Origin of the sequence: Agrococcus sp. TF02-05, from assembly GCF_017565345.1 — a bacterium.
Taxonomy (GTDB): domain Bacteria; phylum Actinomycetota; class Actinomycetes; order Actinomycetales; family Microbacteriaceae; genus Agrococcus; species Agrococcus pavilionensis.
This window is the reverse complement of sequence record NZ_JAGEKO010000004.1, coordinates 111,193-224,299: the sequence shown is the minus strand read 5'-3', so window position 1 is coordinate 224,299 and position 113,107 is coordinate 111,193. Positions and strand designations below refer to the sequence as shown.

The 113,107-nt window shown below is 71.7% G+C and carries 100 protein-coding genes and 1 tRNA gene (2 of these 101 running past the window's edge); 52 read left to right on the top strand and 49 right to left on the bottom strand.

All coding sequences use genetic code 11. The annotated features are described in order from the left end of the window. The 3 genes from JQT67_RS04925 to JQT67_RS04915 form a co-directional block, all read left to right on the top strand. On the top strand, nt 1-1,095 hold the 3' portion of the coding sequence (locus JQT67_RS04925) for an AAA family ATPase (protein WP_208063768.1). The gene continues 2,652 nt to the left of window position 1, outside the view; the window shows 1,095 of its 3,747 coding nt (coding positions 2,653-3,747); its start codon lies beyond the left edge, outside the window; its stop codon occupies nt 1,093-1,095. Next, nucleotides 1,092-1,316 (top strand): hypothetical protein, encoded by a 225-nt coding sequence (locus JQT67_RS04920; protein ID WP_208063767.1) that lies wholly within the window; start codon nt 1,092-1,094, stop codon nt 1,314-1,316. Before JQT67_RS04925 ends, JQT67_RS04920 begins: the two co-directional genes overlap by 4 nt. Before the next feature lie 103 nt (nt 1,317-1,419). Further along, the gene (locus JQT67_RS04915) at nt 1,420-2,868 is read left to right on the top strand and encodes an FAD-dependent monooxygenase (RefSeq protein ID WP_208063766.1); all 1,449 of its coding nucleotides are present in this window, start codon (nt 1,420-1,422) and stop codon (nt 2,866-2,868) included. Between the two features lie 19 nt (nt 2,869-2,887). On the opposite strand, the gene JQT67_RS04910 is transcribed toward JQT67_RS04915, so the two are convergent. From JQT67_RS04910 to JQT67_RS04895, 4 genes are read right to left on the bottom strand one after another with little or no spacing between them, the layout of a single operon-like run. Further along, nucleotides 2,888-3,388 (bottom strand): DUF1648 domain-containing protein, encoded by a 501-nt coding sequence (locus tag JQT67_RS04910; RefSeq protein WP_208063765.1) that lies wholly within the window; start codon nt 3,386-3,388, stop codon nt 2,888-2,890. Next, on the bottom strand, nt 3,385-3,780 hold the full coding sequence (gene mscL, locus JQT67_RS04905) for a large conductance mechanosensitive channel protein MscL (RefSeq protein ID WP_208063764.1): 396 nt from the start codon (nt 3,778-3,780) through the stop codon (nt 3,385-3,387). Before mscL ends, JQT67_RS04910 begins: the two co-directional genes overlap by 4 nt. A gap of 2 nt (nt 3,781-3,782) precedes the next feature. After that, entirely contained in the window at nt 3,783-4,094 is a 312-nt protein-coding gene (locus JQT67_RS04900; RefSeq protein WP_208063763.1) for an FmdB family zinc ribbon protein, read from the bottom strand. A gap of 3 nt (nt 4,095-4,097) precedes the next feature. After that, complete coding sequence (locus tag JQT67_RS04895; RefSeq protein ID WP_208063762.1) at nt 4,098-4,700, bottom strand: 5-formyltetrahydrofolate cyclo-ligase; 603 nt, start codon at nt 4,698-4,700, stop codon at nt 4,098-4,100. A gap of 53 nt (nt 4,701-4,753) precedes the next feature. On the opposite strand from JQT67_RS04895, the gene JQT67_RS04890 reads away from it, so the two are divergent. From JQT67_RS04890 to JQT67_RS04880, 3 genes are all read left to right on the top strand, one after another. Then, on the top strand, nt 4,754-7,042 hold the full coding sequence (locus tag JQT67_RS04890; protein ID WP_208063761.1) for an LLM class flavin-dependent oxidoreductase: 2,289 nt from the start codon (nt 4,754-4,756) through the stop codon (nt 7,040-7,042). 98 nt (nt 7,043-7,140) lie between these two features. Next, nucleotides 7,141-7,824, top strand: a complete 684-nt coding sequence (locus JQT67_RS04885; protein WP_208063760.1) for a GNAT family N-acetyltransferase — start codon at nt 7,141-7,143, stop codon at nt 7,822-7,824. A gap of 75 nt (nt 7,825-7,899) precedes the next feature. Then, nucleotides 7,900-9,063 carry a hypothetical protein gene (locus JQT67_RS04880; RefSeq protein WP_208063759.1) on the top strand — a complete coding sequence of 388 codons (1,164 nt, stop codon included), beginning with the start codon at nt 7,900-7,902 and terminating at the stop codon, nt 9,061-9,063. Nucleotides 9,064-9,080: 17 nt separating this feature from the next. Here the strand turns inward: JQT67_RS04880 and JQT67_RS04875 are convergent, their stop codons facing one another. Next, nucleotides 9,081-9,560, bottom strand: coding sequence for a hypothetical protein (locus JQT67_RS04875; RefSeq protein WP_208063758.1), 480 nt, complete (start codon nt 9,558-9,560; stop codon nt 9,081-9,083). 128 nt (nt 9,561-9,688) lie between these two features. Between JQT67_RS04875 and JQT67_RS04870 the strand changes: the two genes are divergently transcribed. From JQT67_RS04870 to JQT67_RS04860, 3 genes are all read left to right on the top strand, one after another. Further along, a tRNA-Ala gene (locus JQT67_RS04870) sits at nt 9,689-9,761 on the top strand. Between the two features lie 64 nt (nt 9,762-9,825). Next, nucleotides 9,826-10,050: a KTSC domain-containing protein gene (locus tag JQT67_RS04865; RefSeq protein WP_208063757.1), complete on the top strand. Its 225-nt coding sequence runs from the start codon at nt 9,826-9,828 to the stop codon at nt 10,048-10,050. Nucleotides 10,051-10,116: 66 nt separating this feature from the next. After that, nucleotides 10,117-10,329: a DUF2945 domain-containing protein gene (locus JQT67_RS04860; RefSeq protein WP_208063756.1), complete on the top strand. Its 213-nt coding sequence runs from the start codon at nt 10,117-10,119 to the stop codon at nt 10,327-10,329. 112 nt (nt 10,330-10,441) lie between these two features. On the opposite strand, the gene JQT67_RS04855 is transcribed toward JQT67_RS04860, so the two are convergent. From JQT67_RS04855 to JQT67_RS04845, 3 genes are all read right to left on the bottom strand, one after another. Further along, the gene (locus JQT67_RS04855) at nt 10,442-11,638 is read right to left on the bottom strand and encodes a hypothetical protein (RefSeq protein ID WP_208063755.1); all 1,197 of its coding nucleotides are present in this window, start codon (nt 11,636-11,638) and stop codon (nt 10,442-10,444) included. A gap of 259 nt (nt 11,639-11,897) precedes the next feature. After that, entirely contained in the window at nt 11,898-12,965 is a 1,068-nt protein-coding gene (gene cydB, locus JQT67_RS04850; protein WP_208063754.1) for a cytochrome d ubiquinol oxidase subunit II, read from the bottom strand. A gap of 45 nt (nt 12,966-13,010) precedes the next feature. After that, nucleotides 13,011-14,600, bottom strand: coding sequence for a cytochrome ubiquinol oxidase subunit I (locus tag JQT67_RS04845; protein ID WP_208063753.1), 1,590 nt, complete (start codon nt 14,598-14,600; stop codon nt 13,011-13,013). A gap of 138 nt (nt 14,601-14,738) precedes the next feature. On the opposite strand from JQT67_RS04845, the gene JQT67_RS04840 reads away from it, so the two are divergent. Further along, nucleotides 14,739-15,095, top strand: coding sequence for a BlaI/MecI/CopY family transcriptional regulator (locus tag JQT67_RS04840; protein WP_208063960.1), 357 nt, complete (start codon nt 14,739-14,741; stop codon nt 15,093-15,095). Nucleotides 15,096-15,108: 13 nt separating this feature from the next. Beyond that, nucleotides 15,109-15,924 carry a M56 family metallopeptidase gene (locus tag JQT67_RS13730; RefSeq protein ID WP_208063752.1) on the top strand — a complete coding sequence of 272 codons (816 nt, stop codon included), beginning with the start codon at nt 15,109-15,111 and terminating at the stop codon, nt 15,922-15,924. 198 nt (nt 15,925-16,122) lie between these two features. Here JQT67_RS13730 and JQT67_RS04830 read toward each other — a convergent pair whose 3' ends face one another. Beyond that, complete coding sequence (locus tag JQT67_RS04830) at nt 16,123-19,674, bottom strand: ATP-binding cassette domain-containing protein (protein WP_208063751.1); 3,552 nt, start codon at nt 19,672-19,674, stop codon at nt 16,123-16,125. Between the two features lie 93 nt (nt 19,675-19,767). Here JQT67_RS04830 and JQT67_RS04825 point away from each other — a divergent pair, with 93 nt between their 5' ends. After that, entirely contained in the window at nt 19,768-19,968 is a 201-nt protein-coding gene (locus JQT67_RS04825; protein WP_208063750.1) for a hypothetical protein, read from the top strand. A gap of 12 nt (nt 19,969-19,980) precedes the next feature. On the opposite strand, the gene JQT67_RS04820 is transcribed toward JQT67_RS04825, so the two are convergent. Next, nucleotides 19,981-21,423: an MFS transporter gene (locus JQT67_RS04820; protein ID WP_208063749.1), complete on the bottom strand. Its 1,443-nt coding sequence runs from the start codon at nt 21,421-21,423 to the stop codon at nt 19,981-19,983. A gap of 198 nt (nt 21,424-21,621) precedes the next feature. On the opposite strand from JQT67_RS04820, the gene JQT67_RS04815 reads away from it, so the two are divergent. Beyond that, nucleotides 21,622-22,407 (top strand): hypothetical protein, encoded by a 786-nt coding sequence (locus JQT67_RS04815; RefSeq protein WP_208063748.1) that lies wholly within the window; start codon nt 21,622-21,624, stop codon nt 22,405-22,407. Nucleotides 22,408-22,416: 9 nt separating this feature from the next. Here JQT67_RS04815 and JQT67_RS04810 read toward each other — a convergent pair whose 3' ends face one another. Continuing rightward, the gene (locus JQT67_RS04810) at nt 22,417-23,232 is read right to left on the bottom strand and encodes an endonuclease/exonuclease/phosphatase family protein (RefSeq protein WP_208063747.1); all 816 of its coding nucleotides are present in this window, start codon (nt 23,230-23,232) and stop codon (nt 22,417-22,419) included. Between the two features lie 5 nt (nt 23,233-23,237). Next, entirely contained in the window at nt 23,238-23,687 is a 450-nt protein-coding gene (locus JQT67_RS04805) for a pyridoxamine 5'-phosphate oxidase family protein (RefSeq protein ID WP_208063746.1), read from the bottom strand. Nucleotides 23,688-23,788: 101 nt separating this feature from the next. On the opposite strand from JQT67_RS04805, the gene JQT67_RS04800 reads away from it, so the two are divergent. Beyond that, complete coding sequence (locus JQT67_RS04800) at nt 23,789-25,051, top strand: glycosyltransferase (protein WP_208063745.1); 1,263 nt, start codon at nt 23,789-23,791, stop codon at nt 25,049-25,051. 4 nt (nt 25,052-25,055) lie between these two features. Here the strand turns inward: JQT67_RS04800 and JQT67_RS04795 are convergent, their stop codons facing one another. From JQT67_RS04795 to JQT67_RS04780, 4 genes are all read right to left on the bottom strand, one after another. Continuing rightward, nucleotides 25,056-25,664, bottom strand: coding sequence for an NADPH-dependent FMN reductase (locus tag JQT67_RS04795; RefSeq protein ID WP_208063744.1), 609 nt, complete (start codon nt 25,662-25,664; stop codon nt 25,056-25,058). 38 nt (nt 25,665-25,702) lie between these two features. Further along, a complete protein-coding gene (gene galE / locus JQT67_RS04790; RefSeq protein ID WP_208063743.1) occupies nt 25,703-26,713 on the bottom strand; it encodes a UDP-glucose 4-epimerase GalE in 1,011 nt (336 codons plus the stop codon). 69 nt (nt 26,714-26,782) lie between these two features. Beyond that, entirely contained in the window at nt 26,783-27,745 is a 963-nt protein-coding gene (locus JQT67_RS04785) for a hypothetical protein (protein ID WP_208063742.1), read from the bottom strand. A 189-nt stretch (nt 27,746-27,934) separates the two neighbouring features. After that, the gene (locus JQT67_RS04780; RefSeq protein WP_243755656.1) at nt 27,935-30,076 is read right to left on the bottom strand and encodes an acyltransferase family protein; all 2,142 of its coding nucleotides are present in this window, start codon (nt 30,074-30,076) and stop codon (nt 27,935-27,937) included. A gap of 67 nt (nt 30,077-30,143) precedes the next feature. Between JQT67_RS04780 and JQT67_RS04775 the strand changes: the two genes are divergently transcribed. The 3 genes from JQT67_RS04775 (at nt 30,144) to JQT67_RS04765 (ending at nt 33,181) form a co-directional block, all read left to right on the top strand. After that, nucleotides 30,144-30,812 carry a hypothetical protein gene (locus JQT67_RS04775; RefSeq protein WP_208063740.1) on the top strand — a complete coding sequence of 223 codons (669 nt, stop codon included), beginning with the start codon at nt 30,144-30,146 and terminating at the stop codon, nt 30,810-30,812. 78 nt (nt 30,813-30,890) lie between these two features. Next, the gene (locus JQT67_RS04770) at nt 30,891-32,306 is read left to right on the top strand and encodes a polysaccharide biosynthesis tyrosine autokinase (RefSeq protein WP_208063739.1); all 1,416 of its coding nucleotides are present in this window, start codon (nt 30,891-30,893) and stop codon (nt 32,304-32,306) included. Then, nucleotides 32,306-33,181 carry a hypothetical protein gene (locus JQT67_RS04765; RefSeq protein ID WP_208063738.1) on the top strand — a complete coding sequence of 292 codons (876 nt, stop codon included), beginning with the start codon at nt 32,306-32,308 and terminating at the stop codon, nt 33,179-33,181. Before JQT67_RS04770 ends, JQT67_RS04765 begins: the two co-directional genes overlap by 1 nt. Before the next feature lie 24 nt (nt 33,182-33,205). On the opposite strand, the gene JQT67_RS04760 is transcribed toward JQT67_RS04765, so the two are convergent. The 4 genes from JQT67_RS04760 to JQT67_RS04745 are packed head-to-tail and all read right to left on the bottom strand — an operon-like array spanning nt 33,206 to nt 37,223. Further along, complete coding sequence (locus JQT67_RS04760) at nt 33,206-34,510, bottom strand: nucleotide sugar dehydrogenase (protein WP_208063737.1); 1,305 nt, start codon at nt 34,508-34,510, stop codon at nt 33,206-33,208. Nucleotides 34,511-34,538: 28 nt separating this feature from the next. Beyond that, nucleotides 34,539-35,534 (bottom strand): Gfo/Idh/MocA family protein, encoded by a 996-nt coding sequence (locus tag JQT67_RS04755; protein ID WP_208063736.1) that lies wholly within the window; start codon nt 35,532-35,534, stop codon nt 34,539-34,541. Then, complete coding sequence (locus JQT67_RS04750; protein WP_208063735.1) at nt 35,534-36,631, bottom strand: DegT/DnrJ/EryC1/StrS aminotransferase family protein; 1,098 nt, start codon at nt 36,629-36,631, stop codon at nt 35,534-35,536. The genes JQT67_RS04755 and JQT67_RS04750 overlap by 1 nt, the downstream gene beginning before the upstream one ends. After that, a complete protein-coding gene (locus JQT67_RS04745; RefSeq protein WP_208063734.1) occupies nt 36,624-37,223 on the bottom strand; it encodes an acyltransferase in 600 nt (199 codons plus the stop codon). The genes JQT67_RS04750 and JQT67_RS04745 overlap by 8 nt, the downstream gene beginning before the upstream one ends. Before the next feature lie 150 nt (nt 37,224-37,373). Here JQT67_RS04745 and JQT67_RS04740 point away from each other — a divergent pair, with 150 nt between their 5' ends. Next, entirely contained in the window at nt 37,374-38,651 is a 1,278-nt protein-coding gene (locus tag JQT67_RS04740) for an oligosaccharide flippase family protein (RefSeq protein ID WP_208063733.1), read from the top strand. A gap of 8 nt (nt 38,652-38,659) precedes the next feature. On the opposite strand, the gene wecB is transcribed toward JQT67_RS04740, so the two are convergent. Continuing rightward, nucleotides 38,660-39,721 carry a non-hydrolyzing UDP-N-acetylglucosamine 2-epimerase gene (gene wecB, locus JQT67_RS04735; protein ID WP_208063732.1) on the bottom strand — a complete coding sequence of 354 codons (1,062 nt, stop codon included), beginning with the start codon at nt 39,719-39,721 and terminating at the stop codon, nt 38,660-38,662. A 159-nt stretch (nt 39,722-39,880) separates the two neighbouring features. On the opposite strand from wecB, the gene JQT67_RS04730 reads away from it, so the two are divergent. Continuing rightward, nucleotides 39,881-41,107, top strand: a complete 1,227-nt coding sequence (locus JQT67_RS04730; RefSeq protein ID WP_208063731.1) for a glycosyltransferase — start codon at nt 39,881-39,883, stop codon at nt 41,105-41,107. A 27-nt stretch (nt 41,108-41,134) separates the two neighbouring features. On the opposite strand, the gene JQT67_RS04725 is transcribed toward JQT67_RS04730, so the two are convergent. The 4 genes from JQT67_RS04725 to JQT67_RS04710 all read right to left on the bottom strand — a co-directional run bounded on the left by JQT67_RS04725 (nt 41,135) and on the right by JQT67_RS04710 (nt 47,837). Beyond that, nucleotides 41,135-42,427: an O-antigen ligase gene (locus tag JQT67_RS04725; RefSeq protein ID WP_208063730.1), complete on the bottom strand. Its 1,293-nt coding sequence runs from the start codon at nt 42,425-42,427 to the stop codon at nt 41,135-41,137. Further along, nucleotides 42,415-43,692, bottom strand: coding sequence for a glycosyltransferase (locus JQT67_RS04720; RefSeq protein ID WP_208063729.1), 1,278 nt, complete (start codon nt 43,690-43,692; stop codon nt 42,415-42,417). The genes JQT67_RS04725 and JQT67_RS04720 overlap by 13 nt, the downstream gene beginning before the upstream one ends. A gap of 309 nt (nt 43,693-44,001) precedes the next feature. After that, entirely contained in the window at nt 44,002-46,002 is a 2,001-nt protein-coding gene (locus tag JQT67_RS04715; protein WP_208063728.1) for an NAD-dependent epimerase/dehydratase family protein, read from the bottom strand. Then, nucleotides 45,999-47,837: a nucleoside-diphosphate sugar epimerase/dehydratase gene (locus tag JQT67_RS04710; protein WP_208063727.1), complete on the bottom strand. Its 1,839-nt coding sequence runs from the start codon at nt 47,835-47,837 to the stop codon at nt 45,999-46,001. The genes JQT67_RS04715 and JQT67_RS04710 overlap by 4 nt, the downstream gene beginning before the upstream one ends. A 254-nt stretch (nt 47,838-48,091) precedes the next feature. On the opposite strand from JQT67_RS04710, the gene galU (JQT67_RS04705) reads away from it, so the two are divergent. From galU (JQT67_RS04705) to galU (JQT67_RS04695), 3 genes are all read left to right on the top strand, one after another. Next, nucleotides 48,092-48,994: a UTP--glucose-1-phosphate uridylyltransferase GalU gene (galU, locus tag JQT67_RS04705; RefSeq protein WP_208063726.1), complete on the top strand. Its 903-nt coding sequence runs from the start codon at nt 48,092-48,094 to the stop codon at nt 48,992-48,994. 97 nt (nt 48,995-49,091) lie between these two features. Next, on the top strand, nt 49,092-49,436 hold the full coding sequence (locus JQT67_RS04700) for an Lsr2 family protein (protein ID WP_208063725.1): 345 nt from the start codon (nt 49,092-49,094) through the stop codon (nt 49,434-49,436). A 184-nt stretch (nt 49,437-49,620) separates the two neighbouring features. After that, complete coding sequence (gene galU / locus JQT67_RS04695) at nt 49,621-50,523, top strand: UTP--glucose-1-phosphate uridylyltransferase GalU (RefSeq protein WP_208063724.1); 903 nt, start codon at nt 49,621-49,623, stop codon at nt 50,521-50,523. 19 nt (nt 50,524-50,542) lie between these two features. Here the strand turns inward: galU (JQT67_RS04695) and JQT67_RS04690 are convergent, their stop codons facing one another. The 8 genes from JQT67_RS04690 to JQT67_RS04655 all read right to left on the bottom strand — a co-directional run bounded on the left by JQT67_RS04690 (nt 50,543) and on the right by JQT67_RS04655 (nt 61,124). Next, nucleotides 50,543-51,268, bottom strand: a complete 726-nt coding sequence (locus JQT67_RS04690) for an SGNH/GDSL hydrolase family protein (RefSeq protein ID WP_208063723.1) — start codon at nt 51,266-51,268, stop codon at nt 50,543-50,545. A gap of 25 nt (nt 51,269-51,293) precedes the next feature. After that, entirely contained in the window at nt 51,294-52,619 is a 1,326-nt protein-coding gene (locus JQT67_RS04685) for a phosphotransferase (protein ID WP_208063722.1), read from the bottom strand. Between the two features lie 50 nt (nt 52,620-52,669). Then, entirely contained in the window at nt 52,670-53,983 is a 1,314-nt protein-coding gene (locus tag JQT67_RS04680; RefSeq protein WP_208063721.1) for a trypsin-like serine protease, read from the bottom strand. Between the two features lie 151 nt (nt 53,984-54,134). After that, nucleotides 54,135-56,723 carry a cell wall-binding repeat-containing protein gene (locus tag JQT67_RS04675; protein WP_208063720.1) on the bottom strand — a complete coding sequence of 863 codons (2,589 nt, stop codon included), beginning with the start codon at nt 56,721-56,723 and terminating at the stop codon, nt 54,135-54,137. 216 nt (nt 56,724-56,939) lie between these two features. Continuing rightward, nucleotides 56,940-57,854, bottom strand: a complete 915-nt coding sequence (locus JQT67_RS04670) for a DUF4349 domain-containing protein (RefSeq protein WP_208063719.1) — start codon at nt 57,852-57,854, stop codon at nt 56,940-56,942. A 181-nt stretch (nt 57,855-58,035) separates the two neighbouring features. Continuing rightward, a complete protein-coding gene (locus JQT67_RS04665) occupies nt 58,036-59,007 on the bottom strand; it encodes a TetR/AcrR family transcriptional regulator (protein WP_208063718.1) in 972 nt (323 codons plus the stop codon). 20 nt (nt 59,008-59,027) lie between these two features. Then, nucleotides 59,028-59,852, bottom strand: coding sequence for an aldo/keto reductase (locus JQT67_RS04660; RefSeq protein ID WP_208063717.1), 825 nt, complete (start codon nt 59,850-59,852; stop codon nt 59,028-59,030). Between the two features lie 69 nt (nt 59,853-59,921). Next, nucleotides 59,922-61,124 (bottom strand): MFS transporter, encoded by a 1,203-nt coding sequence (locus JQT67_RS04655; protein ID WP_208063716.1) that lies wholly within the window; start codon nt 61,122-61,124, stop codon nt 59,922-59,924. Between the two features lie 153 nt (nt 61,125-61,277). Between JQT67_RS04655 and JQT67_RS04650 the strand changes: the two genes are divergently transcribed. Together JQT67_RS04650 and JQT67_RS04645 are read left to right on the top strand one after the other, a co-directional pair. After that, nucleotides 61,278-61,781 (top strand): hypothetical protein, encoded by a 504-nt coding sequence (locus JQT67_RS04650; RefSeq protein WP_208063715.1) that lies wholly within the window; start codon nt 61,278-61,280, stop codon nt 61,779-61,781. Further along, a complete protein-coding gene (locus tag JQT67_RS04645) occupies nt 61,774-61,980 on the top strand; it encodes a hypothetical protein (RefSeq protein ID WP_208063714.1) in 207 nt (68 codons plus the stop codon). The genes JQT67_RS04650 and JQT67_RS04645 overlap by 8 nt, the downstream gene beginning before the upstream one ends. A 30-nt stretch (nt 61,981-62,010) precedes the next feature. Here JQT67_RS04645 and JQT67_RS04640 read toward each other — a convergent pair whose 3' ends face one another. Together JQT67_RS04640 and hrpA are read right to left on the bottom strand one after the other, a co-directional pair. After that, nucleotides 62,011-62,355 (bottom strand): DUF6804 family protein, encoded by a 345-nt coding sequence (locus JQT67_RS04640; RefSeq protein ID WP_208063713.1) that lies wholly within the window; start codon nt 62,353-62,355, stop codon nt 62,011-62,013. Between the two features lie 110 nt (nt 62,356-62,465). Then, nucleotides 62,466-66,449 carry an ATP-dependent RNA helicase HrpA gene (hrpA, locus tag JQT67_RS04635; RefSeq protein ID WP_208063959.1) on the bottom strand — a complete coding sequence of 1,328 codons (3,984 nt, stop codon included), beginning with the start codon at nt 66,447-66,449 and terminating at the stop codon, nt 62,466-62,468. A 173-nt stretch (nt 66,450-66,622) separates the two neighbouring features. Between hrpA and JQT67_RS04630 the strand changes: the two genes are divergently transcribed. Together JQT67_RS04630 and JQT67_RS04625 are read left to right on the top strand one after the other, a co-directional pair. Next, nucleotides 66,623-67,582 carry a hypothetical protein gene (locus JQT67_RS04630; RefSeq protein ID WP_208063712.1) on the top strand — a complete coding sequence of 320 codons (960 nt, stop codon included), beginning with the start codon at nt 66,623-66,625 and terminating at the stop codon, nt 67,580-67,582. Between the two features lie 167 nt (nt 67,583-67,749). Next, complete coding sequence (locus JQT67_RS04625) at nt 67,750-68,220, top strand: cupin domain-containing protein (protein ID WP_208063711.1); 471 nt, start codon at nt 67,750-67,752, stop codon at nt 68,218-68,220. 73 nt (nt 68,221-68,293) lie between these two features. Here JQT67_RS04625 and JQT67_RS04620 read toward each other — a convergent pair whose 3' ends face one another. Then, a complete protein-coding gene (locus tag JQT67_RS04620) occupies nt 68,294-69,184 on the bottom strand; it encodes a hypothetical protein (RefSeq protein ID WP_208063710.1) in 891 nt (296 codons plus the stop codon). 113 nt (nt 69,185-69,297) lie between these two features. Here JQT67_RS04620 and JQT67_RS04615 point away from each other — a divergent pair, with 113 nt between their 5' ends. Together JQT67_RS04615 and JQT67_RS04610 are read left to right on the top strand one after the other, a co-directional pair. Next, nucleotides 69,298-69,918, top strand: coding sequence for a hypothetical protein (locus JQT67_RS04615; protein ID WP_208063709.1), 621 nt, complete (start codon nt 69,298-69,300; stop codon nt 69,916-69,918). Between the two features lie 43 nt (nt 69,919-69,961). After that, entirely contained in the window at nt 69,962-71,767 is a 1,806-nt protein-coding gene (locus tag JQT67_RS04610) for a DEAD/DEAH box helicase (RefSeq protein WP_208063708.1), read from the top strand. 144 nt (nt 71,768-71,911) lie between these two features. Here the strand turns inward: JQT67_RS04610 and JQT67_RS04605 are convergent, their stop codons facing one another. After that, entirely contained in the window at nt 71,912-72,712 is an 801-nt protein-coding gene (locus tag JQT67_RS04605; protein WP_208063707.1) for a hypothetical protein, read from the bottom strand. A 58-nt stretch (nt 72,713-72,770) separates the two neighbouring features. Beyond that, the gene (locus JQT67_RS04600) at nt 72,771-73,433 is read right to left on the bottom strand and encodes a GntR family transcriptional regulator (protein ID WP_208063706.1); all 663 of its coding nucleotides are present in this window, start codon (nt 73,431-73,433) and stop codon (nt 72,771-72,773) included. Nucleotides 73,434-73,547: 114 nt separating this feature from the next. Here JQT67_RS04600 and JQT67_RS04595 point away from each other — a divergent pair, with 114 nt between their 5' ends. From JQT67_RS04595 to JQT67_RS04580, 4 genes are all read left to right on the top strand, one after another. After that, a complete protein-coding gene (locus tag JQT67_RS04595; protein WP_021009671.1) occupies nt 73,548-75,053 on the top strand; it encodes an MmgE/PrpD family protein in 1,506 nt (501 codons plus the stop codon). Then, nucleotides 75,053-75,964 carry a methylisocitrate lyase gene (prpB, locus tag JQT67_RS04590; protein ID WP_208063705.1) on the top strand — a complete coding sequence of 304 codons (912 nt, stop codon included), beginning with the start codon at nt 75,053-75,055 and terminating at the stop codon, nt 75,962-75,964. The genes JQT67_RS04595 and prpB overlap by 1 nt, the downstream gene beginning before the upstream one ends. Continuing rightward, nucleotides 75,961-77,040 (top strand): oxidoreductase, encoded by a 1,080-nt coding sequence (locus tag JQT67_RS04585; protein ID WP_208063704.1) that lies wholly within the window; start codon nt 75,961-75,963, stop codon nt 77,038-77,040. Before prpB ends, JQT67_RS04585 begins: the two co-directional genes overlap by 4 nt. 102 nt (nt 77,041-77,142) lie before the next feature. Then, nucleotides 77,143-78,306: an acyl-CoA dehydrogenase family protein gene (locus tag JQT67_RS04580; protein WP_208063703.1), complete on the top strand. Its 1,164-nt coding sequence runs from the start codon at nt 77,143-77,145 to the stop codon at nt 78,304-78,306. A gap of 19 nt (nt 78,307-78,325) precedes the next feature. Here JQT67_RS04580 and JQT67_RS04575 read toward each other — a convergent pair whose 3' ends face one another. Further along, nucleotides 78,326-79,174, bottom strand: coding sequence for an SRPBCC family protein (locus tag JQT67_RS04575; RefSeq protein ID WP_208063702.1), 849 nt, complete (start codon nt 79,172-79,174; stop codon nt 78,326-78,328). Between the two features lie 175 nt (nt 79,175-79,349). Here JQT67_RS04575 and JQT67_RS04570 point away from each other — a divergent pair, with 175 nt between their 5' ends. Beyond that, on the top strand, nt 79,350-80,504 hold the full coding sequence (locus JQT67_RS04570; protein WP_208063701.1) for a bifunctional 2-methylcitrate synthase/citrate synthase: 1,155 nt from the start codon (nt 79,350-79,352) through the stop codon (nt 80,502-80,504). Between the two features lie 4 nt (nt 80,505-80,508). Continuing rightward, nucleotides 80,509-81,336, top strand: a complete 828-nt coding sequence (locus JQT67_RS04565; RefSeq protein WP_208063700.1) for an aldo/keto reductase — start codon at nt 80,509-80,511, stop codon at nt 81,334-81,336. Nucleotides 81,337-81,484: 148 nt separating this feature from the next. Here the strand turns inward: JQT67_RS04565 and JQT67_RS04560 are convergent, their stop codons facing one another. After that, nucleotides 81,485-82,156, bottom strand: a complete 672-nt coding sequence (locus JQT67_RS04560) for an alpha/beta family hydrolase (protein WP_208063699.1) — start codon at nt 82,154-82,156, stop codon at nt 81,485-81,487. Between the two features lie 84 nt (nt 82,157-82,240). Here JQT67_RS04560 and JQT67_RS04555 point away from each other — a divergent pair, with 84 nt between their 5' ends. Further along, on the top strand, nt 82,241-82,660 hold the full coding sequence (locus JQT67_RS04555) for a DUF2695 domain-containing protein (RefSeq protein WP_208063698.1): 420 nt from the start codon (nt 82,241-82,243) through the stop codon (nt 82,658-82,660). 82 nt (nt 82,661-82,742) lie between these two features. Next, nucleotides 82,743-84,509, top strand: a complete 1,767-nt coding sequence (locus JQT67_RS04550) for a thioredoxin domain-containing protein (protein WP_208063697.1) — start codon at nt 82,743-82,745, stop codon at nt 84,507-84,509. Between the two features lie 4 nt (nt 84,510-84,513). Here JQT67_RS04550 and JQT67_RS04545 read toward each other — a convergent pair whose 3' ends face one another. After that, entirely contained in the window at nt 84,514-86,214 is a 1,701-nt protein-coding gene (locus JQT67_RS04545; protein WP_208063696.1) for a dolichyl-phosphate-mannose--protein mannosyltransferase, read from the bottom strand. A 120-nt stretch (nt 86,215-86,334) separates the two neighbouring features. Between JQT67_RS04545 and rsmI the strand changes: the two genes are divergently transcribed. From rsmI to JQT67_RS04530, 3 genes are read left to right on the top strand one after another with little or no spacing between them, the layout of a single operon-like run. Then, complete coding sequence (gene rsmI / locus JQT67_RS04540) at nt 86,335-87,153, top strand: 16S rRNA (cytidine(1402)-2'-O)-methyltransferase (RefSeq protein WP_208063695.1); 819 nt, start codon at nt 86,335-86,337, stop codon at nt 87,151-87,153. A 51-nt stretch (nt 87,154-87,204) separates the two neighbouring features. Next, nucleotides 87,205-88,755, top strand: a complete 1,551-nt coding sequence (gene metG, locus JQT67_RS04535) for a methionine--tRNA ligase (protein ID WP_021009315.1) — start codon at nt 87,205-87,207, stop codon at nt 88,753-88,755. Nucleotides 88,756-88,771: 16 nt separating this feature from the next. Then, nucleotides 88,772-89,239 carry an SRPBCC domain-containing protein gene (locus tag JQT67_RS04530; RefSeq protein ID WP_208063694.1) on the top strand — a complete coding sequence of 156 codons (468 nt, stop codon included), beginning with the start codon at nt 88,772-88,774 and terminating at the stop codon, nt 89,237-89,239. A 4-nt stretch (nt 89,240-89,243) separates the two neighbouring features. On the opposite strand, the gene JQT67_RS04525 is transcribed toward JQT67_RS04530, so the two are convergent. Further along, the gene (locus tag JQT67_RS04525; protein WP_208063693.1) at nt 89,244-89,720 is read right to left on the bottom strand and encodes a hypothetical protein; all 477 of its coding nucleotides are present in this window, start codon (nt 89,718-89,720) and stop codon (nt 89,244-89,246) included. A gap of 290 nt (nt 89,721-90,010) precedes the next feature. Between JQT67_RS04525 and JQT67_RS04520 the strand changes: the two genes are divergently transcribed. Continuing rightward, nucleotides 90,011-90,835: a TatD family hydrolase gene (locus tag JQT67_RS04520; protein ID WP_243755689.1), complete on the top strand. Its 825-nt coding sequence runs from the start codon at nt 90,011-90,013 to the stop codon at nt 90,833-90,835. 9 nt (nt 90,836-90,844) lie between these two features. Here JQT67_RS04520 and JQT67_RS04515 read toward each other — a convergent pair whose 3' ends face one another. Beyond that, on the bottom strand, nt 90,845-91,816 hold the full coding sequence (locus JQT67_RS04515; protein WP_208063691.1) for a hypothetical protein: 972 nt from the start codon (nt 91,814-91,816) through the stop codon (nt 90,845-90,847). A gap of 177 nt (nt 91,817-91,993) precedes the next feature. On the opposite strand from JQT67_RS04515, the gene rsmA reads away from it, so the two are divergent. Beyond that, nucleotides 91,994-92,821 (top strand): 16S rRNA (adenine(1518)-N(6)/adenine(1519)-N(6))-dimethyltransferase RsmA, encoded by an 828-nt coding sequence (rsmA, locus tag JQT67_RS04510; protein ID WP_031223152.1) that lies wholly within the window; start codon nt 91,994-91,996, stop codon nt 92,819-92,821. 19 nt (nt 92,822-92,840) lie between these two features. On the opposite strand, the gene JQT67_RS04505 is transcribed toward rsmA, so the two are convergent. Further along, a complete protein-coding gene (locus tag JQT67_RS04505) occupies nt 92,841-93,230 on the bottom strand; it encodes an MmcQ/YjbR family DNA-binding protein (RefSeq protein ID WP_208063690.1) in 390 nt (129 codons plus the stop codon). Nucleotides 93,231-93,299: 69 nt separating this feature from the next. Here JQT67_RS04505 and JQT67_RS04500 point away from each other — a divergent pair, with 69 nt between their 5' ends. Continuing rightward, nucleotides 93,300-94,220, top strand: a complete 921-nt coding sequence (locus JQT67_RS04500) for a 4-(cytidine 5'-diphospho)-2-C-methyl-D-erythritol kinase (RefSeq protein WP_021009307.1) — start codon at nt 93,300-93,302, stop codon at nt 94,218-94,220. 133 nt (nt 94,221-94,353) lie between these two features. Then, nucleotides 94,354-96,153, top strand: coding sequence for an ABC-F family ATP-binding cassette domain-containing protein (locus JQT67_RS04495; protein ID WP_208063689.1), 1,800 nt, complete (start codon nt 94,354-94,356; stop codon nt 96,151-96,153). A 22-nt stretch (nt 96,154-96,175) separates the two neighbouring features. Here the strand turns inward: JQT67_RS04495 and JQT67_RS04490 are convergent, their stop codons facing one another. Genes JQT67_RS04490 through JQT67_RS04480 form a run of 3 tightly spaced genes read right to left on the bottom strand, consistent with a single transcriptional unit; the run spans nt 96,176 to nt 99,162 of the window. Beyond that, nucleotides 96,176-97,147, bottom strand: coding sequence for an ArsA family ATPase (locus tag JQT67_RS04490; RefSeq protein ID WP_208063688.1), 972 nt, complete (start codon nt 97,145-97,147; stop codon nt 96,176-96,178). Next, nucleotides 97,138-97,431, bottom strand: a complete 294-nt coding sequence (locus JQT67_RS04485) for a cory-CC-star protein (RefSeq protein WP_307864211.1) — start codon at nt 97,429-97,431, stop codon at nt 97,138-97,140. Before JQT67_RS04485 ends, JQT67_RS04490 begins: the two co-directional genes overlap by 10 nt. Before the next feature lie 3 nt (nt 97,432-97,434). Continuing rightward, entirely contained in the window at nt 97,435-99,162 is a 1,728-nt protein-coding gene (locus JQT67_RS04480) for a carbon starvation protein A (RefSeq protein ID WP_208063687.1), read from the bottom strand. A gap of 257 nt (nt 99,163-99,419) precedes the next feature. Between JQT67_RS04480 and mtrA the strand changes: the two genes are divergently transcribed. The 6 genes from mtrA (at nt 99,420) to secA (ending at nt 107,895) form a co-directional block, all read left to right on the top strand. Beyond that, complete coding sequence (gene mtrA, locus JQT67_RS04475; RefSeq protein WP_208063686.1) at nt 99,420-100,106, top strand: MtrAB system response regulator MtrA; 687 nt, start codon at nt 99,420-99,422, stop codon at nt 100,104-100,106. Nucleotides 100,107-100,109: 3 nt separating this feature from the next. After that, nucleotides 100,110-101,795: an MtrAB system histidine kinase MtrB gene (mtrB, locus tag JQT67_RS04470; RefSeq protein ID WP_208063685.1), complete on the top strand. Its 1,686-nt coding sequence runs from the start codon at nt 100,110-100,112 to the stop codon at nt 101,793-101,795. Next, nucleotides 101,792-103,438, top strand: a complete 1,647-nt coding sequence (locus JQT67_RS04465; protein ID WP_021011020.1) for an LpqB family beta-propeller domain-containing protein — start codon at nt 101,792-101,794, stop codon at nt 103,436-103,438. The genes mtrB and JQT67_RS04465 overlap by 4 nt, the downstream gene beginning before the upstream one ends. A 63-nt stretch (nt 103,439-103,501) precedes the next feature. Continuing rightward, nucleotides 103,502-104,236 (top strand): ComF family protein, encoded by a 735-nt coding sequence (locus JQT67_RS04460; RefSeq protein WP_021065060.1) that lies wholly within the window; start codon nt 103,502-103,504, stop codon nt 104,234-104,236. A 60-nt stretch (nt 104,237-104,296) separates the two neighbouring features. After that, nucleotides 104,297-104,980, top strand: coding sequence for a ribosome hibernation-promoting factor, HPF/YfiA family (hpf, locus tag JQT67_RS04455; protein ID WP_021011022.1), 684 nt, complete (start codon nt 104,297-104,299; stop codon nt 104,978-104,980). 113 nt (nt 104,981-105,093) lie between these two features. After that, a complete protein-coding gene (secA, locus tag JQT67_RS04450) occupies nt 105,094-107,895 on the top strand; it encodes a preprotein translocase subunit SecA (RefSeq protein ID WP_208063684.1) in 2,802 nt (933 codons plus the stop codon). Between the two features lie 6 nt (nt 107,896-107,901). Here the strand turns inward: secA and JQT67_RS04445 are convergent, their stop codons facing one another. Next, nucleotides 107,902-108,963 carry a serine protease gene (locus tag JQT67_RS04445; protein WP_208063683.1) on the bottom strand — a complete coding sequence of 354 codons (1,062 nt, stop codon included), beginning with the start codon at nt 108,961-108,963 and terminating at the stop codon, nt 107,902-107,904. Nucleotides 108,964-108,984: 21 nt separating this feature from the next. Beyond that, the gene (locus tag JQT67_RS04440; protein WP_021011025.1) at nt 108,985-109,746 is read right to left on the bottom strand and encodes a hemolysin III family protein; all 762 of its coding nucleotides are present in this window, start codon (nt 109,744-109,746) and stop codon (nt 108,985-108,987) included. 68 nt (nt 109,747-109,814) lie between these two features. On the opposite strand from JQT67_RS04440, the gene uppS reads away from it, so the two are divergent. From uppS to JQT67_RS04425, 3 genes are all read left to right on the top strand, one after another. Beyond that, a complete protein-coding gene (uppS, locus tag JQT67_RS04435; RefSeq protein ID WP_031223950.1) occupies nt 109,815-110,591 on the top strand; it encodes a polyprenyl diphosphate synthase in 777 nt (258 codons plus the stop codon). A gap of 192 nt (nt 110,592-110,783) precedes the next feature. Continuing rightward, entirely contained in the window at nt 110,784-112,118 is a 1,335-nt protein-coding gene (locus JQT67_RS04430; protein ID WP_021011027.1) for a PhoH family protein, read from the top strand. 174 nt (nt 112,119-112,292) lie between these two features. Then, on the top strand, nt 112,293-113,107 hold the 5' portion of the coding sequence (locus JQT67_RS04425; RefSeq protein WP_208063682.1) for a winged helix DNA-binding domain-containing protein. The gene runs 235 nt beyond the window's last position; only the first 815 of its 1,050 coding nucleotides appear in the window; its start codon is at nt 112,293-112,295; its stop codon lies beyond the right edge, outside the window.

Below are 113,107 nucleotides of genomic sequence, written 5' to 3'. Positions count from 1 at the left end.
CAGACGCCCGCGCCCTTCGACGTCGGCATCTCGACGCTCGGCGTGCGGCCGAGCGAGGAGCTCGCGTCGCCCGACGAGCTGCACGCCGAGTCGGCGCTCTCGCGGCTCGGCGCGGTGCTGCCGATGCTGCGCCTCACGCGCTCGTACCGCACCGGCGGCGCCGACCTCGTGACGGCGGTGAACGAGCGCTTCTACGAGGGCCGCATCGAGGCGCTGCCGTGGGCGGGCGCCTACCTCGGCCACCGCTCGCTCACGACCTCGATCGTGCACGGCGCGCACGGCCTGCCCGAGCAGGGCGCGGCGACGGTCGAGAGCCCCGACGGCGAGGTCGACCGCGTCGTGCAGCTCGTCACGCAGCACGCGCGCTCGCGGCCGCAGGAGTCGCTCATGGTCGTGACCGCCAACGAGCGGCACGCGGTGCGCGTGCAGCAGGCCGTCATGGCGGCGCTCGCGGGATCGAGCCAGCTGACCGACTTCGTCGTCGCCGACCGCGACGAGCCGTTCGTCATCGTCGACATCACGCACGCTGCCGCGCTCAGCCGCGACCGGGTGATCTTCTCGGTCGGCTACGGCCACACGAAGCACGGCCGCAACGTCGACTTCGGCACGCTCGGCCAGCCCGGCGGCGAGCGGCTGCTCGCCGTCGCGATGACGCGCGCGCGGAAGGCGCTGCAGATCGTCACCGCATTCGACGCCGCCGAGCTCGACCCCGAGCGGCTCGAGCACGGCGCGGCGATGCTGCGCGAGATCCTGCTCGACGCGGCCGCCGAGGCGCCGCGGAAGGCGTTCTTCGGCGGCGACCCGCTCATGATCGACCTCGCGACGCGGCTGCGCCGGCGGGGCCTCCGCGCCGACGTCTCCTACGACGGCCAGCTGCCGCTCGTGGTCGCGAACGGCGGCGTGTGCGCGGCGATCGAGGCCGACCACGACGACGGCGACCGCACGCTGCGCGAGGCGCTGCGCCTGCGCCCCGAGATCCTCCGCCGCTTCGGATGGCACACGATGCGCGTGCACGCATTCGAGCTCTTCACCGACCCCGAGGGCGTCGCCGACCGCATCGCCGAGCTCGTCGGGGCGGATGCGTCGCGGTCGTGACCGCCGACGCACCGGCCGCTGACGGGCGCGAGCCCGAGGCGGACGCGGGCGAGCCCGCCGAGCGCGCGGAGTCCGCGCGCCTCGTCATCCGCAAGCGCGGCCGCCGCGTCACGACCGACCCGGTGCCCGGCTACATGGGCGGGCCCGAGCCCGAGCCGCAGCAGCCCTCGAGCGAGAACGACGCGCGGCTGCGGGGCGACGTCCCGCCCCACTGGGGCTGACGCATCTGCCCCGTTGCCTCCAGGATATGGCGGCGACCGGGCCTTGCCGCAAGGCCCCTGCCGTGCGCGATGATGCCTCGTCGATGACGAGGGGAGCGGGCGGATGCGCGATGTGGTGATCGTCGGGAGCGGGCCGACGGGGATGATGCTCGCGGGCGAGCTGCGGCTCGCGGGCGTCGATGTGGAGGTGCTCGAGCGACGGGCGACGGCCGAGCTCGAGGGGTCGCGCGGCGGCGGCATCCACTCGCGCTCGATCGAGCTGCTCGACCAGCGCGGCATCGCCGAGCGCTTCCTCGAGGCCGGCACGACGCTGAGCGCGGCGACCTTCGGCGGCACGATGCTCGACCTCGGCGCGCTGCCGACGCGGCACCCGTACACGCTCGCGCTCTTCCAGCGCGACATCGAGCCGCTGCTGCGCGACTGGGCCGAGGGGCTCGGCGCGCGCATCCGCTGGGGCGCCGAGGTCGTCGGCGTCGCGCAGGACGAGGAGGGGGCGGATGCGCTGCTCGCCTCGGGCGAGCGGGTGCGTGCGAGGTTCGTGGTCGGCGCCGACGGCGGCCGGAGCGCCGTGCGGCGAGCGGCGGGCATCGCGATGGTCGGGCCCGACGCGACGCGCAGCAGCATCATCGCCGAGCTGCGCATCGAGGGCGAGCCGCGGCAGCTCGGCAAGGTCGACGAGCGCGGCGTGCACGGCGCGCACCCGATCGGCGACGGGCAGGTGCGGGTCGTGCTGACCGAGCCCGAGCTGCGGCGGGGCGACGAGCCGACGCTCGACGACGTGCGGCGCGGGCTCGTCGCAGCCTTCGGCAGCGACCTCGGCGCGCACAGCCCCACGTGGCTCTCGCGCTTCACCGACGCGACGCGGCAGGCGGAGCGCTACCGCGACGGCCGCGTGCTGCTCGCGGGCGACGCGGCGCACGTCCACTCGCCGACGGGCGGGCAGGGCATCGGGCTCGGGCTGCAGGACGCCGTCAACCTCGGCTGGAAGCTCGCGCTCGTCGCGCGCGACCTCGCGGGCGACGCGCTGCTCGAGAGCTACCACGCGGAGCGGCACCCGGCCGGAGCGCGGGCGCTCGGCTACACGATGGCGCAATCGCTCTTCCAGCGCGCCGATCCGCGGCAGGAGGCGCTCAAGGCGCTGCTCGACGAGGTGCTCGCGGTCGAGGGGGCCGGGGAGCCGATCGCGGCGCTCATCGCCGGACTCGACGTCGCCTACGAGCTTGGGGAGGGGCACCCGCTGCTCGGCCGCCGCGTGCCCGACGTCGACCTCGAGACCGCGGCGGGGCGCTCGCGCGTGCACGCGCTGCTGCGCGAGGCCCGGCCGGTGCTGCTCCGGCTCGGCGGTGCGCCGCTCGACGTCGCCGCATGGCGCGACCGCGTCGAGCTCGTCGATGCGACCGCCGACGGCGCCTGGCGGCTGCCGGTCATCGGCGAGGTGCCGCCCCCGACCGGGCTGCTCGTGCGGCCCGACGGGCACGTCGCGTGGGTCGGCGAGGGCTCGAGCGACGGGCTCGGGGATGCGCTCGAGCGGTGGTGCGGGCCGGCGGCCTGAGCCCCGCCCGCGCTGCGCCTCAGGCCCGCGGCGTCGATGCCATCGCCATCCGCACCGCGCCGACGAGCACGAGCACCGGCATCGCGGCGAGGCCGCCGACGACGAGCGCGGCGCCCGGGCAGCCGAGCATCGACAGCAGCAGGCCGAGGTAGATCGGCACGAGGGTCGCGAGCAGCCACACGAGCAGCCGCTCGCCCTCGCGGTAGACGCGCTGCGCGTTCTCATCGGTGAGGTGCGCGAGGTAGTTGAGGTGCCGCGGCTTCGTCGACAGCCACGCCAGCAGCGCGGCGAGCGCGACCATGACGCCCGCGAGCGCGAGCACGTTCGACCGGCTGCCGAACGCATCCGCCTCGCCCGTGGCATCGAAGTGCGTCGGGATCGTCTCTGGCAGCGCGTGGTAGCGCAGCAGCAGCCAAGCGGTGATCGCGGCGATGCAGAGGAAGGCGAGGATGCGCAGGGCTCGCGTGACCGCGCCGGTCCCGTAGGTGCGCGGCGGCCTCGGCGTCGCCGAGGGGGTCACGCGCCCGGTGCGGTGCCCGCCTGCTGCGCGCGCAGCAGCTCGCGGATGTCCTGCAGCACCTCGACGTCGGTCTCTGCCGGCTCGTCGGGCTGGATGCCGCGGCGGCGGTCCATCCGCTCCTTGAGCTTCGCCATCGGGAAGATGAGCACGAAGTAGACGACCGCGGCGATGATGAGGAAGTTGATCATCGCGGCGAGCAGCAGGCCGATCCGGAACGGTCCGACCGTCGCGTCCGAGAGCGCGTCGGCGTCGAACGCCATCGCGAGCAGCGGGTTGATGATCGCCTCGGTGAAGGCGGTGACGATGCCCGTGAACGCCGTGCCGATCACGACGGCGGTCGCGAGCTCGACGACGTTGCCGCGCAGCAGGAACTTCTTGAAGCCGTCGAGCATCGTCAGGCCGCCGTGCTCGAGCTGCCGGTCGCGGCCGGCGCCGCGCTCTTCGCGGGAGTGCTCGACTCCTTCGGGCCCGAGCCCTTCGACGCATCCGCGCCCTTGCTGCTCGACGCGGCGCTCGAGCTCGAGCTCGTCGAGCGCGAATCGGTGCGGTAGAAGCCGGGCCCGTTGAAGGTCACGCCGATCGAGCCGTACTGCTTGCGCAGGGCGCCGCCGCACCGCTCGCACACGGTGAGGGCGGGCTCGTCGAAGCTCTGGCGTGCGTCGAAGGCGTGGCCGCAAGCGGCACAGGCGTAGGCGTAGACGGGCAAGGCTCAGCTCCTCGAAGTCGTGTAGATCCCGGACTGCGTGACCACGCCGTCGACGGGCTGGTCGTACGCCGCGTGGGGAACGCTGTCGAAGAGCTCCTCGTCGTGCACGACCGCATAGACCGGTGGACATTCTGCCATGGCGGCGATGGTCTTGTCGAAGAATCCGCGCCCGCCGCCGAGCCGCGAGCCGTCGCGACCGACCGCGGTCGCGGGGATGAGCATGAGGTCGATCGACTCGACGGCCGTCGGCGGGAGCGACTCCGCGGTGGGCTCGGGGATGCCGAGGGTCGCCTCGACCGTCTCGGTGCCGTCGTGCTCGGCCCAGTCGAGCAGCCCGTCGGCGCGGATGACCGGCAGCAGCACGCGCACGCCCGCGCTCGCCGCCCACTGCAGGAAGGCCCGCGTGTCGGGCTCTTGCGGCAGCGACAGGTAGGCGGAGATCGTGCGGGCGCCGAGCTGCTCCGTGAGTCGCTGCAGGTTGGCAGTCAGGCCGCCGGAGCGCTCGGCGGCGAAGTCTTCGCCGCGCTCGGCCCGCTCGGTGCGCAGCCGGCGGCGCAGCGCGCGCTTCGCGTCCTCGACGGCGGTCTCGTCATCGTGCTCGCTCATGCCGGTGAATCTAGCGCGGGATGCTTCCGGGCCCGATCCGGGTTGCACCCGGCATGGACTACGGCCACGAGATCGAGTTCGGTGTCTTCATCACGCCGACGAACGCCCCCGCCCAGCAGCCCGTGCGGCTCGCGCAGCTCGCGGAGCGGCTCGGCTTCGACCTCGCGACCTTCCAGGACCACCCCTACCAGCCGGCGTTCCTCGACACGTGGACGCTGTTGTCGTACGTCGGAGCCGCGACCGAGCGCATCCGCCTCGCCCCGAACGTCGCGAACCTGCCGCTGCGGCAGCCGGCCGTGCTCGCCCGCAGCGCCGCGAGCCTCGACCTGCTCACGGGAGGGCGCTTCGAACTCGGCCTCGGCGCCGGCGGCTTCTGGGACGCGATCGCCGCGATGGGCGGCGAGCGGCTCACGCCCGGGCAGGGCGTCGACGCGCTCGCGGAGGCGATCGCGATCATCCGCGGCATCTGGGACACGAGCGAGCGCGGCGGCGTGCGCATCGACGGCGAGCACCACCGCGTCGCGGGGGCGAAGCGCGGCCCGCGGCCGGCGCACCGGCTGCCGATCCACATCGGCGCCTACAAACCGCGCATGCTGCGCCTCACGGGCCGGCTCGGCGATGGCTGGCTGCCGAGCCTCGGCTACCTGCAGCCGGGCGACCTCGCGCGCGGCAACGCGGCGATCGATGCGGCGGCCGAGAAGGCGGGCCGCGATCTGCGCGAGGTCAAGCGGCTGCTCAACATCGGGGGCGCGTTCCGCGAGCGCTCCGCCGGGCAGCTGCAGGGTCCGCCCTCGCAGTGGGTGCGCGAGCTCGCCGACCTCGCGCTCGAGGACGGCATGAGCACCTTCATCCTCGCCGCCGACGACCCCGCGACGATGCAGCGCTTCATCGAGGAGGTCGCGCCCGAGGTGCGCGAGCGCGTCGCGGCCGAGCGGGGCGAGCGGGGCACCGAGCCGGCCGGCTCGCTCCCGGCGGCGGCGCTGCGGCTGCGCGCCGCGGCGCTCGACTACGCCTCGATCCCCGCGAGCCTCAAGGCGACCGCGGTCGAGCCCGGCTCGTGGGAGTACCCCGAGGTGCAGCACACCTACCTCCGCGGCGGCGCGCCGGGCGTCGTGCTGCGGCCCACGAGCGCCGCGCAGGTCGCCGAGGCGCTCGCCTGGGCGCGCGAGCAAGGCGCGGGCGAGCGCGTGCCGCTCAGCATCCGCTCCGCCGGCCATGGCATCTCGGGCCGCTCGACGAACGACGGCGGCATCGTGATCGAGCTGAGCGCGCTCGACCGGATCGACGTCGTGGATGCGTCGCGTCGCCTCGTGCGCATCGGCGCGGGTGCGACGTGGGGCCGGGTCGCGACGGTGCTCGACGAGCACGGCTGGGCGATCTCGTCGGGCGACTACGGCGGCGTCGGGGTCGGCGGGCTCGCGACCGCGGGCGGCGTCGGCTTCCTCGGCCGCGAGCACGGGCTCACGATCGACCACGTCGAGGCGGTCGAGGTCGTGCTCGCCGACGGCAGCCTCGTGCGCGCGAGCCGCGACGAGCACCCCGAGCTCTACTGGGGCATGCGCGGGGCGGGCGCGAACCTCGGCGTCGCGGTCGCCTTCGAGATGATCGCGCAGCCGGTCGGCGAGATCGGCTTCGCGCAGCTCGCGTTCGACGCGAGCGACACGGCCGGCTTCCTCGAGCGCTTCGGCGCGGCGACGGAGGCGAGCGACCGCGTCGTGACGCCCTTCCTGCTGCTCGGCGGCGACCGGCCCCGGCAGCCGCGCGTCGCGCAGGCGATGATCGCGGTCGACGCATCCGACCCCGAGTCGATCGTCGACCACCTGCAGCCGTTCGCGGCCGTCGCGCCGCTCGTCGGCCAGCAGGTCGTGAAGACGCACTACGCCGGCGTCATCGACAACGCGCCGGGCGGTGCGCACCAGGGGCAGGGGGAGCCGATCACGCGCTCGGCGCTCATCGGCTCGATCACGCCCGAGGTCGCGGGAGCGCTCGCGCGCTTCCTCGACGCCGGAGCCCACTTCTTCTTCCAGATCCGCTCGATGGGCGGCGCGATCGCCGACGTGCCGGCCGACGCGACGGCGTTCGCGCACCGCGAGGCGAAGTTCTCGGTGATCGCGTTCGGGGCGGATCGCACGCGCCTCGACGCCGCGTGGGACACGCTCGTCGCGCCCCACGCATCCGGCCTCTACCTCTCGTTCGAGACGGATCCCCGGCCCGGTCGGCTCGAGGATGCGTTCCCGCCCGCGACGCTCGCGCGCTTGCGGGCGCTCAAGGCCGAGGTCGACCCCGATAACCTCTTCCGCGACAACTTCAACATCGCTCCCGCCCCTTCGCTCATCGACTAGGCCCGCCGCCCCGCTCATCGAGTAGGCCCGCTCCCTTCGCTCATCGAGCAGGCCCGCCCCCACCCGGTCATCGAGTAGGCCCGCAGGGCCGTATCGAGATGCGTGCGTCTAGGCTCGGTCTCGTGTTCGACAGCGCGCCCCGCCTCTCGCACGGGCCCGTGACCGTGCGGGGCATCCGGATGCGCGATGCGAAGGCGCTCGAGGCCGAGCTCATCGCGAACCGCCCGTGGCTCGAGCGCTGGGAGGCGACGCTGCCGGGCTCGCGGCCGAGCGGCCGCTTCGACACGAAGTCGTCGATCCGCTCGCTGCTCGAGTCCGACCGCGAGGGCACGGGGCTCGCCTTCGCGATCGAGGTCGATGGCGAGTTCGCGGGGCAGCTCAACGTCGCGAACATCTCGGGCGGTGCGCTCTCCTCCTCGACCCTGGGCTACTGGATCGCGCGCCGGTTCGCCGGCCGCGGCGCGACGACGATCGCCGTGGCCCTCGTCACCGACCACCTCATGCTCGGCCTCGGCCTGCACCGCGTCGAGGTGTGCATCCGGCCCGAGAACCTCGCGAGCCTGCGCGTGGTCGAGAAGCTCGGCTTCCGCTACGAGGGCTGCCGCCGCCGCTACATCCACATCGACGGCGACTGGCGCGACCACCTGTGCTTCGCGCTCGTGCGCGAGGAGTTGCCCGAGCTCGTGCTGCAGCGCTTCCTCGCCGGCCGCGTGCCGCCGTTCGACCGCTCGGTCTACCCGGTCGAGGTCGGCGGCGACCCGCGCGCCGACCGCTCGGCGTAGTTCCTCGCGCGACTCGTCGCGAACCGCCGCGCGGCCTCCCCGGCCTTGCCGTCGCGGAAAGATACCGTGCTGGCCATGCCAGGGTTCGCAGGTCTCGGGACGTCGCTCGTCCTCATCGTCGCCGTCGTGCTCTGGGTCGCATACCTCGTGCCCGTGTGGACGCGGAAGCGCGAGTACCTCGCGACCGAGCGCAACGCCATCCGGCTGCAGCAGACGCTCCGCATCATGGCGGAGTCGCAGGAGGCGCCCGAGGAGGTGCGGCTCGAGGTCGACGCCCGCACGGTCGCGGTGCAGCAGAAGGCGGTCGCCAAGGAGCAGCGCCTCAAGCAGGCGCTCGAGCACGCGAAGGCCGTCGCTCGCGCCCGCGAGCTCGACGAGCAGATCAAGGCGGTCGAGCGCGAGGTGCGCGCGGCCGTGAAGTCGTCGATGTCGCGCACGCAGCGCTTGCGCCGCACGCGCCTCGCGTGCTTCGCGCTCGTGCTCGTCGCGCTGCTGGGCGTCGTCGCCGGAGCGCTCGTGCCCGCGATGCAGGTGCTCGTCGCGGTCAGCGCCGCCGTCGCGGTGCTCGGCGTCGTGGGGCTCGTGGCGGTCAACGCGTCGGCGCAGCGGATGCGTCGGGTCGCGGCGTCGACGGCGCCCCAGGTGCGCACGCTCGTCGAGGCGCGGAAGGTCGCCGCCGAAGCGGTCGCGGCCGAGGAGCGGGTGGCCGAGCAGGTCGTGGCGCGCCAGTCAGGTCGCGTCGACCGGCTCGCGACGGCCGAGGTGCTCGAGTCGCGCTCGTGGTCGCCGCAGCCGGTGCCGGAGCAGCGCGCGCGCGTCGAGTACAAGGCGAGCGACGACCTGCTGCAGCGTGCCCGCGAGCAGCTCAACGCCGACCGCCGCGCCCTCTCGGGACCGGTCGCGCGCGTGACGCGGCTCGAGCCGAGCTTCGACGAGATCGTCACGGGCGAGATCGCGCAGGCGCCGACCGAGACGGAGCGCCGGCTCGCGCCGACGCAGCCCGCGCTGCCCATCCGCGAGCTGCCCGTGCGGGAGGCGGTCGCGCAGGCCGAGGCGCTCGAGGTCGTGCGCGCCGAGGAGCCGCTCGAGACGCAGCAGGACGAGCACCCCATCCGTCGAGAGCAGCCGGCCCGCCGAGCGCCCGCGACGAGCGGCTCGCGCTTCGCCTCGATGGGCCTCGTCGACGACGACCTCGCGGACGTCGACGTGCACGCGGCGTTCGCGCGCCGCGTGGGCTGAGCCCCGGGGCCGTCGGCTCAGGCCTGCACGAGCTGCACGCGCGCGGCGTCGGGCCGCCGCGTCGCGACGTGGCGCGGCACCGTCGACGAGATCAGCAGCCCCGCGAGCAGCAGCACGAGCGCGGTGAGCGAGCCCGTCCAGGGCGGCTCGCCCGCCGATGCCGCCCGGAGCCCCAGGAGCGTCGCCTCGACCGCGGGGTTCGCGGCGACGGCGAGCAGCACGAGCACGGGCACCGCGGCGATCGTCCCGGCGGTCCAGTGCGTCGCGACCGCCCGGAAGGCGGCGTAGAGCGCCACGACGAGGGCGAGCGGCCACAGCGACCCGATCCAGCCGGTGGGGCCGGCATCGCTGATCGCCGCGCACGCGGCGGCGGGCTCGCCCGTCGCGGGCAGCCCGAGACCGGCGCACGGCTGCCACGTCAGGAAGACGATCGCGGCGAGCGCGAGCCCGCTCACGATGGCAACGGTGCTGGTGACGAAGGGGATCGCTCGGTCCATGACCATATGCAACAGCGTTCGGTAACACTGATCGACAACCGCGCGCTCAGCGTTTCCCGAGGGCGCGCCGCGGCGGTCGCGGCTCGATTTCGCCGAGCGGCCCCGCGTCCTATACGCTGTTCCAGTCCGGGCCCGTGGCGCAGTTGGTAGCGCGTCTCGTTCGCAATGAGAAGGTCGGGGGTTCGATTCCCCCCGGGTCCACAGACTGGAGAGCCCCGCTTCGGCGGGGCTTTCTGCATGTCGCCGCGCGGGGGAGGATGGCGACGTGAAGCGAGCGCGGGTGACGAGCAGCGTGCTGCGCTCGATCGGCTACGACAAGGGCTCGAGCACGCTCGAGGTCGAGTTCGAGGACGGCGACGTCTACCGCTACTTCCTCGTGCCCGCGCGCGTCTACGCGGGGCTCATGGCTGCCGCCGACGCGGGGGAGAGCGTCGGTCGCTACTTCAACGAGCACGTGAAGGCGCCCGGCTACCCGTTCGAGCAGCGCTGAGCCGGCTCGGGCGAGTCGTGCGGTCCTTCAACGCGCCTTCCCAGCCGCGCGGAGCACGATGGCGGCATGAGCGACTTCAAGGTCGGCGACCACGTCAGCTGGAACTCCGAGGCGGGCCGCGTGCGCGGGACGATCACGAAGGTGCACAAGCGCGACTTCGAGTTCATGGGGCGCACGCGGCGCGCGTCGAGCGACGAGCCGCAGTACGAGGTCAAGAGCGACAAGACCGACCACCTCGCCGCGCACAAGGGGTCGGCGCTGCGCAAGCTGCAGAGCTGAGACCGGCGCGCTCGCCGCAGCACGACGAACGGGACCCCTCTCACCGAACGGGACCTGGTGCACAGGCTCCCGCTTGGTGGACGGGGTCCCGCACCGGGCTGAAGGAGGCGGGTCAGAGGCGCGGCGCGACCACGAGCGCGACGATCGCCGCGAGCGGCACGACGAACGCGAGCGTCAGGTGCGCGACGGCGAGCCCGAGGCCCCAGCTGGCCGGGATGCGGCTGGCACGCGCATCCGTCGCCTCGTGGTTGCCGGTGACGCCGAGCCACGTCGCGGCGATCGAGAGGCCGAAGCTCGCGATGCACAGCGCCGCCCACAGCGCGGTCTGCTCGTGCACCACGAGGTAGGCCGCGAGCGACGCGAGCCAGGCGACCCACGCCCACAGCGCGGATCGCAGCGACCATCGACCGAGGCGCTGCGCTCGGGTCACCGCTCGCGTGACGAGCGTCCCAAGTGCCGTCTCCAGCGCATCCGTCTCGCGTCGCAGCGGCAGGGGAGCGGTGACGGTCGGCAGCCGGGGGCTCGAGGCGGGCCGCGACGCAGGCGGAGGCGCGAAGCGCTGCGATGAGGGCCGCGTGGCGCTCGCGATCGGCCGCTGCCACGGTGCAGTGCCCGCCGATGCGCCGGGCCTCGGCCGACTGCTCGCGCCCTTGCCCGAGCGGGGCTTCCGCGGCACCGGCTTCGCGGCCGGGTCGAACGTGAGCCCGGCGAGCTCGCGGATCCACACCTCGTGCAGCGGCCGCTGGCCCGTCGGCGGCAGGCTGCGCAGCCACGACTGCAGCTCGAGCGCGTTGATGACGAGCACGTCGCCCTTCCACGCGGCGCCGGCGACTTGCGCGCCCGGGTCCATGAGCACGATGACCGCCTGCACGCGGTGCCCCGAGAGGTACTTCTTCCACTTCGCGAGCTGCTTGGGCGCCTTGACGTCGCCGCCCGAGAAGGGCTGGCCGTTGCGCACGAAGACCATCGTCTCGGAGTCGCGCATCGCGACGTCGTAGGTCATGCGCGACTGCCCGTCGAAGCCCTTCCAGAGCTTCGCGTCCATGAGGAAGAACTGGCCGCCGGCGTAGAGCAGCTGATCGACGTCGCCCGTCTCGCTCGGCAGCTTCACCGAGTGGAACAGGAACATCCCGGGCGTCGCATCGACGACCTGGCGCGTGAGGCCGGCGAGCCGCTCCTCGCCCAGCTTCCCCTGGTGGGCGCGCTTCGCCGGCAGCGCCCGGCCCGCGCCGATCAGCGCGGCGCCCGGCGTTCCGAAGACCCGCTGCTGCAGCGGGCTCGCGGCACCCGCTGAGGATCGGGCGCTCACCGCTCGACCGAGCGGAGGGGGCGGATGCGCGCGGGCGCGCTGGGCAGGACGGCATGGCGCGATGGCGCGAAGTGCATCGGTGGACTTCCTCGAGACGTGACTCCGGCTGGGGACCGGTGCGCTCATTGTCACCCATTCGCGACGCATCCGGGTAGCGCGCTCGCGGCAGAGTGCCGACACTCTGCTGTTCTGAGGGCGAAGAACAGCAGAGTTCCGGCACTCTGCGGGCGCCGTGCCGAGCGCGACGCGGGCTGAGCGGCTACGCGGTCGGGGCGGCGTCGCGGTCCGCGTCGCGATCGCGCAGGATCGCCGGCAGCACGATGTGCGCGTCGGGGATCATGCCGGGCGTCACGCGCTTGCGGAACACCCAGTAGCTCCACGCCTGGTAGCCGAGGATGATCGGCAGGCTCACCGCCGTGATGACCGTCATGACGCCGAGCGTGTAGGGGCTGCTCGACGCGTTCATGAGCGTCAGGTCGAAGGCCGGGTCGATCGTCGAGGGCAGCACCTTCGGGAAGACGCCCGCGAAGATCGCCGCGACCCCGAACACCCCGAACGCCGCGTAGCCGGTGAACGCGAGCCCCTCGCGGCGCCGCCGCGCCTGCGCCCAGCCGCAGTAGCCGCCGATCACCGCGAGCAGCACGAGCGCCCACGAGAGCAGGTTGCCGCCGTGCTCGAGCTGCACCCAGACGGCCCAGATCGCCGCGGGCACGAGGCACACGGGTGCCCACCGCGCCGCGAAGTCCGCCGCGCGCGACCGCACCGACCCATCCGCCTTGAGCGCGAGGAACGTCGCGCCGTGCGCGAGCGAGAAGCCCACGACCGCGAGCCCGCCGACGATCGCCGGCCAGCCGAACCACACGAACGGCCCGCCGACGCGGTCGCCGTTGCCGTCGATCGGCAGCCCGAGCGTCGTGAGCGCGAGCATCGCGCCGACGCAGAAGGCGGCGATGAGCGAGCCGATGCCGATGCCGGCCGTCCACGCCGAGCGCCACCGCTGCGTGTGCACCTTGCCGCGCCACTCGATCGAGACCGCCCGCAGGATGAGCCCGACGAGCGCGAGGGTGAGCGGCACGTAGAGGGTCGAGAAGAGGGATGCGTACCACTCGGGGAAGGCCGCGAACGTGCCGGCCCCCGCGGTGATGAGCCACACCTCGTTGCCGTCCCACACGGGCCCGATGGTGTTGAGCATGACGCGGCGCTCGCGCTCGTCGCGCGAGGCGAACAGCATGCGCATGCCGACGCCGAGGTCGAAGCCCTCGAGCAGCAGGTAGCCGATCCAGAGCACGGCGATGAGCACGAACCAGGTGATGGCGAGCGGTTCCATGGCGGATGCCTCCAGTGCGGTCGGGCGGATCAGTAGCGGACGCGGTCAGTAGGCGAAGGCGAGCACGTCATCCCGCGCGCCGCCCGGCCGGTCGTCGGGGTCGTCGCCCGCTTCGTGGCGCGAGGCGAGCTCGGGCATGGCGCTCGCGACCCCGCCGCGCACGTACTTCACGAGCAGGAAGATCTCGACGACCATGAGCACGGCGTAGACGGCGGTGAGCGTGATGACGGAGAAGAGCAGCTCGCCGATCGTGACGCCGGGGGAGACGGCCGCGGCGGTGAACATGAACACCCCGTCGATGCCCGAGGGGTCGGGGTTCGGCGCCACGACGAAGGGCTGGCGGCCGATCTCGGTGAAGATCCAGCCGGCGATGTTGCCGGCGAACGGCGCGAAGATCCCGAGGATCGCGAGCCGCATGATCCAGGGCGACGACGGCACGGTGCCGCGGCGCGTGAGCCACAGCGCCACGAGCGCACCGAAGGCGGTGATGCCGCCGAGGCCAATCATGAGCCGGAAGCCCCAGTAGGTGACCCACATCGGCGGCACGTAGTTCACCTCGGTGCCGGCGAACGAGCCGTAGAGCTCGTCGTCGGGGATCGTCTCGCCGTACTGGTTCACGTACTGCGGCTCGAGGTCGGTGATGCCGGGCATGTCGGCGCCCCACTCGCCGGTGCCGAGGAAGCCGAGCACGCCGGGGATCTCGATGAGCGTGACGACGTCGCGGCAATCGGTCGTGCCGGGGTCGCCGATCGAGAGCACCGAGAACGACGAGCCGGTGTGGCACGCGGCCTCGGCGGAGGCCATCTTCATCGGCTGCTGCTCGTACATGAGCTTGCCCTGCCAGTCGCCCGTGAGCGCGGTGCCGCCGAAGGCGACGATCGCGACGACCGCGCCGGCGCGCAGCGACCAGAGCCAGACCCCGTGGTCGGTGCGGTCGCGGCCCGGCACCGACGCGGCCTCGCCGACGATGACGCGACCCGACGCATCCACCCGGTCGATGCCGTCGTGGCGCCGCCGCCAGAGGTGGTACCAGGAGATGCCGATGAGGAACATGCCGGCGACGATGAGGGCGCCGAAGATCGTGTGGGTAAAGGCGGCGATCGCGGTGTTGTTGGTCAGCACCGCCCAGATGTCGGTCATGACGGGGCGGCCCTCGGCGGTCATCTCGACGCCGACGGGGTGCTGCATCCACGAGTTCGCGACGATGATGAAGTAGGCCGAGAGCCACGAGCCGATCACCGCGCACCACAGCGCCGCGAGGTGCAGGCCCTTGCGCAGGCGCCCCCAGCCGAAGATCCAGATGCCGAGGAAGGTCGACTCGGCGAAGAACGCGAGCAGCCCCTCGAGCGCGAGCGGGGCGCCGAAGACGTCGCCGACGAAGCGCGAGTACTCGCTCCACGCCATGCCGAACTGGAACTCCTGCACGAGGCCCGTGGCCACGCCGAGGATGAAGTTGATGAGGTAGAGCTTCCCCCAGAACTTCACCATGCGCAGGAACTTCTCGTCGCCGGTGCGCACCCAGATCGACTGCATGACGGCGATCGCCATGCCGAGCCCGAGCGTGAGGGGCACGAGCATGAAGTGGTAGACGGTCGTGATGCCGAACTGCCACCGGGCGATGTCGAGCGCTTCCACGCCGACCCTCCTTCGCTACGCTGAGTTCTACGCCGCGTAGAACCACTTCTACACAGCATAGAAGAAGTTCGACTCGTTGTAGAATTGATTTCTCGACGGATGCGTCACACTGGCCCGGGAGGCACGATGCGGAAGAACATGCCCGCGCTCGGCGAGCTCGAGCGCGTCGTGATGGACGCCGTCTGGGACTCGACGGAGGCCCTCTCGGCCTACGACGTGCAGCAGCAGCTCGAGGCCGCCGGCCGCCCGCTCGCGGCGACGACGCTGCTGACGGTGCTCTCGCGGCTCGAGAAGAAAGGCTTCGTCGCCTCCGACCGCACGGTGCGGCCGTACCGCTACTCGCCGGTCGCCTCGCGCGCCGACCACGTCGCCGAGCTCATGCACGAGGTGCTGGGCGAGTCGCGCGACCGCATGGCCGTGCTCGAGCGCTTCGTCGGCGCGGTCTCGGAAGAGGATGCCGCCGTGCTGCGCAAGCTCCTCCGCGGCGACGGCTGAGCGGATCGCGCTCGTGCCCGTGCCGCCGACCGCCGCTGCCGCGGTGCTCGACGGAGCCCTCGTGATCCCGCACGGCGCGATCGTGTGGGGCGCGGCGATGCTGTGGCTCGTGGCGCTCATGCTCGCGTGGCCCGTGCCGGTGTGGCTCTCGCGCGCGGCGTGGCCCATGCGGGCACCCGTGATCGCGCTGCTCGTGTGGCAGGCGGTGGGACTCGCGGGAGGCCTGTCGATGATCGGCGCGCTCGCGCTCACGGGCTTCGCGATCGCGCCGAGCCAGCCGTGGCTCGCGGTCGTTCCGGCGGCGGTCTTCACGATCTACCTGCTCTCGCACCTCGCGGTGACGATCGTGCAGGTCACCGCGCAGCGGCGCCGCCACCTGCAGCTGCTCGACATGCTCTCGTCGCCGCACCCGACGCGGGCGCGCACGCGCGTGCTCGACGACGCGGTGCCCGTCGCCTACTGCCTGCCGCGCGGCGCCGGCTCGGTGACCGTGCTGTCGCAGGGGCTGCTCGACCGGCTCGACGCCGACGAGCTCGTCGCGGTGATCGCGCACGAGCGCGCCCACGTCGAGCAGCGGCACGACCTGCTGCTGCTCGCGTTCCGCGCCTGGCGCTCGGCGCTGCCGTGGTTCCCGGTCGCGGCGCTCGCCGACGCCGAGGTCGCCGCGCTCGTAGAGATGCTCGCCGACGACCACGCACGCCGCGAGGTGCGCGACGAGGTGCTCGCGCGGGCGATCCTGCAGGTCGGTGCGAGCGGCGTGCCGGGGGCCGAGGTCGACGCGGCGGGGTCGTCGCGGGGGAGCGACCGCTTCAAGCGGCTCGTGGCGTAGCGCTCGGGCCGGGCGCCGGCTGTCGGGGCGCCTTCGCGCGCGCGTGTGTGCACGCTCTTGCGGCTTGGGCGCGCTGCAGACCGCAAGTCGGTGCACATCGCTGCGGCTGGAGACGCACCTCGGTCATCGGTGTGCACGCTCTTGTGGCTTCGGCGCGCCGCGGACCGCAGCAGCGTGCACATCGTCGCGTCGTGCGAGTCAGGGGAGGCGCACCACCGCGTCGGCCGGGAGCCGGTCGTCGTGGCGGTGCGAGACGAGCACGACGACGCGGTCGGCGGTCGCCTCGCGCACGTCGGCCATCATCGCCGCGGCCGTCGGGGCGTCGAGGTGCGCCGTCGGCTCGTCGAGCAGGATGACGTCGGCGCGGGTCAGCAGCGCCCGCGCGACCGCGAGCCGCTGGCGCTCGCCACCCGACAGCGCCGAGCCGCCCGCGCCGACGCGCGTGTCGAGGCCGTCGCCGAGGGAGTCGACGAGCCGCGCGAGCCCCGCCTGCTCGAGCGCCTCGCGCATCGCGGCGTCGTCGGGCGCATCGTCGCGCGTGCGCGCGAGCAGCAGGTTGCCGCGCAGCGTCGAGTCGAAGACGTAGGCGTCCTGCGGGCACCAGCTGACGCGCGAGCGCCAGGCGCGCTCGTCAAGGTCGGTGAGCGGCACGCCGTCCGCCGCGCTCTCCGACAGGTGCAGGGCGTGTCGCTCCGAAGCGTCCGCCATGTCAGCGACTCGCCCTATCTCTGCGGCGGGGGAGACGGTGGCGGGGGCGGCAGCGGCGCGCACGGCGCCGCGCTCCACCGGCAGCGCGCCCATGATCGCCGAGAGCAGCGTCGACTTGCCCGAGCCCGAAGGGCCGTCGAGCACGAGCCAGCGGCCCCGCTCCGCGCGGCCCGACACGTCGGCGACCGCGGGCCGCGGCATGCCGGGGTAGCGCACGCTGACGTCGTCGAGCGAGACGGCGGCGACCGGCGTGGGCGGCTCGGCGTCGCCCCACGCCGGCTGCGGCGCGGGCCGCAGCACGGGCGCGAGCCGCGCGAGCACCGCGCGCAGCGCCGGCACGCGGTGCGCGGCCGCGACGAGGTCGCCGAGCGGCTCGAGCAGCGCGAGCGTGAGGAGCGCGATGACGGATGCGGCTTCGGCCGTCAGCGTCGGGGCCAGCACGGGCACGAGGCATGCGAGCGCCGCCAAGGCGGCGGTGACGACGGCCGAGCCGAGTCCCGCGGCCCACGCGCCGCGCCGCTCGGCGGCCGAGAGCTGCGCGCTCGCCTCGTCGAGCTGCGCGAGCGCCGCGCCCGCGACGCCGTTGCCGCGGAGGTCTGGCGCGGCGGAGGCGAGCGCCGCGGTGCCTCGCACGATCCGCGACCGGGCGCCGACGCGGGCGGCGGACGCGCCGCGCTCCGACCAGATGGCGAGCGCCGACGCGACGATCGTCGCGATCGCGAGCGTCAGCACGACGATCCACGTGAGCTGCGGCGCGACGAAGGCGGTCGTCACGCCGGTGCCGGCGATCACGAGCACGCCGACCGCGATCGGCGGCAGCACGCGGGGCAGCTGGTCGCGCAGCTCGTCGGCGAGCGTCACGAGGTAGTCGAGCGGTGCACCGCCCTCGAGCAGTCGCCGCGAGCCGGCGCCGCGCGCCGCGATCGACCGCCACAGCCGCACGCGGAGCAGGTCGACGACCTTGAACGCGGCATCGTGGGTCAGCAGCCGCTCGGCGTAGCGGCCGACCGAGCGGAAGATGCCGAACGCGCGCACGCCCACGATCGCGAGCAGCAGCATCATGATGTGCTCCTCGATGCTCGCTCGCACGATGAGCCAGCCCGAGACGGCGGTGAGCGCGAGGCCCATCGAGACGGCGATGACCGCCATCGCGATCGAGCCGGCCCAGGATGCGAGGTGCGGGCGGATGAGGGAGCGGATGGTGAGGCGCGGCCCGCTTCCTGCGCCCGTCGCGCCGCCTGCTACCGCGACCGGGGCTTCGAGACGCGTGCGGCCTGCGGCCGCGCGCTCCTCAGCCAGCGATAGGGGAGCCGCGCGCTCCTCAGCCAGCGGTAGGGGAGCCGCGCGCTCCTCAGCCAGCGGTGCAGAGGCCAGCGGAGCGGCGCCGACCGGCACGGTCATGGTCGCGAGCGCCGTCGTCTCGGGCTCGTGGCTCGCGAGCACGACGACGGCGCGGTCGGCGCGGCGGAGGATCGCGGCGCGCACGCGCTCGGCGGAGGCGCGGTCGAGGTGCGCGGTCGGCTCGTCGAGCACGAGCAGGCGGGCGCCGGCGTCGACGCGCGCGAGGGCACGGGCGACGGCGAGGCGCCGCTGCTCGCCGGGGCTGAGCTCGGCGACGGCCGCGTCGGCGACGTGACCGAGCCCCAGCTCGTCGAGCGCGGCGAGCGGATCGGCGCCGTAGAGCGCGAGCTCGGCGCGGGGTGAGTCGGCGAACGCGCGCGGTGCCTGCGGGGCCCAGCCCACCGCATCCGCCCCCACGCCGTGCACGCTGCCGGTGACGACGGCGTCGGCGGGCAGCGCCCCAGCGAGTGCTCCCAGGAGGGTCGACTTTCCCGCACCGGACGGCCCGGCGATCGAGACGATGCCGGTCAGCTCAGCGGTGATGCCGGCGAGGGTCGGGGCGTCGCGGCCGGCGTACTGCACCGAGAGGCCCTCGAGGCGGATCGGCCCGGAGCCGGAGCGGCCCCGCACGTCGGCGGGCGCCGGCCGCTCGAGGATCGCCTGCGAGCGGTCGAGGGCCGAGAGGCCGTCCTGCGAGGCGTGGAAGGCGGTGCCGACCTGCCGCAGTGCCGCGTACGCCTCGGGCGCGAGGATGAGCGCGACGAGGGCGGGCTCGAGCTCCATCGTGCCGTTCAGCAGCCGCAGGCCGAGGAAGACCGCCACGATCGCGACCGAGATGGTCGCGACGAGCTCGAGCGCGAGCGCCGAGAGGAAGGCCCAGCGGAGCGTCTCCTGCGTGCGCTCGCGGTAGCGGCCCTGCAGCTGCTCGAGCGCCTTCGCCTGCTCGTCGACGCGACCGAGCCCGACGAGCACCGGGAGGCCGCGCGCGAGCTCGGCGAGGTGGTCGGCGAGCCGGGTGAGCGCCGTGAGCGCCTCGTCGGTGCGCTGCTGCGTGTGGCGGCCGATGAGGATCATGAAGAAGGGGATGAGCGGGACCGTCACGACGATGATGACCGCGCTCAGCCAATCGGCGCCGAGCACGCGCAGCCCGACGAGCAGCGGCACGACCGCGGCCGCGATCGTCGCCGGCAGCGACTGCACGTAGTAGTCGTCGAGGTCGTCGAGCCCGTCGGCGGCGAGCACGGCGGTGCCGCCGCCCGCGGCGTCGCCCGCCGCGATCTGCCGCCACAGCCGCCCGCGGATGCGCTGCTTCACCGACGCCGCGATGCGCCGCGCGACGACCGACGTCGCCCACTCGGCGCCCGCGCGCAGCAGCGCGCCGGCGATGCCGAGCACGACGATGAGCCGCGTGGTCTCGGCGGCGAGGTCGCTGGCCGCGAGCGCGCCGATGCCGCGCGCGATCGCCTCGGCAACGAGCACGAGCCCGGCGGCGCGGAGGGCCGTGAGCAGTCCCAGCAGGTAGACGGGCCCCTTCGGCACCGGCCCGAGCGCGGGCGGGCGGAACCGGGGTGCGGATGCGGTGCGCTCGGCCTCGAGGACCCACGGGTCGACGCTCGGGGCCCGGGTCTCCCGCTCGTCGGCACGCGACGCATCCGTCGTCTTCACGGTCGTCTCGGCGGTGTCAGACTTCGGGCGCGGCACGGTTCCATCGTCCCACTCCCGCCCATGCGGCGCCCATGATGGCGACGGCGCGATGACCCCGGCGCGCGACTACCGATGTCGAAGGCGTGATGCATGATGCCCGCATGCGCACAAGGGTCAGCATCGATTTCCGAGCTGCTCGCCGCGGCGCAGGTGCGCGCGCGGCTGATCCACAACGACGTGCCCGATGCCTACGACGCGGCCATCGCGCTCGAGCAGGGCGCGACCGTCGTCACGGCCGATCGCGGCTTCGGCCGCTTCGGGGCGAAGACGCTCGTTCCGACCGCCGACTGACCCCGGTCCGGGTCAGGCCGGCACCGTGAGCCGGCTGCGCCGGCTCACGAGCATCACCGCGACGGCCACGGCGGCGATCGCGGCGGTCGTGAACGTCGCGGCGGCGTGGTTCGCGACCTCGGTCGAGCCGCCGGGCGCGAGCGCGTAGAGCGCCGAGACGACGCCGACGCCGACGGCGGTGCCGGTGCGCTGCGCGGCGGTGATGAGCGCGGAGGCGATGCCCGCGTCGCGCGGCTCGGTCTGCACGAAGGCCGCATTGGTGTTGGGCCCGACGAAGAGCCCGACGCCGACGCCGATCGCGAGCAGCGGCGCGGCCACGACCGGCAGCGTGATGGCCGAGGGCGGCAGCGCGGCGAGCAGGGTGCCGACGAGCGCGAGGCTCCCGGCGATGAGCGCGAGCCCGACCGTGACGGTGCGCACGCCGAAGCGGCGGCTCACGCGCTGCGAGGCGAGCGCCCCGGCGACCGAGCCGAGCGCGAAGGGCGTGACGACGACGCCCGCCTCGAGCGGCGCGTTGCCGAGCGCGTCGATCCACAGCAGCGCGAGCATGAGGAACGAGGCGGTGAAGGCCGCGAAGCCGAGGAACGTCGTGATGATGCCGATCGGCAGCGCCCGCTGCCGGAAGAGCCGCAGCGGCACGATCGCGAACCGCTCCCGGCGCTCGCGCGCCCGCTCCCAGCTCGCGAAGCCCGCGAGCAGCGCGAGCCCGGCGGCGAGCACGCCGAGGTTCGCCGCGCTCACGCCGCTGCCGAGCGCGAAGGGCAGCACGAGCGCGGTGATGCCGATGCTGAAGAGCAGCAGCCCGAGCGGGTCGCGCCCGCGCACGCCGAGCGGCGTGCCGCGCGGGATGACGAGCGCCGCCGCGATCGCCGCGACGGCCCCGAAGGGCACGTTGACCCAGAAGACGAGGTGCCAGCCCGACTCGCCGCCCACCTCGAGCAGCAGCCCGCCGAGCATCGGCCCGACAGCGCTCGCGGCGCCGAAGACGGCGCCCATGATCGCGAACGGCCGCGCCCGCTCCCGCCCGGAGTAGAGCAGCTGGATGAGCGCGTTGAGCGGCGTGAGCACGAGCCCGCCCGCGATGCCCGAGAGCACGCGGCCGAGGATGAGGTGGGTCGGGTCGGGCGCGAGCGCGCACCACGCGCTCGCGAGCGTGAAGACGGCGACGCCGACGATGAAGACGCGCTTGTGCCCGTAGCGGTCGCCGAACCGCCCGGCCGGCAGCAGCACGAGCGCGAACGCGATCGTGTAGGAGGTGAGGATGAGCGTCTGCTCGACGGGATCTGCGCCGAGGCCCTCGCGGATCGACGGTAGCGCCACGTTGATGCTCGTGACGCTCATGAGCGTCAGCGCCGTCGGCAGCAGCAGCACGGTGAGCGCGAGCCAGCGGCGCTTCGGCTGCGCCTGCGCGCCCTCCGCGCGCGAGGTGGCGGGCGGGTCTGGCAGTCGCGTCATGGGGGCCTGGCCTCACTCTAGGGATGCCTCGCGCGATGCCGCAATGACGGGGGAGCGGGGATGCGTCCGGGCGGTGAATCCGAGGACCGACGGTCGGCGACACGGCGCTCGCGCGCCGCTGCGACAAATCCTCAGGACTGCCCCAGGAGTGCTTGGGTTTCCCCGATCGGGGTACATCCCTCCTTTATGTTTCGAAACATGTCGTTCGCCGTCCGGCGCCGTCCCGTCCCCGCGAGGGAGGATCGCGTCTTCCGCATCCTCACCGTCTGCACGGGCAACATCTGTCGCTCGCCGCAAGCGGAGCAGCTGCTGCGCGTGCGCGTGCCGCAGGCCTTCGGCCGCGAGGAGATCGCGGCGCTGCACGTCTCGAGCGCCGGCACCGCGCCGAGCGAGGGCGCCCCGATGGACCGCTGGGCCATCGACGAGGCCGTGCGCCTCGGCATCACCGACACCGACCACCACCGAGCCCTCCGACTCGACCGGTCGATGCTGCTCGAGGCCGACCTCGTGCTCGGCATGACGCGCGAGCACCGGCGGGTCGCATCGGGTCGGCGCGGGGCGCCGCCCGAGCGCGCGTTCACGCTCGTCGAGTTCCGCCTGGTCGTCGAGGCGCTCGCGAAGCGGGGCTCGGCCGCCGGCGTCCCGCCGCTCGGGGAGGACGGCTTCGCAGCGTTCATGCGCCGTCTCGTCGCGGCGGCCGCCGCCGCTCGTGACAGCGTGCGCATGCCGAAGCCCGAGCTGCTGCTCGACATCATCGACCCCTACCGCTTCGACGCCGACGTGTACCGCCGCTCCGCCGACGCCATCGATCGCAACGTCACGCAGCTCGCGACCGCGATCGCCACGCTCGCCCGCGGCGAGACGGCGCCGCCGCAGGACGACGACCTCGTCGACGTCGACACCCTCACCCCGTCGCAGTCGCGCGGCCTCATCCGAGCCCTCGCCGACCTCCGGGAGCAGCGCGAGTCGCGCCGCGAGCACTGATCGCGCGGCTCAGACCGCGAGATCGGCCACGACCGCGAAGTGGTCGGAGGGGTGCAGCCCTTCGACGGTCTCTGCGACGACGGATGCGCTCCGCACCTCGGGCGCGCGGCCGCCGGCCGAGGGGCGCACGAGCACGTAGTCGATGCGGCGATCGAGCTGCTTGACCGCACCGAGCGGTGCGTCGGGGTGCTCGCTCGAGAGGGTGACGCCCTCGTCGGGTGCGCGCTCGGCCGCCGTCCACGCATCCGTCATGACCTCGAGCAGCGGCGCGAGCTCCGGCCCGTCGGGCGGCGCGTTGAGGTCGCCGATGAGCACGACCGGCAGCGGCGACTCGAGCGCCGCGAGCTCGAGCACGAGCGCGGCGAGCTCGCGCGTCTGCGCGACGTGGTCGTCGGCGAGGTGCGCGTGATGCTCTGCGCACGTGCACACGACGCGCAGCGGCCCGAGCGGGTGGTCGATGACGGCCACGAGCGCGACGGGTGCGACGTCTCGGCTCGAGGGCAGCGTGCGCGTCCACGAGTCGAGGATGGGCCAGCGGCTGAGGATCGCGAGCCCGAGGTCGACGCCCTCGTGGTCGGGCGACTCGGGCTCGTCGGGCAGGTCGGGCAGCGAGGGCCCGGCCCACTGGCTCTGCAGCCCGAGCCGCTCGGCGAGCGCGGCGGCTTGCGACTCCTCGCGCGTCGCCCACGACTCCTGCAGGCCGATGATGTCGGCGTCGAGGCGCTCGAGCGTCGCGGCGATGCCCTCCTGCCGCTCCTCCCAGCGCTCGCCGAAGCGCCACCACACGTTCCAGGTCATGACCCGCAGGAGCCGCAGCGATCGCATCCGCGTCACTCCTCGAGCCAACGGCCGTCGCGCATGAGCGTGCGACCGGGCAGCTCGTCGACCTCGCGCCACGACTGCACGCGCTGCGGCGTCACGAGGTACCAGCGGAACCCGGCCGCCTGCCGCGGGTCGAACCCCGCGTGCTCGGCGAAGGCGTCCGCCCGCTCGGTCTGCATCGCGTCGAGCGGCAGCGAGGTCGCGACGCCGTCGATGACCGTCACGTCGCGCGTGAGCCCGACCGCGATGCGCACGCGCCCGTCGCGCTCGAGGCTCGCGCCGGTCGGGCTCTGCGCATTCGTGGCGAGCAGCAGCGTCTCGCCGTCCCAGTGGTGCGAGAGCGGCACGAGGTTCGGCTCGCCGTCGGCGCCGGCGGTCGCGACCCAGACGTCGACGTCGTCGACGAGCCGGCGCTCGGCGTCGCTCCGGCGTTCCGATCGAGAGCGAGGCGACGTCATGCCTGGAACGTACCTCGCGCACCCTCCCCGCTCGAGTGGCTGAGGCAATCCTGACGCTGTTCCGCGGCTGCGGCATGCCCCACGAGGCTTACCGTGGCGCCGTGGCACACCTGGTGGTGACGGCGATGCCGTTCGCGGGGCACGTGCGGCCGATGACGGCGGTCGCCGCCGCGCTCATCGCGCGCGGCCATCGGGTGTCGGCCTACACGGGGGCCAAGTACGCGGATGCATTCACGGACATCGGGTGCCAGGCCGTCACGTGGAGCGCGGCGCGCGACTTCGACGACCAGCGGGTCGCGGAGGCGTTCCCCGGCGCCGGGCAGCCCGGCTACCGCGGGATGCTCGCGAACCTACGCGACCTCTTCATCGGCACGGCGCCGGGCCAGGTCGCCGACCTCGAAGCACTGCACCGGCGCGATCGCTTCGACGCGATCGTCGGCGACGCCATGGCGGTCGGCTCCGGCCTCGCCGCCGAGGTGCTCAACAAGCCGTGGGTGGCGGTGTCGGTCGTGCCACTCGCCGTGCCGAGCCGTGACCTGCCGCCGCCGGGCATGGGGCTGCTGCCCGCGACGAGCTGGGCGGGGCGGCTGCGCGACACGGTGCTGCGCGCGGCCGTGCCGCGCATCATCGCGCCGCTCGACACCGCGCTGCGGGCGGTGCGCGACGAGCTCGACCTCGGGCCGGGGCTGCCGTTCGACGAGGCGCTGCTCTCGCCGCAGCTCACGCTCGCGACCGGCTGCGCGTCGCTCGAGTTCCCGCGCAGCGACATGCCCGAGTCGGTGCGCTTCGTCGGCGCGCTCGTGCCCGCCGGGCCGCCGATCGCACCGACGCCGCCGTGGGCCGAGACGCTCGCGCTCGAGCCACGGCCGGTCGTGCTCGTCACGCAGGGCACGCTCGACGTCGACCCGCACGAGCTGCTGCTGCCGAGCCTCGAGGCGCTCGGAGCGCTCGAGGTGCGCGTCGTCGGCACGACCGCTGGCGCCCGCGTCGATGCGACGGTGCCGCAGAACGCGCGGCTCGTCGACGTGCTGCCGTTCGAGGCGGTGCTGCCACACACGGCGGTCGTCGTCACGAACGGCGGCTGGGGCGGGGTGCTCGCGAGCCTCGCGCACGGCGTGCCGCTCGTCGTCGCCGGCGGCACGCTCGATAAGCCGGACGTTGCGGCGCGCGTCGGCTACTCGGGCGCGGGCATCGACCTGCGCACCGGCAGGCCGCGGCCTGCGCGCATCGCCGAGGCGGTGCGCGAGGTGCTGCGCCGGCCGCGCTACCGCGAACGGGCCGCGGCGATCGCCGACGAGCTCGCCGCGCTCGGGGGCGCCGACCGGGCGGCGGAGCTCGTCGACGAGCTGCTCGCCGCCCGGTAGGCGCTCACGCGGCGGTCGACCCGTCGGGCTTCGGGATCACCGTCAGCACCCGCCGCACGAAGTCGTCGAGCGCGCGCATGTAGGTCGAGAGGAACTCCCTCGTCGACTCCACCGTGATGTTGTCGTCGTCGTCGACCAACCCGTCCTTGTACTGCACGTACGCCTCGATCTCGTTCATGAGCGGCGCGTTGCAGAACGACATGATCGTCTTGAGGTGCTGCTGCCCGACGGCGGTGCCGATCGCGCCGGGAGAGGTGCCGATGATGCCGACGGGCTTCCGCGACAGCGCGTTCTCGCCGTAGGGCCGCGAGGCCCAGTCGATCGCGTTCTTGAGCGCGCCCGGCACCGAGCGGTTGTACTCGGGCGTGACGATCAGGATGCCGTCGGCCTGCGTGATCTGCCGCTTGAGCTCGAGCGCCTCGGGCGGGTAGTCGCCGTCGCGGTCGTGGTCGTAGAGGTCGAGCTTGTCGATCTCGATGAACGAGCACTGCAGGTCGTCGGGCGCGATCTTGATGAGCGCGCGGGCGAGCCGGCGGTTGATCGACGACGCGGAGATGCTGCCGCAGATGACGCCGATCGTGTACGGGGGTTCGTGGTGGTACGTCTCAGCCATGGCGCCAGCATGGCCCCGGATGCTGGGAGTGTCGAGGGTCAGTCTCGGTAGCCGCGCGGGTTGCGCTCCTGCCAGCGCCACGCATCCGTCACCGCGTCGTCGAGCGAGCGGGTCGCGCGCCAGCCGAGCCGCTCGTGCGCGAGCGTCGGGTCGGCGGTCGAGACGGCCGCGTCGCCCGTGCGCCGCGCGACGACCTCATACGGCAGCTCGCGCCCGACGGCGCGCTCGAACGCGCGCAGCACTTCGAGCACCGAGGCGCCGCGGCCGGTGCCGAGGTTGACCGTCAGCACGCCCGGCTCGAGCGCCTCGAGCGCGGCGACGTGCCCCTCGGCGAGGTCGAGCACGTGGATGTAGTCGCGCACGCCCGTGCCGTCGGCGGTGTCGTAGTCGTCGCCGAAGACGCGCAACCGCTCGCGCTCGCCGGCGGCGACCTGCGCGATGAACGGCATGAGGTTGTTGGGGATGCCCTTCGGGTCCTCGCCGATGTCGCCCGAGGGGTGCGCGCCTACAGGGTTGAAGTAGCGCAGCACCGCCGCCTCGAGCGCGGGGTCGGCGGCGGCCGCGTCAGCGATGATCGCCTCGATCATCGCCTTCGTGCGGCCGTAGGGGTTGGGCAGGTCGATGCCGACGGGCGCGTCCTCGCGCAGCAGCTCGCCCGGCTGCTCGTAGACGGTCGCCGACGACGAGAAGACGAAGCGGCGGATGCCGTGGGTCGCCATGGCCGCGAGGGTCGCGATCGCGGTGCCGAGGTTGACGCGGTAGTAGGTGAGCGGCTGCTCGACCGACTCGCCGACCGCCTTGAGCCCGGCGAAATGGATGACGGCGTCGATGCGGTGCTCGGCGAGCACGCGGCCGACGAGCGCGGCGTCGCCCGCGTCGCCGACGATGAGCGGCATGGCCGCGCCCGCGAGCCGCTCGGCGCGGCGCACCGCCTCCTCGCTCGCGTTCGAGAGGTCGTCGAGGATGACGACGTCGTGCCCGTGCTCGACGAGCGCGATCGCGGTGTGGGAGCCGATGAAGCCGGCTCCGCCGGTGAGCAGCACGCGCATGGCACTCCTGGGGTCGGTGGTCGCGTCCAGCCTAGGGCGGCGGCGCATCGTCCCCTTAAACCGAGAGGACTACGGCTCAGTCGGCTCGCCGGGCGCGCCGTCACCGTTGCCGGGCTCGACCGGCAGCGTCGGCTGCGGCTCGGGCTCAGCCGTCGGCTCGGGCTCCGGCGCGGGCGGGGCGGGGTTGACCGGCCGGGGCCTCGGCGCCGGGGCAGGCTCCGGATCCGGTTGAGGAGCAGGCTGCACCTGCCGCACAGGGACATCGACGGCCGCTTGGGCGTGCGCGGTCAGGGCTTCGAGCGCGTCGAGGGTCGTGCTGCTCGTCGTCGCGGTGAGGATGGCGAGAGCGGCGCTCGCGACGGCGGCGTCCGTCTCTTCGAGACCGGTGACGGCGACGCGAGCGTCGGCCACCTCGAGCAGCCGTCCGGCGAGCGCCGTCACGGTCTGATCGAGTGCATCCAGCCGCGCGGTGTCGAGCTCGGGCTCACCGACCGCTGCCTCCGCGCGCGCTTCGGCTTCGGCGACGGCTCCCTCGGTGAGGGGGCTGGGCGCAGGCGTCTCGGGCGTCGCGCGCTCCGCGAGGCACGCGGCAACGACGTCGGTGACATCGACGTAGCGCGCAGCGAGCTCGGCGTCCGCGTCAGTCGTGAAGCCAGGTGACAGCGACTCGATGGCTTCCACGCGGACCGACTCGAATTCGATGCGTGCAGCGCGCGGCAAGATCAGTGCTGCGTTCTCAACGACGGCGGCCGCCTCGAGCGCCGTCGCGGCGCGCACCTCGATCTGCACCGCGTCGACGATCCTCGCTTCGAGCTCGCACTCGGCCTGCGCGCGCGCAGAGTCGGCGGCGGCGATTGCCGCGAGCGCTGCGCGATAGCGGCCGTCCAGCACGCCGGACAAGCCGCCGGCGTCGCGAGCCTGTGCTGCCCGTTGGTCGTTCGCTATCGAGACCGCAGCGATCGAGCCGACCGCGAAGATTGCCGCAGCAGCTAGTCCGGCGATAGACCAACCCTGCTGCCTCTCGAGCGGCATGCGTTGACCCCCTTCGTGATCAGCAACGAACACCGCAACACTAGCCACTCCATCGCCGCTGCTACGAGGAGGGTGCCGCTTCACATGATGCATGCAGTCATGTCGAGCGCCCGGATCACGACGAGTTCACGAGAACCAGAACTCTCAGAGACTATTGATTCATAGTCCTTCCGAGCATGCTCGGCGACGTCAATCAGCAGAATCGAGCGCGTCGTGAAAGATCGGGGCGAAAAGACGGCTCGAAGTTGCGGTGAGATGGTGCTCATCGCGGTAGAAGATTGTATTGCCGATTATTGCAGGACAGGTGTCCGAGCAGAGATAGGGCACAATCGAAAGATATGACGCACCGGTCGCGGCCGCTACGCTGCGGTCTATTTCGGCCGCGCGCACGTCAACCGCGTCAGACAACGGCGAGCCACAGTCAAGAGCTTGTCGCGTCTCACGGGACAAGCAAGTGGCCGGATCGAAGTCATGCTCCGGGACGTCCCCGACAACCAGGACGCGTCGGCCGTCGCCCACCTCTTCGATCGTCCTAGTCAGCCCGGCTTCCCAGTCGGAAGATGACCCCAGGTAGAACGAGGTGAAATTCGCGAGGACAATGACATCCGGGTCAATATCCTGAAGTCTATTGAGGACGTCGGATCGCCAGGCGTCGCATGCGGGGTAGTCCGCCCCAGTGGGAAGCGTCACATCAACGCTTGCCGACGGGCAGCTGCTCTTCGTGTGGACAAGGAGCTGGATCTGGCCGCGCGTCGCGAGCTCGTTGAGTGCGGGGAACCAAGTAGCCGCGTGGGAGTCACCGAAGAGTGCTACGACAGGGGCGTCCGTGTTCGAGCCGTAAGAGCAATCTGCTGCGACCGCTCGAGTGACGTCCAGGTGACAGCCGTTCGCATAGATCTCGGCGACGTCGTCGTGGGTATCCGTCAGAGTCGGCGAAAGATTCAGCGGGACGTGCGGAGTCCCGACAGGATTGAGGTTTAGCACGGTCGTCGGCGCAGCAGGTCCAGCCTGCACGTCTGCTATGCGAGGCGACAGCGAGAGTGGCGCTGCGACGAGGGCGATGGCTGCGCCGACGCTCATCGCAGCTCCGAGCGCCCTGCGGTTCGAGCGGCCCCACCAGCCGCTCTCGCTTCGCCCCGGCTCTTCGACGAAGCGCCAGCAAAGCCATGCGAGTGGAACGCTGGCCAGCCCCAGTGTGAGAGTCGACCAGGTGGGCAAGGGGTTGTGCCACCCCACCGCGAGCTGGGGGATCAGCAGGATCGGCCAGTGCACAAGGTAAAGCGAGTACGAGATCTTGCCTAAGAACTGGAGCGGCCGAGTGGCTAGCAACATGCCCGGGCCGTTAGGTGAATCCGACGTTCCTGCCAGAATAAGCAGAGCCGTCGCAGCGGCGGGAAATGCTGCGTGCCACGACGGAAAGGGTGTCGTCGAAGTGAACACCAGGAAAACGAACACGAGTCCGAGGCACGCTAGCCACCCCGCGATTGTCCAGAGGCGGGAGCGCTTTGCCAGGGCTGGCCACTGCAGAACAGCAAGACCAACGATTGCGCCGAGGCCGAATTCCCAGGCTCTGGATGGCAACAAGAAGAACGCGAATGGTTGACGCCATTCCGTCATCCATACGCCGATCGCGAAAGAAGATAGAGTGACGAGAGCGACGGCGATCAGAAGCGTCCGAGGGGACCTGCCGGCGAACTTCGCCACAAGTAGTAGCAGGATGGGCCAAAGCAGGTAGAACTGTTCCTCTAGGCCGAGCGACCAATAGTGTTGGAATAGAGATGGGGCGTTTCCCGCCAGGTAGTCGGTTCCCTGTACCGCAAAAAGGATGTTCGGCATATATAGAGCAGTCGCGGCGGCATCCTGCAGCACCCCTTGACGGTCGAGTGGTGCGGTGACTAAGTAGCCGAGCACTACGGAAACGAGCAGGACGGTGATGGAGGCAGGCATAAGGCGTCGAACTCGACGCGCATAGAAATGGCGCAGTCGAAGAGACCGGTCCTTGATGCTTCCGGCGAGGTGCGTGGTGATCAGGAAGCCCGAAATGACGAAGAAGACGTCAACCCCCGCGTACCCGCCGCTCAACCCAGCCACGCCGGAGTGATAGGCGACAACAGCGACTACCGCGATCGCACGCAAACCTTGTATGTCGCTCCGGAACCGATTGGCGGAGCGGGCGCGGTGTCCTACGGCGTGTGGCACGGACGCGATGGGCGGGAACTGAGCAGCGCTAGAACGCGCGCGCGAGTTGGTCAAGGCTGTCGCTCCAGGGGGTGGAAGAAAGGGCGTGCTCACCGAAGTCAACGGTCTTGGAGATCCCCTGGCAAGAAGCATAGCGGTGAGGCAAAGATGCAGCGGTGCTGACCGGGCGCTCCGGTGTCTTCGCCGATACCGTTGGTGCATGCCGCTCCCAAGTCAGAGCTCGAGGACAACAGCGACGCGAAACGACGGGATCTTCCGCATCCTGACGGTTTGCTCCGGCAATCTGTGCCGCTCGCCCCAAGCCGAGCAACTCCTGCGCGCGCGGATCCCGAGGGCCTTTGAACGTACCGATATCCCGGCGCTGCGAGTCTCGAGCGCCGGGACGAAGGCGTTCGACGACGACCCGATGGACAAGTTCGCCCTCGCGGAAGCCATGCGCCTTGGTATCCCCGACAGTGCCGCTCACCGTGCGCGCCGCATGCGTGAGCCGCTCGTGGAGGAGGCGGATCTCGTCATCGGTATGGCGCGCGAGCACCGTGCAGCGGCGGCCAGCTTGGTGCCGCGCGCCAATCGACGCTCGTTCACGCTCATCGAGTTCGCCCGCATCGTAGAGGCGCTCGCGGCGGGCGGGGTCGAATCGTCGATCGCGCCTCTCAATGAGGACGGGTTCGCCGCCTTCATGCGCCGCGTCGTCGACGCAGCGGCTACCGTGCGCGGTTTGATGCCGACGCCCGAGTCGCCGGACGAGCTCGACGTTGAGGATCCTTACCGGCTCGAGCCTGAGGTGTACCGGCGCTCGGCCGACGCAGTAGACCGGCACGTGACTCGTATCGCATGGGGACTGCGCGCGCTCGCAGGCGGGCGCTGAGCGGGGCGCTACGTGTGACAGGATGTTTGCGGCGCACCGCATCTCTTTGGCGTGCCGCGATACGCACGGGGAGTCAAGTTGGAGCTGTCGGATTACATCCGGATCATCCGGAAATACTGGGTGCTCCTCGTCGCGGCGACCCTCGTTGGTGTCGGGGCCGGCGCTGTCGCCTCGCTGTTGCAGAAGCCGGTTTACTCCTCGTCGACGCAGGTGTTCGTGTCGCTGCAGGCCGGGGAGACGACTGCGGAGCTCGCGCAGGGAAACACCTTTACGCTGTCCCGCGTGGCGACCTATGCGAACCTCGTGGACTCGCAGCGTGTACTCGACGGCGTCATCGAGGCACTCGAACTCGAGGAGCCATATTCCTCGCTTGACCCGCGCGTCAGCGCGGCGACCGTTCCCGAGACCACCATCATCGAGATTTCGGCCACGGGCGACGATCCAGCTGAAGCGGCAGCGTTGGCCGATGCAACGGCAGCGAGTCTCTCCGAGACGGTCGCGGCAATCGAGGCCAGGCCAGACCAGACCAGCCCCGTGCAACTGGCGGTGGTGGAGCGTGCCTCAGTGCCGACATCGCCGATCAGTCCGCGCACGACCGTAAACATCGTGCTAGGCGGGCTCATCGGCCTCGCGCTCGCGGTGGGCTTCTCCCTCCTGCGTGAAGTTCTCGACACCCGGATCCGCAACGAGCGCGACGTGCGCGCGGTCACGGACGCTCCGATGCTTGGCGCAATCGCCTTCGACCCGAAGGCGAAGCAACGCCCGCTCATCGTGCACGTCGATCCGTTGAGCCCGCGCTCCGAATCGTTCCGCACGCTCCGCACGAACCTGCAGTTCATCGAGGTAGATGACGATTCCCGCTCGCTTGTCGTCACGTCTGCGACGCCAGGCGAAGGTAAGAGCACGACGACGGCCAACCTCGCCATCGCGATGGCCGACGCCGGTCAGACGGTCATATTGGTTGACGCCGATCTCCGCAAGCCCAAGGTCGCCGACTACATGAATATCGACGGCGGCGTAGGGCTCACCGACGTGCTCATCGGCCGGGCCGATCTCGTGGACGCGGTGCAGCAATGGGGCACGAAGTCGCTCTACGTGTTGCCGGCAGGACAGATCCCGCCAAACCCGTCTGAGCTCCTCGGATCCAAGGCCATGGCAACGTTGCTCAAGGAACTACAGGCGGAGTTCGACTGGGTCCTGTTCGACGCTCCGCCGCTGCTGCCCGTCACCGACGCCGCCGTGCTGTCCAAGCACGTCGAGAGCGTCGTACTCGTCGCGTCTGCCGGCAAGGCGACGAAGCACCAGCTCGAGACAGCCGTGCAGTTGCTCGACACCGTCGACTCGCAGGTCGGCGGAGTCGTGCTGACGATGGTCCCGACGCGCGGTGCCGATGCCTACGGCTATGGCCACTACGGATATGGCCACTACGGATACTCCGAGCGCAAGGAGCAGGAGCGGAAGGCGAAGCGCCTGGCGTTGCCCAAGGTGCGGTGATGTTCGCGCTGTTCGGGGATCGGGCGAACGGGCGCCGGCTGGCGCTCGGGGTGATCGCGATCGCCGTGCTCCTTGTCGTCGACGTGATCCTCATCGCTCTTGCGTTGCGAGCGCACGACGTGTTCGAGTCCACACCGCTGCCGACCGGATCGCAGCGACCACTGCCAGCATCCGAGTCGTCCTCGACCGAGCCGCAGCCGACGGAGTCTGGCGCGCCGACTGTCTCACGACTGCTCAGCGCTGTGTCTGGCACGGACGCATGGCGAGCGGAGTCGGGCGCTTGTGGTCAGCCGGGTGCCGTAGAGATGACGACTGACGCTGGGGAGACGTGGACGCCGAGCACCCTCGCGCTGGCTGGACCCGTACTGGCACTTGAACGAAACGCGGACGGCAGCCGCGGGTTCGTGGTTGTGGCGGATGCCGCGTGCGAGCCCACTGTGCAGCGAACGTTCTCGGGCGGGCTCGGGTGGGAGCTCGCGCCGGACCAAGCGCTGGGTAGCTATGTGACCGCGCAGGGCGTTGTGATGCTTGACGGTACGTCGATCGATGCTCCGTGCGAGGACCCGCAGGCGGTGACGGCCAGTGGGGGAGGCGTGGTGCTCTGCGCCGGCGTCGCTCAGGCTCGCACCTCCAGCGGTGGCTGGGTGCCTGTCGCGCAAGCGGTCACGGCAATCGGTCCCGCTGAGGGCGGCGTGGCCGTAGCGCTGCGTAGTGCGGAGGGATGCGAGGGCATGACCGTCGGCCTCATTCGCGCCGGCGCGCTGCAGTCCGCATGTACTGCGATCCCGATCGATTCCCCTGTCGCGGTGAGCGAGGGAGCGGCAGGCCAAGTGTGGGCCTGGGTCGGGGACGCGCTCGAAATTGTTGCGCTCTGAAGGCGCGCGACAGCGAATCTCGTGTCAGTCCGTCGCCTGCCCCTTGCCGAGGACGATCCGCGGGGTGCCCTTCCACCGCGCGGCGTCTGAGACGTTGCGCCCGTCGACAAGCAGCTTGATGCCCGGGAGGTCAGCCGGCGCTATCGTGCGGTAGTCGGCGTGATCGGTTTGGATGATAGCGAGATCCACGTCGTCGCCCACCGCGTAGGCCTCGAAACCGAGCCGAGACAGCTCTTCGTCGGAGTACATGGGATCGTGTACGCGCACCGAGGCTCCGGCATTCCGTAGCGCCTCCGCGGTGGCGAAGACGCCGGAGAACGCGGTCTCCTTGACGCCGCCGCGGTAGGCTGCGCCCAGAACCGCTGCTCGCATACCCTCGAGCCCGCCAAGCGTGGATGCCGCGCGGTCGACGAGGCGCTCAGGCATCGATGCGTTGAACTTGCGAGCGATGCGCACGATCTCGGCGTCCGCGTCGGTCGAAAGGTACAGTCGCGGGTACACCGGGATGCAGTGGCCGCCGACTGCGATCCCGGGCCGGTGGATGTGGCTGTACGGCTGTGAGTTGCACGCTTCGATCACCTGGTAGACGTCCACGCCGATCGAGTCGGCGTACACGGCGAACTGGTTCGCGAGGCCGATATTGACGTCACGATAGGTCGTCTCGGCGAGCTTCGCCATCTCGGCAGCTTCGGCACTGCCGAGATCCCACACGCCATTCGCTCGGGGAAGATCCGCGCGCTGATCGAACGAAAGGACCGCCTCGTAGAACTCGCGTGCGCGCTCCGCACCAGCGGCGGAGAGGCCGCCGATGAGCTTGGGGTAGCGGCGCAGATCTTGGAAGACGCGACCCGTGAGCACCCGTTCCGGAGAGAAGACGAGGTGGAAATCCTTGCCCTCGGTCAAGCCCGAGATCTCTTCGAGCATCGGCTTCCATCGCGTTCGCGTCGTGCCTACGGGCAGAGTTGTCTCGTAGGAAACGAGCGTGCCGGGTGTCAGGTGCTGCGCGAGCGACGTGGTCGCAGCGTCCATCCAGCCGAAGTCGGGTTCCCAGGAGGCGTCGTCAACGAACAGCGGCACCACGAGCACGATCGCGTCAGCATTCGGCACCCCGTCTGCGTAGTCCGTGGTCGCGCGAAGGCGGCCATCCGCAACCGCGGCTGCGAGCTTCTCCTGCAGTTGCGCCTCGCCGGGGAACGGCTCGACGCCGTCGTTGATCAGCGCAACGGCGCGCTGGTCAACGTCTATGCCGACGACCTCGTGGCCTGCATCGGCGAACTGTACGGCGAGGGGGAGGCCAATCTTCCCGAGGGCGATGACTGCGATGCGCATGCTACTTTAAGTTCTCTCGTGTCGTTTTTCAGTGCTGTTCGATGCAGACGGTCTCGCCGGTGCGGGCCGACTCCAGCGCCGCCTCGACGATCTCGAGGGTGTGGAGTCCTTGCTCCATGGTCACCACGTCGCTGTCCAACCCGAGGACCGCATCGCGGAATGCCTCGTGCTCGACGCGCAGCGGCTCTCGCTTCGCGAAGGCGAAGCGAGTGACGTCGCCTTCCGAGACTCCGCGGAATGACGAGATCGACTCCCATTCGACGTCGACCGTGCCGTTGGCGTAGAACGTGAGGTCGCCAGTCATGGTGTCTGCAACGAAGGTGCCTTTCTCGCCCGTGACGGTGGTCAGCCGTTCCTTCATGGGGCTCAGCCAGTTGACGACATGATTGACGTTGACTCCGTTCTTGAGCTTGCCGCTGACCAGCACCATGTCCTCATGCGGACGCCCTGATTTCATTGCGGTCTGGCCCGAGACCCGGGCGTATGAGCTACCCGCGATCCATGCCGTGAGGTCGATGTCGTGCGATGCCAGGTCTTTGCCGACTCCGACATCGGCGATGCGGGCGGGGAAGGGCCCTTGACGCCGTGTAGCTATCTGGTAGACGGACCCGAGTTCGCCGTTCTGGATCCGCTTGCGGAGCTGCTGAAGAGCAGGGTTGAAGCGCTCGATGTGCCCAACCGCACCGACCAGGCCCGCTGCTGCGAACGCATCGCGCATCCGCATCCCTGCTTCAACAGTGTGGGCGATGGGCTTCTCGACGAGCGCGTGCACGCCGGCGTCGGCTAGCCGTAGCGCGACCTCTTCGTGGAACTGTGTCGGAACCGCGACGACAGCCATATCAACGCCGAGCTCGATCAGCTCCTCGACTCCCGAGAGCACGGGAAGTCCGCTCCCGGCACCGTGTGGGTCACCCAGCGCGTCCGCTACGGCGACCAGCTGCACTCCCTCCAGCTCGCGCAACACGCGGGCATGATGCCTGCCCATCATGCCGAGTCCGATTAGGCCTGCCCGCAGCGCTGCCATCAGGCGCCAGCTCTAGCGACAACGTTAACCGCCTCCACGATGCGGTCTAGGTCGCCCTCAGTGAGCGACGGATGCACTGGAAGCGACAGCACCGTGGCCGCTGCCGTTTCGGTGTTAGGGAGATGCAGGCCTCTCGCGTACGGCGCGAGCGAGTCAAGGCGATGGTTCGGTATGGGATAGTAAACGCCGTTTCCGATCCCGTGCTCGTCGAGGAGCGCCCTTGAGAAACCGTCGCGATCGTCGTCGACGCGAACCGTGTACTGGTGATACACGTGCGTGGCACCCTCCGCCACCATCGGTGTTTGGACTCCGACAAGGTCACGGTCGAGGCGGGCCGCATTGGCCCGACGCTGCAGCGTCCACGCCGCCAGCTTCGTCAGCTGCACCCGTCCGATTGCAGCGTGGATGTCGGTCATGCGGGCGTTGAACCCGACTACCTCGTTCGCGTACTGGCGCTCCATGCCTTGGTTGCGGAGAAGTCGCACGGAGCGCGCCATCTCGTCGTTGTCGACGACGACCATGCCGCCCTCGCCGCTCGTCATGTTCTTCGTAGGGTAGAGGCTGAACATCGCGAAGGTACCGAACGTCCCGACCGGTTGGCCTCCTAGGCTTGCTCCGTGTGCTTGGGCGGCATCTTCGAACAGCATCAGCCCGTGGCGCTGCGCGATCGATTGAAGCTCTCGAACGCGTGCCGGGTGTCCATAGAGGTGCACCGGCATGATGGCCTTAGTGCGCGCCGTGATCGCGGCTTCGACGGCCTCTGGATCCAATGAGAACGTATCGAGCTCAATATCGGCGAAAACAGGTGTCGCACCGGTGAGCGCCACCGAGTTGCCAGTCGCGGCGAAGGTGAACGAGGGCACTATCACTTCGTCGCCCGGTCCAACCCCGGCTGCGAGGAGGCCGAGGTGTAGACCGGCGGTCCCGGAGTTGACCGCGACGGATGCGCGACCCCTCACGAGCGCGGCGCCGAACTCTGCCTCAAACGAAGCGACCTCAGGCCCCTGTGCGATCATGCCAGAGCGCATGACCCGGTCGACGGCTTCGCGTTCCTCGTCTCCGACGATCGGCCTTGCTGCTGGGATCAAGTCAGGCACGTGAGAGTACTCCTTCGGTCTCGATGAACTCGTCGCTAGTCACGGGGCACACGTAAAGGTCGCCGCGCCGTTCGAGCTTGCGGCCCGCCGGCCCTACCCAGCCAACTTGTCGCGCGGGCACACCAGCAACGAGAGCGAAGTCCGGCACATCGCGCGTGACGACCGCGCCGGCCGCCACGGTAGCCCAGGCGCCGACTGTCACCGGCGCGACGCACACGGCACGGGCACCGATCGCGGCGCCCCGCTTCACAAGCACGCCGACCGCCGTCCAATCGGTCGCGGCTTTTGCTGATCCGTCCGCATTTATTGCCCTCGGGTGCAAGTCGTTGGTGAGGACGGCGCCAGGGCCAATAAACACGCCGTCTTGCAGCTCGGCAGGCTCGTAGACGAGTGCGAGGTTTTGGATCTTGCAGCGGTCTCCGACGACCACGCCGCTCCCCACGTAAGCGGATCGGCCGACCACGCACTCGCGGCCGATCTGCGCATACTCCCGAACTTGCGCAAGGTGCCAGACCGTGGTGCCCTCACCGAGGACGGCTCGTTCATCAACGTCTGCGCTTGGAAGCACCCGCGCGGGAGGTAGTGGCTGCATCTGTTCTACTCTAGACGCTGGGCGCTGTCGCGCTGCCTCCGATCCCGCAGGAGCGGGCGGTGCTTCGCGAGTGCAGTTCGTCGCCCGAGTGAGGGCCCTGAATGCTTGAGCCACGCGACGAAATCGATGCAGCGAAGATGGAGGCTGAGCATGGCGCGACTACGACTCGGCAGTGCGGGTCGAGGTTTCGCCTTTGTGCTCTCAGGCGGGCTTGCGGCGCAGGTGGTCGCTCTCGCTGCGTTGCCGTTTCTGTCAAGACTGTACTCGCCGGACGACTTCGGCTTCCTGGCGGTCGTCCTCGCCTTGACCACGCTAGTAGCGCCGGCTGCCACGCTTCGATTCGAGACCGCTGCGATGCTCCCCGACGACGACGAGCGTGTTCGAGCACTCGTTTGGAACGCGCTCCTCGCGGTGACGATCATTGCGTCACTGTATGGATTCGTCCTCCTTGCCATTCCAGATGTTTTCGCGGCTGACTATGCAGGATCGCGCGCGATTCCAATGCTGACAGCGTTATCAGTGGTGCTGGCCGGAGCGTTCGCAGTCCTAAGCCAATTGGCGCTTCGCAAGCAGGAATACGGTCTTGTCGCCAAGCGGACATTGTGGCGGGCAATCGCCACAGCTGGTGTCCAGCTCGCGCTAGCGTTCACACCGGCGAGCACCTACGGACTGGTGGCGGGCACCGTAGCCGGTAGTGCTGCCGGGCTTGGGTCACTCATTCCGCGCACACGCGAGTATCTTCGCCTTCCGAGGCTCTCGAGTCTGGGTCGGGTCTGGCGAGAGTACTGGCGCTTCCCGGTGATGTTTGCGCCATCCGCGCTCCTAAATGCGCTGGGACTGCAGCTCCCTCTCTTGTTTCTCACCTTCTGGTTCGGGCTCGAGGCAGGGGGGCAACTCGGCATGGCTGAGCGCGTCGTCGTTTTGCCTCTTGCGCTCGTTGGGGCGGCCCTTAGTCAAGTGATCGACGCCGAGATTTCAAAGCGAATCCGAGACGGTAATGCGCCGCTTCTGCCTGGATATCTACGCCTGAGTGCTCTGCTCGGTGGACTGGGTGCGTTGGTGGCGGTGGGCTTCGGCCTGCTAGGCGGCGCAGTCATCCCATGGATCCTGGGGGAGCAATGGAGGACCGCGGGGGTCATCGTTCAGGTGCTTGCAGTCACGTCAGGGGTACGGCTGCTCGCGAGCCCATTGACCCGCTACTTGCTCCTGCTCCAGGAATCGGCTGCGAATGCGATCATTGACGCGCTGAGGGTCGGTCTCATGGCTCTTGCAGTCGTCGCGGTAGCGACGCTCGACCTGGAGCTAGTGCCCGCAGTGTGGGCGGTGTACTCGAGTCTCACGATTACCTACGCACTCACGTGGCTGCTGGGCTTTTCGCTAGTCCGCCGACGTGATGCGCGTCAGGCGACAGGCGACGACGACGCTTAATGGCGGTGCTAGCGACTCAGAATTGCACGGATCGCGTACTTCGCTGCGTGGCCGTCGCCGTACGGCGCGCGCGTCGTCTCCACTGGACGGGCGCGGCATGCGCCCGCGACGATCTCCTCCTCGGTGTTGGCAAGAACGTTCCAGCCAGTTTCCACAGTCTCTCGCCATTCGGTTTCAGTCCGAACCGTTGTGCAAGGAACTCTCAGTAGGAAGGCTTCCTTCTGCAGTCCTCCTGAATCGGTGATAACGCCGGCACTGTGCTGGACCGCAGAGACGAGATCTGGATAAGCTAGCGGTGCGTGTACAATCACTGCGCCTTCATCCAGCACGATGTTGTGCTCGGTAGCCTTGGATAGGAGGCGCGGATGCGCCAGTAGAACCACGGGCTTGTCGAGTGATGCGAGCGCACTTAGGATCAAGCGGAGCCGGGATGGATTGTCCGTGTTCTCCGCTCGGTGTATGGTCGCTACGTAGTGGTCGCCTGGCGTCGCGCCGATCGAAGCGTTCAACGAGGAGGGCTTGTTCAACTGTCCGTCTCGCACGTGCAATAGGACGTCGGTCATAACATCGCCAACGAGAACCGAACGGGCTGCCAGGCCCTCCCGCTCAAGGTTCTGCATCGCTAGCTGAGTCGGCGCCAGGAGTAAATCCGAGGCGTGGTCTGTCAGAACACGATTGTGTTCCTCCGGCATCCTGCGGTTGAAACTGCGAAGCCCAGCTTCCAAGTGGGCAACTGGGATGTGCATCTTCACCGCGCTTAACGCGGCCGCGAGCGTAGAGTTGGTGTCCCCGTACACCAGAACCCAATCCGGTTCTTGCGCGGTGAGTACGCCATCCATGCGCTCAAGCATGCGGCCGGTTTGGTAGCCGTGTGATCCGCTCCCTATGCCCAGGTGCACGTCCGGCGCTGGAATGTCCAGATCCTCGAAGAACACGTCCGACAGCAACGGGTCGTAGTGCTGTCCGGTATGAACGATCGCGTGCTCCACACCGGCGACTGCAGCGGCATGAGCGATCGGGGCGAGTTTCACGAACTGGGGGCGTGCGCCCACGACGCTAACGATCTTCATGTGCTCACTCTACCGCCGGGTCTTGTTGGTGCCCCCAGTCGAGCATGGGCTGCCGCGCCCGCGAGTGGCTTCCCGGGGGCGCCGCGCCGCCCCCGCTACGCTGGGCCTAGCGGTTGAGGCCAACGGCCCGAACCCTCTTGCTGCTTCTAGGGAGTACGTTTGCGCATTCTGCTCGTTTGTCCGTTTTTTCCGCCTGAGAATGCGATCGCTGCGTTGCGAATCGCCAAGTTCGCTGAGCACTGGGCTGACGCGGGGCACGAAGTTCAGGTTGTCGCTAGGGAACCGGTCACTGTGGGATCCACGTTCTCCCCCCGCCCTGACGTCGTGGTGCATCGAATTGCCGACCCCCTGGCCGCCGCGTCCCGAGCTTCACTCGACGCGTCTACACGTCCATCAGGAACAAGTGGACGTTGGGTTCGTCGAACTAAGTCAGTGGTGAAGCGGCTGGTGTGGCCAGATGTCTTCTTCCCCTGGGCAGTTCGCGCCTATCGAAAGCATCGGGCGCTGGCGGAGTTCGACATCGTGGTCGCAAGTGTCGGTCCGTTCAGTGCATTGCTCCTCGGCGCCGCGATCGCTCGAGCGCGCGACGCGGCGCTCGTCGTCGACTACCGGGATCTGCTAGCGACGGGACCCTACTATGAGCACGGTCCGGTGCGGCGTTTCATCGATACCTGGGTCGAGGAACGGCTCGTCACGCGGGCCGCGTTGCTCGCCGGGGTAAGTGCGCCTATGGTCGGCGACTTGGAGTCGAAGTTTGGCGTCCCGTCGGTCACCGTGATGAATGGCTTCGAACCGCGCGAGTTCGAGACCTTCTCCTATGAGCCGTCCGGCACCGCCCTGCGGATCGTCTACTGCGGCGCCATCTACCCAGGGCGGCGCGATCCTTCGGCGTTGTTCGAAGCGATCCGAATCCTCCAAGAGGAGGACGCAGGGGTTCATGTGCGAGTTGATTTCTACGGCCGAAACCTCGACGAGGTTTCGTTGGCCGCGGCCCGTTACGGGGTCGAGGAAAGCGTCTTCGTGCATGGTCAGGTCGAGCATGCCGAATCGCTAAGGCTCCAGGCGGAAGCTGATCTCCTGCTTCTTCTGCTCTGGAACGACCCCCGGGAGGCCGGCGTCCTCAGCGGGAAATTGTTCGAGTACATCGGAGCGAGACGACCGGTCCTAATGCTGGGTCTCGAGACCGGCGCGGCTGCCCACCTGGTACGAGCTCACCAGCTTGGACTGGTCAGCAACGAAGCGCGCCTGATCGCCGCCTATTTGCGAGAGCGCGCGTCCGAGAAAGCTACGACTGGCTGCGTGGTCGCCCCGCCCGCAACTGCGTCTGAGCAATTCACGCGACTGGCTCAAAGCGATCGTTTCCGAGAGGCGCTTGAAGCGCTTTAGCGGTGGATGCGCTCGTTCCATGAGCGCTCAGGTCGCGGCGATGCGCGGCGGTTGCCGACGAGACAGGGCTGATGCCACCAGCAGCATCCCAAGGAAAAACCAGAACATTCGAGCATTGTTGAGCGACAGGGAGATCGAACCGACTAAGAAAACGAAGGTCATGTCTCGCAGCACGAGCGTATCGCTCGAAGGAGATTCCTTCCAGCCGTCGGAAGAGGCGCGCGCGAGGACGAGGAACAGCCACGCGAAGAACACCACGGCGAGTAGTAAGCCCCATTCCGCTGCCATCTGTAGATATGTGTTGTGCGCGAGAGTGCCGCGGCCGAAGAGCTCTGTGCTCACCTTGGAGTACGACCCCGCCCCTACGCCAAGAATCGGCGACGCCTGTACGATTTCGATGCTTGATGCCCACGTATCGAACCGTCCGGAACCATCCTCCGCGATGGCCCCAATAGGGTCTTCGAGGAGGACAATGACCCGGCTCAGTTGCGGTATTGCTTCGACGAAGCTTCGCACCAGGTCCGTCACGGCCGCAAGTATGGGTTGCCAGAACATTGCCAAGGCTAGCGCTCCTGCAGTTAGCAGTACTGCCGCCGCCTTATTGCGTGCGCGAAAACTCAGTTCGATCGCGAAGAGCAGGAAGAAGACCACAAGTACGATAAGGCCAGTCTTTGAACCAGAAAGCAAGATTGCGAGCCCGAGGATCGCTATCGCCGCGATTCGGATCCTGGCAGGGAACGCTGCCGAGCGCGCAAAATAGGCAACTGCCGCTGCTGAGAGAACCGCCCAATAGTTCGGATCGACCATCAGTCCCTTGTAGCGAACGCCAGCGTAGTAGGTAGCGTCGCCCAAGATGCGGATACCGCTCGCCTCCATCGCTATCCCGAGAGCTGCTACTACGACCGCCCCAACGGCGAACCACTTAAGAGCCTCAGTGTGGATGCCCGCGAGGGCGAGGCTTACTCCGCACGCGAGATACGCGAAGCAGACGGCAAGCTTGACAAGGTCGGCAATGATCGCGGTCGCATCCGGTACCACGCCGAACGTTGAAGGTGTGATGAAGGTGGCGGCGAGCGTAGTGCTGCCTGCTAAGAAGCAGAAGAAGATGGCAACTGCGCGCGGGACGAACAGCGTCCCGGATAGCGCCAAGGCGGTTATGAGGAGGATGAGGAATGGATCGGCGGCAGATAGATTGATGCCGGCGACTACTGCGGAATGATTGAGCGCCAAGCCCGTGAGCATCGCCAACACAACCAGCCCGGCGGCCGGGGCGCGCTTAGTGTCAGCGTGCAGGAACGACGTCGAGGTCAGCCCGACCATACCCCGGGGCCTTCCCGAATATCATCCGTCGAGTCGCCTGTCCCTCCGGCGCTGGAGGGTGCCGGATCCTCGGCCAGATGCTCGAGGTGCTCGACGTACCGCTGGCGCACTGCGGATGATTCGAATTGCGACGCGACCAAGGAGTACGCAGCGCTTGTCAGTTTTTCGCGTAACTCCGGGCTATCGACCAGCCGAACTATGTTCTCAGCGAACGTGGTTGCGTCGTCGATGTTGCCGATGAGGCCGGTTCTTTCGTGCGATACCAGGTCCACGATGCCCGTGGCGCGAGTCGCCACGACGGGAATCCGAGAAGCGAAAGCCTCTAAGACGACCGTAGGTAGGCCTTCGCGGCGGCTAGGCAAGCAGAACACCGTGCCGACGCCCAGGTACGGCGCGACGTCCTGGACCTGGCCCACTAGGGTCACGCGATGCCCATCAACGGATCCTCCGCTGGCATGGCTCGCCGCGTGTTCATCGTCCACTGGCCCTACGAGCAGTACGTGCAGTGGCCCGACGCAAGCCGCTGAGGCCCGGGTGGCGCGAAGCAGGACGTCAACCCCCTTGTCGCGCGCGAGTCGGCCGACGTACACGATGACGGTCTCGTCGATTCTGATGTCGTGTCGCAGTCGTACTGCAGCAATCGCGTTCGCATCGGATGCGCGCTCGGCCAACTCGATTACCGGAACGCCGTTGGGACTGCCGGCGCCAAGGACCGCGATCTTCTCCGGGCGGACCACCCGCGCCCGGGTAGCCGCTGTGGCGAGCGATGGGCCGACCGCGATCACTCGAGTCGCGAAGAGAGTCGTCAGTCGCTCGAGCACCCCGAGTGCGACGCGAGCGATGCCGCTTGCGCCTTCCAGGCGCAGTCCGTGTAGTTCATACAGGCGGTGCGGGACGCCAGCGAACCTTGCGGCCATGTTGCCCACCAAACCCGCTTTCGGAGTACCGAGCAAGGTAACAGCTGGTCGAATCTTCTTCAGGACCGCCACCCATTCGAGAAGCGCCCGCAGATCTGCGACGAGCTTCGGGCTGCGCGCCATCGCGATCGGATGGGTGTGGATGTTTGGGGCGTCACCGTAGCGAGCGAGCCACGGTCCCGGAGAGCTGATTAGGTGCACCTCCCAGCCGCGCTCCGCAAGCAGCTCAGGTAACCCGTCGTGGTAGCGGAGTTGAAAGTCAACTGTGACCCCGAGCGCGATGCGCTTCGCGCGGAGAGAAGCGCGGCTGCCGGAACGGCGCCTGACGCTGGATCGGTCATGGATCATGCTTGGGGCTTTCGCAGCCGGCTCCCGAACACGCACCGGTTCGCCTCGGACAGTGCTGTCGCCTGCGGCCATTGATCAGTCACGGTGTCTCCTAATCGCTTCCGCGGTCGATGAGCGCCGCTTACGCAGCGGACGAGGAGTGGCGGTCTGTCGGTCTGAGCGCGCAGAGCTTCAAGAGCGCCCCCCTTATGAGGAACCGCGAGGCTCTTGAGCGCGCGAACGCCGTGCCTGCGCCGCTCGGGTCTCTCTGTGAGGCTGTGCCCTGAGCGGTAGCGCTGGCGCACGGTAGCGACACGCACACAAGAGTGTTCAGCCATCTCGTGCTTCCATAAGCCAACTTTTCTTAGGTTCGATGTCCGGCGTGCCGGCTGAGGGCGCGGCTTGTCGCTGACCAAACCAGAGCAGCTCGAGACGCCGCGCGAGGCCCGCGAAGCGGGGGAAGAACTGCCCACCGCAGAATGCGACGGTCACCAGCAACCGGCAGAGCCAGGATGGCAACACGGTCGGTGGTCGTCCCCCGAGCGCTTGAAGCGCGCTCGCGGTCGTATGGCCTTCCCATGGTTGCAATCGGATGCCCTGCATGTCGTGACCCGCGGTGCTGACAGCGACCACAAAACGCGCGAGCCCCTGCACCGAACTCACTACAGTCGGGCGGTCGGGAGGAGCCGCGACCGAACTGAGCCGGGAGCTCGCGAGGCGAATCAGGGAGTTTGTGGTGGCTCGGCCCCGGCCCTGCACGGACGTTGCCCGTATGACGGCGATGTCGAGATGCTCGCGTCCGTCACGAAAAGCGTGCATCGTTTCGGCGAGTGCTGCTTCGCCCAGTGCCTTGGAGCGGGAGTAGGCGGAGAACGGATTGAAGGTCCAGCTCTCATCGAGCTCGCGACTACGGCCTTGTACCGCTGCAGAGCTCAGATGGACCATGCGCCGCACGCCTGCACGCTCCGCAGCCGCCGCGACAGCAGCCGGTTGCAGAGCGTTTGCTCCATACATCGCATCACCTTCGACCCCGTCGGGAGTTGCGAGCCCGGCGGCGAGGATCACGCAGTCCGCGCCCTGGAGAGAGACGTGCTCGGGCGCGTCGGGTCGCAAGACGACAGAAGCCTCGGCCATGATGTCCGCGACGGTGCGGGCGGAGGTAGTCAAGCGCGGTGCCGCGACCGTTCGCACCCTGAGGCCCTGCGCGCGCAGTTCCGCAACCACGGCGGAACCCACGAAGCCGCTCGCGCCGAGCACGACCACGTCGCCGACGGGCGCCGAACGCACCCGGGTGCGATACGACTCCGGAGCCGAAACGGCGCCTAGATGCCAACGAGGCTCCTCGATGCCGAACAGCCCCGGCAGCATCAGGTAGACGAAAGCGACGAGAGCGAGAGCCCCCAACGCGATCCACCACGACCATGCATCGACTGCGACGAGAGCGCCTATCAGCGCGCAGGTCGATGACGCTGCGGCGACAGTCGCCGCCACGCCGGCGTGCGACTGCACTGCGATGAGCTGCTGGTAAACGTGCTCGCGATGACTCTCGTACCAGCGCGCGCCTCGCGCAGCTCTCCGCAGGAGCGTCATCGCCGTGTCCGCACCGTAGATCGCCAACGGCGCGAGCATCGCGAGGACGGGCACTCCTGAAGCGACACCCTCGATCGCCAACAGTGCTACGAACGCGCCGAGCAGGTAGCTGCCGACATCGCCGAGGAACCGCTTCTCACGCCCCAGGTTCCACGGGGCGAAGCCCGCCATAGCGGCCGCAAGGATCGCGCCGCCAAGTCCCAGCACCGCGTCCCCCGAGATGAGGCCGAGCGCGGCATATGCCAGTCCCGCAACCACGCCGTGCGAGGCCGATATCCCGTCCACGCCGTCCATGAAGTTCGCGATATTGACGTATGCCGCTACCGCGAGGCCCGCTGCGAGAGCACATAGCACCGCCAGTCCAGGCTCGATACCGGCGAAGAGAAGAAGTCCGAAGGAGGCGCCCGTGCCGAGTAGGACCTGAGCGGCGAACCGGACCACGATAGGCAATCCGCGAACGTCTTCTGCAAGACCGACAAGCGCGAGAGCCGCCGTGCCGACCACGCAGACGGCAAGCGGCGCCCAGACTGCGGTGGGCGCAGTAGCGGCCACAGCGATTGCTGCAAGAGCCACGCCGCTCAGGGGAGCGACGCCCAGAGCGCGAACAGCGACGCCCGTGTGGGAAGAACGGTCGTTCGCCACGTCAGTGACACCGAGCCGGCGAAGGAGCGGCAATGCCGCGATTGGGGCACAGAGCGTGACGACGAGCGCGACAAGTGCGCCAACGATGATGCCCGTCATGCGCGGCGAGTGCTCCCGAGCCCGTAGTCGGTCGGCACGATCGGCGCTGTCGCGCCGTTCAGGTGCAACTGCTCGCTCTGAGCACGCGCGGCCGACCGACCCCGCTCGGCGGCCCAATGCGCGTCCCACTTCGCCTTGTCCAGAGCGTCGAGCTCGAGCGGCTCGCCCTGTGCGTGAGTGATCTTGTCGTGGAACGGTCGTTCGTCGAACTCGCCCACGCCGATGAGCTCCTCGTGCAACTTCTCGTGCGGACGAAGGCCGGTGTAGACGATCTCGATCGGTTTGCCCGACATGCGGATCATGCGCTTCGCCACATCGAGGATCTTCACTGGCTCGCCCATGTCGAGGATCAAAACTTCTCCCGGGCGGCCGATGCCGCCGGCCTGAACAACCAGTTGACAGGCTTCCGGGATGGTCATGAAATAGCGCGTGATGTCTGGGTGAGTGACAGTCAGGGGACCGCCCGCTTCGATGAGCGCGGTGAAGGTCGGCAGCATCGAGCCGCGGCTGCCAAGCACGTTGCCGAACCGGACGGAGAGGTACCTTCCGACGCCGCGTCCTGCGTACGAGGCGGTCAGGCGCTCAGCGAGCCGCTTCGAGTGACCGAGCACGCTCGTCGGGTTTGCCGCCTTGTCAGTCGAGATGTTGACGAAGGTCTCGACTCCCGCGGCGAAGGCGCCCTCGAGGACGTTGCGCGTACCCAGCACATTGGTCTTCCAAGCCTCGTCGGGGTATTGCTCAAGCATCGGGAGATGCTTCAACGCGGCGGCGTGGAACACGACGTGAGGGCGCCTTTCGAGCATGAGGTCGCGGATCGCGTCTGCATCGCGGATGTCAGCGAGCACGACGTCCTTCGTGTGGAGGAGGCCATGGCCAGCGATCGAGATCTGCACGGCTTGCAGCGCAGACTCATCGCGGTCGAGCATCATTAGCTCCGAAGGGCCAAAGCGGGCGATCTGCCGGCAGAGCTCGGCGCCGATGGACCCGCCCGCGCCGGTGACGAGCACGCGCTTTCCGTTGAGGTAGCCAGCGACGGTCTCGACATCGGTGTCCACGGGGTGGCGGCCGACGATGTCCTCGATCGAGATGTCGCGCAGGTCTCCCATCGCGCTGCGGCCCTCGAGCATGTCGTCGAGCGGAGGGAGCACGAGCACCCGCAATTCTGCCGCCGCGGCTCGATCGAAGATGCGCTGCATCAGTGAGGCATCGGCCCTGGCGATCGCGATCACCAAGGTGGTCGCTCCCGTCGCCTGAGCAACGTCCGCGAGCTGCTCGCCGGTGCCGAGGACCCGCACCCCTGTGCGCACCGCCTTGGCAAGGTTGGGGGAGTCGTCGATGATGCCGACCGGGTTGAAGCGCGATTGCGGGTCGGTGCGCATGCGCTTGATGAGGCTCGAGCCGACGAAGCCTGCACCGTAGACCAGGATGGGCGTCGCGGCGTCCTTCGGGCGGCTCGCGCGCTCTTGCGCCAGTCGGCGGAAGTAGCGGGTCAAGGCCATTGCGAGGAACGCGAGCGGCGCGGCAATGAGTGGAGTGCTACGAGGGATGCCGATCTCGGGTCCCACGATGAGGATCGGGAGGCCGATGACGATCGTCGTCAGCGCCACGGATCCAGTGAGGCTGAGCACCTCGTCGAAGCTGCCGACGTGGTAGCGGCGGCGGTAGAGGGCCAGCGCCCCACCCGCCGCGAGCTGCGCGAGGACGGCAGCCACGACGAGTACCAACATCGCGAGCCGACTGGTGTCGCCGAACCCGAACTCGTAGCGGAGCCATACGGCCAGTACGAGCGCGACGATCCACGCGATCGCGTCGAAGACGAACTGGAAGACGCGCATGTTGGCTCGAAGCGACCGCAGCCTGTTGCCATGCCCGGGTCTGCTGTCGTCCTCAGCGCTCGGCGCCACCCGTACCTCCATGCGTCTCACTCGCGGGCGGCACATATCGAATCCACACGCGCAACTAACCCGGGCCTTGAGCGCCAAGTGTACCCCGGCCTGAGCGCACGCTGAGGCACATGGTGGCTGAACGGCAGGTGTACATGATGAGGGCGATCAGGCGGCGATCGTCGGTTCGGAGATAGCGTGACCCCATGCGGCATTCCGTCACGAAGGTTGTCATCCCGGCGGCGGGACTTGGCACGCGCTTCCTCCCCGCCACGAAGGCGCTGCCGAAGGAGATGCTGCCGGTCGTCGACAAGCCGGCGATCCAATACGTCGTCGAAGAAGCGGTGCGAGCGGGGCTTCCGGACGTGCTCTTCGTGACCGGCCGCAACAAGAACGCGCTCGAGAACCACTTCGACCGCGCGACCGAGCTCGAGGCGATCCTCATGCGGAAGGGCGACGAGGAGCGTCTCGAGCGAGTAGCTGAATCGTCGGTGCTCGCGAACGTGCACTACGTGCGCCAAGGGGACCCGCTGGGGCTCGGCCACGCGGTGCTGCGCTCGCGGGCGCACATCAACGGCGACTCGTTCGCCGTGCTGCTAGGCGATGACATCATCGACCACCGGGACCACCTGCTCGAGCGGATGCTGCAGGTGCACGACGAGCGCGACACCTGCGTCGTCGCGCTCATGGAGGTCGACCCGGCGCAAGCGCACCTCTATGGCATCGCGACGGTCGATGCGACCGAGGAGGACGACGTCGTGCGCGTGCGCGGGCTCGTCGAGAAGCCGGAGCCCGGCACCGCGCCGTCGAATCTCGCGATCGTCGGCCGCTATGTGCTGAAGCCCGAGATCTACCCGGTGCTCGAGCAGACGGCGCCGGGTCGCGGGGGCGAGATCCAATTGACGGATGCGCTGCTCACGATGGCCGAGGACGACGCCGAGGGCGGCGTGCACGGGGTGATCTTCCGCGGCCGCCGCTATGACACGGGCGACAAGCTCGACTACATCAAGGCGAATGTGATGCTCGCGTGCGAGCGAGAGGATCTCGGCCCGGGGCTCCGCGATTGGCTGCGCGAGTATGTGGAGCAGTTCTCGAAGCAGCCGGCTTAGCACCTGCCGGATTCATCGGGGTACATTCAAAGGGGTACATTTCCTCGCTTTGCATTGCTGTGTTGCGCCCACTGGACGATCGTCTATATTGCATTCCATGGCAAAGCAGACTTTCACCAAGCTCGTCGACGACTTCACCGGCGAGCCCATCGACGACGGTGCCGGTCGCACGGTGCGATTCGCATTCGACGGCGCTGAGTATGAGATCGACCTCAGCAACGACAACATCGAGGAATTCTCCGGTGCGCTCGAGCGCTATGTCCGGGCTTCGCGCCGCGTCTCGGGCCGCAGTCGCGGCCGCAGCTCGAGCGGCAGCCGACGCAGCGGCGGCGGCAGCAGCGAGACCGCCGCTATTCGCGAGTGGGCCGAGTCGCAGGGGCTGAAGGTCGCGTCGCGCGGCCGCATCCCCGCGGACATCGTGGAGCGATACAAGAACCGCTAGCGGCAACGCGCTGGCGGCCCGCCAGCGATAGGGAGGGGAACGGCGTGACGCCGCCCCTCCCTTGCGCATTCTCGAGTCGACGGCCGGTGGGATGCCTCGCGGTGCTCCTCAGCCCAGCCTCATCGCTCGCCGAACGTCTCGTCATTCCGTCGATACCGCCAGCGTTCGCGGCTACCGTGACCGCATGCGGCACACTGTTACAAAAGTCGTCGTCCCTGCGGCGGGGCTGGGCACTCGCTTCCTTCCCGCGACCAAGGCATTGCCGAAGGAGATGCTGCCGGTCGTGGACAAACCGGCGATCCAGTACGTCGTCGAAGAGGCGGTGCGCGCCGGATTGCCGGACGTGCTCTTCGTGACCGGCCGCAACAAGAATGCACTCGAGAACCACTTCGATCGCGCGACAGAGCTCGAGCAGATCCTGGTGGGCAAGGGCGACGCGGCCAGGTTGCAGCTCGTCTGCGAGTCGTCGGCGCTCGCCAATGTGCACTACGTGCGCCAGGGCGATCCGCTCGGGCTCGGGCACGCGGTGCTGCGCTCGCGTGACCATGTGGGCGACGACTCGTTCGCGGTGCTCCTCGGCGACGACCTCATCGACGGCCGCGACCGCCTGCTCGAGCGCATGCTGCAGGTGCACGACGAGCGCGACACGTGTGTCGTCGCGCTCATGGAGGTCGACCCGGCGCAAGCGCATCTCTACGGGATCGCCACGGTCGACGCGACCGACGAGGCGGACGTGGTGCGCGTGCGAGGGCTCGTCGAGAAGCCGCCCGCCGGTACCGCGCCCTCGAACCTCGCGATCGTCGGCCGCTACGTGCTGAAGCCCGAGATCTTCCCGGTGCTCGAGCAGACGGCGCCCGGCCGCGGCAGTGAGATCCAGCTGACGGACGCGCTGCTCACCATGGCCGCGGACGACGAGGTCGGCGGCGTGCACGGCGTCGTCTTCCGCGGCCGCCGCTACGACACGGGCGACAAGCTCGACTACATCAAGGCGAACGTGATGCTCGCGTGCGAGCGCGAGGACCTCGGCCCGGGTCTCCGAGCATGGCTGCGCGAGTACGTCGAGCAACTCGTGCTCGAGCCGGTCTGAGCACGACCGCCGGAGCGGTTCAGCCGTCCGCAGGCAGGAGCTCGTCGATGCGGGTCGCGATGAGCTCGAGGCCCTGCTCGTTCGGGTGCAGGTCGTCGCTCGCGATGAGCTCGGGGCGGTCGAGGAACAGGTCGCCGAGGTCGAGGTGCTCGGCGCCGATCGCGGCCGCCGCCTCCTCGACCGTCTGCCGCAGGTCGGCGATGAATGGCGGCGATGGCGAGTCGTCCCACAGCGGAGAGGTGACGATGATGCGGGCGTCGGGCAGCTGCGAGCGCAGCTCGGTGAAGAAGGCGTCGACCGCCTCGTCGACGTAGGCCCGCGTCAGGTCGTTGCGGCCGCCCGATACGACCACGATGTCTGGATCGTGGGCCACCGCATCCGGGATGATGCCGATGTAGGACGAGCAGCCGGCATTGGGGCAGCGGCCGTCGGGCTGGTTCGTCGAGTAGCCGGTGCCGGGGATCGCGAGGTTGACCATCTGCCAGCCGCGTCGCTCGCTGAGGATCGCGGGGAAGCCGGAGCCCTCGAGCGACGTGGCGGTGCCGACCGTGTACGAGTCGCCGATGAAGACGGCGACGGGGGCGGCGGCGTCGCCCTCGCTCTCGATCGGCGTCGGCGTTCCCGGCGCGGCCGGTGGGGTGGATGCCGTGGGCTGCGGTCCCGGTCGCGGCCAGAGGAGGACGGTGGCGGCGACGACCGCGGCCGCGACGATGACCGCGGCGACGACCTTCGCTCGACGGGTCATGGTCCCGGTGCGCCGGAGCTGCCGGCTACTCGACCGATTCGCCGGTCAGGAGGCGGCGGACCGCTTCGAGCGGCACGGGGAGCCAGTCGGGGCGGTTGCGCACCTCGTAGACGACCTCGTAGAGCGCCTTGTCGAGCAGTAGGGCGCGGAAGACGGGGTCGCGCTCGTCGGCCTGGCCCGACGCATCCGCGTACCCCGCGAGGAACTCCCGCTGCCGCTGCTCCACCCACGCGTCGGCGGCTGCCGGGTCGGCGTCGGGCAGCTCCAGCTGCGCGGAGCCGGCGGCGTAGTCGAACGATCGGAGCATGCCGACGACGTCGCGGAGGCGCGGCTCGCGGATGGAGCGCTCGTGCATGGGCCGCAGCGGCTCGCCCTCAAAGTCGAGCAGCCGCCACTCGCCGTCGCTCGAGCGGAGCACCTGGCCGAGGTGCAGATCGCCGTGGATGTGCTGGAGCTCGCCGATCGAGCCGATCTCGTGCAGCTGCCGCTTGGCGGCGTCGAGCTCGTCGTCGAGGTCGGCGAGCGCCTCGGCCGCCTGCTCGCGGGCCCAGCCGAGGCGCTGCTCGAGGCCGCGGACGAAGGCGTGGGTGTCGGCCTCGCTCGCCTCGGCGGTGCCGAGCGCGGCCGCGAGGTCGCGGTGCACCGTCGCGAGGGCCGCCCCGAGCGCTCGCGCGTCGGGCACCTCGCGCTGCTCGCCGCGGAGCGTCGCGAGCGCGTGCTGGCGGAACAGCTCCCAGGCATCCTCGGCGCCGCCGACGAACTCGGAGACCGCGAGCAGGTGCCCGGTGACGGTCGCATCGCCCGCGGGCCACGTCGCCTGCAGCGCCGCGAGCAGCTTCGGCACCGGCCGCGAGCCCGCGCGCGTGAGGGCACCGGTCACGACCACGTCGGGGTTGTCGCCGGGGTGGACGACGCGGAAGACCTTCGCGATCCAGCTGCCGTCGCCGCCGATGATCGACGTGTTCGACTGCTCGCCGCTCACCACGCGGCTCGCGCCCGCGGGGCCGGGCGGCGTGATGGCGTCGCCCTCGAGCCCGGGGACCGCCCTCGTGCCGGCCGCGACTTCGACGATCGTCTGCACCGCATCCGGGTCGTGGCACGCGTCGACGAGCCAGTGCCCGTCGATCTCGGCGATGGGCGAAGCGCCCGGTTCCGTGCGCCACGCGACGGGGACCTGCAGCAGAGAGTCGCCGGCGCGCACGAGCAGGATCGCCGCGTCGCCGAGCTCGAAGCGGTGCGCGAGGGCGACGTCGGCTCGCTGGCCCTTGAGGGGGTACCAGCGGGTGGAGGGCATCCAGGCGGCGATCGCGTCGGTGACCTCGGGAGCGTCGAAGGGGAGGGGAGCGCTCATGCCGCCAGTGTGCCGGTCGCGGCTGAGTGGCGGCTACGGGTCTCGCGCGGCTACGGGTTGGTGTGGAGCTGGAGACCGGGCACCGTAGCCATGAGCTGCGACATGGGCGCGATGAGCCCCTGCGTCGAGCACGTGCCGTTCAGCGGGCTGCGGAGTCCCGACACGACGCCGACCGCGATCGCGCCGTCGGAGGTGGGACGGCTTACGACGGGGCCACCCGAGTCGCCCTGGCAGAACGCGTTGCCGGCGCTCGAGTGCACGAGCTGCACGTTCATGCACTCCGCGCCGCGCACGTGCGCGTAGCACGTGACGTAGGCGGCACCGGCGGTGAGGTTGCACTTCCAGCCGGTGATCTGGCCGGCCGAGCAGAGCTGGTAGCCCGCGGGCGGGAACGCGAGCTGCGTGCCGGTGATGTCCACCGTCGCGGTCTCGCTCGTGTAGATGCGGGGCAGGGTGCGCACGTCGTAGTCGGCGGCGATGACGCCGAGGTCGTAGGGGCGGGCGCCGTCGTTGAGCTCGGCCACGAGGTCGCTCGTGCCGATGCGCGTGCCGGCGCTGTTGCGCACCGCGCGGCCGTCGAGGTAGTCGCTGCAGTGCGCGGCGGTGACGATGAGCGGGCGGTGGCCGTAGAAGCCGGAGAAGCCCGAGGTGCAGCCGACCCAGCTGCCGGAGGGGAACTGCGTCTGCACGCGCATGCCGCCGGAGAGCACGGAGGTGTCGTTCGAGCGGCCCGAGTAGAGAGCGGTCGCGGCCGCGTCGAGCGGCTGGCCCTCGGCGATCGGGCGGCTGGCGGTCGTGCTCGGCACCGAGTCGGTCTGCTCGACGGTGACCGTCGCGCCGAGCTCGGCCGCGGCCTGCTCGGTCTCGTCGAGCACCGTCAGCACCTCGCCCTCGAGCTCGATCGCCTCGGTGCCGGCGGCGTCGGCGGCCTCGGGGGTCGGCACCTCGACCGAGAGCGAGTCGGCGCCGATGCCGATCGCGAAGGCGCCTTCGACGGGCATGGATGCGGCGAGGTCGTGCGCGAGCTCGATGAGCTCGGCCTCGCTCGCCTCCTGCGGCACGAACGTGATGTCGATGCCCTGGTTCGCGGCGTTCGCCGCGATCGCGCGCACCTCCGTCGGCACGGGGCCCGCCCAGCCGATCTCGATCGTGCCGGCGACCGGGTCGCCCTCGATCGCGCCGATGCGCGACACGGGGGTGCGGGCATCCCACATCGCGATCTCGTCGATGACCGCGAAGTGCGACTCCTGCACGGCGGGGAGGTTGTCGGACGCGCTCGTCGAGACCGCGGGTGCGGCGACGACGGCGGTGGTGCCGACGGCGAACGAAGCCAGGACGGCGAGCAGCAGGGAGCGGCGGGACAACGGAGACCTCGTGACGGTCGGGACGGGCTGGGACCGAGATGAGCGTACCCCAGAGGTTCAACCGCGGCTAGAACGTTCGTGATAATCGCTCGGCTCGGTCGAGGCGGGCAGGTCTCGCCGACGCGCACTCTCCCCGCCGCTCCGGACGCGGCTACCGGACGAGGCTGCGGAGCTGTTCCTCGACCTCTGGTCCGATGGTCGTCTCGCCGCCGAGGACGGTGATGCGTTCCGGCGCGAGCCGCTCGATTGCCGCGAGCGTCGCACCGGGCACCTCGTTCGAGCGGACCAGCAGCACCGGCGCGCCCTGGGCGCCGGCGAGCGCGGCACCCGCGAGCGCATCGGGGAACACCTGTCCGGAGGCGACGTAGACATGGTCGACCTCGCCGAACTGCGCGGAAATCTGCGCTGCCACCTCATAGCGGTCACTACCGGAGATGCGTGTGGTCGTCGCGATACGGGCGAGTTCGCCGCGGACCTGCTCACTCACAGATGCCGGGCCGCCCAGGATGACGATGCGCTCGGGTTGCAGCCGTTGGATCGCGGCTCTGATGCTCTCGGGGAGCGATTGCTGCCGCGTGAGCAGCACTGGGGAACCAGTGGAGCCCGCGAGACCGGCACCAGCAAGCGCGTCGGGGAAGTTCGTGCCGGACGCGACGTAGACCGTTTCGATGCCCGGAGCGAATGCCGCCGAGACCGCCGCCGCATTGTCGTAGCGATCCGAACCGGCGATACGACTGACCTGCCCGTACGGCTGGAGCGCTGACTGCACATCGTTGCTGACCGTGGCGGGACCGCCGAGGATCACGATGCTCCTCGGCTTCAGCCGGACGAGCGCGTCGATCGTCGCCTGCGGAACTTCTCGCTCTCTCGTCAGCAGCACAGGCGAGACCTGCGAACCGGCGAGAGCAGCGCCTGTGAGCGCATCGGGGAAGTTCAGTCCCGACGCGATATAGACAGTGTCGACACCCGCGGGGAACCTGTCAGCGATCGCGGCCGCGGTGGAGTAGCGGCTATCACCGGCAAGCCGAGTTGGGGCGAGCGGCACGATGGCTGGCGAGGGCTGCGAGGCAGGAGAGCTCCCGGCCGCGTTGTGCGCGGTGACCGTGAATCGATAGGGCGTGCCGGTCGAGAGCCCGCCGACCGTTGCGGTGGTCTGGAGTGCAGGGACGGTGACCGTCGCGCCGCCCGGGATGGTGGTGATGGTGTAGGAGTCGATCGCCGCGCCGCCGTTGGAAGCGGGCGCTACCCACGTCACTGTCGCCTCGCCGAACCCGGGGCTGGCTGCGACACCAGTAGGGGTGCCCGGTACGGTTCGCGGAGTCACCGCGGGCGATGCGGCGGAGGCTCTGGAGCTGCCGGCCGAGTTGACCGCTACGACTGTGAAGCGGTAGGCGGTGCCGTTCGTCAGGTTTTTGAGAGTCGCAGTCGTCTGGGACGCGGGGACGGTCGCGGTCGCGTCACCAGGAGCGGCGGTGATGATGTAGGAGGTGATCGCGGCGCCGCCGTTCGAGGCAGGCGCCGTCCACGACACCGTCGCCTCACCATTTCCCGGGACCGCGATCACGTCGGTCGGTGCCTCCGGTATCCCTGCGACCGGCCCCTGGTCGGCCGTGAACGTCGTGTGCAGCGAGGGGCCATCAGCGGTCACGTTGCCAGCGAAATCTCGCAACCATGCCAAAGTCGCGACCTGGGTCTCCGGCAGAGGCGCGACGTGGGCTGTTGCCTCCCAGATCCCGTCGTGCTCATCGCCGGAGGCAAGGGTCAGGGGCACCTCCGACCAATTGATGCGCACGATGGGGGGGACGACTCCGGCTCCCGCGTCGATGATGTGTGCGCGCAGCGTCACAAGGGCGGACCCTAGGTAGGGGTCGTTCCCGACCGGGTCAGCTGCGAAAGACACGACCTGTGGTGCGGAGACGTCTTCGCTGGTGCCGTACGTGACGGACACAGAATGTGGGAATGCGTTGCGATCGAAACCGACGCCGTTCCCTCGGGCGTCCTCGAGCGAGTAGGGGACGAAGCGAAGGTCTCCGGCAAGCGTACCGCGCGGCACCGTGACTCTCGTCTCGTACCAGCCGTCGAGCACTGTGCCTGAGACGAGCGCCATCTCGCCTGCGAAGAAGCTCCCTGCGTCGTTGAACGCGTCGACCAGTGGCGGTAGGACGCCTGCCAGGTCGTCCACGATCCTTGCCCGAATCGTAACCTCCTGCCCGGCGACCAAGACGTCGACGGCGGGCGGCGACACCTCGTACGCCAGAAGTCGTGGCGGGGTGAGGTCGACGGGCCCGGAATTGACCACCGTCACGCTGGTGTGCCGGCCCAAGAAGGGATCGTCGAGGACGTTGCCGGCAGCATCCTGCACCATCCCGAACCCCACGCTCCAGGCGCCGGGCGCTGCCCCGTGCTGAATGCGCAGAGTCGCTTCGTAGCGCCCATCGAGGGCTGTGCCCGAGACGAGCGCGAGGGTGCCTTCCGTTCTCTGAGCGGAACCATCGTGAGAGAGCCAGAGGTTGGTCGCAATCGCACCCGCGAGGTCATCGGTGATCCTCACGCTGACGACCACCTCGGCGTCCGCGCTCGAAACGTCGACGGTCCCCGGCGACACAGCGATCTCGCTCACGACCGGAGCCGTGACATCAGCGGTCGTCGCCACTGCCAGATCGGTGGGAGCGAGTGCGGATCCACTGCCTGCAGTGACTGCGGCGATGAAAAAGGCGGCGACCCTGCGCTTCGATGCCATTGCGGATCCTTCGCTTTCGCGGCCGTCGCCCCTGACGTCGGCCATTCGAGACAACCATGCGGCGCTGCGTCGACCGAATCGACGCTGTCGCTCGCCACGAAATGCTGTAGCCCGCTCATGTTTGCACTGCGTCTGAGGCCGCCGACGGACTTGGGGAGATCCTTGGCTGCTGCTTGAGTCTCGTCGGCGCGCGCTTCCCCGAATGCCCGACTACAGCTATCGCAATGGCTTGCCCGCAGGTGCGCTTCCTGTCCCCGCTTTGCGGGACAGCCTCCGCTGCGTGACCCGGTGCACAATGAACCACGCGGCGAGCGCGAGCAGCAGCAGGACCGCGAGCGTCGGCACCGCCTGGCCGAGGCCGAACAGGAACGCGGCGCCCCAGGCGAGGAACGCGCCCCAGCCGGCGACGAGGCCGTCCCAGAAGCTCGGCGTGCCCGTCGGCCCCTCGACCGTCGTCGCGCGGATGCTGACGTCGATCGTCGACATCGCGACCTGGTCGGCGAGCGTGCGCTGCTGCGAGAGCAGCTGCTCGAGCTCGGACGTGCGCTGCGTCAGCTGCGCCTCGACGTCGAGCAGGATGTCGGTGTTCGCGGCCGTGCCGAGCAGCTCGGTCAGGCGCTCGACCGACGCCCGCGCCGCGTTGACCCGCACCTCGAGGTCGCGCACCTGCGCGCCGACGCGCTGCTCCTTCGTGTCGACGGCCGTGACGTCGCCGAGGCCGCGGATCGCCGTGAGGAGGTCCTCGACCTGCGGCGCCGGCACCCGCACGGTGAGCGTCGCCCACGCGGGCTCGAAGTCGGTCGAGGCGCCCTCCGAGCGCGCGTCGATCGAGCCGTCACGGGCCTCGACGGCGTCGGCCACCGCATCCGCCGTCGTGATCGGATCCTCGGCGCGCATCGACACGTCGCCGGTGATGATGACGTCGCGATCGTTGTCGGCGTCCTGCTCGGGGAGGCCGCCGCTGTCGCCGCCGGCCGACTCCTCGAAGTCGGGCGCGGATTCGGGGAAGCCGCCCTGGTCGGTGGTCGGCAGGAGCGGGGAGCCGGTCGAGGCGCCGCTCGCGCCGCAGCCGGTGAGGAGGACGGCGCCGGCGATGAGGATGCCGGCCATCGGGGCGAGTCTGCGGGTCATGCTTCCAGCGTGCTTCGCGAGGGGCGGAAGCACAGCCCAACCTTTCTCGGGTCTTGGGCGTCAGGCGGCTGGCGTCTCGATACGCCGGCCTGCGGCCGGCTACTCGACGAGCGGGTGGGTGGGCGGCCGGCTACTCGACGAACGGGTGAGTGGGCGGGCGGCTGCTCGACGAGCGGGCGGGTCAGTCGCGCTTCGCGCGCTTCGCCTCCGCCTTCGCCGCCTTCGCGTCGGCCTTCGCAGCCGCCTTCGCCTCGGCGGCCTCGGTCTTGGCCTCGGCGGCCCGGAGCCGCTCGGTCGCCTTCGCCACCGCATCCGCCGCCTTCGACTCCGCGCGCCGCAGCTGCTCGCGCGCCTCGGCGACGGCCTTCGCCGCTTCGCGCACCTGCTTGTCGGCGACGATCGCGGCGGGCATGCGCTCGTCGGCGTCGTCGGGCTCGTTGCGCTCGAGCCAGCGCTCGATGCCGTCGAGCAGCCGCGAGAGGCCGAAGCCGAAGCCGCGGCCGTCGTCGGGCTGCTGCGGCTCGAACATGCCCTCGCGCACGGCGGGCGCGAGCAGCGGGAAGCGCTCGTCGGTGACGAGCTGGGGCAGCGCGCGGCGCACCTCGTCGTCGACGTCCGCATCGCTCGACGCGCGCGCGTAGAGGGCGATGTAGCCGAGCAGCAGCAGCAGCGTCGGCACCTTCATGCGATCGGGCGCGTCGACCTCCTCGAGCGCGACGAGGCCCGCCTCGAGGATCGCGAGCCGGTTGGGCGTCGTGGGCGTCGCGCTCGGCGGCAGGTCGGCGAGCCACGGGTGCGCGTCGTAGGTCGCGCGCACGAACAGCGCCCACTGCTTCACGCGCTCGCGCCACGAGACGCCCGTGCTCGGCACCGTCACCTCGCTCGCGGCGTCGAACATGAGCAGCAGCAGGTCGTCCTTGCCGGTGACGTAGCGGTAGAGCGACATCGGCGCGACGCCGACCGCCGCCGCGACCTTGCCCATGCTGACCGACTCGAGCCCGTCGGCGTCGGCGATCTCGATCGCGGCCTCGACGATGCGCTCGGTGCTGAGCTCGCGCTTCGGGCCGCGGTGCGGCAGCGCGGCGACGCCCCACGTGAGGGCGTGCGCGTGCGGCAGGGGCGGGGAGTCGTCGTGGTGGTCGATGCTCGTCATGGGTGCGTCTCGTGTCGTCGCTAGTTGCGGTCGTCGGGGTGCGTACCGGTGCGCTCGCCGGTCTCGAGCGCCGCGATCGCGGCCATGTCGGCGTCGCTTAGGGTGAAGCCGTCGACGTCGAGGTTCTCGCGCAAGCGGTGCGGATGCGTCGACTTCGGCACGAGCGCGCCACCGGTCTGCAGGTGCCAGCGGATGATCGCCTGCGCGGGCGTCACGCCGTGCGCGGCCCCGATGCGGCGGATCGCCGGGTCGGCGAGCACCCGCGAGCGGCCGAGCGGGCTCCACGCCTGCGTGACGATGCCGAGCTCGTCGTGCGCGCGGCGCAGCTCGTGCTGCGGCAACCACGGGTGCGACTCGACCTGGTTGATCGCCGGGGTCACGCCCGTCTCGCCGATGATGCGGCGCAGGTGCTCCGCGGTGAAGTTGCTGACGCCGATCGTGCGCACGCGGCCCTCGGCCTGCAGCTCGACGAGCGTGCGCCAGACGTCGACGTAGCGGTCGCGCGCCGGTCGGGGCCAGTGGATCATGTAGACGTCGATGCGGCCGAGCGCCCGCTCGCTCGCGTCGAAGGCCGCCCGCACGGCGGCGGGTTCCTGCGAGGCCTCGCCCCAGAACTTGCTCGTGACCGTCAGCTCGTCGCGGTCGAGACCCGACGCATCCGCTCGCCGGAGGGCCGCACCGAGCTCGCGCTCGTTGCCGTAGAGCTCGGCGCCGTCGATGAGCCGGTAGCCGGCGGCGAGGCCTGCGGCGACGACGTCGGCGGTCTCGGCGGGCGGCACCTTGTAGAGCCCGAAGCCGAGCGCGGGCAGGCTGCTGCCGTCGTTCAGCTCGAGGGAGTGGGGCACGCGTCGATCATGGCAGGCGGGATGCGCGGCGTCGTCCGTCGCGCGGGGGAGTGATCGCCCGCGCGCGGCTCAGCGCGGCAGCTCGACCGGCGCGGTGTCGGGCGGCTCGCCGATGCCCTGCCGCAGGTCGGGCTGGTGGCGGCGGAAGATCGCCGCGATCGCCGCCGCGATCGCGACCATGACGACGGCGACCCAGACGCCGCCCACGCCGCCGTTCGCGTCGATCGCGACGCCCGCGATCGCCGAGCCGAGGGCGGCGCCGAGCAGCTGGCCGGTGCCGATCCAGGCGTAGGCCTCGGGGGTGTCGGCGAACTTCACGGTGCCGGCGACGATCGCCGAGAACGCGGCGAGCGCGGGCGCGGTGCCGATGCCGGCGATGAAGAGGGCGATCGAGAGGCCGACGACGTCGCTGAGCGGCAGCGCGATGGCCATGCCGAGCAGCACGATCGTCAGGCGGATCGCGACCGACCACGGCGTGATGCCGCGGCCGCCGAGCGCGAAGCCGCCCGCGAGCGAGCCGAGCGCCGAGACGCCGAGCACGATGCCCGCCTCGAGCGCGCCTTCGCCGAAGGTCGCGACGACGCCCGCCTCGACCGCCGCGAAGCCGCCGATGAACATCGACGAGACGATCACCGAGAGCAGCACCGGGGGCTTGCGCAGCACGCGGCCGAGCTTGCGGGTCGTCGGCGGGATGCGCAGGCGCCGCACCTCGGGGGAAAGGATGAAGAAGAGCGCGCCGACGGCCTGGATCGCGATCGTCACGAGCAGCGTCGGCCCGGTGCCCAGCAGCGAGACGAGCAGCGTCAGCAGCACGGGGCCGAAGACCCAGATGATCTCCTGCAGGGCGGCGTCGAAGGAGAACAGCGGCGCGAGCAGGCGCTGCTGCACCATGCGCGGGTAGAGGGTGCGCACGGTCGGCACGACGGGCGGCATCGCGGCGCCCGCGATCGCGCCGGCCAGCACATCGCCCCAGAGCGGGATCTCGAAGCTCGCGATCGACAGCAGCGCGAGCATCGAGATGATCGCGGTCGTGAGCAGCACCGTGACGGTGCCGAAGCGGCTCATGAGCCGCGAGACGAAGGGGCCGGCGATCGCCATGCCGACCGAGAAGGCGGCGAGCACGAGCCCGGCGGCGGTGTAGGAGCCGTGCTGCTGCTCCATGTGCATGAGGATGCCGAGCGAGTACATGCCGGCGGGGAAGCGCGCGATGAGCTGCGCGAGCATGATGCGCGCGAGCCCCGGAACCCTCAGCACCTCACCGTATGCACGCACCAGGAGAGCCTACGACGGGACGCATCCGGTCGACGTGCATGCCGGAGGAGGTGTCTGCGCGGTCGGTGACGGGGTGGATGCGGTGCACGCGTTCCTCCACAGGGGTGCGATCTCCCGTGGTGCGGCTGGGGGCTCGCCGCGTACGATCCGCGCATGGCCAGGAGCGTGGACGAGCTCGGCGACCGGCGGGCGATCGCCGTGCTGTCGGCGGCGCTCGGCGTCGTCGTCGGGCTGATCGCCGGCGCCCTCGCGGTGGCGCTGCTCGGCGACGCGCTCGCGTGGTCGACGTTCCTGACGTCGGCGGGCTTCGGCGGCGCCGCGGCGGTCGCCGCCGCGCTCATCGCGTTCGCCGCGGCCGCGTACGGCGCGCGCTCCACGCGGCGGCAGGCCGAGGAGGACCGCCGGCAGCTCGAGCGGCAGCGGCGGAAGGAGCAGTGGTGGGCGCGAGCGGAGTGGGCGCTCACGGAGGTCGCTCGGGGCGGGGGCTCTGCGGTCATCGGGCTCGGTGTGCTCGAGGCGCTCGGTCGCAGCGAGTGGGCCGACCAGCACGAGGCCGACATCATCGCCGCCGCGACGGAGTTCGCGCTCACGGCCGAGGCGCACTCGACGGCCGAGCCCGACCGAGGGAGAATGGGCGCAGGAGGCGACGATGGCTGACGAGCAGCGTGACGACGCGACCACGGGCGGGGGCGAGCCCGCGCGGCCGGCGCAGACGGTCTACCGCTCCCGCATCACCGGGCGGATCGTGTCGCAGGCCGAGCGCATCGCCGCGGCGCGAGCGCGCATCGTGGCCGATGAGATCCGCGGCATCGAGACCGAGCCGTGGATCGTCGAGCTCGCGAAGCAGCGCGCTTGAGTCGTCGAGCAGCGCTGGCCGGCGGGACGCCTAGCGCCGGTCGTCGACGCGCGGGCTCTTGATGAGCACTCCGGCGACGAGCGAGAGGAGCGCCGCGGCCATGTGCGCGAGCGCCCAGCCCTGGCCGGCGAAGTCGAAGGGCAGCACGGGGTTCCACGCGATGGCGATCGCGGCGAACACCGGGACCCACCACCAGTGCCGCGCCTGCAGCGCGAACCAGCCGATGATGATCGCGAGCACGGCGATCACGAAGCGGAGCGTGCCGTACCACTCGCTGCCGAGCAGCAGCGTCGCGACGACGAGCAGGATCGCGAGCAGGATGCCGGGCGCGAGGGCGTTGCGCTGGAACGTGGGGCCGTAGCGGTCGGAGGACATCGCCTCCCAACCTAACGCGGTCCAGGCGTCTCGATACGCCCGCCTGCGGCGGGCTACTCGACGAGCGCGTGGGGCGCGGGGAGCGCTCTGGTCGACGAGCGGGGAGGCGGTTACGCCGCGAGCGCCTTCTTGATGCGCTGCAGGCTCACCGGACCCGCGGTGCCGAGCGGCTGCGCGAAGAGGCTCACGCGCAGCTCCTCCAGCAGCCAGCGGGCGGTGACCAGCCGCTCGGCCTTGCCGGTCTCGTCGGCGCTCGCCACCGCATCCGTCACCGAGGGTGGCAGCGGCAGCGTGCCGCCCGCCGCCGTGTAGAGCTGCGTGGCCTGCTCGACCTCGGTCATCCACGCGCGGTCGCGGTTCGCGGTCTCAGGCAGCCGCTTCACGCGGTGCTCGATCGCGCGCACGTAGACCTCGAGCCGGCCGAGCCGCTCGAGCCCGGTGCGGCTCACGAACCCGTCGAAGACGAGCTGCTCGAGGTTGGCGCGCGCGTCGGCGAGCGCCGCCATGTGCGCGAGGCTCGCGCCGTCGCGGATCGCGCGGTCGGCGAGCCGCGCGCTCGTCAGGATGCGCGCGACCTGGCTCGCGAGCGCGAACATGCGGTCGACGAGCCCGTCGGCGACCCGCGCGCGAAGGGCCTCGAACTCGGCCACCGTCGCGGGCGGCCGCGGCCCGAGCTCGGCGTCGATGATCGCGAGCATGAGGTCGTCGAAGAGCCGGTCGGTCGAGGCGTAGGGCGAGGCGCCGAGCGCGAGCTTCTCGGCGCTCGTGAGGTTCGCCTGCACGTAGGGCGCCGGGCTCGGCACCTGCCGCAGCAGCAGCTGCCGCACCGCCTGCCGCTGGTCGCGCTGCTGCGCCTCGCGGGTCGACGCGAGCCGGATGCCGACCGTGCCCTTGCCTGTCACGGCATAGCCGGGGTAGGCGCGCACCGTGTTGCCGCCCTGCCGCACGTCGATGTGCTCGGGCAGGTCGGTGTCGAAGCCCGCGACCTCGTCGCGCTCGAGGTCGCTCGTCACCTTGACGGCGGCCTTCGCGACCTGCGTGCGCGCCTGCCCGGCGAAGCGCCGCTTGAGCGCCTCGAGGTCCTTGTCCTGCCCGAGCCGGCGGCCGCGGGAGTCCTCCACCGCGAACGTGGGCTTCAAGTGGTCGGGGATGCGTCCCCAGTCGACGTCGGTCGCGGCCGCCTGCACGTAGGCGGTGCGGGAGATCCGAGCGGCGAGTACCTCCGAGAGCGACCGCGCGCGCTCGCCGCCCGCCGGCTCGTCGGGGAGCTCGGCGAGCATGCCGCGCGCCCAGTCGCCGGCCGGCACGACGTGCTTGCGCACGTGCTTCGGCAGGCTCTTGATCATCGCGGTGAGCAGCTCCTCGCGCATGCCAGGCACGAGCCAGTCGAAGCCCTCAGGGCTCAGCCGCGGCAGCACCGCGAGCGGCACGTGCACGGTGAGGCCGTCGTCGGGCGCGCCCGGCTCGAAGCGGTAGCTGAGCCGCAGCCGCTGCTCGCCCTGCTGCCACTTCGTCGCGAACGCGCGCGAGTCGACCTGCGGCTCCTCGCCGGTGAGGTCGCGGCGCGTCATCGTCAGCAGGTCGGGCGACTCCTCGCGCGCCTTGCGCCACCAGCCCTCGAAGCTGCGGGTCGAGACGACGTCGGCGGGGATGCGCGCGTCGAAGAACTCGAAGACCGCCTCGTCGCCGACGAGCAGGTCGCGGCGCCGCTGCCGCTCCTCGAGGCGCTCGATCTCGCGCCGCAGCTCGCGGTTCTTGCGCTCGAACTCCTGCGGGCTGTCCCACTCGCCCTCGACGAGCGCGTGGCGGATGAAGAGCTCGCGCGCGTGCTCCGGGTCGATGCGCGCGTACTGCACGCGCCGCCGCTCGACGATCGTGACGCCGAAGAGCGTCACCTTCTCGTACGCGACGACCGCGCCCTGCTTGCGCTCCCAGTGCGGCTCGCTCACCTGCCGCTTCGCGAGGTCGCCCGCGAGCGGCTCGGCCCAGGCGAGGTCGACGGATGCGACGGTGCGGGCGAAGAGGCGGCTCGTCTCGACGAGCTCGGCGGCCATGACGGCGCGGGGCGGGCTCTTCGCGAGGCCCGAGCCGGGGAAGATCTGGAACCGCGCGCCGCGTGCGCCGACGTACTCGGGGCGGGGACGCATCCGCCGCTTCGAGCCCGGCTCGCCAGGCCGCGGCTGCTGCGACTTCTGCGTCTCGTCGAGGCGGCCGATGCGGCCGAGCAGGCCCGACAGGAGCGCCTTGTGGACGGCGTCGGCGTCGACCGCCACCGCCTCCGCTGGTTGAGTAGCCGGCGAAGCCGGCGCATCGAGACCCGAGGGCTGCGCGTCTCGATACGCGCCCTCGACGTTGCTCGACGAGCGGGAGGAGCGGGCGACCTTCTGCGGCTTGAGGCCCATCGCCCTCGTGAGCTGCCGCACGACGTCCTGCCACTCGCGCACGCGCAGGAAGCTGAGGTGCTCCGCCTTGCACAGCTTGCGGAACTGGTTGCCCGAGAGCGTCGCCTGCTGCTCCTGCAGGTAGCGCCACAGCGCGAGCAGCGTGATGAAGTCGCTCTTCGGGTCGACGAACCGCGCGTGCATGCGGTCCGCCTCCTCGCGGCGCTCGAGCGGGCGCTCGCGCGGGTCCTGGATCGTGAGCCCCGCGACGATCGCGATGACCTCGTGGGCGACGTCCGCATCCCGGCCCGCCAACGCCATCCGCCCGAACCTCGGGTCGACCGGGAGCCGCGCGAGCTCGCGGCCGATGCGCGTGATGTCGCCCTTCGGGCTGATGGCGCCGAGCTCGCGCAGCAGGTCGCGGCCGTCCTTGATGCCGCGCGGGTCGGGCGGCTGGAGGAAGGGGAACTCCTCGAGCGGGCCGAGCCCGAGCGACGCGGCCTGCAGGATGACGGCCGCAAGGTTGGTGCGGAGGATCTCGGGGTCGGTGAACTCGGGGCGGCGGTCGAAGTCCTCCTCGGAGTAGAGGCGGATCGCGATGCCGGGGGCGACGCGGCCCGCGCGGCCGGAGCGCTGGTTGGCGCTCGCCTGGCTGATCGCCTCGATCGGCAGCCGCTGCACCTTGCTGCGCGCCGAGTAGCGCGAGATGCGGGCGGTGCCGGTGTCGATGACGTGCCGGATGCCGGGCACCGTGAGGCTCGTCTCGGCCACGTTGGTGGCGAGCACGACCCGGCGACGGATGCCCGCGCGGGTCGAGCGCTCGAAGACGCGGTGCTGCTCCGCGGCGCTCAGGCGGCCGTAGAGCGGCAGGATCTCGGTGGCGGGGCCGAGCTTGCCCTGCAGCTGGTCCTGCGCGTCGCGGATGTCGGCCTCGCTCGGGAAGAAGACGAGCACGTCGCCGGAGTCGTCGCGCGCGATCTCCTTGAGGGCCGCATCGATGCCCTCGATCGGGTCGAGATCGACGGTCGGCTCGTCGGGCTCGCCGTCGTCGTCGGCGTCCTGCGCGCCGACGCGCTGCGCCTCGGCGACGAGCGGGCGGTAGCGGATGTCGACCGGGAACGTGCGGCCGGAGACCTCGATGATCGGCGCGCCGCCGAAGTGGCGGCTGAACGACTCGGGGTCGATCGTCGCGCTCGTGACGATGACCTTGAGGTCGGGGCGGCGGGGCAGCAGCCGCTGGAGGTAGCCGATCAGGAAGTCGATCGTGAGGCTGCGCTCGTGCGCCTCGTCGATGATGATCGTGTCGTAGGCCCGGAGGTCCTTGTCGCGGTGCATCTCGGCGAGCAGGATGCCGTCGGTCATGACCTTGACGCGGGTGTCGGCGCTCACCTGGTCGGTGAAGCGCACCTTGTAGCCGACTTCCTGCCCGAGCTCTGTGCCGAGCTCCTCGGCGATGCGCTCGGCGATCGTGCGGGCGGCGAGCCGGCGCGGCTGCGTGTGGCCGATGCTCGAGCGGCCGAGCTCGAGGCACATCTTCGGCAGCTGCGTCGTCTTGCCGGAGCCGGTCGCGCCGGCGACGACGACGACCTGGTGGTCGCGGATCGCCGCCATGATCTCGTCGCGCGCGTCGCTGACGGGCAGCTCAGCCGGGTACTCGATGCGCACCCGACCATTCTCCCGCAGTGCGGCTCCGCGCCCGCGCGGCTGCCGCATCCGCCCCGCGCCCGCGCCGCCATCGGAGACGGACCCCGCCTCGGCAGCGGGACCCGAGATCCCGGGTCCCGCGACCGACATCGGGTCCATGCCCGATCGTCGGGTCGCGCACTCTCCACCGTCGGTAGGTCGGTGCGGACACGCGCCCCCGAGTCCGTGGCATGGTGCGCCCCATGGAACGCAGCACAGCTCCGGCGGCCGTGCCGCTGCAGCGAGCGTGTGAGATCGGCCAGGTGGTGCCGGGGGCGCAGCCCGAGCGCGACGCGAGCCTCGCGCGGGTGCGCCATGGCGTCTACGCGGAGGCCGCCGCGTTCGACGGATCGACCGACGACGCGCGCTACCTCACGCGCATCCATGCCGTGAACGCGGTGCGCGATCGGCCGATCTTCGCCCGGGAATCGGCGCTCGCGGCCCACGGCGTTCCCTTCGGGCGGCCGGATGCGGTGTACACCACCGGCGATCGGCGCACGGCGCACAAGAAGGCGGGTGTGGTGCACTCGTCGGTCGAGCTCGACCCGGACGACATCGTCGACGTGGGCGGCTTGCGCGTCTGCTCGCTCGCGTACGCGCTCGCGGAGGTCGCTCGACGAGGTGAACCGCTGGATTCGGTGTCGGCACTCGACTTCGCCCTGCGGGAGCGGCGCACGACGAAGCAGCAGGTGCTCGATGCGCTGCAGCGCCAGAGCCGCCGCGGCCACGATGCCGCGCACTGGGCGATCGCGTTCGCCGATGAGCGCGGCGAGTCGGTCGGGGAGTCGTGGAGTCGGGTGCGTGTCTTCCAGCTCGGTTTCGCCGCGCCGGAGCTGCAGCGATGGGTGACCGGTCCGACCGGCAGGCGCTGGCGGGTCGACATGACGTTCGAGCGACCCGGGCGCCGACCCCTGTACGGCGAATTCGACGGTGCGGTGAAGTACGGCGCGCTCGCGAACGAGGTGGGCACGACGGGCGCGAAGGCGCTCGCGCGGGAGAAGCTGCGGGACGACGACCTCTTGTACACGGGCGATCCCGCGCACTGGGTGTGGCTCGACGTGCTGCAGCCGTCGAGGCTCGACGCGCTGCTCACCGCGTACGGCGTGCCGCGAGTGCGCCCGGCGCAGCTCGGCCTCGCGAGCCGATCGCAGTCGCCGACATGAGGGGGGATGCGTCGCGGACCCGAGTTCGGCGACGGGACCCGAGTTCTCGGGTCCCGCTGCCGAATCAGGGTCCCGGTATCGAAGCGCGACGCGGCGGGGCGGCGCGCGGTGCGACGCCACCCGGTCTCTCCTGCCTCTTCTCAGCCTCCGGAGGCAGGATGCGGAGCATGGACATCAAGGACAACGGACCCAAGCCGAACGCCTTCGACATCGAGACCGCCACGGTCGAGAACAGCGCGTACCGCCGCGTCGCCTGGACGGGCAAGCACCTCCAGGTCACGCTCATGTCGATCGAGCCGGGCGACTCGATCGGGCTCGAGGTGCACAAGGGCACCGACCAGTTCCTGCGCATCGACCAGGGCAAGGGCGTCGCCAAGATGGGCCCGTCGAAGGACGACCTGACCGAGACCGAGGTCAGCGACGGCTGGAGCATCCAGGTGCCCGAGGGCACGTGGCACGACGTCGAGAACACCGGCGACGAGCCGCTGCGGCTCTACGCGATCTACGCGCCCACGCACCACGCGCAGGGCATCGTGCAGGAGACCGCCGAGAAGGCCGAGGAGGACGAGGAGGCGGGCCGCGACGAGCCGCCCTCGTGGGTCGAGGAGGTCGACGAGAAGGGCGAGGAGACGGCCTAGCCTCCCTCGACGCGACGACGCCCGCCGGTCGACCGGCGGGCGTCGTGCTGTCTCGGGGAGACGAGCGGATGCGTCAGTCCCGGCCGGGCGCGTCCGTCCGGTCGCCGTCGTCGGCACGGCCCTCGGGCGCGGCGTCGACATCGGTCTCGTCGGCGGGCGTGTGGATGTCGGGGTCGGCGCCGATGACCGCCGTGCCGTCCTGCGCGCCCTCGCTCGGGCCGGGGCGGTAGCCGGCGCCCTCGACGTCGGCGTCCTCGTCGCGGCCCTGGTGGCCCTGCTCGGGAGCGGGGGAGTAGCCGCGCGGCGTCTCGGTCTCGCCCGGGTGCACCTCGGGCATGGTGCCGCCGCGCGTGCCGGCCTCGGGCTGCGCCGCCCCGGCACCGCTCGTGTCGCCCGCGACCGCGTCGCTCGCAAGCGTGCCGCCGCGTTTCGCGGCCGGGTCGGAGCCGAGCTCGTCGGCGGTCGGCACGACGCCGTCGCCGAACGCCGCGGCCGTCGCCGCCGCCGCGCCCGCACCGCCCGCGAGCCCGGCCGAGAGGCCCGCGGAGCCGCGCGCCTCGGCGCGGCTGCGAGCCCCCGCCTGGTCGCGCGCGCGCTCAGCAGCGGCGTCGGCGAAGTCGGGGTGCGGCTGCCCGGGCGGCAGGTCGTCGCTGTCGTCGGTGTCGCCGTCGAGCGGGTTGTCGCCGATGAGCGGCGGCAGCTCCTCGCCGAACTCGCCGCGCCGCTCGAGCACGAACACCGCCGAGAGCATCGTGATGATCGAGAGCCCGACGAACGTCCAGCCGAGCACGTTGTTGGCGACGAGGCCGAGCGAGTCGGTGACGCGCGCGTAGCTCAGCACGGCGAGCAGTGCGCCGACGCCGATGAGCACGGCGGTGAGCACGACGAACCACGTGGGCCGCGTGCGGCGGGTCGCGATCACGACGCCGATCAGGAGGGCAGCCAGGCCGAGCAGGTAGTGCATGCGGTCAGCCTAGGCGCGCTCGCCTGAGATGGCACGGGGTGCGCATGCGCCCGAGACGCAGCGGCGGGGCGGATGCACGGCTACGGTCGTGGGGGACGAAAGGAGCGCCGACGATGCTGACGAGCCGTGGCCGCATGACGATCGCGACGACGCTGGGGGCGGCGCTGCTGCTGACGGGCTGCGTGCAGTCGCCGCCGGAGCCGTCGACGAGCGCCGGGCCCAGCACCGGCGCGACGCCCGCCGCGACCGCCGACGCCGCGGAGCCGAGCGCCTCTGCCGCCCCCGCCGAGCCGATCGAGCGCGGTGTGCTGGGCCGCGCATCCGTCGCCGTGCCGCAGGAGTGGGCGCAGACCGGCGGCGACCAGACCTTCACGCTCCGCTACGCGGCGACCGACAGCCCGAGCTACGAGGCGATCGCGATCGCCGACGGGTTCGGCAGCTTCCACGGCGCGCGTGCCGGTGTCTCGGTCTTCATCGCGCAAGCGCAGATGGAGATCGAGAACTTCCGCATCCTCTCGCAGGACGACATCGAGGTGCCGGGCGCCTCGAGCGCCGTGCGCGTCGACTTCACCTTCGGCAGCGCCGACAGTCCCTCCGACGGCATGTGGGTCGTGGCGGTCGACGACCGCGACGGGCACGCGATCGCGATCGCCTACTCGGGCGGCGAGGCGGAGGTCGACGACGCAGAGCTCGACGCGGTCGCCGAGTCGGTCGAGCTGCTCCCGACATCCTGACGCGACACGCGCGACCGCGGCCGAGTGGGCGGTCGCGCCTACGATGGAGCGAGTGACCAGCCAGCCGATCGCGCGCCCCGAGGGCCCCGCGGGCGGCGGCCACTTCGGCTCCTGGGCGGCCGACAACCTGCCGCCGCTCTACCCCGAGCGCGCCCCGTGGGGCACGGCGCAGCCGCTGCGCGCATGGCAGCAGGAGGCGCTCACCCAGTACTTCGAGACCGAGCCGCGCGACTTCCTCGCGGCTGCGACGCCCGGTGCCGGCAAGACGACCTTCGCGCTCCGCCTCGCCTCCGAGCTGCTGCGGCGCGGCACGGTGCGCCGCATCACGGTCGTCGCCCCGACCGAGCACCTCAAGCAGCAGTGGGCCGACGCTGCGCACAAGGCCGGCATCCGCCTCGACCCCGACTTCGCGAACGCCGACGGCGACTACCCGCGGCAGTACCACGGCGTCGTCGTGACGTACGCGCAGGTCGCGGCCCGCGCATCCGTGCACGAGCGCATCACCCGCTCGGCGCCGAGCCTCATCATCCTCGACGAGGTGCACCACGCGGGCGACGCGCTCAGCTGGGGTGACGCGGTGCTCGAGGCGTTCGGGCCGGCGACCCGCCGCCTCTCGCTCACGGGCACGCCGTTCCGCAGCGACACCTCGCCCATCCCGTTCGTCGAGTACGTGCGCGACGAGCGCGGCGTGCGCCTCAGCCGGACCGACTACGCCTACGGCTACGAGCACGCGCTGCGCGACGGCGTCGTGCGCCCCGTGCTCTTCATGGCCTACGCCGGCACGATGCAGTGGCGCACGTCGATGGGCGACGAGATGAAGGCGACGCTCGGCCACGGCGACACGAAGGACATCACGAACGGCGCGTGGCGCACCGCGCTCGACCCGGGCGGCGAGTGGATCCAGCAGGTGCTGCGCTCGGCCGACGTGCGGCTCACGCACGTGCGGCAGGCGGTGCCGGATGCGGGCGGTCTCGTGATCGCGACCGACCAGGCCCAGGCGAGGCAGTACGCGCAGCTGCTGCGCGGGATCTCGGGCGAGGAGCCGACCGTCGTGCTCTCGGACGACCCGGGCGGCTCGGATCGGATCGAGGCGTTCTCGAAGGGCACGCAGCGGTGGATGGTCGCCGTGCGGATGGTCTCGGAGGGCGTCGACGTGCCGCGGCTCGCGGTGGGCGTCTACGCGACGAGCTCGGCGACGCCGCTGTTCTTCGCGCAGGTGATCGGCCGCTTCGTGCGCTCGCGCCACCGCGGCGAGGTCGCGACGGTCTTCCTGCCGTCGGTGCCGCCGCTGCTCACGCTCGCGGCGGAGCTCGAGCGGCAGCGCGACCACGCGCTCGACCGCGAGCAGCCCGACGACCAGCTGCTCGAGGACGACCTCATGGCCGCGGCCGAGAAGGGCGACAAGGACGACCGGGAGCCGGCGCCTTTCACGTGGGAGCCGCTCGAGTCGAGCGCGACCTTCGACCGCGTGCTCTTCGGCGACGCCGAGTTCGGGCAGCTCGTCGAGCCGGCGACCGAGGAGGAGATGGACTTCATCGGCATCCCCGGCATCCTCGACGCCGAGGAGATCTCCGACCTGCTCAAGCGCCGGCACGCGCGGCAGGCGGCGCGCATCCGCGACCGGCCGCCGAGCCAGGAGGCGCCCGAGCCGCTCTACCGCAACATGCGCGAGGAGCGGCAGCTGCTCAACTCGCTCGTCGCGATCGTCGCGAAGCGGCGCGGCGAGGCGCACGCGCTCGTGCACGCCGAGGCCCGGCGGGTGTGCGGCGGACCGCCTGTGGCGCAGGCCTCGATGCAGCAGCTGCGCGACCGCATCCACTACTTGCGGCGGCTCGTCGACCGGCGCTGACCGCCCCGGTCAGCCCTGCGGCACGATCGTGCGGCGTGGCACCTAGTGGTCCTCCGAGTCTGCGGGAGGCGGGCGCTCGGCGAGGGAGCCGCCCGTAACGATCGCGCAACGGCGCGCGCGAGCCGCCCGGACGCATCCGCCCCGTCAGTCGGGCATCGTCACGCTGTGGGTCACGTAGATGTCGTCGGCGTCGGCCCCGGTGTAGCGCATGATCGTCTCGGCGTTGCCGAGCGAGGGCTGCGTGCTGTCGAGCGGCGCCCAGAAGAGGCTCCGCTGCGAGCCGTCGGCGTCGGCGGGCGGCGCGTACTGGAGGTAGCCGGGGCCCTCCGAGACGGCGGCGTAGCCGTTGGCCGCGGCCCACGCCTCGAGCCGATCGAAGGCCGCGTCGTCGCGCTCGACGAGCGCCTCCGCGATGCGCACGACACCGCCGGCCGGGTCGTCGAGCGGGTTCGAGAAGGTCGAGACGCAGATGACGTCGAGGCCCTCGAGCACCGCCGGCGGCTCGAAGACCGGCTGCGCGTCGGCGGCCGCGAGCTGCTCGGCCTCGGTGCCCTCCCACCACACGAGGTGCGGGCGGTCGAGGATGAACTCGTCGCCGCAGGACGCAGCCGCCGGCTCGGGCTCGGGCTCGGGCTCGGCGCTCGGCGTGACGCTCGGGCGAGCGCTCGCGCTAGGCGTCGGCGGCGCGGTGGTCTCGGTCGGCGTCGGGGTGGCGGATGGGCTCGGTGACGCAGAAGGGGACGGCGGCGCGGAGGCGCCGGGCGACGGGCCGCTGCACGCGGCGAGCGCGAGCGCGACGAGGGCGAGCGCCGCGCTGTCGCGCAGGCGGCCGGCGGGGAGGGTCGTCCGAGGCATCATGCGCTCCTTCGGCATGCGCACCGGCTGCCGCTCGGCCGTGACGCGGTGGCATCCAGTGTGCTCTCGAGCGGGCATCGTGGCGGTCACGATCCGGCGTCGATTCGCGCAGTCGCGGCTCAAGCGCACCGCAGCGGATGCGCTCGGCTCACTCGGCGGCGTCGCGCTCCAGCATGACGGCGATCGCGACCGCCTTCGCGGCGTCGATGTGCTCGCGCATGACGGCCTCGGCGCGATCGGCGTCGCGAGCGGCGACCGCCTCGAAGATCGCGCGGTGCTCGTCGGCCGCGTCGGAGGAGCGGCCGGGCCGCCGCGAGGTGAGCGAGCGGTAGCGGTCGGCGTGGGCGCGCACGATGCGCAGCAGGTTCTCGGCGAGCTGGTTGCCGCTGATGCGCTGGAGCTCGTCGTGGAACTCCGCGCCGAAGCGCACGACCTCGACGTGGTCGTCGCGCAGCCGCTCCATGAGCACGATGAGCCGCTCGAGCGCCTCGGCGTCGGTGGCGGTCAGCCGGCGCGCGGCATCCGCGGCGATGAGGCCCTCGAGCCGACCGCGCACGTCGAAGACGTGCTCGAGCTCGGCGACCGAGACGGGCGCGACCATCGTGCGGTTCGAGCCGCGCCGCACGGCGAGGCCCTCGAGCACGAGCGAGCCGATCGCCTCGCGGACGGGCGTGCGCGAGACGCCGAGCTGCTCGGCGAGCTCGGGCGCCGAGAGCGGCGCGCCCGGCTCGAGCGCTCCCTCGACGATGAGCGCGCGCAGCTGCTCGTACGTCGAGGAGCCCGCGCTGCGGCGGCGCCAGCGATCGTCCATGGCGCCATGATGCCACGGAATGCACAACTGCGTACTTGTGCATCTGCATGCAGTTGTGCAGACTCGCAGGAGGGCGGTCGCGCATCCGCCCGTGAGCCAGAGCGAGGAGACGCCATGATCACGCACGAGGTGCGAGCCCGGAAGTCCGCCGAGAACCTGCCCCGCGAGGAGCAGCTCGCGTGGAAGATCGCCCAGGTCGCCGTCGACCCCGTCGCGGTCGAGGCCGACGTCGTCGAGATGATCGCGAACCGCATCATCGACAACGCCGCCGTCGCCGTCGCGAGCCTCAACCGCGCGCCCGTCGTCTCCGCGCGCGAGCAGGCGCAGCGCCACCCCTACGCGCCCGGCGCCGCGATCTTCGGCGTCGACGACCGCGTGAGCCCCGAGTGGGCGGCGTGGGCGAACGGCGTCGCCGTGCGCGAGCTCGACTTCCACGACACCTTCCTCGCCGCCGACTACTCGCACCCGGGCGACAACATCCCGCCGATCCTCGCGGTCGCGCAGCACCTCGGCTGCGACGGCGCCGCGCTCGTGCGCGGCCTCGCGACGGGCTACGAGATCCAGGTCGACCTCGTGCGCGCCATCTCGCTGCACAAGCACAAGATCGACCACGTCGCGCACCTCGGCCCGTCGGCCGCCGCGGGCATCGGCACGATGCTCGGCCTCGACGCCGAGACGATCTTCCAGGCCATCGGCCAGGCGCTCCACACGACGACCGCGACGCGCCAGTCGCGGAAGGGCGAGATCTCCACCTGGAAGGCGCACGCGCCCGCGTTCGCCGGCAAGATGGCCGTCGAGTCGGTCGACCGCGCGATGCGCGGCCAGACGAGCCCGGTGCCGATCTACGAGGGCGAGGACGGCTTCATCGCCTGGCTGCTCGACGGCTGGGAGGGCCGCTACCACGTGCCGCTGCCCGCGCCGGGCGAGCCGAAGCGCGCGATCCTCGACACCTACACGAAGGAGCACTCGGCCGAGTACCAGGCGCAGGCGTGGATCGACCTCGCCCGCCGCCTCGGCACCGAGCGCCCCGAGCTGCGCGACCCGGCGAACATCGCCTCGATCGTGCTGCACACGAGCCACCACACGCACTACGTGATCGGCTCGGGCGCGAACGACCCGCAGAAGTACGACCCGACCGCGAGCCGCGAGACGCTCGACCACTCGATCCCGTACATCGTCGCGGTCGCGCTGCAGGACGGCGGCTGGCACCACGTCGACTCCTACGCGCCCGAGCGCGCGTCGCGCCCCGACACGGTCGAGCTGTGGAACAAGATCTCGACGCTCGAGGACCCGGTGTGGACGGAGCGCTACCACGACCCCGACCCCGACAAGAAGGCGTTCGGCGGCCGCATCGTCATCACCCTCGCCTCGGGCGAGACGATCGAGGACGAGATCTCGGTCGCGGATGCGCACCCGGCCGGGGCGCGCCCGTTCGGCCGGGCGGAGTACGTGCAGAAGCTCCGCACGCTCGCGCAGGGCATCGTCGACGACGCGGAGCTCGACCGCTTCCTCGGGCTCGTCGAGCGGCTGCCGGAGCTCACGGCCGAGGAGGTGCGCGAGCTCAACCTCCGCGCTCCCGCCGGCACCGTCGACGCGGGCACGACGCAGGGCATCTTCTAGTGCTCTCGAGCTCCGTCACGCCGAACGAGAAGCGCAAGGCCTTCCGCGCCGGGCTCGCCTCCGGGCGCATCCAGCGCTTCCCGGGCACGTTCACCCCGCTGACCGCGCCGCTCATCCAGCAGCTCGGCTTCGAGGGCGCCTACATCTCGGGCGCCGTCATGTCGGCCGAGCTCGGGCTGCCCGACATCGGCCTCACGACGCTCACGGAGGTCGCCGAGCGCGGTCGGCAGATCTCGCGCATGACCGACCTGCCGACCCTGATCGACGCCGACACCGGCTTCGGCGAGGCGATGAACGTCGCACGCGCTGTGCACGAGCTCGAGGACGCGGGCGTCGCGGGCCTCCACCTCGAGGATCAGGTCAACCCCAAGCGGTGCGGCCACCTCGACGGCAAGGAGGTCGTCTCGCTCGACCAGGCGGTGCAGCGCATCGCGGCGGCCGTGAGCGCCCGCCGCGACAGCGACCTCGTCATCATGGCGCGCACCGACATCCGCGGCGTCGAAGGGCTCGGGGCCGCGAAGGACCGCGCGAAGGCGCTCGAGGCCGCCGGCGCCGACGCGATCTTCCCCGAGGCGATGGCGACGCTCGAAGAGTTCGCCGCCATCCGCGAGGCCGTCGACGTGCCGATCCTCGCGAACATGACGGAGTTCGGGAAGAGCGCGCTCTTCACGCACCGGCAGCTCGAGGACGTCGGCGTCAACATCGCCATCCACCCCGTGTCGCTGCTGCGCATCGCGATGGGCGCGATCGAGCGCGAGCTCGGCCTCCTCAAGGAGACCGGCACGCTCGACGGCGCGGTCGAGCGCATGCAGACGCGAGCGCGGCTCTACGAGCTCAACGACTACGCCGCCTACAACGCGTTCGACGAGGGCGTGTTCAACTTCGACGTGCCGACCGGCGCGAGCGAGTGAGCCTCCTCTTCTCGCCCGTCGCGGTCGGGCCCCTCGAGGCGCGCAACCGCGCGTGGGTCTCGCCGATGTGCCAGTACTCCTGCGAGGAGCAGGACGGCATGCCGAACGAGTGGCACCGCGAGCACCTCGCGTCCTTCGCGCGCGGCGGCGCGGGCCTCGTCATGACCGAAGCCGCGGCCGTCGTGCCCGAGGGGCGCATCTCGCCGCAGGACGCGGGCATCTGGAACGACGCCCAGGCCGAGGCGTGGGCGCCGATCGCCGCGCGCATCCGCGCCCACGGCGCCGTGCCCGCGATGCAGCTCGCGCACGCGGGCCGCAAGGCGTCGACCTACCGCGCGTGGAGCGGCAGCGGCTCCGTGCCCGAGGCCGAGGGCGGCTGGCAGACCGTCGGTGCGGGGTCGGATGCGTTCGGCCGCTTCGCGCCGCCGCGCGCGCTCGCGACCGATGAGGTCGCGCACCTGCCGCAGGACTTCGCCGACGCGGCCCGCCGCGCCGTCGCCGCGGGCTTCGAGGCGCTCGAGGTGCACGCGGCCCACGGCTACCTCCTCCACCAGTTCCTCTCGCCGCTCACGAACGCTCGCTCCGACGAGTGGGGGCCGGATGCGTCGGGACTGTCGACGAGGCTCCTCCGGCTCGTCGTCGAGGCCGTCCGCGAGGCCGCGCCCGATGCGGCCCTCATGGTGCGGCTGAGCGCCACCGACTGGGTCGAGGGCGGCATCGACACCGAGCGGACGATCGAGCACGTGCGGGTCGCCGCCGCGGCCGGAGCCGACTGGTTCGACCTCTCCTCCGGTGGGCTCGACCCGCGGCAGGAGATCCCGCTCGGGCCCGGCTACCAGGTGCACTTCGCGCGCGACGTGCGCGCCGCGACCGGCGCGAGGGTCAACGCCGTCGGGCTCATCGACGAGCCGGCGCACGCCGAGCAGCTGCTCGCCGACGGCGACGCCGACGCGGTCATGCTCGCGCGCGCGTGGCTCCGCAACCCGCACTGGGCGCTTGCGGCCGAGGCCGCCCTCGACGGCGAGCCCGACGCATCCGTCTGGCCTCCCCAGTACACGCGGGCGCGCGTCGCGTAGAGTGCTGGCGACTGCTCAGCGCGGAGCGCAGCCGAGCGGGTCGCGATCCGACCCACGGCTCCCGTGCACGGAGGGCGGTCCCTTCCAGAACGAGGAGCCGGCATGACGATCGACCTGACCACCTACGCCCTGAGCGACGAGGAGCTCGACCTCGCGCGCGCGGTGCGCGACTTCGCCGACAAGGTCGTCGCGCCTGCCTCCTACGAGGCCGACCGCACGAAGACGCTGCCGATGGACGTCGTCGCGCAGATGGGCGAGCTCGGGCTGTTCGGCATCCCCTTCCCGGAGGAGCACGGCGGCCAGGGCGGCGACTACTTCACGCTCGGCCTCGCGATCGAGGCGCTCGCTCGCGTCGACCAGTCGATCGCGATCACGCTCGAGGCGGGCGTGAGCCTCGGCGCGATGCCCATCCACCTCTTCGGCACCGAGGAGCAGAAGGCCGAGCTGCTGCCCGACCTGCTCGAGGGCCGCGCGCTCGCGGGCTTCGGCCTCACCGAGCCCGAAGCGGGCTCCGACGCCGGCGCGACGCGCACGACCGCGCGGCTCGAGGGCGACGAGTGGGTGATCAACGGCGCGAAGCAGTTCATCACCAACTCGGGCACGCCCATCACGCGCTTCGTGACCGTGACCGCGGTGACGGGCGAGCGGGACGGCCGCAAGGAGATCTCGACGATCATCGTGCCGAACGGCACGCCGGGGTTCACGGTCGAAGCGCCGTACGACAAGGTCGGCTGGCACGCATCCGACACGCATCCGCTCACCTTCCGCGACGCGCGCGTGCCGGCGGGCAACCTGCTCGGGCAGCGTGGGCGCGGGTTCGCGGGCTTCCTGCACATCCTCGACGAGGGGCGCATCGCGATCGCGGCGCTCGCGACCGGCGCGGCCGAGGGCTGCCTCGAGGCGGCGATCGACTACGCGAAGCAGCGCACCGTCTTCGGCGAGCCGCTCGCGACGCGCCAGAACGTGCAGTTCGTGATCGCGCGCATGCAGTCGCGCGTGCACGGCGCGCGGCTCGCGTGGCACCACGCGGCCAGGCTGCGGGATGCGGGCAAGCCGTTCAAGACGGAGGCCGCGATCGCGAAGCTCGTCTCGAGCGAGGCCGCGATGGACAACGCTCGCGACGCGACGCAGATCTTCGGCGGCAACGGCTTCATGAACGAGTACCCCGTCGCGCGCCACTACCGCGACTCGAAGATCCTCGAGATCGGCGAGGGCACGAGCGAGGTGCAGCTGCTCGTCGTCGCGAGGGCGCTCGGGCTGGCCTGAGCGACCTCGCCACCGAGCGCTACGCCGACGCCGCGAACTCGAACTCGGGCTCGGCGTTCGATCCGGTCGTGCCGTGCTCGGCGCCGTCCTCGACGAACGCCTTGAGCCGCGCGTTGAGGTCGGCCCAGCCGTAGTCGTAGCCCGCGGCCGCCTCCTCGATGCCGCCCTCGCCCCACAGCCGCATCGCGTCGTGGACGACGGTCACGCGCGTGCCGGCATCCGTCGCCTCGAGCTCGTAGCGCGCCTCGCCCGTCCAGGCGGGGCCCATGCCCATCTGGCCCGTCCACGCGTAGGCGCGGCCGGGCTCGCACGCGGTGACGATGCCCCAGAGGGCCGTCGCGTCGCGGCGGCGCTCGACGACGGCCTCGCCCGCGCGCTGCGGGAAGTCGAGGCGCTGCCCGTCGCCCTCGAGCATCAGGTAGGGCGAGCCCCACCAGCGGTGCGGCTCGTCGACGAGCGCGTGCCAGACGCGCTCGACGGGGGCGGCGATGTCGATCGCCTGGCGGACGTGGAACTCGTTCATGTCGATCTCCTCCTGCGGGGGCGCCTCCGCGAGGCGCCGCAAGCTGTCGAGCGAGTGCGCGGTGCGCGCGCTCGCCGGGTCGAGCCACCCGATGGTGGCCTGGTAGAGGGCGGATGCGTTGAGGGCGTTCTCGCGCTCGCGGCCGCGGTCGGTCACGAGCACGAGATCGGCGTCGCGCAGCACCTGCAGGTGCCGCTGCGTCGCGAAGCGGCTGGGGGAGAGGCCCGCGGCCGCGATCGCCTCGTGCAGGCGACCGGTCGACGCGGGCCGCTCGCGCAGCGCATCGAGGATGCGCCGGCGCGCGGGATGCGAGAGGGCCGACCACACGGCGTCGTGCTGGCTCATCTCGCTCCTCGAACGTCGTGTGCGGAAAACCGCACACGACGATGGTGCACCCGCGGCGGCGGCTGGTCAAGAGGGGCGCGGCAGCGGCAGGCACCTCGTTCGTCGAGCGAACGAGTTCCGAGGAGCGGTGCCCTAGAGTCGGAGGCGGTTCCCCGCCCCTCGACCTAGGAGCACCATGGCCGACATCAAGAAGGGCCTCGCGGGCGTCATCGCCGACACCACCGAGATCTCGAAGGTCAATCCCGACACGAACTCGCTGCTCTACCGCGGCTACCCCGTGCAGGAGCTCGCGCTCACCCAGCCCTTCGAAGCCGTCGCGCACCTGCTGTGGCACGGCGACCTGCCGACCGATGAGCAGCTCGCCGCGCTGCGCGCGAAGGAGCGCGAGCACCGGGCCCTCCCCGAGAACGTCAAGACGGTCATGGATGCGCTCCCCACGACCGCGCACCCCATGGACGTCGTGCGCACGGCCGTGAGCATCGTCGGGGCCAACGACCCCTCGACCGAGGACGCATCCGCCGACCTCGAGAAGGCCTTCCGGCTCTTCGCCGTGCTGCCCGCGATCGTCAGCTACGAGCAGCGCCGCCGGAACGGCCTGGAGCTCGTCGAGCCGCGCGACGACCTCGACTACGCCGCGAACTTCCTCTGGATGTCGTTCGGCGAGGAGGCCGACCCGGTCGTCGTCGAGGCGTTCAACCAGTCGATGGTGCTCTACGCCGAGCACTCGTTCAACGCATCCACCTTCACCGCCCGCGTCATCACCTCGACGCTCGCCGACCTCTACTCCGCCGTGACCGGCGCGATCGGCGCGCTCAAGGGGCACCTGCACGGCGGCGCGAACGAGGCCGTCATGCAGGTCTTCGAGGAGGTCGGCTCGGCCGATCGCGCGGATGCGTGGCTGCAGTCGGCGCTCGACGAGAAGCGCAAGATCATGGGCTTCGGGCACCGCGTCTACAAGAACGGCGACTCGCGCGTGCCGACGATGCGCGCCGCGCTCGAGCGGCTCGTCGAGCACTACGACCGGCCCGACATGCTCGAGATCTACCGCGCGCTCGAGCAGGCGATGGCCGACCGCAAGCCCATCAAGCCGAACCTCGACTTCCCGTCGGGGCCGGCGTACGCGCTCATCGGGTTCGACGTGCCGATCTTCACACCGCTGTTCGTCGCGGCGCGCGTGACGGGCTGGACCGCACACATCATCGAGCAGCGCGCGAACAACGCGCTCATCCGCCCCCTCTCGGAGTACGTCGGCGTCGACGAACGGCATGTGCCGGGCATCGACGCGGAGGCGCTGCCGGAGGACACGTCCACGATCGAGGAGACCGAGTAACCGCATGACCATCCCCACCCTGCAGCTCAACGACGGCCACACGATCCCGCAGCTCGGCTTCGGCGTCTTCAAGGTCGACCCGGCCGAGACGGAGCGCATCGTCACCGAGGCGTTCGAGGCCGGCTACCGCCACATCGACGCCGCGGCGATCTACCGCAACGAGGAGGGCGTCGGCCGCGCGATCGCACGCTCCGGCATCCCGCGCGACGAGCTCTTCATCACGACGAAGCTCTGGAACGACCGCCGCGGCGCCGCCGAGACGCGCGCCGCGATGGGCGAGAGCCTCGAGAAGCTCGGGCTCGACCACGTCGACCTCTACCTGATCCACTGGCCCACGCCCGCCAACGGCAGCGTCGTCGAGACGTGGGAGACCTTCGCCGAGCTGCGCTCGGAGGGCCTCACCACCTCGATCGGCGTCTCGAACTTCGACGAGCGCTTCCTGCCCGGCGTGCTCGAGACGGGGATCGTGCCGGCCGTCGACCAGATCGAGCTGCACCCGCAGTTCCAGCAGCGCGCCGCGACGGCCCTCGCCGCCGAGCACGACATCAAGATCGAGGCGTGGGGACCGCTCGGCCAGGGCAAGGTCGACTACTCGGCGACGGTCATCGGCGAGATCGCCGAGCGCCTCGGCGTCTCGTGGGCGCAGGTCACGCTCGCGTGGCACCTCGCCGCCGGCCGCATCGTCTTCCCGAAGTCGAACCGCCCCGAGCGCATGGCCGAGAACCTGGCTGCCGCCGAGGTGACGCTCTCGGCCGACGACATCGCCGCGATCGACGCGCTCGACCAGGGTGCGGCCGGCCGCGTCTCGGCCGACCCCGCCGAGACGAACTAGCGCTCAGCGCTTCTCCGCGACTCGACCCCTTCTCGCCGACTCGACCCCTTGCAACGGGTCGAGTCGGCGGGGAGGGGTCGACTCGTGCGCGCAGAACGGTCGGGTCGGCGCGAAGCGGTCGGGTCGCCGCGAGCGGGTCGTGTCGCGCTCAGCGCAGCAGCGCCGCGATGCGCGGGCCGAGGGCCTCGGCGACGCGCTGCTGGTCGCGATCGCCCTTCGCGACGAGGAACGAATGGTCGCCGCCGGCGACCCAGTCGACGCGCGCGTCCGGCAGCCGCTCGACGAGCCGGTCGAGCAGATCGCCCGACTGGAACGGGTCGTTCGTGCCCTGCAGGAACCGCTGCGGCAGCGCGATCGCGTCGAGGTGCGCGTCCTTGAGCCGCTCGGGCTTGCCGGGCGAGTGCAGCGGGTAGCCGAGGTAGAGGAGCCCCGCCGCGGGCATGCCGCTCGCGACCGCGGCGGCCGCCATGCGGCCGCCGAACGACTTGCCGCCCGCCCACGGGTCGTGCGGCAGGAGCGGTGCCACCGCATCCATCACCGTGAGCCACGTCGCGATCGCGCTCGGCTCGCGCTCGGGCTGGCGCTTGCCGGCCTGCGCGTTGGGGAAGCTCGCGCGGGCGACCGCGACGCCGGCGGCGACGAGCCCGCGTGCGGCGCCGACCATCCACGGGCTCGTCGCCGAGCCGCCCGCGCCGTGCATGAGCACGAGGCTCGCCCACGGGTCGCGCGGCACCTCGACGATCGCGTCGACGTGCGGCACGGTCGGGTGCTCGATCGCGACGGGCACGATGCTGGTCTCGTCGAGGGCGTGGGGCTGCATGCCTCGAGCCTCGCATGCCTCGCTCTCCACAGGGCGGCGGATGCGTCGCTCGCGCCGGGCGCGGATCCTGCGACCCTGCGCCGCATGGAGCGATCGATCGCCGACGAGGCGGAGTCCTACCTGCGCGGCCTGCTCGAGGAGTGGGCCGTGCCGCAGCCGGGCGAGTGCATCGCCTGCTACCTCGACCGCGCGATCGAGGGGAGCGGCTGCGACGGCGACCTGCGCTTCGCCGAGCGCTACCGCGACCTCGTCGCACCGCGCGCGACGGCGCTGCTCGCCCGGCTCGAGTCGGCGGGCGGCTACTGCGACTGCGAGGTGCTCGTCAACGCGATGCAGCCTGCCTGGCACCTCTGGTCGACGAGCCGCGAGATCGAGGTCGACGGGCGCACGATCGTGCTCGAGGCCGAGCCGCCCGAGTCGATGCCGCCGTGCCTCGGCGTGCGGCGCGGCTCGACGCAGCCGTGCCGCAACTGGCACCGCATGATCCGGCGCGGCCGATGGTGAGCCGCGGCGCGCGGTCGTCGCGCGGGCCGCCGGCACTCGCTCGAGCACGCGGCGCCCAGCCTCGCGGAGTAGCGTCCCGCGCATGGAGCGCCCCGTCGACAACCGGCTCGCGCACGCGGCGAGCGACTACTTGCGGCTGCACGCCGACAACCCCGTCGACTGGCGCGAATGGGGCGAGGAGGCGTTCGCCGAGGCGCGCGAGCGCGGCGTGCCGGTGTTCGCCTCGGTCGGCTACGCGACGTGCCACTGGTGCCACGTCATGGCGCGGGAGTCGTTCGCCGACCCCGAGATCGGGCAGCGGCTGCGCGAGGGCTTCGTCGCCATCAAGGTCGACCGCGAGGAGCGGCCCGACGTCGACGACGCGCTCATGAGCGCCGCGAGCGCCTTCACGCGCAACCTCGGCTGGCCGTTGAGCGTCTTCCTCACCCCGGACGGGCTGCCGTTCTTCGCCGGCACCTACTTTCCGCCCACGAGCAGGCAGGGCGTGCCCGGCTTCGGCGAGCTGCTGACCGCGATCGGGCAGGCCTACCGCGAGCAGTCGGATGCGGTGCTCGCGACCGCGGCGCGCGTGCAGGAGGCGCTCCGCGACGCGGCGCGCGGGGGCGGCGGCGACGCGCCGAGCGGCGAGGAGGCGCGCGCGGCCCTGGCTTCGGTCGAGTCCGTCGAGGACTCGTGGCACGGCGGTCTCGGCGAGGGGCAGAAGTTCCCGCAGCCCGGGCTCATCGTGGCGCTCGCCGAGCCGCGCACGGCCGCGCTCGCGCCGGGGCTCGCGGAGCGGCTGCTCGACGCGGCCGCGGGCGACGACGAGGTGGTCGCGGCGGGCGGCTACTCGAGCCTGCGCGGCCGCGACGGCGGCTTCTTCCGCTACGCGACGCAGCGCGACTGGACGGTGCCGCACTTCGAGCGGATGCTCGTCGACAACGCGCAGCTGCTGCACGCCGCGACGCTGCTGGGCCGCGAGACCGTCGCGGCGGGCATCGTCGGCTTCCTCGGCGACGTGCTGCGGCTGCCCGGCGGCGCGTTCGCGATCGCGGAGGACGCGGAGTCGACCGTCGACGGCGAGCGCGTCGAGGGCGGCTGGCACCTCGCGGCCGATCCGGATGCGCCGGGCGTCGAGCGGCCACCGCTCGACCGGCTCGTCGTCACCGCCGCGAACGGCCTCGCGATCGAGGCGCTCGCGATCCGGGCGCTCCGCGACCGAGACGAGCGCGCGCTCGAGCTCGCCCGCGGCGCGGCCGACTTCCTGCTCGAGCACCACGCGGCCGATCCCGCCGCGCTCGTGCACGCGAGCCTCGGCGGCCGGGCCTCGAGCGCCGCGGCGACGGCCGCCGACGCCGGCTGCCTCGCCTCGGGTCTGCTCGCGCTCGCCGCCGCGACCGGTGAGGCTCGCTGGGCGATCGCCGCGCGCGAGATCCTCGCCGCAGCGCCCGATCCCACGGCGCCGACCGGGCAGGGACCGGCGCTCGAGCGCGGGCCCGACTCGGACGGCGACGCCCCCTCCGGCCGCTCGGCGCTCGCGGGCGCGCTGCAGCAGCTCTACGCGCTCACGGGCGACGCGGCGCACCTCGAGCACGCGAAGCGCGTGCTCGACGCGAGCCTCGCGATGCGCAACCCGCTCGCCGGAGCCGCCACCTTGCGCGTCGCGGCGCTGCTGGCCGAGCCGCCGCGCACGACGGTGCTCATCGGCGATCCGCCGATCGAGCATCGGCGGGAGCCGGGCGCGGTGCTCGCCTCGCCCGAGCAGGCTGCCGAGCTCGCGGCCGCCGGCTTCTCGCTCTTCGAGGGCAAGACCGAGCCCGGCGCCTACCGCTGCGAGGCGTTCGTCTGCGAGCTCCCGGAGCGCTACTGAGCGCTCAGCGGCCCGGCCACATCGGTGGCCAGTAGCGCAGCCGGATGAGGTCCGACTCCAGCTGGATGCCGTACCAGACGGGCATGAACCACAGCGAGACGGCGATCGCCACGACCACGATCACGGCGACGACCGACCAGCCCGCCGCGCGCCGCTCGGCGCCATCGTCGACGCGAGCGGGCGGCGGGACGGCGGCGGCGACGTCCGACTCGAGCCGCGTCGACGCATCCGCCGCCAGCCTCCTCGGCCCGACGAGCAGCTGCAGCGCAGCGGCGAGGCCGATGACCATGAACGGCAGCATGACGATCGCGTAGAAGAAGAAGATCGTGCGCTCGGGCACGAGCAGCCACGGCACGTAGCCGGCGGCGACGGCGACGAGCAGGAAGCCCGCGCGGCGGTCGAGCGAGCGGCCGAAGTGGAACAGCAGCACGCCGAGCGCGACGACCGAGCCGTACCAGATGAGCAGGTTGGGCAGCGCGGTGACCCACCACGTGCCCTCGGAGCCCGAGACCATCTCGAAGCCCGTCGGCCGGCCGAGGTAGAACCACTCGAAGGCCGGCGACTGGTAGCTGTGGTCGTTCGTGAGCCCGACGTGGAAGCCGAACTGCTGCACGTGGTACTGCCACAGCGACTGCAGGCCGAGCGGCACCCACGCGAGCAGCCCGCCCCAGCGCAGGTCGGCGCGCTCGAGCATGAGCTGCGAGCCCCAGCCGCCGTCGAACCAGCCCGCGTAGCTCGCGACGTAGACGACGAGCGCCGGCCCGCACAGCAGCACGAAGCTCGCGGGCGCTTGCGAGAGCAGGGTGCCGAGCCACGGCGAGCGGTAGCCCGCGCGGCGCCGGTCGAGCGCATCCATGAGCACCGTCCACAGCCCGAACGCGGCCAGGAACGCGGCGCCCGACCACTTCGTCGCGCACGCGGCGCCGAGCAGCACGCCCGCGACGATGATCCACGGCCGGTTCCAGAAGGCGGCCAGGATGCGCTGGGGCCGGTCGGCGAGGGCGCGCACGGTGCGCGCGGGAGAGCCGCGCCGGTCGAGCAGCAGCGCTCCCGCGCCCGCGAGCACGAACATCGCGAGCACGCCGTCGAGGAGCGCCGTGCGGCTCATGACGATCGCGAGCCCGTCGATCGCGACGAGGAAGCCCGCGAGGCTCGCGAACGCGACCGAGCGCAGCAGCCCGCGCGCGACCGCGTAGGTCAGGCCGACGACCGCGATGCCCGCGAGCGCGCTCGGCAGCCGCCACCAGAACGGGTCGGCCATGCCGAAGACGGCCATCGCCATGCCGATGATCCACTTGCCGAGCGGCGGGTGCACGACGTAGTCGGGCTCGTCGGTGAGACCGCCCGGGTCGCCCGCCTCGAAGCGCTCGTCGCTGCCCTCGACCCACTCGCCCTCGTAGCCGAGCTGCCAGGTCGACCAGCCCTCCTTGACGTAGTAGGTCTCGTCGAAGACGAGCACGCCCGGGTGCCCGAGGTTCGTGAGCCGCACGATCGCGGCGAGCGCGAGGATCGCGACCGGCGCGCCGATCTCGAGACGGCGACGGATGCGCGGCTCGAGCAGGCGCCGCTCGACGGCCGTGTACGCGGAGGTGAGCCGCCCGCGCGCTCGGCCGGACCGGCGCGCGAGCGCGGGCTCGGCCACCGCCTCGGCGTCGTCGCGGTCGTCGACGCCGTCGGCGTCGTCGGCGGTGCGGGGCAGGGTCACACGCCCGATTGTCGCATCGCCGCCGGTGGCCGCCGCCGTGCGCGCTGCGACACGCTCTGCCGCTTGCGGCGGCGGAGCGGCCCCGCGGGCGGCAGAGCGCCCGCGGGCTAGCCTGGCCGGGTGATCATCCTCGGGGCGACGCCCATCGGCAACCTCGGCGATGCGAGCGGGCGGCTGCGCGAGGCGCTCGCCATCGTGCCGATCATCGCCGCGGAGGACACCCGCACGACCCGTCAGCTGCTCCGCGCCCTCGGCATCGAGGCGCAGCCGCAGCTCGTCGCGCTCCACGAGCACAACGAGGAGGCGGCCTCGCCCGCGCTCGTCGACCGCGCTCGCGAGGGCGACGTGCTCGTGCTGACCGACGCCGGCATGCCGACCGTGAGCGACCCCGGCTTCCGGCTCGTGCAAGCGGCGGTCGAGGCGGGCGTCGAGGTGACGTGCCTGCCCGGCCCGTCCGCGGTGCTCACGGCGCTCGCGCTCTCGGGGCTGCCGACCGACCGCTTCGCGTTCGACGGCTTCCTGCCGCGGAAGGCGGGGGAGCGCGACCGCATGCTCGCCGCGATCGCCCGCGAGGAGCGCACCGTCGTGCTGTTCGAGGCGCCGCACCGGCTCGCCGAGTCGGTCGAGGCGATCGACCGCGCGATGCCGGGCCGGCGCATCGCCGTCGCGCGCGAGCTCACGAAGCGCTTCGAGGAGGTGCGCCGCGGCACCGCGGCTGAGCTGCTCGACTGGGCGCGCGCGGGCGTGAAGGGCGAGATCGTCATCGTCGTCGAGGGCGCGGCGCCCGTGCTCGCCGACCTCGACGCCGCGGTCGAGCAGGTGCTGCGCCTCAAGCAGGGCGGGATGCGGCTCAAGGATGCCGCTGCCGAGGTCGCGGAGGCGACCGGGCACCCGCGGAACGCCCTCTACCAGGCCGCCCTGACGAATCCGCCCGCCTGAGCGCCCGCGACCGGCGGCCGGGGGGAGCCGGCGGCTCCTAGACTTGACCCCATGTCTGAGCGCTTTACGGTGACGACGCCGATCTACTACGTCAACGACGTACCCCACATCGGCCACGCCTACAACGAGGTCGCCACCGACGTCCTCGCCCGCTGGCACCGCATGCGCGGCGACGACACGTGGATGCTCACCGGCACCGACGAGCACGGGCAGAAGATCATGCGCACCGCGGCCGCGAACGGCGTGAGCCCGCAGGAGTGGACGGATCGGCTCGTCGAGACCGCGTGGAAGCCGCAGCTCGAGCTGCTCAACATCGCGAACGACGACTTCATCCGCACGACCGAGGAGCGCCACAAGGCGGGCGTGCGCATCTTCCTCGAGCGCCTCAAGGAGGCCGGCTACATCTACCACGGCGAGTTCGAGGGGCAGTACTGCGTCGGCTGCGAGGAGTACAAGACCGCGAACGACCTCGTGCCGGGCACGGGCGAGTTCGAGGGCCAGCTCGTGTGCGCCATCCACTCCCGCCCGATCGAGGTCGTGCGCGAGGCGAACTACTTCTTCAAGCTCTCGGAGTTCGGCGACCGGCTGCTCGCGCTCTACGACGAGCGGCCCGACTACGTGCAGCCCGAGCACGTGCGCAACGAGGTGCGGCAGTTCGTCAAGCAAGGGCTCACCGACCTCTCGATCAGCCGCAACACGTTCGACTGGGGCATCAAGGTGCCGTGGGACGAGAGCCACGTCGTCTACGTCTGGTTCGAGGCGCTGCTCAACTACATCACCGCCAACGGCTACGGCGTCGACGACGAGCAGTTCGCGCGCCGCTGGCCCGCCGTGCACATCGTGGGCAAGGACATCGCGCGCTTCCACGCCGTCATCTGGCCCGCGATGCAGATGGCCGCAGGGCTCGAGATCTCGGAGCACGTCTTCGGCCACGGCTGGCTGCTCGTCGGCGGCGAGAAGATGTCGAAGTCGAAGGCGACCGGCATCGAGCCGCGGCAGATCACCGACGTCTTCGGCGTCGACGCCTTCCGCTACTACTTCTCGTCGGCGATCGCGTTCGGCTCCGACGGCTCCTTCTCGTGGGAGGACCTCGACGCGCGCTACCACTCGGAGCTCGCGAACGGCCTCGGCAACCTCGCCTCGCGCGTCATCGCGATGGTGCACAAGTACTGCGACGGCGTCGTGCCCGACGTCGCGCCGGACGACGAGATCCAGTCGCTCGTGACGGATGCGGTGGGTCGCGCCGACAGCGCGATCGACCGCTTCGCGATCGACCAGGCGGTCGACGCCGCGATGTCGATCGTCGAGCGCCTCAACGGCTACATCACCGAGCAGGCGCCGTGGGTGCTCGCGAAGGACGAGGCGCAGCGCGACCGGCTCGCGCAGGTGCTCGCCTCGAACGTGCACGGCATCGGCGCGGCCGCGATCCTGCTCGCCCCGATCATGCCCGCGAGCGCGCAGGCGCTGTGGGCGGCGGTCGGCGGCGAGGGCGAGGTGCTCGAGCAGCCGATCCGGCAGGCGCACGAGTGGCGCGGCACGGGCCGCGTGACGACGGTGCCGCCGCTGTTCCCGCGGATCGAGCAGGCGACGCCGGCGGCGTAGGCGTAGGGTCTCGGCCATGGCGGAGACGACCCACGAGCGCGTCGGCGAGCAGGCGATCGTGCACCGGCGCGAGTTCGACGCGAGCCCCGAGCAGGTGCAGCGCGCGCACACGACGGCGGAGCTCTTCGCGCAGTGGATGGGCCCGCGCGGCTCGCGGCTGCGCATCGACCGCTTCGAGGCGCACACCGGCGGCCGCTTCGACTACACGGTGGAGGCCGGCGGCGAGTGGCGCTTCTGGGGCTCCTACCACGAGGTCGTCGAGGGCCGGATCGTGCACACGTGGGAGCTCCAGCAGGAGCCCGGGCACCCGACGCTCGAGGTGCTCGAGCTGCGCGAGCTGCCCGGCGGCCGCTGCGCGCTCGAGATCACCTCGACGTTCGCCTCGCGGGCGGCGTGCGACGCCATGGTCGAGTCGGGGCTCGACGGCGGGATGGACGAGGGCTTCGAGCGGCTCGACGAGCTGCTCGTGCACCTCGCGCACTGAGGCGCTACGAGGCGGGCAGGCGCAGCGCGAACTCCTCGCCGAGGCCGACGACGGCGAGGTCGAGCCCGGCGTCGGCGTCGACCTCCTCGGGCACCTCGAGCCGGTACGTGCGCGCCGCGGTCGGCGTCGCGCACGCGTCGCCCTGCAGGAACGCGACGACGAGGGCGGATCCGTCGATCGCGACCGGCTCCCCGGCGCTCGGCCAGCAGTCCTGCGCCGCCGGCACCGACACGGCGAAGAGGGTCGGCTCCTCGATCCAGACGGCGACCGCCCCGAGCCGCAGCACGTCGTCGAGCGACGCGCCGCTCTCCAGCGGCACGCCCGGTTCGCCCGCGTTGAGCTCGCCGGGCGCCGCAGCCTGCACCGCCTGGATCGCCTCGGCCGCGGTCGCCGCCGCGCCCTGCGCGCTCGACGACGTCGACGCATCCGCCCGCTCGGCGTAGCCGACCGCGCTCTCGCTCGCGGCTCCCTGGCCGCTCATGGCGCACCCCGCGGTGGCGAGGCTCGCTGCGATCGTGACGGGCAGTGCGAGTCGAAGGCGCATGCCGTGGGTCCTCCAAACCTGGTCGAGCGTCCACCACGGTGGCAAGGGCGCCCTGGAGCCGCCTGGACGTCCCCCAAGCATTCGCTCTGCTCCGCCCCTCGTAGGCTGGGAGCATGCCTGCCGACCACGACGGAACCGCGCCCCTCGACGTGCCCGAGACGCCCGGCGAGACGGTGCTGCCCGGCGGCGAGTACATCCGCGCACGGCACGACGACGGCAAGCGCGACATGACGCGCCCCGAGCTGCCCGAGCCGCTCGGCGTGCCGATCTACGACAACCACACGCACCTCGAGATCAAGGACGGCGACGACTTCCCGTACTGGAAGGCGCTGGATGCCGCGGGTCGGGCCGGGGTCGCGGGCGTCATCCAGGTGGGCGGCGACGTCGAGTCGTCGGAGTGGTCGGCCGCGCTCGCGCGGCAGGACGCCCGCGTGCTCGCGGCCGTCGCGATCCACCCGAACGAGGCGCCCGGCTACGCCGAGGCGGGCACGCTCGACGAGGCGCTCGCGGTCATCGATCGGCTCGCGGCCGAGCCGCGCGTGCGGGCGGTCGGCGAGACGGGCCTCGACTTCTTCCGCACCGGCGAGGACGGCCGGCGCGCGCAGCACGAGTCGTTCGAGGCGCACATCGAGATCGCGAAGCGGCACGGCATCGCGCTGCAGATCCACGATCGCGACGCGCACGACGCGGTCGTCGAGACGCTCCTGCGGGTCGGGGCGCCCGAGACGACGGTCTTCCACTGCTTCTCGGGCGACGCGGAGCTCGCGCGCACCGCGGCGGAGCACGGCTGGTACCTCTCGTTCGCCGGCACCGTCACGTTCTCGAACGCGAAGAACCTGCACGCGGCGCTCGAGGTCGCCGACCGCAGCCGGATCCTCGTCGAGACGGATGCGCCGTTCCTGACGCCCGCGCCGTTCCGCGGGCGCCCGAACAGCCCCTACCTCACGCCGCTCACGGTGCGGTCCATGGCCGAGCGGCTCGGCGTCGACGCCGACGAGCTCGCGGCCGAGACGGCGGAGAACACGCTCCGCGCCTACGGCAGCTGGGCCTGAGCGGCCGGGTCAGGGCTGCCCGAGCACGTCCTCCGGCGCGAGGGCGATGACGGCCTCGCTGCCGTCGTGCATCGTGCCGGTGACCGTCACCTCGACGCCGAGCGCGGCGGGGATGCGCTCGGGGAGCGGGAACTCCCAGCCGTAGAGCCCGCCGTCGGCGGGGCAGTCCATGTCACCCTGCGGCAGCTCGAACGCGACCTCGATCGCGCCGGGGCCGGTGACCGTCGCCCCCACCGGCGTCGCGTTGCAGGCCGGGGCGACCACGGAGCCGATCGTCATGACGGCGAGCGAGGCGCCGGGCTCGAGCCACTTGACCGCGACCTGCGGGAGGGTGCCCGGGGGGATGACCGCGTCGGCGTCCGGCAGCTGATCCTCAGGGATCGGCGTCGGCGCCGTCGCGCCAGGTGCGTCGTCGATGAGCGACGGCTGGGGGTCGGCTGGGGCGGTCAGCACGTCGTCGGACTCGACGCGCACCTCCCGCGTCTCGCCCTCGCCCTGCAGATCGGTCAGCTGCACGTCGAGCGGCGCCGCGGCGTCGACCGGCTCCGGGAGTCCGAGCGTCCAGCCGTGCAGCGCGAAGTCGGCCGTGCACATCATCGCCGGGTCGGGCGGGTCGAAGGCGATCGTGACGGCGCCGTCGTCGAGCTCGGCGGCGTTCGGCTGCGGGATGCAGCCGCCCCCGCCGCCCGAGCCGCCGATCACGACCGCGAGCGATTCGCCGGGCTCCGACCACAGCACCGCGACGCCGTCGGCGGAGACGCGCTCGAAGAGGCCGTCGCTCGCGAGCAGCTCGGGCTCGATCGCGACGGGAGCGGCGCCGGCGCCGCTGTCGCTCGTCGAGGGCGCGCTCGGGGCGGTCGACTGCCCGGGCGCCGTGCTGCTGCACGCGGCGAGCAGCGCCGCGACCCCGGTGAGCGCGACGGCGGCGAGCGTGCGCGCTCGCGCGCTCCGACGCATCCGGAACCCTGCTCTGCTTGCCATGGCGGTCTCCCTCGGCCGCGACGCGCGTCGTGTCGCGCGTCCCTGCCTGGCATCCTGCCGCATGCCGCTCGGCGACGGCAGTCGCGCTCCTCGGCATAGGCTCGACGCGTGAGCACGGAGGAGACGCCCGAGCGGTCGAGCGATGCGGCGGCGCAGGGCCGGGGGAGCGCCGACGCGCTGCTCGGGGCGGCGGAGATCCGCTCGCTCGCCGCGCGGCTCGACCTGACGCCGACGAAGCGGTGGGGGCAGAACTTCGTCGTCGACGCGAACACCGTGCGCCGGATCGTGCGGACGGCGGATGTCGCGGGTCGCGACGTCGTGGAGGTCGGGCCGGGGCTCGGCTCGCTCACGCTCGGCCTCACGGAGGCGGGCGCCCGGGTCGCCGCGGTCGAGATCGACCCGCGGCTCGCCGAGCTGCTGCCCGAGACCGTCGGGCGCAAGCAGCCGGATGCGCGCCTCGAGGTCGTGCACCACGACGCGCTCACGATCGAGTCGCTGCCGTTCGCGCCCGAGGCGATCGTCGCGAACCTGCCCTACAACGTGTCGGTGCCCGTGCTCATCCACCTGCTCGAGCGGTTCCCGACGATCGATCGCGCGCTCGTGATGGTGCAGGCCGAGGTCGGCCACCGGCTCGCCGCGAAGCCGGGCTCGAAGACCTACGGCTCGCCCTCGGCCAAGGTCGCGTGGTGGGGACCGTGGGCGCTCGAGGGCGACGTGTCGCGGCAGATCTTCTGGCCGGTGCCGAACGTCGACAGCGTGCTCGTCGGGTTCCGGCGCGGGCCCGCGCGCGGCTCGGAGGAGCTGCGGCGCGCGACGTTCGCCGTGATCGACGGCGCGTTCGGGCAGCGGCGGAAGATGCTGCGGCAAGCGCTCTCGGGCGTCTTCGGCTCGCCAGCCGCCGCGACCGAGGTGCTCGAGCGCGCCGGGGTGGAGCCGACGCTGCGCGGCGAGGCGCTCGCGCTCGACGACTTCATCCGCATCGCCGAGGCCGGGCCGGCGCGCTGACGGTCGTCGCGGCTCCGCGTCAGCCGCGCGCGTCGAGCTCCGCGACGAGGCGCTGCGGCGCCGTGACGCGGAACGAGGCCTCGACGAGCTCGGCCACGCGCGTCCAGTCGGCGCCGTCGAGGTCGACCGCGACCCATCCGTAGGGACCGAGGTACGCGGGCTCGACCGCGCCCTCCGCGAGCATCGCGAGCCGCTCGTCGGGCTCGAGCAGCACCGACACGCGCGGTGGGCGGAGGCCCGCGGCGTACTCCTCGCGCGTCGAGCCGCCGAAGTAGGCGAAGACCTTCTGCGTGGAGAAGGCCGGCCGGCCGTGCGAGAGCTTCTCCTGCGCGCCCGGCAGCGCGAGCGCGATCGACCGCAGCCGTGCGAGGAGCGGGTCGTCGTCGTCGAACGTGCGCGGGTGCGCCATGCGGCGAGCGTAGGGCTCCCGCGGGCGCGCAGGAAGCGCCCCCTCGAGCGCACTAGGTTGGAACGCGTGATGGGCAGGAGCACGGTGCGGGCGAAGGCGCCCGGCAAGATCAACGTGCACCTGGGCGTGGGCGCGATCCAGGACGACGGCTACCACGACGTCGCGACCGCCTACCAGGCGGTGAGCCTCTACGAGATCGTCGAGGCGAGCGAAGCGAGCGACTTCTCGGTGCGCTTCTCGGGCCCCATCCCGCACGACCAGCTCTCGACCGGCGCCGACAACCTCGCGATCCGCGCGGCCATGGCGCTCGCGCGCCGCGGGCGCGTCTCGGGCGGCGTCGCGCTCTCGATCGAGAAGCACGTGCCGATCGCGGGCGGCATGGGCGGCGGCAGCGCCGACGCGGCCGCGACGCTCGTCGCGTGCGACGAGCTGTGGGGGCTGCACCTCGGCCGCGACGCGCTCGTCGAGATCGCGCGCGAGCTCGGCGCCGACGTGCCGTTCGCGCTCGCCGGCGGCACCGCGGTCGGCACCGGCCGCGGCGATCAGCTCACGCCCGCGCTCGCGCGCGGGCAGTTCCACTGGGTGCTCGCGATCGCCGACGCGGGGCTCTCGACGCCGGACGTCTACCGCGCCCTCGACGAGCACCGGGCGCTGCACGCCGCCGACATCGCGCCCGCGCACGACGTGCCGACGGTGGATGCGCGCGTGCTGCAGGCGCTGCGGGCGGGCGACGCGTCGATGCTCGCCGAGGTGCTGCAGAACGACCTCCAGGCGCCCGCGCTGCGCCTCATGCCTCGCCTCGCGGGCACGCTCGAGCTCGGCGAGCGCTCCGGCGCGCTCGCGGGCATCGTCTCGGGCTCGGGGCCCACGGTCGCGTTCCTGTGCGACAGCCTCGAGTCGGCGATCGAGCTGCAGGTGACGCTCTCGGCCTCGCAGGTGCTCGCGCTCAAGGTGACCGGCCCCGTGCCGGGTGCGCGCCTCATCGACTGACCCGACGCATCCGCCCGCTTCTTGCCCACAGGGGCGGCTGCGCCCGAGCGGGCACGGCGCGCCGGCCCCGCTCGGGCACGACCGCCCCGGTCGGCGGGCGCCGAAGCGCGGCGTGCGGGATGATGGAGGGGATATGGCACATCTCCTGGGCGCCGAGCGCGTCGGCGTCGCGTTCCCGACCCGCACCGTGTTCGAGTCGATCTCGCTCGGTCTCGAGGACGGCGATCGCATCGGCATCGTCGGCCGCAACGGCGACGGCAAGTCGACGCTGCTGCGCGTGCTCGCGGGCAGCCTCGAGCCGACGAGCGGCCGCGTCACGCGCCGCGGCGGCCTCCAGGTCGGCGTGCTCGACCAGCGCGACACGCTCGACCCCGAGGGCACGATCGCCCAGGCGGTCGTCGGCGACCGGCCTGAGCACGAGTGGGCGGGCGACGCGCGCATCCGCGACCTCATCGCGGGCCTCGTCGGCGACCTCGACTGGCACGCGCGCATCGGCGACCTCTCGGGCGGCCAGCGGCGCCGCGTCGCCCTCGCCCAGCTGCTCGCGGGCGACTGGGACGTGCTCTTCCTCGACGAGCCCACGAACCACCTCGACGTGCAGGGCATCGCCTGGCTCGCCGACCACCTCAACGCCCGCTTCGCGACCGGCCGCGGCGCGTTCGTCGCCGTCACGCACGACCGGTGGTTCCTGGATGCGGTGTGCACGGGCACGTGGGAGGTGCACGACGGCATCGTCGAGCCCTTCGAGGGCGGCTACGCGGCCTACGTGCTGCAGCGCGTCGAGCGCGACCGCATGGCGGCCGCGAGCGAGGCGAAGCGGCAGAACCTCATGAAGAAGGAGCTCGCGTGGCTGCGCCGCGGCGCGCCCGCCCGCACCGCGAAGCCGAAGTTCCGCATCGAGGCGGCGACGCAGCTCATCGAGGACGAGCCGCCCGTGCGCGACCCGATCCAGCTCGCGCAGCTCGCCGCGACCCGGCTCGGGAAGGACGTCGTCGACATCGAGGGCGCCTCGGTCGAGCTCAGCGGCCGGACCATCCTCGACGACGTCACGTGGCGCATCGCCCCCGGCGAGCGCGCGGGCGTGCTCGGCCGCAACGGCGCCGGGAAGTCGACCCTGCTCGCCCTCATCGCCGGACGCATCCGCCCCACCTCGGGCCGCGTGAAGACCGGCAAGACGGTGAAGATCGCCGAGCTCACGCAGGAGCTCGAGGAGCTGCGCGAGCACGAGGACGAGCCCGTGCGCACGGTCGTCGGGCGGCTGCGCTCGAGCTACGTCTCCGGCGGCAAGGAGCTGAGCCCCGGCCAGCTGCTCGAGCGGCTCGGGTTCCGCTCCGGCGAGCTCTCGACGCTCGTGAAGGACCTCTCGGGCGGCCAGCGCCGGCGCCTGCAGCTGCTGCTCATCCTGCTCGACGAGCCGAACGTGCTCATCCTCGACGAGCCGACGAACGACCTCGACACCGACATGCTCGCGGCGATGGAGGACGTGCTCGACTCCTGGGCCGGCTGCCTCATCGTCGTGAGCCACGACCGCTACCTCATCGAGCGCGTCACCGACCACCAGTACGCGGTGCTCGACGGTCGCCTCGTGCACATGCCGGGCGGGGTGGATGCGTACCTCGAGCGATCGGGGAAGGGCTCGGTCGGGCGGTCGGGAGCGCAGGCGACCGCCGCGCCCGCGGGCGCCGGCGCGACCGATGCCCCGGGCCTCTCGGGGGCCGAGCGGCGCGCGATGGAGAAGGAGGCGGCGAGCCTCGACCGGCGGCTCGCGAAGGCGACGAGCGATCGCGAGCGGGTGCTGCAGCGCTTCGAGCGCGCCGACCACGCCGACTTCGACGCCCTCACGGCGCTGCAGGCGGAGCTCGCGGAGGTCGACGAGCGCATCGCGCAGCTCGAGGAGCAGTGGCTCGAGGCGCACGAGGCGCTCGAGTCCTGACCCGGCCGCGGAGGGGCGCGGGTCAGGTGGCTGCCGCGAGGCGGTCGGCGAGCGCGCCGAGCGCCTCGGCGCCGGCGAGGTCGCCGGGCAGGAGCGGCACCTGGGTGATCGGGATGCCGTGCGTCGCGTCGCGCAGGACGGCGAGGTGCTGCTCCTCCTGCGCGCGCCGCTCGGCCAGCAGCGGTCCGGCATCGGCGGGGGAGCGGCGGTTCACCACGACCGCGGCGGGGTCGACGCCGAGCTGCCGCAGCTGGCGCACGACGTCGATCGACTCGGCGACCGGCAGCCGCTCGGCGATGGCGACGACGACGAACGAGGTCTGCGCCGCGTCGGTGATGGCCGAGCGCAGCAGCGCGAAGCGGTCGCGGCGCGCGATGAGGGTGCGGCGGAGCTGCGCATCGGCGGAGGGCTGCTCGTCGCGCGTGCCGACGACGCTGCGCGCAGCCGCGGCGAAGCGGTCGGAGCGGTCGCGGTTGGCCAGCAGCGTCTCGGTCCAGCCCGTCAGCTGCTCGGGCAGCGCGAGGAGCCGCAGCGTGTGCCCCGAGGGCGCGGTGTCGAAGACGATGAGGTCGTGCGTCTCGAGGCCCGCCGCGACGAGCTCGGCGATGCGCTCGAGCACCGCGGACTCGTGGCTGCCCGGCGCCGTCCGCGCCCGCTCGAGGTGCGCGCTCGCCGAGGCGTGCAGGCGCTCGGGCAGCAGGTGCCGCATCGTGTCGGCGACCGAGGCGAAGTGCCGCTCGATCGTCTCGAGCGGGTCGATCTCGACCGCGTCGACGCAGCCGCCGCCGACCGTGAGCACGCGGGTGGGCGCATCCGCCACCGCCTCGCCCCACACGTGCCCGAGGTTGTGCGCCGGGTCGGTCGAGACCAGCAGCACGCGAGCGCCCTCGCGCGCTCGGGCGAGCGCGAGCGCGGCGGCGACCGAGGTCTTCCCGACCCCGCCCTTGCCGCCGACGAACAGGATGCGGCGCGAGCGCGCGATGGTCAGCAGCATGCGATGTGGTCCAGCGGCGAGTCGGGGATGCCGATGCGGCGGTGCCAGGCGTGGAAGTCCTGCCACACCGCCGGCAGCAGCTCCGCCGAGTAGTACGCGGCGGGGTCGGGCACGCCGAGCGCCTCGCCGAGCACGACGATCATGAAGAGGTCGTCCTCGTCGCGCTGCTCCCGCAGCAGCGTCTGCCGGTACGGGCCGACGTAGAACTCGTGCAGACCGGCGCGCAGCGCGGCCCAGCGCCGGGAGGCCTGCTCCCGGCGCTGGGCGCGCACGTGCGACGGCACGCGTCAGACGGTCTCGCGCTCGGCCGCGAGCTGGGCGTCCTCGTCCTCGGGCTCCGGCTCCGCCTTGGCGGCGCGGCGCATCGCGAGCACCGCCTCGACCGCGACCCAGACGCTCGCGATGATGATGACGACATCGATCGCGAACAGCAGCCAATCGGCGTTGTCGGGGGCCGTGAAGCCCACGAGCTGCTCGACCGCCGCCCAGAACGACAGCACGAACACGAGCACGAGCGGGATGATCGCGGGCAGCGGGTTGCGCCGCTTGCGGATGAGCATGACCGCGATGATCGAGAGTGAGAGGGACGCGAGCAGCTGGTTCGTCGTGCCGAACAGCGGCCAGATGCGCAGGCCGCCCTCGCCGCCGAGCCCCTGGGAGAACGTCAGGCCGAGGCCCACGACCACGACGACGAGCGTCGCGGGGATCTTGGTGATGCGCACCTTCAGCGTCTGGCCGATCTCCTGCACGATGAAGCGCAGCAGTCGCATGCCGGTGTCCATGGTGGTGGCCGCGAACAGCACGGCCATGGTCGCGAGCACCGTCGCGCTCAGCGACGCGGGCAGGCCGAGGCCGTTCTCGAGCAGCGCCCCGCCGCCCTGCACGAACGCGTTGACGCCGCCGGCGCCGAACTCGCTGTAGATCTCGCGCCATGCGCCGGCCGACTGGATGCCGCCGATGACGGCGAGGATCGTGCCGAGCGAGAGCAGGCCCTCGCCGACGGCGCCGAAGTAGCCGACGAAGCGCGCGTCGGTCTCCTTGTCGATCTGCTTCGAGCTCGTGCCCGAGGAGACCATGCCGTGGAAGCCGGAGATCGCGCCGCACGCGATGGTGACGAACAGCAGCGGCACGAGGCTCGGCGTACCGGCCGGCAGGTCGGTGTTGAACATCGGCGCGACGATCTCGGGCTTGACGGCGCCGAAGAGCGTCGCGACGAGCACCGAGCCGAACAGCAGGATGAGCCCGACGAAGAGCTGCACGCCGTTGATGTAGTCGCGCGGCTGCAGCAGCACCCACACGGGCAGCAGCGACGCGATCGCGCCGTAGACGAACAGCGCGAGGATCCAGAACGTCGCGGGGGTCATGCCGAGGAAGCTCTCGGGCAGCACGACCGGCACGCTGTCGCCGAGCACGATGAGCGCGTACAGCGCCACGACGCCGACGACCGTGACGGGGATGAGCGGCCACCGCATGCGGTAGACCGCGACACCGACGAGGAGGGCGACGATGATGGCGCCCCACGTCGGGATGACCGCCGTCGGCGTGCTGATGAGCAGGTTCTTGATGACGACGGCGAACGCGGCGATCACCATCAGCAGCAGCAGGAAGATGACGACGAGGAAGAGGTTGGCGCCGCGCTTGCCGATGTAGCGGCCCGAGAGCGCGCCGATCGACTTGCCCTTGTTGCGCAGCGACGCCCACAGCGTGCCGAGGTCGTGCATGCCGGCGAAGAACACCGTGCCGATCGTGACCCACAGGAACGCCGGCAGCCAGCCCCAGATGACCGCGATGGCCGGGCCGACGATCGGGGCCGCTCCCGCGACCGACGTGAAGTGGTGGCCCCAGAGGATGAACTTGTTCGTCGGCACGTAGTCGACGCCGTCGTTCAGCTCGTGCGCCGGCGTCCTGAACGCGCTGCTGAGCCGGAACACCCGCTTGCCCAGGTACTTGGAGTAGACGAGGTAGCCGGCCGCGAACATCGCGAGGCCGATGAGCATGAGGACCAAGGAACCCATGGGCTCTTCCCTTTCGTTTCGTGCGCCGTTGCACTGGATGCGCGCGGGCGGTGCCCGCTCTCCACGACCCTAGCGCCACCTGCGAAGCACCTGGGAAAACTTGCGGCGGGTGTCAGCTTGCCGCCGCGAGGCCTCGCTCGAGCGCCCCGGGCCCGCGCGACATGCTCGAGTGGCGGGGCGCCCGAACGATCCTCGAGGCCGACTCGGCTACCCTGACGGGAGCCGCGCCGTCCCGCGGCCGTGGAGGGGAGCGCTCGATGGCTGAGCAGACGATCCTCGTCGTCGACGACGACCTCGCGCTCGCCGAGATGATCGGCATCGTGCTCGAGACCGAGGGCTACCGGCTCGAGCACTGCGCCGACGGCGCGGAGGCGCTCGACCGCTTCCGCGACGTGCGTCCCGACCTCGTGCTCCTCGACCTCATGCTCCCGGGCAAGGACGGCATCCAGATCTGCACCGAGATCCGCGAGGAGTCCGGCGTGCCGATCATCATGCTCACCGCGAAGGGCGACCCGACCGACGTCGTGCTCGGGCTCGAGTCGGGAGCCGACGACTACGTCGTGAAGCCCTTCAACCCCAAGGAGCTCGTCGCGCGCGTGCGCACGCGCCTGCGCGCCCCGCGCCAGGAGGACGGCGGCGTGCTCCGGGTCGCCGACCTCGAGATCGACGTCGAGGGCCACCGCGTCACGCGCGACGGCGAGGCGATCGGCCTCACGCCGCTCGAGTTCGAGCTGCTCGTCACGCTCGCGCAGAAGCCCAACCAGGTCTTCTCGCGCGAGATGCTGCTCGAGCAGGTGTGGGGCTACCACTACAAGGCCGACACGCGCCTCGTGAACGTGCACGTGCAGCGCCTGCGCTCCAAGGTCGAGCGCGACGTCGACAACCCGGTGGTCGTGACGACCGTCCGCGGCGTCGGCTACCGCGCCGGCGCCCCCACCGGCTAGGCCATGGCCGCGCGACGCCGCCCGATCTGGGAGCGGGCGACGCGCGTGCTGCGGCGCTCGCTGCAGTGGCGCGTCGTCGCGGCGAGCATGGCGCTCTCGACGCTCGCGCTCGTCGGCGTCTTCGGCTACATGTCGCTCTCGGTCGGGCAGAACCTCTTCGAGACGCGCCGCGACGAGGCGCTCGTCGAGGCGGTGCGCGCCTCGGGCGAGATGCAGCAGATCTTCGACGAGGCGGTCACGGCGACGCTCACGAGCGGTGAGGTGGATGCGCTCCAGGACCGGGCGCTCGACGCCGTCACGGGGCTCATCGCGAGCCGCACGTCGACCGAGTACGCGATGCTCCGCACCGACCGGCAGGGCGAGACGCTCCTGCAGATGAACGACGTGCAGTCGCAGGCCTTCGACACCGACCTGCTCTCGACCGAGCTCCGCACGGCCGTCGCCGACGCATCCGACACCGCGCCGTACTACCAGTCGGTGCGGCTCGAGCAGGGCGGCGGCTCGGAGCCCGCGATCATGGTCGGCACGACCGTCGACGTGCCGCTCGCGGGCCGCTACGAGCTCTACCTGCAGACGAGCCTGCAGTCGACGCAGGCGACGCTCGGCTTCATGCAGCTCACGATGGTGCTCGGCGGCCTCGCGCTCATCGCCCTCATCGGCCTCATCACGTGGTTCGTCGCCCGCATGGTCGTCGGGCCGGTGCAGCAGGCGGCCGACTCCGCCGCGCGCATCGCTGCCGGCGAGCTCGACGTGCGCATCCCCGTGCGGGGCGACGACGAGGTCGCGACGCTCGGGCGCTCGTTCAACGACATGGCTGACTCGATCGAGGTGCAGATCAACGAGCTCGCGACCCTCTCGACCGTGCAGCAGCGCTTCGTGAGCGACGTCTCGCACGAGCTGCGCACGCCGCTCACGACGATCAAGCTCGCGGGCGACGTGCTGCACGACCGGCGGGAGGCGTTCGATCCCGTCGCCGGCCGCACGGTCGAGCTGCTGCACACGCAGATCGAGCGCTTCGAGCGGCTGCTCGCCGACCTGCTCGAGCTCAGCCGCTTCGACGCGGGCGCCGCGCAGCTCGAGATCGAGCCGACGAACCTCGTGCGGCTCGCGGAGGGCGAGATCGCGGCGCTCGAGCCGCTCGCCGCCGAGCACGGCAGCGAGCTGCGGCTCGTCGCGCCCGGCGGGCACTTCGAGGCGGAGGTCGATCCACGCCGCATCCGCCGGATCCTGCAGAACCTGCTCGGCAACGCGATCGACCACGGCGAGGGGCGCCCGATCGTCGTCACCGTCGACTCGTCGAGCGACGCGGCCGCCATCGCGGTGCGCGACCACGGCGTCGGCATGACCGAGGAGCAGGCGTCGCGCGTGTTCGACCGCTTCTGGCGGGCCGATCCGTCGCGCCAGCGACGCACGGGCGGCACGGGCCTCGGCCTCTCGATCAGCCGCGACGACGCGGCCCTGCACGGCGGCTGGATCGACGTGTGGTCGCGGCCGGGGGAGGGCACCGCGTTCCGGCTCACGCTCCCGCGCGCCGGCGCGCGCGCCGTCGTCTCGCCCATCGACCTGCCGCCCGCCGAGGAGCCGCCGAGCGAGGCGCCGCCCGCGCAAGCGGCCGACGACACGGCGAGCGCGCCCATCGCGCTCGTCGACCCCGCGACCCGCACGACCACCGAGGAGGTGGAGCGATGAAGCGCGCCCTCGCCGCCCTCGCCGCGCTGCTCGTGCTCACCGGCTGCGTCGCGATCCCCGACTCCGGCCCGGTGACCGCCGGCCGCGTCGACGACGCCGAGCAGGCGAGCGACCTCGTCTTCATCGCCGAGTCGCCGCGCGTCGGGGCGACGCAGGAGGAGATCGTGCGCGGCTTCCTCGCGGCCGCGATCACCCCCGACGACGACTTCGCGATCGCCCGCGAGTACCTCGTCTCGGGCGAGGCCGAGCGCTGGCGCCCCCAGGCGGGCGTCATCGTGCGCTCGGGGCAGCCCGAGATCTCGCTCGGCGGCGAGACCGCCGCGACGGCGGTCGTGACGGCGGTGTCGGAGCTCGACGAGGGCGGCGCGCTCGAGCTCGTCGGCAGCGACCGGATGCTCGAGTTCCGGATGCTGCGGGTCGCGGGGGAGTGGAGGATCGCGCAGGCGCCCGACGGCATCGTGCTCTCCGCCTTCCACTTCGCCCAGCTCTTCCGCTCGCACGCGCTCGCGTGGGTCACGCCCGACGGCGCTCGCGCGGTGCCGGAGGTGCGCTGGTTCGAGCGCACCGCCTCGACGCTCGCGGGCCGCATGGTCGACGCGCTGCTCGAGGGCCCGTCGACGTGGATCTCGCCGGCGGTCACGACCGCGGGCGCGCCCGAGGCGCGGCGCGTCGGGGAGCCCGTGGTCGAGGGCTCCGTCGCGACCGTGACGCTCGACTTCGCCCAGGTGGAGCAGCGCGGCAGCGCGAGCCTCCAGCAGCTCGCCGCGCAGCTCGCGCTCTCGCTGCGGTCGCTCGGGGTGCGGGAGGTGCGCGTCGAGATCGACGGGCTCGACGGGCTCGCCGCCTCGAGCGCCGACGCGGCGCCGCTCGACGACGGCGACGTCGACCAGCGACCGCTCGTGCTCGACGGCTCGACGCTGCGGCCGATCGGCGGCGGCGCGTCGAGCATCGACGACGTCGGGCCGACCCTCGCGTCGATCGGCGCGACCGACTACACCGTGGGCGCCGCGGGCGGCGTCGCGACGACCGGCACGACCGCGCTCTGGCTCGCGCCCGGCGCCGACACCGTCGCGGTCTCGGCCGACGCCGCGCTGCCCGCGACGACCGACGACAGCGGCTGGGTGATCGTGCAGGAGGCCGCGGCGCCGCAGCGGCTGCTCGCGTGGCGCGCGGGCGAGCGCGCAGAGCTGCAGCTGCCCCCGGGCGCCGATCGCATCGCGGCGATCGAGCTCTCGCGCGACGGCGCGCGGCTCGCGATGACGACCGTCGACGGGAGCGTGAGCCAGGTCTGGGTCGCCGCGGTCATCCGCGACGCCGCGGGCCGCCCCGTCGCGCTCGGGGAGCCGTACGCGCTCCCGCGCGTCGACGGCGCCGCGAGCGACGTCACGTGGGCGAGCGCGACGCAGGTCGCGGTGCTCGCCGCTGCCGGCGACCAGTCGCAGATCGTGCTGCTCGAGGTCGGCGGCGCCTCCGAGCAGCTGCCCGCGCCGGGCGAGCCCGTGCGGGCGGTCGTCGGCGGGAGCGAGGGGGCGTCGACGCTCCGCGCGCTCGGCGTCGACGGCTCGCTGCTCGCGCTCCGCGGCAGCGTCTGGAGCCCCGTGCCGGGCCTCGGCCCCGTCGCGCTCGTCGCGACGCAGCAGTGACGTCCTCCACAGCGGCGCCGACGGCCTGAGCGGACCGGCGCGCCCGCGTGCGACCGTGCGGGCATGCGGATGCGCTCGGCACGCCACGCGGCACCGGTCGCGGCACCCGTCGAGGGGCTCGGCACCGCTCTGCGCGCGGCGCTCCGCGAGGCGGCGAGCGTGCTGTGGCCGGTGGAGTGCGCCGGCTGCGGCGCCCCCGACATCGCCGTCTGCCCGGCGTGCGCCGGACTGCTGCTCGCCGGCGCGGAGCGCGAGCTCCTCGACGGCGTGCCGCTCGTCGCCGCCGCGCGCTACGAGGGAGCGGTGCGGGCGCTCGTCGGCGCGTGCAAGGAGCGCGGCGACCGGGCGACGGCCCGCGCGCTCGGCGCCGGGCTCGCCCTCGCGATCGCCGCGGCCCCGGCGGGGCAGCTCGTGCGCGTGCCGTCGAGCCGCGAAGGGCTGCGGCGGCGCGGCTTCGATCCCGTCGAGCTCGTGCTCCGCGGCGCGGGCATGCGGGCCGTGCCCCTCCGCCGCGTCGCCTCTCGCGCCCCGCCCGGCACGCAGAAGGAGCGCTCCGCCGACGAGCGCGCGCTCGCGGCGCACGGCTCGCTCGAGCTCGGCCGGCGCCACACCGCGCGGCTCGCCGGCACCGCCGCCGTGCTCGTCGACGACGTCGTCACGAGCGGCGCGACGGTGCGCGAAGGAGTCCGGGCGCTGCGCGCCGCGGGCTGCGAGCCGGTCGCGATCGTGGCCGTCGCGCGCACGCCGCGACGCCTCCCGGCGCGCCCGGCCCACGCTCGGACGAGCGGGGTATGGTGATCGCCACGCAAGTCGGCCCGCAGCCGCTGGCGCCGACGCCGTACCTGATGGGAGGCAACGATGGAGATCACATTCGGCGCGAGGGGCGCGAACATCACCGACAGGTTCCGGGCCTACGCGGAGGAGAAGCTCGGCAAGGTCACGCAGCTCCTGCCGCGAGCCACCGCCCTCGACGTCCGGCTCTCGCGCCATGCCGACCCGCATGCGGCCGCAGGCGGCCGGGTCGAGATCACGGTGCACGGACCGGGCTCGATCATCCGCGCCGAATCCGACGGCCCCGACAAGTACATCGCCTTCGACGCCGCGTTCCACCGCATCATGGAGCGCGCCCGCCGCGTGCACGACAAGCGGCACGACCACAGCGCCCGGCGCCGCACGCCGCTGCGCGAGGCGGTCGTGACGGGCTTCGAGCAGGTCGCGATCACGCCCGCCGACCCCGAGATCGTCGAGGCGGTCGCGACCGGCGCCATCCCGGTCGTCGAGCAGCAGCCCGAGCAGGAGCAGGAGTGGTCGCCCGTCGTGATCCGCAAGAAGCGGTTCCCGGCCAAGAAGATGAGCGTGAGCGACGCCGTCGACCAGATGGAGCTCGTCGGGCACCCCTTCTACCTCTTCGTCGACGAGGCCACCGACGAGTGCGCCGTCGTCTACCGCCGCAAGGGCTGGTCCTACGGCGTCATCTCGCTCGACGCATCCATCGCCGAGCCCGAGGCCAGCGAGGAGAGCGCTCCCGCGGCCGCATCCTGACGCGACCCCGCGGCGCCCCTGAGCATCGCAGGGGCGCCGCCGGGCGCCGGTTGCTACGATGGGCAGTCGGTCAAGGACCGTCCCTTTCCCCCAACGCACGGGAGGCATCCCTCGTGGCCAACTTCTTCGAGAAAATGCTGCGCGCCGGCGAAGGCCGGCTGCTGCGGCGCCTCGAGCGCATCGCCGCCGACGTCGCGAAGCTCGAGGATGCCTTCGAGGAGCTCACCGACGAGGAGCTGGCGCAGGAGACCGCCGAGTTCCGCCAGCGCTACGCCGACGGCGAGGCGCTCGAGACGATGCTGCCCGAGGCCTTCGCCGCGGTGCGCGAGGCCGCGAAGCGCACGCTCGGGATGCGTCCCTACGACGTGCAGATCATGGGCGCCGCCGCGCTCCACCTCGGCAACATCGCCGAGATGAAGACCGGTGAGGGCAAGACCCTCGTCGCGCCGATCGCCGCCTACCTCAACGCCATCACCGGCGAGGGCGTGCACATCGTCACGGTCAACGACTACCTCGCGAGCTACCAGTCGGAGCTCATGGGGCGCGTCTTCCGCGCGCTCGGCATGACGACCGGCTGCATCATCGCGGGCCAGTCGCCCGAGGTGCGGCGCGAGCAGTACGCCGCCGACGTCACCTACGGCACGAACAACGAGTTCGGCTTCGACTACCTGCGCGACAACATGGCCCACTCGAAGGAGGCCATGGTGCAGCGGGGCCACGGCTTCGCGATCGTCGACGAGGTCGACTCGATCCTCATCGACGAGGCCCGCACGCCGCTCATCATCTCAGGCCCCGCCGCGGGCGAGGCGAACCGCTGGTTCGCGGAGTTCGCGCGCATCGCCAAGCGCCTGCGCCCCGACGTCGACTACGAGGTCGACGAGAAGAAGCGCACCGTCGGCGTGCTCGAGCCCGGCATCGAGCGGGTCGAGGACCTGCTCGGCATCGACAGCCTCTACGAGTCGGCGAACACGCCGCTCATCTCGTTCCTCAACACCGCGCTCAAGGCGAAGGCGCTCTTCAAGCGCGACTCCGACTACGTCGTCATGAACGGCGAGGTGCTCATCGTCGACGAGCACACCGGCCGCATCATGCAGGGCCGCCGCTTCAACGAGGGCATCCACCAGGCGATCGAGGCGAAGGAGGGGGTGCAGATCAAGGCCGAGAACCAGACGGTCGCGACGGTCACCCTGCAGAACTACTTCCGCCTCTACAAGAAGCTCTCGGGCATGACCGGCACCGCCGAGACCGAGGCCGCCGAGTTCATGTCGACCTACAAGCTCGGCGTCGTCCCCATCCCGACGAACAAGCCGGTGCAGCGCATCGACCAGCCCGACCTCGTCTACTCGACCGTCGAGGGCAAGTTCAAGCACGTCGTCGAGGACATCGTCGAGCGCCACGAGGCCGGCCAGCCCGTGCTCGTCGGCACCACGAGCGTCGAGAAGAGCGAGTACCTCTCGGGGCTGCTCGCGAAGGCGGGCGTCGCGCACGAGGTGCTCAACGCCAAGAACCACGCGCGCGAGGCATCGATCGTCGCGCAGGCCGGCCGCCTCGGCGCCGTCACGGTCGCGACGAACATGGCCGGTCGAGGCACCGACATCATGCTCGGCGGCAACGCCGAGCACCTCGCCGTCACGCGCATGCAGGAGCTCGGCCTGAGCCCGGCCGAGACCCCCGAGGAGTACGAGGAGCGCTGGGACGAGGTCTTCGCCGAGGTGAAGGCCGCCGTCGAGGCGGAGGCCAAGCAGGTCGTCGAGGCCGGCGGCCTCTACGTGCTCGGCACCGAGCGGCACGAGTCGCGCCGCATCGACAACCAGCTCCGCGGCCGCTCCGGCCGTCAGGGCGACCCGGGCGAGAGCCGCTTCTACCTCTCGATGCAGGACGACCTGCTGCGCCTGTTCGGCGGCGCCGTCGCGCAGCGGTTCATGGCCGTCGACGCCGACGAGGACGAGATCCCGCTCGAGTCGAAGATCTTCTCCCGCACCATCCGGTCCGCGCAGGCGCAGATCGAGGCGCGCAACGCCGAGATGCGCAAGAACGTCCTCAAGTACGACGACGTCATGAACCGCCAGCGCGAGGCGATCTACTCCGACCGCCGCCACATCCTCGACGGCGACGACCTCCAGGGCCGCGTGCAGGGCTTCCTCGAGGGCACGATCCGCGAGCTCGTCGACGCGCATGCGGTCGGCGGCGACAGCGACGAGTGGAACCTCGATGCGCTCTGGACCGAGGCGAAGACGATCTACCCCGTGAGCATCACGATCGACGAGGTCGTCGCCGAGGCGCAGCCGCGCCTGACGGCCGACTTCCTCTACGAGCAGCTCGTCTCCGACGCGAAGCTCGCCTACGAGCGCCGCGAGGAGTCGCTCGGCTCGCCCGCGATGCGCCTGCTCGAGCGCCGCGTCGTGCTCTCGGTCATCGACCGCAAGTGGCGCGACCACCTCTACGAGATGGACTACCTGCGCGAGGGCATCGGCCTGCGCACGATGGCGCAGCGCGACCCGGTCGTCGAGTACCAGAACGAGGGCTTCGCGCTCTACCAGCAGATGATGTCGGCGATCCGCGAGGAGTCGGTGCAGTTCCTGTTCAACCTCGAGGTCAAGGTGCACCAGGGCGCGAGCCCCGAGGCGCCCGCGATCGAGGGCGGCGGCCTCGAGGAGGTCGAGGACGACGCGGCGAAGCTCACCTACTCGGCACCCGACGAGGACGGCGAGGCGTCGGTGCACGACTCGCGCGGCAAGGAGCTCACGGCGGCGACCGCGAAGGGGCGCGCGAAGAGCGGCAACCCGGCGGTCGCGGCGAAGGCGCAGGCGCAGGGCGGCAACCGCCAGCAGCGGCGCGCGGCCGACAAGCAGGCGAAGGCCGCGCCCAAGAAGGTCGGCGCCTTCGGGCAGTCGCAGGACGACGCGAACGACTGACGCGCGTCAGCCGTCGATCGACCGCAGCCCGTTCCAGGCGGTGACGCCGAGCGGCGGCCCGTAGGCGCCGGTCGCGCCGCCGTTGGAGAAGACCGCGGTGATGTGGCCGGCGCCGGTCGTCGGGTCGAGGTTCGAGACGAACGCCGAGCCTGAGGCGCCGTCGCCCATCTCGCAGTCCGCGCCGTAGTTCGCGTCGCCGCCCGCGCCATAGTCGAGCCGGTCCTCGGCGCAGTGCCGCAGCACCTCGCTGTCGAACGGGTCGTTGCCCGGGTAGCCGGCGATCACGACGCCGTTCGTCTCGGCCGTGAAGCTCACGCCCTGGCCGCCCACCGCATCCTCGAGCGTCGCGCCGTCCTGCGGCGCGACGCGGATGAAGCCGAAGTCGAAGCCCATCCAGCCGTCGTCGTCGGCGCCGTCGAGCCAGCGGTCGTTCGCCTCGAGGTACTGCTCGGGCACCCACCACTCCTCGGCGACCCAGGTGCCGAAGGGCGCCTCGCCGCGCTCGTAGGCGGGCGCGAACGAGATGCGGTCGTACCAGTCGCGCGTGTCGTCGTCGAAGATGCAGTGCGCGGCGGTGAGCACGATGAGGCCCGACTCGCTGTTGATGACGGTGCCGCTGCACGTGTACTCCGCGCCGCCGGCCGAGAGCTCGAGCCGGCCGCTCGTCGTCAGCAGCAGGTTGCCGCTGCCCTCGTGCGCCGTGCCGGGCAGCAGCTCGTCGCCGTCCTCGTGCACGGGGAGCGCGATGCCGGGCCGCACGACGGGGGTGCCGGCCGTCGGCGGCAGCACGACGTCGACCGCGGCGTCGGGGAGGAACCCGTCGCTCGTCTCGCCGGCCTCGCCCGCGTAGAGCTCGCCCGTGTCGCTCGCGGTCGTGTCGCCGCTCGTGACGGGCGCGTCGGGCTCGACGGGCACGACCTCCGGTGCCGCTGCGCCGCTCGGCGTCGTCGGGGCGCGCGGAGCGGTGCGCTCGACGGGCCGCTCGGGTGGGGAGGGCAGCACGCAGCCGCCCACGGTGAGGGCGGCGGCCGCCACGAGGGCGGCGGTCGCGAGTCGGGGGAGGCGCACTCGCACCACGCTAGCGCCGCCTCAGGCGGGCGGCGCGACCGCGACGATCACGATCGCGGTGAAGTGGCACACGAAGGCGATGAAGGTGCACGCGTGGAAGATCTCGTGGAAGCCGAAGTGCCCCGGCACGGGGTTCGGCCGCTTCATCCCGTAGACGATCGCGCCCACCGTGTAGGCGAGGCCGCCCGCGATGACGAGCAGCGCCGTCGTCGGGTTCGCCGCCCAGATCTGCGGCAGGAAGGCGACGGCCGCCCAGCCGAGCGCGAGGTAGATCGGCACGTAGAGCCAGCGCGGCGCCCCGATCCAGAAGACGCGGAACGCGATGCCGAGCAGGGCGCCGCCCCAGATGACGGTGAGGAGGATCCAGTCGGTGGGCGAGGGGAGCGTCAGCAGCGAGATGGGCGTGTAGCTGCCGGCGATGAGCAGGAAGATGTTGGCGTGGTCGAAGCGCTTGAGCAGCACGCGCGTGCGCTCCCGCCACGTGAAGCGGTGGTAGACGGCCGAGACGCCGAACATCAGCAGGCTCGAGAGCGCGTAGACGGCCGTCGAGAGCTGCGCGGTCGCGCCGTCGGCGACGAGCACGAGCACGATGCCGGCGACGAGCGCGAGCGGCGCGGTCACCGCGTGGATCCAGCCGCGCCACGAGGGCTTCGCCTCGACCTCGGCCTCGGCGATCGCGTCGCCGGCCGCCTCGATGAGCGGCAGGTGGGGCACGTCGTCGCCGGGAGCGGGATCCGGCTCGCGCCGCAGGCCGTCAGCTTCGGGATCGGAGGTCACGGGCATGCCTACAGCGTACGGCGTACGCAGTGCCGCTGCGGACATCCGGTCGTGTCCCCCGGTAGATTCGACGCGTGCGACTGCGCAGCGCCCCGGGGTCACGACTCGTGTACCGCTACTACGAGCGGCGGCTGCGGCGCGACCTCCAGGGCAGCCCCGTGCCGCGCCACCTCGCGATGATCATCGACGGCAACCGGCGCTGGGCTCGCGAGCAGAAGCTCGCGAGCGTCGGCCACGGGCACCGCGCGGGCGCCGCGAAGCTGCACGAGTTCGTCGAGTGGTGCGCGCAGATCGGCGTCGAGGTCGTCACGCTCTACCTGCTCTCCCGCGACAACCTCACCGGCCGCGCGAGCGAGGAGCTCGGCGAGCTGTGCGAGATCATCGCCGAGCTCGCCGACGGCCTCTCGCACACGCCGGGCCGACGCATCCGCCACGTGGGCGACCCGCGCGGGCTCCCCGAGCCGCTGTGCGCCGCCCTCACCGCGGCGGCGGAGCGCACCGAGGGTGAGCCGGGCATCGTCGTCAACCTCGCGGTCGGCTACGGCGGCCGGCACGAGCTCGTCGAGGCGGTCAAGCGCATCCTCGAGACGGCCGACGGCGCGAGCCCGGCCGAGATCGCCGAGCGGTTGAGCCCCGAGCTCATCGCCGACCACCTCTCGACCGCGGGCCAGCCCGATCTCGACCTCGTCATCCGCACCTCGGGCGAGCAGCGGCTGAGCGACTTCATGCTGTGGCAGAGCGCGCACAGCGAGCTCTACTTCGTCGAGGCGCTCGGGCCCGACCTGCGCGAGGTCGACTTCCTGCGGGCGATCCGCTCCTACGGGCTGCGCGAGCGGCGCTACGGGCGCTGAGAACCCTCAACCTCCGCTCGAGGTGAACTCTCGGTGACGGCGGTGTGTCTTCCGACACGGCGCATCGGGAGCGCGCGTACATTCAGCCGTGTCGGGCACCTTCGCCCGGCGAGCGAGCGGCCTTCGCGCCAGCGAGCACCTCGGGAGGCGACGGCCGCGTGAGATCCGACCTCGGTCGGAAGGGAGCGCCACGTGCCTGCACGCACCACCACCTCCGGAAGCGCCGTCGAGATCGCCGAGACCGACACGCGCCAGCGCACCTACGTGCTCGACACGAGCGTGCTGCTCTCCGACCCGGGGGCCATCCACCGCTTCGCCGAGCACTCGGTCGTGATCCCGGTGGTCGTCATCGCCGAGCTCGAGAAGAAGCGGCACGACCCCGAGATCGGCTACTTCGCGCGCAAGGCGCTCCGCAACCTCGACGACCTGCGCGTCGAGCACCACCGGCTCGACTTCCCGGTGCCGACCGAGGGCGGCGGCAGCCTGCGGGTCGAGCTCAACCACTCCAACCAGCAGATCCTGCCGAGCGGGCTGCAGCTCGGCGACAACGACTCGCGCATCCTCGCGGTCGCCTCGAACCTCGCGGCCGACGGGCTCGACGTGTGCGTCGTCTCGAAGGACCTGCCGATGCGAGTGAAGGCCGCATCGATCGGCCTCTCGGCGGAGGAGTACCTCGCCGAGCAGGCGGTCGACTCGGGCTGGACCGGCATCGAGCAGCTCGCGCTCTCGGGGGAGGAGATCAACCGGCTCTACGAGCACGAGCGGCTCGAGACGGCGGCCGTCGCCGACATGCCGGCCAACACGTGCCTCGTCATCTCGTCTGAGCGCGGCTCGGCGCTCGGCCGCGTCAAGCGCCCGGGCGTCGTGACGCTCGTGCGCGGCGACCGCGACGTGTTCGGCGTGCACGGCCGCTCGGCCGAGCAGCGGCTCGCGATCGACCTGCTGCTCGACGAGGAGGTCGGCATCGTCTCGCTCGGCGGCTCGGCCGGCACGGGCAAGTCGGCGCTCGCGCTCGCGGCGGGCCTCGAGGCGGTGCTCGAGCGGCGGCTGCACAAGAAGGTCATCGTCTTCCGCCCGCTCTACGCGGTCGGCGGCCAGGAGCTCGGCTACCTGCCCGGCGACAAGGACGAGAAGATGAACCCCTGGGGCCAGGCGATCTACGACACGCTCGGCGCCCTCGTGAGCGACAACGTGCTCGACGAGGTCGCCGATCGCGGCATGCTCGAGGTGCTGCCGCTCACGCACATCCGCGGCCGCTCGCTGCACGACGCCTTCGTGATCGTCGACGAGGCGCAGTCGCTCGAGCGGAACGTGCTGCTCACGGTGCTCAGCCGCATCGGCCAGAACTCGCGCGTCGTGCTCACCCACGACGTCGCGCAGCGCGACAACCTGCGCGTCGGCCGGCACGACGGCATCGCGAGCGTCATCGAGACGCTCAAGGGGCAGGACCTCTTCGGCCACATCACGCTGCAGCGCTCGGAGCGCTCGAGGATCGCGGCGCTCGTCACGAGCCTGCTCGAGGGCTGAGGCGCTCGAGCCGTCGCCTGCGGGACCCCTTCCGCCACGCGGGACCCGGTGCACCGGCTCCCGTTCGGTGGAAGGGGTCCCGCGCGCGAGGACTCTGCCCGCCCGCGCGGTCGGCGGATGCGTCGGCGAGCGGATGCGTCGGCGCGCGTGGGCGGGCGGGACTACCGTGGGCGCATGGCCGGGCCCCGCTCGCTGACGCCGACGCAGGCGCGGCGGCTCCGGCTGGCCTCGCAGCGGCTGCTCGGGTCGACGCTCGCGCCCGCGGACGTCGTCCGCCGCTTCGTCGCGATGCAGGGGCAGGACCTCGCGGGCGTGCTGCGCGCGATCGCGATCCGCTCGGCGCCCGGCACGACGCTCGCCGACGTGCGGGCCGCCTTCGACGCGGGGCTGCTCGTGCGCTCGTGGGCGATGCGCGGCACGCTCTTCGTCGCGGCGCCCGATGACCTCGCCGCGCTGCACGCCGCGACGGCCGAGCGGATGCGACGGCAGGAGTGGCGCATGTGCGCGCAGCGCGGCATCGACGAGGCGACGGCCGAGCGCGCCGCCGAGGTGCTCGTCGAGCAGCTCGCGGCCGGCCCCACCCGCCGCCGCTCGATGCTCGAGGCGTGGGAGGCGGCCGGCATCGGCACGGCGGGCGGCGACGGCTACCACCTGCTCGCGCTCTGCGCCTACGACGGCCTCGTGCGCTTCGGGCCGTTCGAGGGCGACGAGCAGCTGCTCGTCGGGGGAGCGCCGCCCGAGATCGCTGACCCCGAGGCGGCGCTCGGCGCCGCGCTCGAGCGCTTCGCGATCGCCCGCGGACCCGTGCGAGCCGATGACGCCGCGTGGTGGCTCGGCGCCGCGAAGCGCCCCGTGCGCGCCGCGCTCGAGCGGGCGAGCCGGCTCGAGCGCGTGCGGCTCGGGGAGGAGGAGCTGCTCGTCGAGGCCGGCGCCGAGCCGGGCGGCCGGGTCGGCGTCACGCTCGTGCCCGCGTTCGACGAGTGGCTCCT

Excerpts from the sequence above, each read along its gene's own strand:
- JQT67_RS04915 (WP_208063766.1), top strand. The coding sequence starts at position 1,420 with ATGCGCGATGTGGTGATCGTCGGGAGCGGGCCGACGGGGATGATGCTC.
- mscL (WP_208063764.1), bottom strand. The coding sequence starts at position 3,780 with ATGCTCGACGGCTTCAAGAAGTTCCTGCTGCGCGGCAACGTCGTCGAG.
- JQT67_RS04895 (WP_208063762.1), bottom strand. The coding sequence starts at position 4,700 with ATGAGCGAGCACGATGACGAGACCGCCGTCGAGGACGCGAAGCGCGCG.
- JQT67_RS04890 (WP_208063761.1), top strand. The coding sequence starts at position 4,754 with ATGGACTACGGCCACGAGATCGAGTTCGGTGTCTTCATCACGCCGACG.
- JQT67_RS04885 (WP_208063760.1), top strand. The coding sequence starts at position 7,141 with ATGCGTGCGTCTAGGCTCGGTCTCGTGTTCGACAGCGCGCCCCGCCTC.
- JQT67_RS04880 (WP_208063759.1), top strand. The coding sequence starts at position 7,900 with ATGCCAGGGTTCGCAGGTCTCGGGACGTCGCTCGTCCTCATCGTCGCC.
- JQT67_RS04875 (WP_208063758.1), bottom strand. The coding sequence starts at position 9,560 with ATGGACCGAGCGATCCCCTTCGTCACCAGCACCGTTGCCATCGTGAGC.
- JQT67_RS04860 (WP_208063756.1), top strand. The coding sequence starts at position 10,117 with ATGAGCGACTTCAAGGTCGGCGACCACGTCAGCTGGAACTCCGAGGCG.
- cydB (WP_208063754.1), bottom strand. The coding sequence starts at position 12,965 with ATGGAACCGCTCGCCATCACCTGGTTCGTGCTCATCGCCGTGCTCTGG.
- JQT67_RS04840 (WP_208063960.1), top strand. The coding sequence starts at position 14,739 with ATGCCCGCGCTCGGCGAGCTCGAGCGCGTCGTGATGGACGCCGTCTGG.
- JQT67_RS04825 (WP_208063750.1), top strand. The coding sequence starts at position 19,768 with ATGATGCCCGCATGCGCACAAGGGTCAGCATCGATTTCCGAGCTGCTC.
- JQT67_RS04820 (WP_208063749.1), bottom strand. The coding sequence starts at position 21,423 with ATGACGCGACTGCCAGACCCGCCCGCCACCTCGCGCGCGGAGGGCGCG.
- JQT67_RS04815 (WP_208063748.1), top strand. The coding sequence starts at position 21,622 with ATGTCGTTCGCCGTCCGGCGCCGTCCCGTCCCCGCGAGGGAGGATCGC.
- JQT67_RS04810 (WP_208063747.1), bottom strand. The coding sequence starts at position 23,232 with ATGCGATCGCTGCGGCTCCTGCGGGTCATGACCTGGAACGTGTGGTGG.
- JQT67_RS04805 (WP_208063746.1), bottom strand. The coding sequence starts at position 23,687 with ATGACGTCGCCTCGCTCTCGATCGGAACGCCGGAGCGACGCCGAGCGC.
- JQT67_RS04795 (WP_208063744.1), bottom strand. The coding sequence starts at position 25,664 with ATGGCTGAGACGTACCACCACGAACCCCCGTACACGATCGGCGTCATC.
- galE (WP_208063743.1), bottom strand. The coding sequence starts at position 26,713 with ATGCGCGTGCTGCTCACCGGCGGAGCCGGCTTCATCGGCTCCCACACC.
- JQT67_RS04785 (WP_208063742.1), bottom strand. The coding sequence starts at position 27,745 with ATGCCGCTCGAGAGGCAGCAGGGTTGGTCTATCGCCGGACTAGCTGCT.
- JQT67_RS04780 (WP_243755656.1), bottom strand. The coding sequence starts at position 30,076 with ATGCTTCTTGCCAGGGGATCTCCAAGACCGTTGACTTCGGTGAGCACG.
- JQT67_RS04775 (WP_208063740.1), top strand. The coding sequence starts at position 30,144 with ATGCCGCTCCCAAGTCAGAGCTCGAGGACAACAGCGACGCGAAACGAC.
- JQT67_RS04765 (WP_208063738.1), top strand. The coding sequence starts at position 32,306 with ATGTTCGCGCTGTTCGGGGATCGGGCGAACGGGCGCCGGCTGGCGCTC.
- JQT67_RS04760 (WP_208063737.1), bottom strand. The coding sequence starts at position 34,510 with ATGCGCATCGCAGTCATCGCCCTCGGGAAGATTGGCCTCCCCCTCGCC.
- JQT67_RS04755 (WP_208063736.1), bottom strand. The coding sequence starts at position 35,534 with ATGGCAGCGCTGCGGGCAGGCCTAATCGGACTCGGCATGATGGGCAGG.
- JQT67_RS04745 (WP_208063734.1), bottom strand. The coding sequence starts at position 37,223 with ATGCAGCCACTACCTCCCGCGCGGGTGCTTCCAAGCGCAGACGTTGAT.
- JQT67_RS04740 (WP_208063733.1), top strand. The coding sequence starts at position 37,374 with ATGGCGCGACTACGACTCGGCAGTGCGGGTCGAGGTTTCGCCTTTGTG.
- wecB (WP_208063732.1), bottom strand. The coding sequence starts at position 39,721 with ATGAAGATCGTTAGCGTCGTGGGCGCACGCCCCCAGTTCGTGAAACTC.
- JQT67_RS04725 (WP_208063730.1), bottom strand. The coding sequence starts at position 42,427 with ATGGTCGGGCTGACCTCGACGTCGTTCCTGCACGCTGACACTAAGCGC.
- JQT67_RS04720 (WP_208063729.1), bottom strand. The coding sequence starts at position 43,692 with ATGATCCATGACCGATCCAGCGTCAGGCGCCGTTCCGGCAGCCGCGCT.
- JQT67_RS04715 (WP_208063728.1), bottom strand. The coding sequence starts at position 46,002 with ATGACGGGCATCATCGTTGGCGCACTTGTCGCGCTCGTCGTCACGCTC.
- JQT67_RS04710 (WP_208063727.1), bottom strand. The coding sequence starts at position 47,837 with ATGCGCGTCTTCCAGTTCGTCTTCGACGCGATCGCGTGGATCGTCGCG.
- galU (WP_208063726.1), top strand. The coding sequence starts at position 48,092 with ATGCGGCATTCCGTCACGAAGGTTGTCATCCCGGCGGCGGGACTTGGC.
- JQT67_RS04700 (WP_208063725.1), top strand. The coding sequence starts at position 49,092 with ATGGCAAAGCAGACTTTCACCAAGCTCGTCGACGACTTCACCGGCGAG.
- galU (WP_208063724.1), top strand. The coding sequence starts at position 49,621 with ATGCGGCACACTGTTACAAAAGTCGTCGTCCCTGCGGCGGGGCTGGGC.
- JQT67_RS04690 (WP_208063723.1), bottom strand. The coding sequence starts at position 51,268 with ATGACCCGTCGAGCGAAGGTCGTCGCCGCGGTCATCGTCGCGGCCGCG.
- JQT67_RS04685 (WP_208063722.1), bottom strand. The coding sequence starts at position 52,619 with ATGAGCGCTCCCCTCCCCTTCGACGCTCCCGAGGTCACCGACGCGATC.
- JQT67_RS04675 (WP_208063720.1), bottom strand. The coding sequence starts at position 56,723 with ATGGCATCGAAGCGCAGGGTCGCCGCCTTTTTCATCGCCGCAGTCACT.
- JQT67_RS04670 (WP_208063719.1), bottom strand. The coding sequence starts at position 57,854 with ATGACCCGCAGACTCGCCCCGATGGCCGGCATCCTCATCGCCGGCGCC.
- JQT67_RS04665 (WP_208063718.1), bottom strand. The coding sequence starts at position 59,007 with ATGACGAGCATCGACCACCACGACGACTCCCCGCCCCTGCCGCACGCG.
- JQT67_RS04650 (WP_208063715.1), top strand. The coding sequence starts at position 61,278 with ATGGCCAGGAGCGTGGACGAGCTCGGCGACCGGCGGGCGATCGCCGTG.
- JQT67_RS04645 (WP_208063714.1), top strand. The coding sequence starts at position 61,774 with ATGGCTGACGAGCAGCGTGACGACGCGACCACGGGCGGGGGCGAGCCC.
- JQT67_RS04640 (WP_208063713.1), bottom strand. The coding sequence starts at position 62,355 with ATGTCCTCCGACCGCTACGGCCCCACGTTCCAGCGCAACGCCCTCGCG.
- hrpA (WP_208063959.1), bottom strand. The coding sequence starts at position 66,449 with ATGCGGCAGCCGCGCGGGCGCGGAGCCGCACTGCGGGAGAATGGTCGG.
- JQT67_RS04630 (WP_208063712.1), top strand. The coding sequence starts at position 66,623 with ATGGAACGCAGCACAGCTCCGGCGGCCGTGCCGCTGCAGCGAGCGTGT.
- JQT67_RS04625 (WP_208063711.1), top strand. The coding sequence starts at position 67,750 with ATGGACATCAAGGACAACGGACCCAAGCCGAACGCCTTCGACATCGAG.
- JQT67_RS04620 (WP_208063710.1), bottom strand. The coding sequence starts at position 69,184 with ATGCACTACCTGCTCGGCCTGGCTGCCCTCCTGATCGGCGTCGTGATC.
- JQT67_RS04615 (WP_208063709.1), top strand. The coding sequence starts at position 69,298 with ATGCTGACGAGCCGTGGCCGCATGACGATCGCGACGACGCTGGGGGCG.
- JQT67_RS04610 (WP_208063708.1), top strand. The coding sequence starts at position 69,962 with ATGGAGCGAGTGACCAGCCAGCCGATCGCGCGCCCCGAGGGCCCCGCG.
- JQT67_RS04600 (WP_208063706.1), bottom strand. The coding sequence starts at position 73,433 with ATGGACGATCGCTGGCGCCGCCGCAGCGCGGGCTCCTCGACGTACGAG.
- JQT67_RS04595 (WP_021009671.1), top strand. The coding sequence starts at position 73,548 with ATGATCACGCACGAGGTGCGAGCCCGGAAGTCCGCCGAGAACCTGCCC.
- JQT67_RS04580 (WP_208063703.1), top strand. The coding sequence starts at position 77,143 with ATGACGATCGACCTGACCACCTACGCCCTGAGCGACGAGGAGCTCGAC.
- JQT67_RS04575 (WP_208063702.1), bottom strand. The coding sequence starts at position 79,174 with ATGAGCCAGCACGACGCCGTGTGGTCGGCCCTCTCGCATCCCGCGCGC.
- JQT67_RS04570 (WP_208063701.1), top strand. The coding sequence starts at position 79,350 with ATGGCCGACATCAAGAAGGGCCTCGCGGGCGTCATCGCCGACACCACC.
- JQT67_RS04565 (WP_208063700.1), top strand. The coding sequence starts at position 80,509 with ATGACCATCCCCACCCTGCAGCTCAACGACGGCCACACGATCCCGCAG.
- JQT67_RS04560 (WP_208063699.1), bottom strand. The coding sequence starts at position 82,156 with ATGCAGCCCCACGCCCTCGACGAGACCAGCATCGTGCCCGTCGCGATC.
- JQT67_RS04555 (WP_208063698.1), top strand. The coding sequence starts at position 82,241 with ATGGAGCGATCGATCGCCGACGAGGCGGAGTCCTACCTGCGCGGCCTG.
- JQT67_RS04550 (WP_208063697.1), top strand. The coding sequence starts at position 82,743 with ATGGAGCGCCCCGTCGACAACCGGCTCGCGCACGCGGCGAGCGACTAC.
- metG (WP_021009315.1), top strand. The coding sequence starts at position 87,205 with ATGTCTGAGCGCTTTACGGTGACGACGCCGATCTACTACGTCAACGAC.
- JQT67_RS04530 (WP_208063694.1), top strand. The coding sequence starts at position 88,772 with ATGGCGGAGACGACCCACGAGCGCGTCGGCGAGCAGGCGATCGTGCAC.
- JQT67_RS04525 (WP_208063693.1), bottom strand. The coding sequence starts at position 89,720 with ATGAGCGGCCAGGGAGCCGCGAGCGAGAGCGCGGTCGGCTACGCCGAG.
- JQT67_RS04520 (WP_243755689.1), top strand. The coding sequence starts at position 90,011 with ATGACGCGCCCCGAGCTGCCCGAGCCGCTCGGCGTGCCGATCTACGAC.
- JQT67_RS04515 (WP_208063691.1), bottom strand. The coding sequence starts at position 91,816 with ATGGCAAGCAGAGCAGGGTTCCGGATGCGTCGGAGCGCGCGAGCGCGC.
- JQT67_RS04505 (WP_208063690.1), bottom strand. The coding sequence starts at position 93,230 with ATGGCGCACCCGCGCACGTTCGACGACGACGACCCGCTCCTCGCACGG.
- JQT67_RS04500 (WP_021009307.1), top strand. The coding sequence starts at position 93,300 with ATGGGCAGGAGCACGGTGCGGGCGAAGGCGCCCGGCAAGATCAACGTG.
- JQT67_RS04495 (WP_208063689.1), top strand. The coding sequence starts at position 94,354 with ATGGCACATCTCCTGGGCGCCGAGCGCGTCGGCGTCGCGTTCCCGACC.
- JQT67_RS04490 (WP_208063688.1), bottom strand. The coding sequence starts at position 97,147 with ATGCTGCTGACCATCGCGCGCTCGCGCCGCATCCTGTTCGTCGGCGGC.
- JQT67_RS04480 (WP_208063687.1), bottom strand. The coding sequence starts at position 99,162 with ATGGGTTCCTTGGTCCTCATGCTCATCGGCCTCGCGATGTTCGCGGCC.
- mtrA (WP_208063686.1), top strand. The coding sequence starts at position 99,420 with ATGGCTGAGCAGACGATCCTCGTCGTCGACGACGACCTCGCGCTCGCC.
- mtrB (WP_208063685.1), top strand. The coding sequence starts at position 100,110 with ATGGCCGCGCGACGCCGCCCGATCTGGGAGCGGGCGACGCGCGTGCTG.
- JQT67_RS04465 (WP_021011020.1), top strand. The coding sequence starts at position 101,792 with ATGAAGCGCGCCCTCGCCGCCCTCGCCGCGCTGCTCGTGCTCACCGGC.
- JQT67_RS04460 (WP_021065060.1), top strand. The coding sequence starts at position 103,502 with ATGCGGATGCGCTCGGCACGCCACGCGGCACCGGTCGCGGCACCCGTC.
- hpf (WP_021011022.1), top strand. The coding sequence starts at position 104,297 with ATGGAGATCACATTCGGCGCGAGGGGCGCGAACATCACCGACAGGTTC.
- JQT67_RS04440 (WP_021011025.1), bottom strand. The coding sequence starts at position 109,746 with ATGCCCGTGACCTCCGATCCCGAAGCTGACGGCCTGCGGCGCGAGCCG.